The 115,343-nt window shown below is 46.6% G+C and carries 101 protein-coding genes (2 of these 101 cut by a window edge); 57 read left to right on the plus strand and 44 right to left on the minus strand.

Annotated elements, in window-relative coordinates; genetic code table 11:
* From FEN17_RS05405 to hisS, 12 genes are all read right to left on the minus strand, one after another.
* A protein-coding gene (locus tag FEN17_RS05405) for a response regulator (RefSeq protein ID WP_138364255.1) crosses the window boundary here: on the minus strand, positions 1–443 show its 5' portion. It extends 1,486 nt beyond the left edge of the window; 443 of the gene's 1,929 nt are visible here — the first part of the coding sequence; it begins with the start codon at positions 441–443; its stop codon lies off the left edge, out of view.
* Between the two features lie 15 nt (positions 444–458).
* Positions 459–1,040: a chemotaxis protein CheB gene (locus FEN17_RS05410; RefSeq protein WP_138364256.1), complete on the minus strand. Its 582-nt coding sequence runs from the start codon at positions 1,038–1,040 to the stop codon at positions 459–461.
* Positions 1,037–1,852 carry a CheR family methyltransferase gene (locus FEN17_RS05415; protein WP_138364257.1) on the minus strand — a complete coding sequence of 272 codons (816 nt, stop codon included), beginning with the start codon at positions 1,850–1,852 and terminating at the stop codon, positions 1,037–1,039. Before FEN17_RS05415 ends, FEN17_RS05410 begins: the two co-directional genes overlap by 4 nt.
* Positions 1,853–1,855: 3 nt before the next feature.
* Positions 1,856–5,281: a hybrid sensor histidine kinase/response regulator gene (locus tag FEN17_RS05420; RefSeq protein WP_138364258.1), complete on the minus strand. Its 3,426-nt coding sequence runs from the start codon at positions 5,279–5,281 to the stop codon at positions 1,856–1,858.
* Positions 5,282–5,458: 177 nt separating this feature from the next.
* A complete protein-coding gene (locus FEN17_RS05425; RefSeq protein WP_138364259.1) occupies positions 5,459–8,773 on the minus strand; it encodes a UvrD-helicase domain-containing protein in 3,315 nt (1,104 codons plus the stop codon).
* A gap of 93 nt (positions 8,774–8,866) precedes the next feature.
* Positions 8,867–9,388: a hypothetical protein gene (locus tag FEN17_RS05430; RefSeq protein ID WP_138364260.1), complete on the minus strand. Its 522-nt coding sequence runs from the start codon at positions 9,386–9,388 to the stop codon at positions 8,867–8,869.
* Between the two features lie 44 nt (positions 9,389–9,432).
* On the minus strand, positions 9,433–10,506 hold the full coding sequence (hisC, locus tag FEN17_RS05435; protein ID WP_138364261.1) for a histidinol-phosphate transaminase: 1,074 nt from the start codon (positions 10,504–10,506) through the stop codon (positions 9,433–9,435).
* 33 nt (positions 10,507–10,539) lie between these two features.
* Positions 10,540–10,995 (minus strand): RES family NAD+ phosphorylase, encoded by a 456-nt coding sequence (locus FEN17_RS05440; RefSeq protein WP_138364262.1) that lies wholly within the window; start codon positions 10,993–10,995, stop codon positions 10,540–10,542.
* On the minus strand, positions 10,995–11,423 hold the full coding sequence (locus tag FEN17_RS05445) for an Xre family toxin-antitoxin system antitoxin (protein ID WP_138364263.1): 429 nt from the start codon (positions 11,421–11,423) through the stop codon (positions 10,995–10,997). Before FEN17_RS05445 ends, FEN17_RS05440 begins: the two co-directional genes overlap by 1 nt.
* Positions 11,424–11,503: 80 nt before the next feature.
* The gene (gene hisD / locus FEN17_RS05450) at positions 11,504–12,772 is read right to left on the minus strand and encodes a histidinol dehydrogenase (protein WP_138364264.1); all 1,269 of its coding nucleotides are present in this window, start codon (positions 12,770–12,772) and stop codon (positions 11,504–11,506) included.
* 2 nt (positions 12,773–12,774) lie between these two features.
* Positions 12,775–13,638 (minus strand): ATP phosphoribosyltransferase, encoded by an 864-nt coding sequence (gene hisG, locus FEN17_RS05455; protein ID WP_138364265.1) that lies wholly within the window; start codon positions 13,636–13,638, stop codon positions 12,775–12,777.
* 42 nt (positions 13,639–13,680) lie between these two features.
* On the minus strand, positions 13,681–15,048 hold the full coding sequence (hisS, locus tag FEN17_RS05460; protein WP_138364266.1) for a histidine--tRNA ligase: 1,368 nt from the start codon (positions 15,046–15,048) through the stop codon (positions 13,681–13,683).
* A gap of 142 nt (positions 15,049–15,190) precedes the next feature.
* Between hisS and FEN17_RS27215 the strand changes: the two genes are divergently transcribed.
* On the plus strand, positions 15,191–15,343 hold the full coding sequence (locus FEN17_RS27215) for a hypothetical protein (RefSeq protein ID WP_166444435.1): 153 nt from the start codon (positions 15,191–15,193) through the stop codon (positions 15,341–15,343).
* A 35-nt stretch (positions 15,344–15,378) separates the two neighbouring features.
* Here the strand turns inward: FEN17_RS27215 and FEN17_RS05465 are convergent, their stop codons facing one another.
* Entirely contained in the window at positions 15,379–15,753 is a 375-nt protein-coding gene (locus FEN17_RS05465; protein WP_138364267.1) for a hypothetical protein, read from the minus strand.
* A gap of 58 nt (positions 15,754–15,811) precedes the next feature.
* Here FEN17_RS05465 and FEN17_RS05470 point away from each other — a divergent pair, with 58 nt between their 5' ends.
* Entirely contained in the window at positions 15,812–16,582 is a 771-nt protein-coding gene (locus tag FEN17_RS05470; RefSeq protein ID WP_138364268.1) for a class I SAM-dependent methyltransferase, read from the plus strand.
* On the opposite strand, the gene FEN17_RS05475 is transcribed toward FEN17_RS05470, so the two are convergent.
* The 5 genes from FEN17_RS05475 to pyrG form a co-directional block, all read right to left on the minus strand.
* Positions 16,583–17,593, minus strand: a complete 1,011-nt coding sequence (locus tag FEN17_RS05475; RefSeq protein WP_138364269.1) for a glycosyltransferase family 2 protein — start codon at positions 17,591–17,593, stop codon at positions 16,583–16,585.
* Positions 17,594–17,635: 42 nt separating this feature from the next.
* On the minus strand, positions 17,636–18,931 hold the full coding sequence (hemL, locus tag FEN17_RS05480; protein WP_138364270.1) for a glutamate-1-semialdehyde 2,1-aminomutase: 1,296 nt from the start codon (positions 18,929–18,931) through the stop codon (positions 17,636–17,638).
* 15 nt (positions 18,932–18,946) lie between these two features.
* Positions 18,947–20,659, minus strand: a complete 1,713-nt coding sequence (locus FEN17_RS05485) for an ABC transporter substrate-binding protein (protein ID WP_138364271.1) — start codon at positions 20,657–20,659, stop codon at positions 18,947–18,949.
* Positions 20,660–20,777: 118 nt separating this feature from the next.
* Positions 20,778–22,598, minus strand: coding sequence for a membrane protein insertase YidC (yidC, locus tag FEN17_RS05490; RefSeq protein ID WP_138364272.1), 1,821 nt, complete (start codon positions 22,596–22,598; stop codon positions 20,778–20,780).
* Between the two features lie 78 nt (positions 22,599–22,676).
* Complete coding sequence (gene pyrG / locus FEN17_RS05495) at positions 22,677–24,341, minus strand: CTP synthase (protein ID WP_138364273.1); 1,665 nt, start codon at positions 24,339–24,341, stop codon at positions 22,677–22,679.
* Positions 24,342–24,537: 196 nt separating this feature from the next.
* On the opposite strand from pyrG, the gene FEN17_RS05500 reads away from it, so the two are divergent.
* Positions 24,538–25,437, plus strand: a complete 900-nt coding sequence (locus FEN17_RS05500) for a PIG-L deacetylase family protein (protein WP_138364274.1) — start codon at positions 24,538–24,540, stop codon at positions 25,435–25,437.
* Positions 25,438–25,552: 115 nt separating this feature from the next.
* On the opposite strand, the gene nspC is transcribed toward FEN17_RS05500, so the two are convergent.
* Positions 25,553–26,710, minus strand: coding sequence for a carboxynorspermidine decarboxylase (nspC, locus tag FEN17_RS05505; RefSeq protein WP_138364275.1), 1,158 nt, complete (start codon positions 26,708–26,710; stop codon positions 25,553–25,555).
* A 119-nt stretch (positions 26,711–26,829) separates the two neighbouring features.
* Between nspC and FEN17_RS05510 the strand changes: the two genes are divergently transcribed.
* The 7 genes from FEN17_RS05510 to FEN17_RS05540 all read left to right on the plus strand — a co-directional run bounded on the left by FEN17_RS05510 (position 26,830) and on the right by FEN17_RS05540 (position 36,079).
* Positions 26,830–27,417: a 3'-5' exonuclease gene (locus FEN17_RS05510; protein WP_138364276.1), complete on the plus strand. Its 588-nt coding sequence runs from the start codon at positions 26,830–26,832 to the stop codon at positions 27,415–27,417.
* Entirely contained in the window at positions 27,414–28,295 is an 882-nt protein-coding gene (locus FEN17_RS05515; RefSeq protein ID WP_138364277.1) for a bestrophin family protein, read from the plus strand. Before FEN17_RS05510 ends, FEN17_RS05515 begins: the two co-directional genes overlap by 4 nt.
* A gap of 312 nt (positions 28,296–28,607) precedes the next feature.
* Positions 28,608–29,030 (plus strand): hypothetical protein, encoded by a 423-nt coding sequence (locus tag FEN17_RS05520; RefSeq protein WP_138364278.1) that lies wholly within the window; start codon positions 28,608–28,610, stop codon positions 29,028–29,030.
* 200 nt (positions 29,031–29,230) lie between these two features.
* Positions 29,231–30,142, plus strand: a complete 912-nt coding sequence (locus FEN17_RS05525; RefSeq protein WP_138364279.1) for a helix-turn-helix domain-containing protein — start codon at positions 29,231–29,233, stop codon at positions 30,140–30,142.
* A 100-nt stretch (positions 30,143–30,242) separates the two neighbouring features.
* Entirely contained in the window at positions 30,243–31,628 is a 1,386-nt protein-coding gene (locus FEN17_RS05530) for a TolC family protein (RefSeq protein ID WP_138364280.1), read from the plus strand.
* Between the two features lie 40 nt (positions 31,629–31,668).
* Complete coding sequence (locus FEN17_RS05535; RefSeq protein ID WP_138364281.1) at positions 31,669–34,929, plus strand: efflux RND transporter permease subunit; 3,261 nt, start codon at positions 31,669–31,671, stop codon at positions 34,927–34,929.
* A gap of 25 nt (positions 34,930–34,954) precedes the next feature.
* Entirely contained in the window at positions 34,955–36,079 is a 1,125-nt protein-coding gene (locus FEN17_RS05540) for an efflux RND transporter periplasmic adaptor subunit (RefSeq protein WP_138364282.1), read from the plus strand.
* A 14-nt stretch (positions 36,080–36,093) separates the two neighbouring features.
* Here the strand turns inward: FEN17_RS05540 and FEN17_RS05545 are convergent, their stop codons facing one another.
* Both FEN17_RS05545 and FEN17_RS05550 read right to left on the minus strand, forming a co-directional pair.
* A complete protein-coding gene (locus FEN17_RS05545; RefSeq protein ID WP_138364283.1) occupies positions 36,094–36,702 on the minus strand; it encodes a DUF6134 family protein in 609 nt (202 codons plus the stop codon).
* Between the two features lie 240 nt (positions 36,703–36,942).
* Complete coding sequence (locus FEN17_RS05550; protein WP_138364284.1) at positions 36,943–38,448, minus strand: serine hydrolase domain-containing protein; 1,506 nt, start codon at positions 38,446–38,448, stop codon at positions 36,943–36,945.
* Between the two features lie 336 nt (positions 38,449–38,784).
* On the opposite strand from FEN17_RS05550, the gene FEN17_RS05555 reads away from it, so the two are divergent.
* On the plus strand, positions 38,785–39,948 hold the full coding sequence (locus tag FEN17_RS05555) for an MFS transporter (RefSeq protein ID WP_138364285.1): 1,164 nt from the start codon (positions 38,785–38,787) through the stop codon (positions 39,946–39,948).
* A 136-nt stretch (positions 39,949–40,084) separates the two neighbouring features.
* Here FEN17_RS05555 and FEN17_RS05560 read toward each other — a convergent pair whose 3' ends face one another.
* Positions 40,085–41,005, minus strand: a complete 921-nt coding sequence (locus FEN17_RS05560; protein ID WP_138364286.1) for a sugar phosphate isomerase/epimerase family protein — start codon at positions 41,003–41,005, stop codon at positions 40,085–40,087.
* 181 nt (positions 41,006–41,186) lie between these two features.
* Here FEN17_RS05560 and FEN17_RS05565 point away from each other — a divergent pair, with 181 nt between their 5' ends.
* The 14 genes from FEN17_RS05565 to FEN17_RS05630 all read left to right on the plus strand — a co-directional run bounded on the left by FEN17_RS05565 (position 41,187) and on the right by FEN17_RS05630 (position 51,216).
* A complete protein-coding gene (locus FEN17_RS05565) occupies positions 41,187–41,870 on the plus strand; it encodes a coiled-coil domain-containing protein (protein WP_138364287.1) in 684 nt (227 codons plus the stop codon).
* An 18-nt stretch (positions 41,871–41,888) separates the two neighbouring features.
* On the plus strand, positions 41,889–42,902 hold the full coding sequence (locus tag FEN17_RS05570; RefSeq protein WP_138364288.1) for a hypothetical protein: 1,014 nt from the start codon (positions 41,889–41,891) through the stop codon (positions 42,900–42,902).
* Between the two features lie 50 nt (positions 42,903–42,952).
* Positions 42,953–43,972: a Ppx/GppA phosphatase family protein gene (locus FEN17_RS05575; protein ID WP_138364289.1), complete on the plus strand. Its 1,020-nt coding sequence runs from the start codon at positions 42,953–42,955 to the stop codon at positions 43,970–43,972.
* A gap of 57 nt (positions 43,973–44,029) precedes the next feature.
* On the plus strand, positions 44,030–44,530 hold the full coding sequence (locus FEN17_RS05580) for a hypothetical protein (RefSeq protein ID WP_138364290.1): 501 nt from the start codon (positions 44,030–44,032) through the stop codon (positions 44,528–44,530).
* Positions 44,512–45,174 (plus strand): hypothetical protein, encoded by a 663-nt coding sequence (locus FEN17_RS05585; protein ID WP_138364291.1) that lies wholly within the window; start codon positions 44,512–44,514, stop codon positions 45,172–45,174. The genes FEN17_RS05580 and FEN17_RS05585 overlap by 19 nt, the downstream gene beginning before the upstream one ends.
* Positions 45,175–45,189: 15 nt before the next feature.
* Positions 45,190–45,495 carry a DUF6364 family protein gene (locus FEN17_RS05590; protein WP_138364292.1) on the plus strand — a complete coding sequence of 102 codons (306 nt, stop codon included), beginning with the start codon at positions 45,190–45,192 and terminating at the stop codon, positions 45,493–45,495.
* Positions 45,492–45,941, plus strand: coding sequence for a type II toxin-antitoxin system VapC family toxin (locus tag FEN17_RS05595; protein ID WP_138364293.1), 450 nt, complete (start codon positions 45,492–45,494; stop codon positions 45,939–45,941). Before FEN17_RS05590 ends, FEN17_RS05595 begins: the two co-directional genes overlap by 4 nt.
* A gap of 3 nt (positions 45,942–45,944) precedes the next feature.
* The gene (locus FEN17_RS05600; protein WP_138364294.1) at positions 45,945–47,447 is read left to right on the plus strand and encodes an Eco57I restriction-modification methylase domain-containing protein; all 1,503 of its coding nucleotides are present in this window, start codon (positions 45,945–45,947) and stop codon (positions 47,445–47,447) included.
* Positions 47,448–47,461: 14 nt separating this feature from the next.
* Entirely contained in the window at positions 47,462–47,653 is a 192-nt protein-coding gene (locus tag FEN17_RS05605) for a hypothetical protein (protein WP_138364295.1), read from the plus strand.
* An 81-nt stretch (positions 47,654–47,734) separates the two neighbouring features.
* The gene (locus tag FEN17_RS05610; RefSeq protein ID WP_205748101.1) at positions 47,735–48,322 is read left to right on the plus strand and encodes a TetR/AcrR family transcriptional regulator; all 588 of its coding nucleotides are present in this window, start codon (positions 47,735–47,737) and stop codon (positions 48,320–48,322) included.
* Between the two features lie 38 nt (positions 48,323–48,360).
* Complete coding sequence (locus tag FEN17_RS05615) at positions 48,361–48,597, plus strand: hypothetical protein (protein ID WP_138364296.1); 237 nt, start codon at positions 48,361–48,363, stop codon at positions 48,595–48,597.
* Positions 48,598–48,617: 20 nt separating this feature from the next.
* A complete protein-coding gene (locus tag FEN17_RS05620) occupies positions 48,618–49,880 on the plus strand; it encodes an MFS transporter (RefSeq protein WP_138364297.1) in 1,263 nt (420 codons plus the stop codon).
* 266 nt (positions 49,881–50,146) lie between these two features.
* Positions 50,147–50,911, plus strand: coding sequence for a ParA family protein (locus FEN17_RS05625; RefSeq protein ID WP_138364298.1), 765 nt, complete (start codon positions 50,147–50,149; stop codon positions 50,909–50,911).
* A gap of 5 nt (positions 50,912–50,916) precedes the next feature.
* Entirely contained in the window at positions 50,917–51,216 is a 300-nt protein-coding gene (locus FEN17_RS05630) for a hypothetical protein (protein WP_138364299.1), read from the plus strand.
* 73 nt (positions 51,217–51,289) lie between these two features.
* Here the strand turns inward: FEN17_RS05630 and FEN17_RS05635 are convergent, their stop codons facing one another.
* The 5 genes from FEN17_RS05635 to FEN17_RS05655 all read right to left on the minus strand — a co-directional run bounded on the left by FEN17_RS05635 (position 51,290) and on the right by FEN17_RS05655 (position 55,447).
* Positions 51,290–53,098: a M64 family metallopeptidase gene (locus FEN17_RS05635; protein WP_138364300.1), complete on the minus strand. Its 1,809-nt coding sequence runs from the start codon at positions 53,096–53,098 to the stop codon at positions 51,290–51,292.
* A complete protein-coding gene (locus FEN17_RS05640; protein WP_138364301.1) occupies positions 53,095–53,583 on the minus strand; it encodes a hypothetical protein in 489 nt (162 codons plus the stop codon). Before FEN17_RS05640 ends, FEN17_RS05635 begins: the two co-directional genes overlap by 4 nt.
* A gap of 92 nt (positions 53,584–53,675) precedes the next feature.
* The gene (locus tag FEN17_RS05645) at positions 53,676–54,038 is read right to left on the minus strand and encodes a nuclear transport factor 2 family protein (protein ID WP_138364302.1); all 363 of its coding nucleotides are present in this window, start codon (positions 54,036–54,038) and stop codon (positions 53,676–53,678) included.
* 7 nt (positions 54,039–54,045) lie between these two features.
* A complete protein-coding gene (locus FEN17_RS05650; RefSeq protein WP_138364303.1) occupies positions 54,046–54,507 on the minus strand; it encodes a DinB family protein in 462 nt (153 codons plus the stop codon).
* Positions 54,500–55,447 (minus strand): DMT family transporter, encoded by a 948-nt coding sequence (locus tag FEN17_RS05655; RefSeq protein ID WP_138364304.1) that lies wholly within the window; start codon positions 55,445–55,447, stop codon positions 54,500–54,502. Before FEN17_RS05655 ends, FEN17_RS05650 begins: the two co-directional genes overlap by 8 nt.
* Before the next feature lie 162 nt (positions 55,448–55,609).
* On the opposite strand from FEN17_RS05655, the gene FEN17_RS05660 reads away from it, so the two are divergent.
* Positions 55,610–57,640 (plus strand): heavy metal translocating P-type ATPase, encoded by a 2,031-nt coding sequence (locus tag FEN17_RS05660; RefSeq protein ID WP_138364305.1) that lies wholly within the window; start codon positions 55,610–55,612, stop codon positions 57,638–57,640.
* 77 nt (positions 57,641–57,717) lie between these two features.
* On the opposite strand, the gene FEN17_RS27220 is transcribed toward FEN17_RS05660, so the two are convergent.
* Complete coding sequence (locus FEN17_RS27220; RefSeq protein ID WP_171037845.1) at positions 57,718–57,858, minus strand: hypothetical protein; 141 nt, start codon at positions 57,856–57,858, stop codon at positions 57,718–57,720.
* A 2-nt stretch (positions 57,859–57,860) separates the two neighbouring features.
* The gene (locus tag FEN17_RS05665) at positions 57,861–58,139 is read right to left on the minus strand and encodes a hypothetical protein (RefSeq protein WP_138364306.1); all 279 of its coding nucleotides are present in this window, start codon (positions 58,137–58,139) and stop codon (positions 57,861–57,863) included.
* 119 nt (positions 58,140–58,258) lie between these two features.
* Here FEN17_RS05665 and FEN17_RS05670 point away from each other — a divergent pair, with 119 nt between their 5' ends.
* Entirely contained in the window at positions 58,259–58,702 is a 444-nt protein-coding gene (locus FEN17_RS05670) for a helix-turn-helix domain-containing protein (RefSeq protein ID WP_138364307.1), read from the plus strand.
* Between the two features lie 3 nt (positions 58,703–58,705).
* On the opposite strand, the gene FEN17_RS05675 is transcribed toward FEN17_RS05670, so the two are convergent.
* Both FEN17_RS05675 and pdxR read right to left on the minus strand, forming a co-directional pair.
* Complete coding sequence (locus FEN17_RS05675) at positions 58,706–59,920, minus strand: MFS transporter (protein WP_138364308.1); 1,215 nt, start codon at positions 59,918–59,920, stop codon at positions 58,706–58,708.
* 24 nt (positions 59,921–59,944) lie between these two features.
* On the minus strand, positions 59,945–61,411 hold the full coding sequence (gene pdxR, locus FEN17_RS05680) for a MocR-like pyridoxine biosynthesis transcription factor PdxR (protein ID WP_138364309.1): 1,467 nt from the start codon (positions 61,409–61,411) through the stop codon (positions 59,945–59,947).
* Between the two features lie 79 nt (positions 61,412–61,490).
* Here pdxR and FEN17_RS05685 point away from each other — a divergent pair, with 79 nt between their 5' ends.
* The 3 genes from FEN17_RS05685 (at position 61,491) to FEN17_RS05695 (ending at position 63,471) form a co-directional block, all read left to right on the plus strand.
* On the plus strand, positions 61,491–62,135 hold the full coding sequence (locus tag FEN17_RS05685; RefSeq protein ID WP_138364310.1) for a pyridoxamine 5'-phosphate oxidase family protein: 645 nt from the start codon (positions 61,491–61,493) through the stop codon (positions 62,133–62,135).
* Positions 62,136–62,199: 64 nt separating this feature from the next.
* On the plus strand, positions 62,200–62,433 hold the full coding sequence (locus tag FEN17_RS05690) for a hypothetical protein (RefSeq protein WP_138364311.1): 234 nt from the start codon (positions 62,200–62,202) through the stop codon (positions 62,431–62,433).
* 162 nt (positions 62,434–62,595) lie between these two features.
* Positions 62,596–63,471, plus strand: coding sequence for a tetratricopeptide repeat protein (locus tag FEN17_RS05695; RefSeq protein ID WP_138364312.1), 876 nt, complete (start codon positions 62,596–62,598; stop codon positions 63,469–63,471).
* A 36-nt stretch (positions 63,472–63,507) separates the two neighbouring features.
* On the opposite strand, the gene FEN17_RS05700 is transcribed toward FEN17_RS05695, so the two are convergent.
* Positions 63,508–67,572: an FG-GAP-like repeat-containing protein gene (locus FEN17_RS05700; protein ID WP_138364313.1), complete on the minus strand. Its 4,065-nt coding sequence runs from the start codon at positions 67,570–67,572 to the stop codon at positions 63,508–63,510.
* Between the two features lie 193 nt (positions 67,573–67,765).
* Between FEN17_RS05700 and FEN17_RS05705 the strand changes: the two genes are divergently transcribed.
* Genes FEN17_RS05705 through FEN17_RS05715 form a run of 3 tightly spaced genes read left to right on the plus strand, consistent with a single transcriptional unit; the run spans position 67,766 to position 72,010 of the window.
* On the plus strand, positions 67,766–69,580 hold the full coding sequence (locus tag FEN17_RS05705; protein WP_229208701.1) for a cytochrome-c peroxidase: 1,815 nt from the start codon (positions 67,766–67,768) through the stop codon (positions 69,578–69,580).
* Positions 69,577–71,697 (plus strand): metallophosphoesterase, encoded by a 2,121-nt coding sequence (locus tag FEN17_RS05710; RefSeq protein ID WP_138364314.1) that lies wholly within the window; start codon positions 69,577–69,579, stop codon positions 71,695–71,697. The genes FEN17_RS05705 and FEN17_RS05710 overlap by 4 nt, the downstream gene beginning before the upstream one ends.
* A 46-nt stretch (positions 71,698–71,743) precedes the next feature.
* A complete protein-coding gene (locus FEN17_RS05715) occupies positions 71,744–72,010 on the plus strand; it encodes a hypothetical protein (protein WP_138364315.1) in 267 nt (88 codons plus the stop codon).
* Here the strand turns inward: FEN17_RS05715 and FEN17_RS05720 are convergent.
* The 3 genes from FEN17_RS05720 to FEN17_RS05730 all read right to left on the minus strand — a co-directional run bounded on the left by FEN17_RS05720 (position 72,007) and on the right by FEN17_RS05730 (position 74,284).
* Entirely contained in the window at positions 72,007–72,282 is a 276-nt protein-coding gene (locus FEN17_RS05720; RefSeq protein WP_138364316.1) for a hypothetical protein, read from the minus strand. The genes FEN17_RS05715 and FEN17_RS05720 overlap by 4 nt on opposite strands.
* A gap of 57 nt (positions 72,283–72,339) precedes the next feature.
* On the minus strand, positions 72,340–73,329 hold the full coding sequence (locus tag FEN17_RS05725; RefSeq protein ID WP_138364317.1) for a helix-turn-helix transcriptional regulator: 990 nt from the start codon (positions 73,327–73,329) through the stop codon (positions 72,340–72,342).
* Between the two features lie 115 nt (positions 73,330–73,444).
* Positions 73,445–74,284 carry a sulfurtransferase gene (locus FEN17_RS05730; protein WP_138364318.1) on the minus strand — a complete coding sequence of 280 codons (840 nt, stop codon included), beginning with the start codon at positions 74,282–74,284 and terminating at the stop codon, positions 73,445–73,447.
* An 89-nt stretch (positions 74,285–74,373) separates the two neighbouring features.
* Between FEN17_RS05730 and FEN17_RS05735 the strand changes: the two genes are divergently transcribed.
* Complete coding sequence (locus FEN17_RS05735; RefSeq protein WP_138364319.1) at positions 74,374–75,171, plus strand: GNAT family N-acetyltransferase; 798 nt, start codon at positions 74,374–74,376, stop codon at positions 75,169–75,171.
* Here the strand turns inward: FEN17_RS05735 and FEN17_RS05740 are convergent, their stop codons facing one another.
* A complete protein-coding gene (locus FEN17_RS05740; RefSeq protein ID WP_138364320.1) occupies positions 75,172–75,921 on the minus strand; it encodes a thioredoxin family protein in 750 nt (249 codons plus the stop codon).
* Positions 75,922–76,065: 144 nt separating this feature from the next.
* Between FEN17_RS05740 and FEN17_RS05745 the strand changes: the two genes are divergently transcribed.
* The 3 genes from FEN17_RS05745 (at position 76,066) to FEN17_RS05755 (ending at position 81,941) form a co-directional block, all read left to right on the plus strand.
* The gene (locus FEN17_RS05745; RefSeq protein ID WP_138364321.1) at positions 76,066–77,322 is read left to right on the plus strand and encodes a putative DNA modification/repair radical SAM protein; all 1,257 of its coding nucleotides are present in this window, start codon (positions 76,066–76,068) and stop codon (positions 77,320–77,322) included.
* On the plus strand, positions 77,323–78,099 hold the full coding sequence (locus tag FEN17_RS05750) for a TIGR03915 family putative DNA repair protein (protein ID WP_138364322.1): 777 nt from the start codon (positions 77,323–77,325) through the stop codon (positions 78,097–78,099).
* A gap of 218 nt (positions 78,100–78,317) precedes the next feature.
* On the plus strand, positions 78,318–81,941 hold the full coding sequence (locus tag FEN17_RS05755) for a CotH kinase family protein (protein ID WP_171037846.1): 3,624 nt from the start codon (positions 78,318–78,320) through the stop codon (positions 81,939–81,941).
* 48 nt (positions 81,942–81,989) lie between these two features.
* Here FEN17_RS05755 and FEN17_RS05760 read toward each other — a convergent pair whose 3' ends face one another.
* Positions 81,990–83,810: a M61 family metallopeptidase gene (locus FEN17_RS05760; RefSeq protein ID WP_138364324.1), complete on the minus strand. Its 1,821-nt coding sequence runs from the start codon at positions 83,808–83,810 to the stop codon at positions 81,990–81,992.
* 143 nt (positions 83,811–83,953) lie between these two features.
* Here FEN17_RS05760 and FEN17_RS05765 point away from each other — a divergent pair, with 143 nt between their 5' ends.
* Together FEN17_RS05765 and lspA are read left to right on the plus strand one after the other, a co-directional pair.
* On the plus strand, positions 83,954–84,640 hold the full coding sequence (locus FEN17_RS05765; RefSeq protein WP_138364325.1) for a 3-keto-disaccharide hydrolase: 687 nt from the start codon (positions 83,954–83,956) through the stop codon (positions 84,638–84,640).
* Complete coding sequence (gene lspA, locus FEN17_RS05770; RefSeq protein ID WP_138364326.1) at positions 84,640–85,152, plus strand: signal peptidase II; 513 nt, start codon at positions 84,640–84,642, stop codon at positions 85,150–85,152. The genes FEN17_RS05765 and lspA overlap by 1 nt, the downstream gene beginning before the upstream one ends.
* A gap of 77 nt (positions 85,153–85,229) precedes the next feature.
* Here lspA and FEN17_RS05775 read toward each other — a convergent pair whose 3' ends face one another.
* Positions 85,230–87,497, minus strand: a complete 2,268-nt coding sequence (locus tag FEN17_RS05775; RefSeq protein WP_138364327.1) for an aconitate hydratase — start codon at positions 87,495–87,497, stop codon at positions 85,230–85,232.
* 56 nt (positions 87,498–87,553) lie between these two features.
* Complete coding sequence (locus FEN17_RS05780) at positions 87,554–90,325, minus strand: bifunctional aconitate hydratase 2/2-methylisocitrate dehydratase (protein ID WP_138364328.1); 2,772 nt, start codon at positions 90,323–90,325, stop codon at positions 87,554–87,556.
* A 332-nt stretch (positions 90,326–90,657) separates the two neighbouring features.
* Here FEN17_RS05780 and topA point away from each other — a divergent pair, with 332 nt between their 5' ends.
* From topA to FEN17_RS05800, 4 genes are all read left to right on the plus strand, one after another.
* Complete coding sequence (topA, locus tag FEN17_RS05785; protein ID WP_138364329.1) at positions 90,658–93,090, plus strand: type I DNA topoisomerase; 2,433 nt, start codon at positions 90,658–90,660, stop codon at positions 93,088–93,090.
* Positions 93,091–93,160: 70 nt separating this feature from the next.
* On the plus strand, positions 93,161–93,853 hold the full coding sequence (locus FEN17_RS05790) for an SIR2 family NAD-dependent protein deacylase (protein WP_138364330.1): 693 nt from the start codon (positions 93,161–93,163) through the stop codon (positions 93,851–93,853).
* Positions 93,853–94,734, plus strand: a complete 882-nt coding sequence (locus FEN17_RS05795; protein ID WP_138364331.1) for a bifunctional 5,10-methylenetetrahydrofolate dehydrogenase/5,10-methenyltetrahydrofolate cyclohydrolase — start codon at positions 93,853–93,855, stop codon at positions 94,732–94,734. The genes FEN17_RS05790 and FEN17_RS05795 overlap by 1 nt, the downstream gene beginning before the upstream one ends.
* A 101-nt stretch (positions 94,735–94,835) precedes the next feature.
* Positions 94,836–95,891 (plus strand): helix-turn-helix domain-containing protein, encoded by a 1,056-nt coding sequence (locus tag FEN17_RS05800; RefSeq protein ID WP_138364332.1) that lies wholly within the window; start codon positions 94,836–94,838, stop codon positions 95,889–95,891.
* Positions 95,892–95,895: 4 nt separating this feature from the next.
* Here the strand turns inward: FEN17_RS05800 and FEN17_RS05805 are convergent, their stop codons facing one another.
* Together FEN17_RS05805 and FEN17_RS05810 are read right to left on the minus strand one after the other, a co-directional pair.
* Positions 95,896–96,675, minus strand: a complete 780-nt coding sequence (locus tag FEN17_RS05805) for a hypothetical protein (RefSeq protein ID WP_138364333.1) — start codon at positions 96,673–96,675, stop codon at positions 95,896–95,898.
* The gene (locus FEN17_RS05810) at positions 96,676–97,737 is read right to left on the minus strand and encodes an AMP-binding protein (protein WP_138364334.1); all 1,062 of its coding nucleotides are present in this window, start codon (positions 97,735–97,737) and stop codon (positions 96,676–96,678) included. It abuts the gene before it with no gap.
* 147 nt (positions 97,738–97,884) lie between these two features.
* Here FEN17_RS05810 and menB point away from each other — a divergent pair, with 147 nt between their 5' ends.
* From menB to FEN17_RS05880, 14 genes are all read left to right on the plus strand, one after another.
* On the plus strand, positions 97,885–98,709 hold the full coding sequence (gene menB / locus FEN17_RS05815; RefSeq protein WP_138364335.1) for a 1,4-dihydroxy-2-naphthoyl-CoA synthase: 825 nt from the start codon (positions 97,885–97,887) through the stop codon (positions 98,707–98,709).
* A 51-nt stretch (positions 98,710–98,760) separates the two neighbouring features.
* Entirely contained in the window at positions 98,761–99,168 is a 408-nt protein-coding gene (locus tag FEN17_RS05820; protein WP_138364336.1) for an EVE domain-containing protein, read from the plus strand.
* The gene (locus tag FEN17_RS05825) at positions 99,161–100,738 is read left to right on the plus strand and encodes a hypothetical protein (RefSeq protein ID WP_138364337.1); all 1,578 of its coding nucleotides are present in this window, start codon (positions 99,161–99,163) and stop codon (positions 100,736–100,738) included. The genes FEN17_RS05820 and FEN17_RS05825 overlap by 8 nt, the downstream gene beginning before the upstream one ends.
* 17 nt (positions 100,739–100,755) lie before the next feature.
* The gene (locus FEN17_RS05830; protein ID WP_138364338.1) at positions 100,756–101,643 is read left to right on the plus strand and encodes a class I SAM-dependent methyltransferase; all 888 of its coding nucleotides are present in this window, start codon (positions 100,756–100,758) and stop codon (positions 101,641–101,643) included.
* A 10-nt stretch (positions 101,644–101,653) separates the two neighbouring features.
* The gene (locus FEN17_RS05835; protein ID WP_138364339.1) at positions 101,654–102,853 is read left to right on the plus strand and encodes a tetratricopeptide repeat protein; all 1,200 of its coding nucleotides are present in this window, start codon (positions 101,654–101,656) and stop codon (positions 102,851–102,853) included.
* Between the two features lie 42 nt (positions 102,854–102,895).
* A complete protein-coding gene (gene thrS / locus FEN17_RS05840; protein WP_138364340.1) occupies positions 102,896–104,836 on the plus strand; it encodes a threonine--tRNA ligase in 1,941 nt (646 codons plus the stop codon).
* A 112-nt stretch (positions 104,837–104,948) separates the two neighbouring features.
* Complete coding sequence (infC, locus tag FEN17_RS05845) at positions 104,949–105,500, plus strand: translation initiation factor IF-3 (protein WP_138364341.1); 552 nt, start codon at positions 104,949–104,951, stop codon at positions 105,498–105,500.
* Between the two features lie 123 nt (positions 105,501–105,623).
* Positions 105,624–105,821, plus strand: a complete 198-nt coding sequence (rpmI, locus tag FEN17_RS05850) for a 50S ribosomal protein L35 (protein ID WP_138364342.1) — start codon at positions 105,624–105,626, stop codon at positions 105,819–105,821.
* Between the two features lie 103 nt (positions 105,822–105,924).
* Complete coding sequence (gene rplT / locus FEN17_RS05855; RefSeq protein ID WP_138364343.1) at positions 105,925–106,269, plus strand: 50S ribosomal protein L20; 345 nt, start codon at positions 105,925–105,927, stop codon at positions 106,267–106,269.
* A gap of 147 nt (positions 106,270–106,416) precedes the next feature.
* The gene (locus FEN17_RS05860; protein WP_138364344.1) at positions 106,417–108,948 is read left to right on the plus strand and encodes a phosphocholine-specific phospholipase C; all 2,532 of its coding nucleotides are present in this window, start codon (positions 106,417–106,419) and stop codon (positions 108,946–108,948) included.
* A 165-nt stretch (positions 108,949–109,113) separates the two neighbouring features.
* The gene (gene dnaK / locus FEN17_RS05865) at positions 109,114–111,030 is read left to right on the plus strand and encodes a molecular chaperone DnaK (RefSeq protein WP_138364345.1); all 1,917 of its coding nucleotides are present in this window, start codon (positions 109,114–109,116) and stop codon (positions 111,028–111,030) included.
* A 146-nt stretch (positions 111,031–111,176) separates the two neighbouring features.
* A complete protein-coding gene (locus FEN17_RS05870) occupies positions 111,177–111,392 on the plus strand; it encodes a hypothetical protein (RefSeq protein WP_138364346.1) in 216 nt (71 codons plus the stop codon).
* Positions 111,389–112,213, plus strand: a complete 825-nt coding sequence (locus FEN17_RS05875) for an SDR family oxidoreductase (protein ID WP_138364347.1) — start codon at positions 111,389–111,391, stop codon at positions 112,211–112,213. Before FEN17_RS05870 ends, FEN17_RS05875 begins: the two co-directional genes overlap by 4 nt.
* A 127-nt stretch (positions 112,214–112,340) precedes the next feature.
* Entirely contained in the window at positions 112,341–112,712 is a 372-nt protein-coding gene (locus tag FEN17_RS05880; protein ID WP_138364348.1) for a VanZ family protein, read from the plus strand.
* Here the strand turns inward: FEN17_RS05880 and pgi are convergent.
* The 3 genes from pgi to FEN17_RS05895 all read right to left on the minus strand — a co-directional run.
* The gene (gene pgi / locus FEN17_RS05885; RefSeq protein WP_138364349.1) at positions 112,691–114,340 is read right to left on the minus strand and encodes a glucose-6-phosphate isomerase; all 1,650 of its coding nucleotides are present in this window, start codon (positions 114,338–114,340) and stop codon (positions 112,691–112,693) included. The two genes, FEN17_RS05880 and pgi, sit on opposite strands and share 22 nt — an antisense overlap.
* Before the next feature lie 81 nt (positions 114,341–114,421).
* Entirely contained in the window at positions 114,422–115,261 is an 840-nt protein-coding gene (locus FEN17_RS05890) for a sugar phosphate isomerase/epimerase family protein (RefSeq protein ID WP_138364350.1), read from the minus strand.
* Positions 115,262–115,327: 66 nt separating this feature from the next.
* Positions 115,328–115,343: the end of a DUF5009 domain-containing protein gene (locus tag FEN17_RS05895; RefSeq protein ID WP_138364351.1), read on the minus strand. The gene runs 1,178 nt beyond the window's last position; the window shows 16 of its 1,194 coding nt (coding positions 1,179–1,194); its start codon lies off the right edge, out of view; it ends in the stop codon at positions 115,328–115,330.

Consider the following 115,343-nt stretch of genomic DNA (forward strand, 5'->3'; position numbering starts at 1 on the left):
GAGTTGAGCACGATCGTCGCATAATTTTCGAGCAGACGGTTTTTGTCCCGTATCTCCTTCTGGCTCCGCGCCAGCTTGATCAGCGAGTCAACTTTGGCATTGGTAATGTATGGATCGAGCGGTTTGTAAAGATAATCGATGGCACCAGTTTTCAGGCCGCGCACCGCGTAAGTCGTCTCCTTGGAGATTGCAGTCACAAAAACGATTAGTATCTCGCGGGTTTTGGGATTGGAAACCAATGTTTCGGCAAATTCAAAACCGTCCATGCCCGGCATTTGCACATCCACCAGCGCCACGGCAATGTCGTTTTCCCAGACGATCCGCAACGCTTCATTGGGGGAAGTTGTGGCGAATATTTCAATATCGTCGCGACTGAGAATTGCTTTCAGGGAAAGTAAATTTTCTTCCCGGTCATCAAGCAGTAAGAGTTTAGTATTTTCCATGGATTACGCTGAGAATCAATAAATTATGTTTTGCATGGCTGTTGAGAACGTATTTCTGTTTAAAATCGAATGCTTGCCCCACAGCTTTAATGCTTCCGAAGGCATCCGTGCAGATTCTGCCTCTGCAGGATTTTGCACATAGGTCGCGAAGCCACGGTCCGCCAGTAATTTCATCCCGAAAGCGCCATCAGCGCTCGAACCGGAAAACAGGCAAGCTGCCTTGACGGGAATGCCCGACATGGCAGCAGATATGAATGTGGCGTCGATAGAGGGTCTTGAAAAAAAATCCTTTTCAGACAAATCATAATAAAACCGGCGGTCGGGGCCGATCAGCAAATGATAATCCGGATAGGCAAAATAAATGCGGTTCGAATCAATGCGGTCGAGGTGATGCGGCTCGCTCATGGAAATATCCGTCTTGTTCCTGAACAACTCCGGCAGCACCGAAACACTCGACTTTCCACGGTGCAGGACAAAAACCAGCGCGAACGATATCGGACGTACGAGTAATGTCAGTATCTCTTCAAAAATGGCGAAGCTACCGGAAGAGCCGCCGATCAAAACCAGGCTGAGTGCATCACCGTTGACTGCTTTCATTGTATTTTCTGGTAAATGTTCAGGGTACTGTCAATTACCTTGAAATTGTTCTCGATACCTGAATAGCGCAATGTCTCGCGTTTGCCCAGGCAAAGAAAACCCAACATGCTCAAACTGTCATACAAAAGCTTGAATACTTTCTGGCGTAATTCCAGCGTAAAATAGATCATCACATTGCGGCAGCTGATAAACTGAAATTCGTTGAAAACGCCGTCGCCAGTGAGATCGTGAAGGGAAAAAACAATGTTTTTCCGCAGTTCGGGCGAGATAACCGCCTTGCTGTAAGCCACATGATAGTAGTCCGAGAGTGAGCCTTTGCCCGACGCCAAAAGGTAATTTTCCGAAAACGTACGGGTGCTGCTCAATGTAAACACCCCTTCCCGCGCAGCATTCAAAACACGGTTGTTCAGGTCGGTGGCGTAAATCAGAGAACGTTCGAGAAAACCTGCTTCTTTCAGCAAAATTGCCAGTGAAAATGCTTCCTCGCCTGACGCGCAGCCTGCCACCCAGAAACGCAGCGTAGGATAAGATTCCAGGTAGCTGAAAACCTCCGATTTGACTTTAATAAAAAACTCGGGATCCCTGAACATTTCGGAATAGTTGACCGTCATTTCCTGGATGAGATCATACACGATGCCCCCGCCCGGCTCAATGTGCTGCATCAGCTCCTCCACATTCATGTCGTGGCGGGTAAGATACCGGCTGGCCCTCCGCAGCAGCGACGGGCGCGCATAACCGGAGAAATCGAAACCCGAGATTTCCCGGATCCGACTGATCAGCATTTCCAATTCCGAATACTCGATTAAAACCATAAATCAGGCAGCGTGTAACCAGACTTTGATCAGCGACAACAGTTTGTCAATGTCCACCGGCTTCGATATATAATCGTTGGCGCCGGCGGCCATACATTGTTCCCTGTCACCCTGCATTGCTTTGGCTGTCACGGCGATAATCGGCAGTTTGAGCCATTTGTTATGTTCCCGTATTTTCCGGGTCGCTTCGATACCGTCCATTTCCGGCATCATGACGTCCATCAGTACCAGCTCGATACCCGGGACCTCTTCCAGCTTTTTGATCGCCTCCCTCCCATTCGTCGCAATCTCGATCTTAAACCCGGAATCTTCCAGGACCGCGCTCAATGCAAAAATATTCCGCATATCGTCGTCGGCGATCAGGATCTTCCGGCCCACAAAAACCTTTTCCGAATGCACCACAGGATTACTGAAATCCTCCGGCCGGACGTCGGGTTTCGATGTCCTGGGTTGTATTTTTTTCAAAAACAATTTTACCTCATCCAGCAGCCGCTCGTTGGATTTCTTGGTTTTGATCACCACCGGATGCGCATATTTCATCACGCGGCCCAGGTCTTCCTGGCTAAGATCCTCCGCCGTGTTCACGACAACCGGCAGCGCACTCCAATCCGGATTTTTCTTGATCTGATCGAGCAGGTCGAGCCCGTTCATATCCGCCAGGCGCACATCCAGAATGATGCCGTCTACCGAGTCTCTTTGTAAAATGTCGAGCGCTTCCTTTGCTGAAAATGCGTAAAGCACAAGAATGTTGTTGGCTGCCAGAAAGTCGCCCAGATACTTGCTTTGATACGTATCATCTTCAATGAGCAGGATACGCTGCTTTTCCAAGTCTTTACCTTCCAGTTTCAGGAGGTTAAAAATGCTTTCCGCCGATTTCTGGTCTACCGGTTTTTGCATAAACCCGATAGCGCCTTCTTTGAGAATGTCCACATCAAAATAATCACCCGCCGAGACCGTGTGCACGGGGATCAATCTGGTTTTTGTATCGGATTTCAGTTCCCGCAAAACATCATCGCCAGACATATCCGGCAGGTTCATATCCAGGATAATCGCGGTAGGATTGAATGTTCTGACCAATTCCAAAGCCGCTTTTCCATTCGTCGCCAGTGCAACCTGGAAACCGCTGTCCTCCGCTTTTGAAGTCATATCTGCCGCGAAAACTGCGTCGTCCTCGATCAGCAGCAGCCTATTTTCTTTCAAATGCTCGATCACCGGAGCAGGACGTACCACTACTTCCGGTTTTGCTTCCAGTTCCGGCAGAACCATTTCCGCTTCCGCAGACGTCCCGCTTTGCACCGGGATTTTCAGTGTAAAAACAGAACCCTTACCCGGCTCGCTCGACAAGGAAATTGACCCTTTGAACAACCCGGCCAGCTCGCGGCTGATCGAAAGTCCCAGACCTGTACCACCATATTTTCGGCTTGTAGAACCGTCGGCTTGCTGGAATGCTTCAAAAATCGCTTTCTGTTTTTCGAGCGGAATACCGATGCCGGTATCAGACACTTTGAAAGACAGAAACCCGTCTTCCTCACTGATCAGCAAAGACACCGAACCTGGTGCAGACGTAAATTTAATCGCGTTGGAAAGCAAATTCCGCACAATCTGGATCAATCTTACGTGGTCAACATATAAAGTATCGGGGCAGGAAGCTGCTTTTTCAAGATTCAATGTTAGCCCTTTATTTTCCGCCACTTTATGGAATGTATTGCGGATTTCACTCAGGATCAGCTCGGTAGCCACATTTTCGTTAAACAACTCAATTTTGCCAGACTCTACTTTTGCCAGATCGAGAATGTCGTTAATCAATGTTAAAAGATCATTTCCGGAATTGTAAATCACCGACGCGTACCGCTGCTCTTCCTCGCTCAGGCGGCTCCCTTTATTTTCACCTAATATCCGCGATAAGATCAGAATACTATTGAGCGGCGTACGCAGCTCATGGCTCATATTGGCCAGGAATTCACTTTTGAATTTGCCGCTTCTTTCCAGCTCGTCGGCTTTGATCTGTATCTGGTCGCGCGCTTCCTCGATCGTGCTTTTCTGCTCTTCCAGCATAAATGCCTTCTCTTCCAGCTCGGTATTTATTTGTTTTAGCTCCTCTTGTTGCACCCGCAATTCCTCTTCCGAAACCTGTAATAAGGATGTCTGGCGCGTCAGTTCTTCGTTGGTCACCCGCAATTCTTCCTGCTGACTTTCGAGTTCTTCCGCCTGTAACTGCGTTTTTTCAAGTAACTCATTGGCGGTTTGCCGGGCGTGGGAAGCCATGATACCTACGCCAATGTTGTCCGAAACCAGTTCCAGTAATTTGACCACTTTCGGCTCTGGATCAGTCAGATAACCCACTTCCAGGAGCGCCCGTACCTCACCGCCAAATGATATGGTCTTCACGATCACCGCCGCAGGCTCGGTACTTCCGGTGGCGGTCTGCACTGAAAAATAGGCGGGGGTAACTTCCAGTTTTTTGAGGCTTATCTTATCCTGGACAATCTGCCCGAGTATCCCGTCCCCGACAGTAATCTTGCCCGGAAAAGGTTGCGAACTGTTCATCCCCGAGCTTGCAGACATTTCCAATGTTTCGCCCGTCCTGGATACCAGGTACATGACCGCGATTTCAGCATTCGTCACCTCGACCAGTTTTTTCACCAGCCGCTCCGAAAGTTCTTTCAATGTAGGTTCCCCCCGGACCGCAGTGGACAACGTGATCGCAGCATTCAAAATCCAGTTTTTTTCCTGGTCTTCCAATGCCAATTCTTCCAGTCGCCGGTTGGCTTTTAAAGTTTCTTCCTCCGACGCTATCTGGGCATTATATGTTTTTCGGATAAAGTAATAAAGAAGCAGAATCACCAGTAAAAACGCCGAGCTACCCATCAGAATGTACTGCTTGGCTTCCGACGAGCTTACCGCCGCATTCTGTTCCCGCTCAATCAGCAGCCCTTCTTCCGCATTCTCAATCCGCCGGAAACTAAATTCAATGTGCGAAGACAGGTTTTTTCCTTGCAGCACGATCTTCTTGATGACGCCCAAAGTATCCTTGCGTAGTTTGAGCAGCTCGTACTGGCGGTTCATCAAATCGAGCCGCGATTCGAGAAGCAGCGACAATGAATCTACCCGAACTGTCTGGGTATTATTGTCTTTCACAAGCTTGCGAAGTACCTCTACCTGCGAAGCAATTTCGTTGCTCGACTGGATATAGTCGTTTTCAAACTTCGGGTTCCGGGTCAGTGCGTAGCCGCGAACATTGGACTCTGCCGTAAGCAGCAGGTTTTTGACCGAACTGGAAACGCGCATCACTTCCCTGGTATGGTTAACCCAGCCGGTGTTTTCTAGTTGTACGCGGATGGCGTTATAGGACGTATACCCTACAACCAGCACTAAAAAAATGGAGAAAGCTATGCCTATGAAAACCTGTCGCTGAAAAGAGATGCGCATAAGGGACAAAAAGGGATAGAATTAAATCGAGCGGGATATTTTCCGTGAATATCACTAAAAATAATGATTTGACGCTGTTTCCTGCTCAACAGTGTAGTGGTTTTTTTGTATTCCGCCACATTTCGATAAAATTAATTCTACTTTATTTAAAGAATGCAGTAAACTCACCCGATTATATCACGCAACCCACTCTACCGCTTCGTCTTCCAGGGTTATCAGCACGCCGCGGGACTTGTTCCCCGACTCCTGATTTGCCTTAATCAACTTCCTTAAATGCCGCCGGGGCTCATCGGGATTGTTGCCGCCGACGAATGACATGAAGATCGATTCACCGTCCCGGGTTTGAACTACCCGGTCTATATGTAGCAGTTTTCCGCCCGGCATCAGCAGCTCTTTATTGACCTGAATGTGGTTTTCGTCATCATATAAAATCCGCAGCGAAGGATCGTTCAGCAGGTTACTGGCCGATTTTTCAATTTCAAATGTTTCTTTTGAAGTAAAAATCCCCTCGGTCACCAGCTTCCGTAAAGCCTCCGGTAAATCGGAAACTGTCCGGAGGCGCGTGAGCAGATACCGCATTTTTTGCAGTCGGTCGCGCCGCGGTTCAAAGGTTTGTACGTCAAAAATCCGGTCGGCCATTCTTCGGAGCCGCAATGATTCCGTGCGATCGTTACTCAGGATATGTTGAACGACAAATGGCTGAAAATCAGTTTTCTGATGTGCATGAAAAGGCTGACTGGCTGCATTGGAAAGCACATATTTCGATTCCTGCTCACTCCATGCCGGCACAAAATCCTGCTGGCTGAGATAATCCCGCAGCCAGTTGCTCACCTGTTGCCCGCCCTCCCACTTGCGGTCGCGCTTCGCCAGAATATACAATCTTTGTACGGGCCGGGTAAATGCGACGTAAAGTAAGTTCAAATTTTCAGCCAGAATCCGCTCGCGCTCATTTTGGTACTGATCGGCCACCGGCGTACTTTCCAGATCTTTCACCAGTGAAACCAGCGAGCTGTTCAGCTTTTTTGGCTTCTCATCGTCCTCAGCCGGCAAGGCAAGTTCGTCATAAGAGACATTTTCCAGATCCAGCCACAAACGGTCCAGCCGGGCATTCGGCGACACTTTCCAATGTGCGTAAGGAACAATCACAACCGGATATTCCAAACCTTTCGATTTATGGATGGTCGTGATCCTAATTGCATCGGTTTCGTCGGGAATCGTGATTGAAATTCGCTGCCGGGCAGTTTCCCAATAAATCAGAAAATCGCCAAGGTGGTTACTCTTCCGGTTGCCGAATTCCAGCACCACGTCGAGAAAGCGGAAGAGATATTCATTCTCAAAATGATTTTCCAGTAATCCGAAATGCTGCATTAAATATTCACTCAGCTCAAAAACAGAGAGTTGCCGCATCCGGAACGAGCTGAGGGTGATGTTCCATTTTCTAAAATAATTTAGAAAACTATCCAGTCCCCGCTCCTCGCACAACAGTCTTATCTGCTCATAATCAGCCGGCGCCGGATTTTCTCGCCGGATCACGTGATGAAAAAGATAGGACGCCTCATACCGCGCCAGCCTGTGGTCGGAGCTGTGCAGGACTTTCATGAACGACACTACAAAATGCACCGCCCGCGAATAACCCAGCGAAAGCGCGTCGTCCGAAATGAGCGGGAAACCCGCCTCTTTCATGGAATTCGCCAAAGCAGTTGCTTCTTTTTTCCGGCGGCATAAAATGGCAATATCCCGCCAATTATAGCCGGTTGCGCGTAGCTCAGCCACCAATTCCAGCGAACGTTTCACAATGTTGTCTACCGCATCAGTCTGCTCATTTTCAATGACTTCATCCTTCACTTCCAAAAATTCCAGCTCCACATGCCCGCCTTCTTTGACTCCCTCAGGAATTTCTTGCTGGAAGTTCTGATCGTACACTTCGCGGATCAGCGGATAATCATTGCCAAGTTCATTGGCGACAAATGCAAAGAAATTGTTATTAAACTGTGTGATTTCCCGGAAGCTGCGGCGGTTGGTTTTCAAATGGTTAACGTGCAGATACTGATCGAGGCTGCCCAATCTTTCAGTATGAAAAGTGTCGTCACCAAAAATCGTCGCCAGCTGCATCACCTGGCTTTGCGCCAGTTGGAGGATCAAATCCATATCCCCTCCCCGAAAACGATAAATCGATTGTTTCGCGTCCCCTACCACCAGGTTAAAAAATCCGCCCGACAAAGCATTTTCGATCAGCGGCAGCAAGTTGGCAAACTGCAATTTGGAGGTATCCTGGAATTCGTCCACCAGAATGTGGTTGTACCGCTCGCCCAGGCGCTCAAAAATGAAAGGTACCGGCTCCCGCGCTACAATCTCCACGATTTTGCGGTTGAAATCCGAAATATGTACCTGGTTATTCTGTTTCAGCAGCGCGTCAAATTCCTTCCGGATTTCGCCCAAAAGTGACAAATGATAAATGTGCCTGCCAAGCTGATTGTATAACGTAACTTTCTGTGTTTCAACCAGCCGGATGTTCTCAATCTGGTGAAAATAATTTTCCAGGTCTGTCCTGATCTTTTCAATTTCATCTTTGATTAAAACCGGCGACTTGGCACCATACCACACGCCCTCGCCGATGGTTTTGTATACGTAAGAATTCGGCTCCGCCCAGAGCTTCTTCCCCTCCGACCGGTCCCGAAAAAACCCGAAAATGCCCCGCCCGCTCTGATGGAAATCTTTTTCCGTCAAAAAGGTAGATTGAATCACATCGAATGCATTTTTGGAAAGCCTGGTTACCATCGCCTCTTTTTCCCTGACAAATGTGCTCATCTGGTTCCGGATCGAGATCCAGTCTTCCATTTTCAGGTTTTCTACCAGCTTCATTTTCAAGTAACTCTGCTCGCTCAGCAAGGTTCCGGCCGTCTCGCGGATCTGCATCGGCAGTGCGCCCCAGCTTTTTCCTTCCTCCGCATTTTCGCGGTAGTATCGCTCCACAATGTCGGTCAGAACACCTTCGCCATCCTGCCCGATCCGCGCCAGCAGCCGGTCCACCGCTTCATTCAGCAGGTCACCGTCGAGTTGGGTTTCAAAAATAAAGGGTATCCCCAGCTCATCCGTAAAGCTGCTGATCAGCCTCTGCGTGAACTTATCGATGGTCATCACGGCAAAATCCGAATATCGGTGAAGGATTTGCCTGAAAACCGCATGTGCCCGCTCCGACATTCTGCGCATCCCCTCGGCCAGAACGTCGGGATCTGTAAGAGCCTCAGGATAAAGCTCTGTGGTAATGTCATAAAGCATTTGTGGCGGCTGCGATGAACCTGACGACGCAAATAACCGCAACATCAGCAGGATACGGTCCTTCATTTCATTGGCAGCCGCATTGGTAAATGTTACCGCCAGTATATGCTTGAAATAAGTGTCTGAATCCGAGGTTAAAGCCAGTTTTAGATACTCTTTGGTCAAAGTGTAAGTTTTTCCTGACCCTGCCGATGAACTGTATACTTTAAACACTTTTGAAGAAAAATGATGTGGATGACTGGTCAATATACACAAAAAAAGCAGGCTGAGACCTGCTTTTTGAGATACTGAAAAAGGGAAATGCTATTACAAATTGAAGCGGATACCTGCCGAAATGTTGGGGCTCAGGTAAAAAGGTCTTGGCAAAAGTTCAAGGTAGGTACCGCCTTCCAGGAACACCGAAATGCGGTTGTCCGGAATGTAATATTCAAAACCACCCAGCACCGAACCGCCCAATGAAATGTCTTTTTCGTAGTTGCCGGTCAACCTCTTAGGATAAGACCTGCGGCTGTTAACCTGCCCGCCCAGACCGTAGTAAACATGCACAGTCTCGGAATTAAAAACGGGCGTGTGCCACAAATAATGCACCTGCAAAGATACCCCGGCATTTTTGTAGGTCCCCTCATCGCCCCGGTACTTCCGGTCATTTGAGAGCAGCCCGCCGTAGGTACCGATGGTCACGTCCAGTGCATGAATGTTGTTAAAATATTTGCGGATATTGACTCCGGTAGGCTCGCCCAGTTTAAAACCCACAGCCCAGTTATCGTACTGCGCTTGCGCGATTCCAAAGCATAATGTTAAAATGATTGATAAGGCTAATTTCTTCATAATTGAGTACGTCGGGGAATGTTCTATTTGAGTATTGAATGTTACTACACAATAACGCTCGTCTGCTGGTATTTCTTTAAAGAATTGATCAAAACTTCATTTTCAGCCTGCGTTCCTACGGTTATTCTAAGACATCCGTCGCAAAGTGCAACCCGCGAGCGGTCCCGCACAATGATCTGTTCGCCGATCAGATAATCCATCACGGCCTTCGCGTCTTCAAACTGTACCAAAAGGAAGTTGGCGTCCGACGGGTGAATGTGGATCACCAGCGACAACTCTTCCAGCATATTATGCAGCGCAGCTCTTTGCGTAAGAATGTCCGCCACCATTTCGTCCTTACTTTCCTGATTTTCCAAACCTCGAAGCAGGGCTTGCTGTGCAGGCAGGCTAATGTTGTAAGGTGGTTTTATTTTATTCAAAATTTTAATCAGCTCCACCGACGCGAAGCACATTCCCACCCTGAGCCCCGCCAATCCCCAGGCTTTGGAGAATGTTTGCAGCACCACCAGGTTCGGATTTTCGTCCAACTTACTGATCCAGGAAGGTGTTTCTGTAAAATCAATATATGCCTCGTCGACAACCACCAATCCATTGAAATTTTCAAGAAGCGTTTGGATGGCGTCCTGTTGCATCACATTACCCGTCGGATTATTCGGCGAACAAATCCAGATGATTTTGGTAAAAGGCGTGATTGCATTCAAAACTGCCTGCGTATCAATGTGATAATCCGGCGTCAGCAACACTTTGTCAATTTTGACATCATGAATGTTGGCGCTCACTTCGTACATACCGTACGTCGGCGGCATAATGATCACATAGTCGTGCGCAGGCGTGCAGGTAGCGCGTACCAGTAAGTCGATCGGTTCATCGCTGCCATTTCCCAGAAATATGCGGGACGGATCGATGCCCTTGATCGGTGCCAGTTTTTGTTTGATTTCGGCCTGATACGGATCAGGATATCTGTTATAATGTTCCTCAGTAACAGAGCCGTACGGATTTTCATTGGCATCCAGAAACACCCCGACGTGGCCGGTATATTCGTCTCTGGCGGAGGAATAAGGGGCCAGCGAAATGATATGCGGCCGCAGGATTTTATTTAATTCAAAAGTATTCTTCATTGTAAATCCCGGCATTGCGGCCAGGTATTTGATTTATTTAGAAAACACGTACAGTCTTTTATCAAATTCAAAAGGCTCCACGTCCACAATTTTGATAGCGCTGGCATTCACATGCATCGGGTTGATCAGATAATTAAACTCCGATTTTACCACCACCGAGGGCACGCGGCACAAAAGCGTCCGCTTTTCGCGCAGCCAGGTATCCCCTGTTTCTTTCGTCCAATGCGGCTCTTCCTGCCAATCCTGGATCATGTATGGCGCCTGCGTATTCACCATAGGATCAGGCACATACAGCACGACAACAACATAATCTGGCGGCGGGACCGTCCTGCTCCAGTGCACCAGCACTTCCAGCATAGCCAGCGAGCGGTGAGAGGAGGTATAAAGCATGTGGTTTCCGGGGGAATTCCATCTTCCGCCGTGATAAAAGGCACCTATTCCGGTAAGATCGTTTTGAAATTCAGTGCGTGTGATCCTGAAAAGCTCCATTAAGCGAAGATTCCGTGTTCGATCCGGCCCAGCTCGGTTTTGATGAGCTCAATGCCGGCATGTGTTTTTAAAAATGTGACCGGCTTCTCCTGGCCGAGCGCAGGGATCATGTTATTGAGCCAGTCCAGAAAATAGGTTTTACCTAAAACCCTTACCCCTACCGAAAAAAGATCTGCGAGTGCGATCAGATGATCTGAAACTACATTGCTCAGCAAATCCACATCTTCGTAGCGTTGCAGGTTCCTGGGAGTAACTGGTAATAAAGCGATTACATCTTTGGCATCCATCCCTACCGAATCCGCCAGATGCTGGATCGAGGCTTTGGGCACACCGTTTTCGGCCAGATGTGCGAGATCAAAATCACTTTTTACAGCATGTTTGAGAACATTATATCCTCCCAAACGCTCATTTACCATTCGTGCTGTCATAACTGGATTCTTTAACATTGAGAAATATGTCCTCTAAATTAAGACATTTTTCCTGGTTTAAAAATTCCTTTTCACTTTTTTCACAAAAGACTTTTCAATCGAATGCTAACTGCCTTCTTATGTGCTTCGAGTGATTCTGCCTCGGCCATCGCTTCTACGGTCGGGCCAATGTTACGGATACCGGTTTCGGTAATGTGCTGCACGGTAATTTTTTTGACAAAACTATCTACGGAAACGCCGCTGTAAGCGCGTGCGTAGCCATTTGTGGGTAATGTATGGTTGGTACCAGAAGCATAATCCCCGCAGGATTCGGGCGTGTAGTTACCTAAGAAGATAGAACCTGCATTAATGATTTTTTCAGAAACGGTTTCCGCGTTGGCAATGCTGAGGATTAAATGTTCTGCTGCGTATTGGTTTAAAAGGTCAATGGCATCCTCTTGTGAGTCAAGTAAAATGGCTTTACTATTTGCGATGGCCTGCGCGGCCAGATCGCGGCGCGGAAGTCTGTCGAGTTGGGACGATAATGTTAGATTTACAGAGGAAAGTAATTTCTTGCTGGTCGAAACAAGGAGAACCTGACTATCCGGACCGTGCTCGGCCTGGGATAAAAGATCGGCCGCGACGAAGGATGGAATCGCAGTATCATCCGCGTACACAGCCACTTCCGAAGGCCCGGCGGGCATATCAATCGCGACGCCCTCCTTGCTGACGAGCATTTTGGCAGTCGTCACATACTGGTTTCCAGGGCCAAAAATCTTGTAAACTTTCGGCACGCTTTCAGTACCGTAAGCCAGCGCCGCAATCGCCTGCGCCCCGCCGATCCGGAATGCTTTTGTCACGCCTACCAGTTTGGCAGCATACAAAATCGCCGGGTGATCGGAAGGTGTGCAAAGAATAATGTCTTTACAACCAGCAATTTGCGCCGGAATACCCAGCATTAAAACGGTGCTGAACAAAGGTGCTGAACCTCCCGGAATGTAAATGCCCACTTTCTCGATCCCGACACTCCGCCGCCAGCAGGTGACGCCGGGCATGGTTTCGATTTTTTCCGCAGGCTGCAATTGCGCCTGGTGAAATTTATAAATGTTCTGATACGCCTGCCCGATCGCTTCTTTCAGATTTTCATCCAGTTTTTCGGCAGCATCATCAATGTCTTTTTGAGAAAAAGCCAGCTCGGTTAATTCGGTTTTGTCAAATCGTCGCGCCAGTTCCCTGATCCCCGCGTCGCCCTGCGTCCTCACCTGATGGAGGATTGGCAGTACTTTTCCTTCAATATCCTTTGCTTCCAGGACCGGGCGCGCCAGTAATTCGGCCCATCGGTCTCTTTCCGGAAATGCAATAATGTTCATAATTATAAGATCATTTTTTCGATCGGTATCACCAGGATACCTTCGGCGCCGGCCTGGCGGATTTTCTCAATGTTTTCCCAAAATTCATTTTCATTGATTACCGAATGCAGCGAGCACCAGCCTTCGGTCGTCAAAGGCAAAATCGTCGGGGAGCGCATGCCGGGCAGGAATTTGGAAATATTTTCGACCGCGTCGGTGGGACAATTGAGCAGGATATACTTGTTATTTTTAGCAACCTGAACCGATTTGATGCGGAAAAGCAGCTGATCCAACAAACCCTGCTGAACCTCAGACAAATGTTTGCTCGCGATCATCACAGCCTCGGAACGGAAAATCGTTTCCACTTCCTTCAAACCATTACTTAATAAGGTACTTCCCGAGCTCACAATGTCACAAACTGCATCTGCTAGCCCAATACTCGGCGCGATTTCTACGGAGCCGCTGATCTCGTGGATCTGCGCAGTAACATTGTTGGCTGCCAGGTATTGGCTCAGCAATCTCGGATAAGTTGTCGCAATGCTTTTTCCTTCCAAATCCTGCACGCCCAGATATTCATGCTCGCGCAAAACGCCGATGGAAAGCCTGCATTTGGAAAAACCCAATTTATGTACTGTATCAACATTCCGATTGGATTCTTCCGAAACATTCTCGCCCACGATACCCAGATGCGCCACGCCGTCTTCGACATAGCCCGGAATATCGTCGTCCCTCAGAAAAAGAATTTCGGCAGGAAAATTGGTTGCATCGGTTTTCAGTTTTCCGGCACCATTATCAAAGCGGATTCCGCATTCTTTAATAAGCTTCAAAGAATCCTCGCTCAATCTTCCCGATTTCTGTATTGCAATCCTTAAAATGTTGTTATTCATCGTGTTGGTACGCTGTGAGGCTTGGTAATTTATATGGCTGGGTCAACTGGCAGCCGTCAGTAAAGAGATAATGTCTTCGATTTTCAGTTTCTGCTGCTCGCCGCTCTTCATATTCTTTAATGTCAGCAGGCCTGAGTTCAGTTCCTCCGAGCCGATTAAAATCACGAAAGGAATGTTTTTGCGGTCGGCATAGTCCAGCTGTTTTTTCAATTTCACCTGGTCCGGGTAAAGCTCCGAATTAATGCCTGCCTGTCTGAGTTTTGGTAAAATCGACAAACCGAATGTAAAAGCCGCCTCGTCAAAGTTGGAAACCATCACCTGCGTTCCCGTCGATTGCGCATCCTTGAACAAATTCAGTTCTTCCATCACATCGTAGATCCGGTCCACCCCCAGCGAAATCCCGACGCCCGAAATGCCTGGCACACCGAATGTTCCCGTCAGGTTATCATATCTTCCGCCGCCCGAAATGCTGCCAATCTGCACGTTATTGGCTTTTACCTCGAAAATGGCACCGGTATAATAAGACAAGCCGCGGGCCAATGTTACGTCAAATTCAATTTTGGCATGCTCCAATCCGAGCACTTTCACCATCGCCCAAACTTCCTCCAACTCCTGGATCCCCTTCAATGCCACGGGAGATTCCGCCAGCCAGTCGCTCAGCTCAGTAAAAGGTTCGTCTTCATTGGAAAGGTTAAAAATCGGATCAAGCTGGCCGATACTTTCGCCGGAAAAACCTCTTTCCAGCAGTTCTTCCACCACTTTATCCTTTCCTATTTTATCCAGCTTATCAATCGCCACACAAAGCGGCCCTTCCATGCCGTGCGCACCGATAATGTCGGCGATACCCGTCAGGATTTTTCTATTATTGATTTTAACAGTAAAATCAATGATACCCAATGCTGGCAGAATGTCGTGTAAAAGAAGAACGATTTCAGCTTCGCAAAGCAAGGAATCGGTCCCTACCACATCGGCATCACATTGGTAAAATTCACGGTAACGTCCTCTCTGCGGACGGTCTGCCCGCCAAACCGGCTGTATCTGGTAACGTTTGAAAGGCATCGGCAAGGTACCCCGGTTCATCGCCACATAGCGCGCAAAAGGCACCGTCAGATCATATCTGAGCCCTTTTTCGGAGATTTTCGTTGTCAAAGGTTTGTAACCTTCCTGCCAATCCTGCGCTACCAGCTTTCCGCTAAAATCCCCGGAGTTCAATATTTTGAAAAGCAGCTGGTCGCCTTCGTCGCCATATTTGCCCATCAGGACAGAAAGATTTTCAAAAGCGGGTGTTTCTAAAGGAAGGAAGCCGTAGCGCTGAAATGACCGGCGGATGGTGTCAAATATAAAATTACGCTTCGCCATTTGTTCGGGACCGAAGTCTCGGGTTCCGCGGGCTAGGGATGGTTTACTCATTATTAGGAAGACAAAAAAGAATGGCCAAATCGCCAATTGACCCGCAAAGTTAGGGCAGGTTAGGTAATATTTGTGATTATTATCTGCATTATTTATGCGAAATTGATTAATTTCGCGGCTCTTTCACAAAACAAAAAATACAATGGGAGTTACGGAATTAAAACGTAAAGGTCGCAGGAACAAGGCGGTAGCTAACAATCGTACCGCGAAGATCAAAGATCTTTTACGTAAACCAGAAGTTCGCAACGTCGACGTTGAGGCAATAAAGGCTCAGTTTGAAGCAAACAAAAAATAAATAAGCCTCTCTGGAATGTTATCCAACTAGTCCTGTCAATCTGTTTTGGTAGGGCTTTTTGTTTTTTTGGAGGATTTATTTTTGCTGGCCGATTTCGTGTTGATTTTCCGGATCAGCTGCCGCATACTTCTGCGGGTTTCCCGGCGAACATGCAGTAATATCCTGAAACGGAGTGCCTCGCCGAACATAATCAGTCCACCATTGATCAACGCCAGACTGTAAAGTCCCAGAACCATCCAAACCTGCGTAGGCTCCCCAACCCGGCGCTCGTGGGCCGCCTGGCTGAGCACCGTCAGACCGAAGCTGAACAACAACAGTCCGCATGGCGCAAGGATGATCCATTTGGTACGCGTTGACATTCTTTTAATCAGCCTTTTGCCGGGTGGTTTCGGATCAATTGAGGGGATCATTAACGGAAATTTTGCAGATGATGATCCTAAAATTATTAATTTTTAGTTAATAGGTTTAATGAAATCCATCATTAGTTTAGTATTACGGTACATTCCCAGGCCATATCTTCAACTGATCGGACATTGGGTTGCGCGCTTTCTCAGCATCTTTTACATTGGTAATCAGGTAGAATGTCCCGTCTGCGACAGCCGCTACCGCAAGTTTTTACCTTATGGTAGAAATACTTCCAGCCGCGAGAATGCCCTCTGCCCCCACTGCCTTTCCCTGGAACGTCACCGCTTGATGGGCCTTTACCTGAAAAGGAAAACCAATTTCTATACAGCCAACCTTAAAGTGCTGCACGTCGCGCCGGAATACTGCTTCATCGACCGGTTCGAGCGCATGAAAAACCTGGATTATATTACCGCCGACATTGAATCGCCGCTGGCGAAAGTGAAGATGGATATCCATCAGATTCCTTTTCCCGATAATACTTTCGACGTCGCATTCTGCAACCACGTCATGGAGCATGTCGATGATTACATCCTGGCAATGAGCGAGTTGCACCGCGTTTTGAAGCCAGGCGGCTGGGCATTGATCCAGTCCCCGCAGGATATGAAGTACGACGTCACTTATGAAGATCCAACGATCACTGATCCGAAGGAACGTGAAAAACACTTTTTACAAAATGACCACCTACGCTTGTTCGGCAAAAATTATGGTGCTGAATTGCAAAAGGGTGGTTTTAATGTAAAAGAAGACCGGTTTGTGATGGATGAACTTTCACCGGCGGAGGTTAGAAAGTATTCTTTGCCGGGCGAAGAAATCGTTTATTACTGCTGGAAATAATCAGGAGGGATATTCAATTGCAGCGCCGGTTTCGCGGTGGGATTTGTTCTCAAAAAGCCTTTTCCAGCCTTCCTGCAAAAATCCTGTCCCGTAACCAAAAAGCTGCACAAATGCTGCTGCAATGCTCAGAAAAGCCACTTCCACGCTTTTTGTCTGGCGCAGGGCATCGATAAAAAGTAACGTGATATAAGTCCCCAGCCCGATTAATCCCAGATAAAAAAACGGTGGGAAAATCAGCAGCCAGAACGGTATACTGCAAACGGCCAGCGTAAAAAGCAGCGGGAATGTGTGCACCAGCTTCAATTCGTCGGGATAAAATCTGGCAATGTTGATCCGCGCACGGCCGAAAAATTTCAATTGTTTAAAAAACGGCAGAAATTGCGTGCGCCTTTTGTGGTATATAAATGCCTCGGGAATCAGCGCTGACTTAAATCCTAGCCGGATCGCGGCAATGCTGAACAAGATATCCTCCCCCATCCGGCTCGTCAAAAATCCGCCGGTTTTCTCCCAAACCTTTCTAGAAAGTCCCATATTGAAACTTCTTGGGTGAAATGTGCCGCCCATATTATTCTTTTTTCCGCGAATGCCGCCCGTCGTAAAAAGCGACGTCATTGAATAGCTGATCGCTTTCTGGATCGGCGTAAATGAGGGATGATCGGTATCCGGACCGCCATATAAGTCGACGTAATCGCCTTGCAGTCTGTTTTCGACAATTTCCAGATAGTCCTTTTCAATCAATGCATCGGAATCAAAAAGAATAAAATAATCGCCCGAAGCCCGCTCGAAACCATAATTTCTCGCAAAACCCTGGCCGCCATTTTCTTTGAAGAAGTACTTGATGTTCAGCCGGTTTTCAAAAGATTTTACAACTTCCTCACATTTAATCCGCGAGCCGTCTTCTACGATGATCACCTCAAAATTTTGGTACGTCTGTACCACCAAACATTCCAGCAATTCCTGCAACTCGTCGGGACGGTTGTAGACTGGGATGATGATGGAATAAAAGCGCATTGAATTTTGAATGATTGACCGGGTCGCCGGGCGGTTAATGAATTACAGGCTCAGGATTTCTTTCAATGAATCTTCGTTGGCTTCGATGATTTTGTTTAAATGTTCGTCCGTCAATGCGGTTGATAGGAACATACTTTCGAACTGGGACGGCCCCATGTAAATGCCGCGGTTGAGCATGGCATGGAAGTATTTTCCAAAAAGGATTAAGTCAGAAGTTTTCGCTGACGGAAAATCGGTAACCTGCTGATTGGTAAAGAATAACGTATACATCGAGCCGATCTGGTTCAATGTATAGTTCAGTCCCAGTTTTTCCTGAGATGCCCTGAAACCTGCCGCCAGCTTAGCCCCCGAACTTTCAAGCTGCGTATAAACTTCGGGATGATCATTCAAATAATTTAGCATCGTCAAGCCAGCCGCCATCGCGATCGGATTACCAGATAATGTTCCTGCCTGATACACCGGACCTGCGGGGGATACCCAGTTCATGATCTCAGCTTTTCCGCCGTACGCCCCTACCGGCATGCCGCCTCCGATGATTTTTCCCAATGTTGTCAGATCAGGCGTAACTCCGAAACGCTCCTGCGCGCCGCCTTTTGCCAGACGAAAACCGGTCATCACCTCATCCAGGATCAGGACAATTCCTTCTTCATCACAAATTTTACGAAGACCTTCCAGAAATCCTTCCTTCGGCAATACGCAGCCCATATTCCCCACCACCGGTTCCAGTATCAGTGCCGCGATGTGGTTTTTATTGGCATCCACCAACTGCTGAACTGCTCCCAGATCATTAAACGGCGCCGTCAAAGTATCATTGGCCACTCCACGCGTCACACCAGGACTGTCTGGCGTGCCAAATGTTGCGGCCCCGCTGCCTGCGGCGATCAAAAAGCTGTCGCCGTGACCGTGGTAGCAGCCCTCAAATTTGATAATCTTATCTCTGCCGGTAAAGCCCCGCGCCACCCGGATCGCCGACATGGTGGCTTCCGTACCTGAATTGACCATTCTTACTTTCTCAATCGACGGTACCATGCTCACGATCAGCTCCGCAATCTCAACTTCCCGCCGCGTCGGTGCTCCGAAAGAAAAAGAATGCTGGATAGCATCGGAAACCGCTTTTTGGATCAGCTCGTGCGCGTGTCCAAGGATCATCGGGCCCCAGGAATTGATCAGTTCAATGTATTCATTGCCATCCTCGTCGTACACATACGGTCCTTTCGCTGACTTGATAAAAATCGGGGAACCGCCGACGGCGCGGAATGCCCGCACTGGCGAATTAACACCGCCGGGGATAAAATTTTGGGCTTTTTCGAAAAGATGCTGGCTTATGGAAGTATTCATTTTGGGTCAATTCAATTACTTGTCGATCGGCACCCATTTGGAACCGTTGAATTTTAATACAGGTGTAATCTGGTTTTCGTTTGCTTTGGTATAGTCAAATCCCGCTAAAAGAAATTCATCCTCCCCGTACTTTCTGGACTGCATTCCATCCGAAAGCTTATCCTTGTATTTTGACAACATTCTGGCGAAAAATAGCAGCTGATCGTACCCCTGATAGGAATATACGGTCGGGAATGTGCTGGTTTTATTCCAGTAATTTTTCTGAAACTGACGGATACTGTCTTTCTCACGATCGACATAATCCGGATTGATCAGCGACAACCTTGAACCATAACTTGCCACCCGCGATTGCTGGGTGTTAAAGCTCGTGGCAGTAGCTACCACCGGCGTGCTGGTAAGTTTCCGGGTGTTCAAAACCTCCATCAAATGCGGGCCGGAATTCCCGTCCGAAGAGAACAATGCGACGTGGGCAGGTTTGCTCGTTTCGTAGCCTGGGATGTTGGTTTCCAGCCACTCGCGGTCGGATTGGATTTTTGTCAAAGCCAGAATTTTTCCGCCTTTGCTTTTCCACTCGTTCGCATAAGAAGCAGCCATAGCCGAATCTTTTGCAGTATTTCCATAAAAAACCGCAGCCGAAAGTCCCGGCGATTGCGTCTTCATCCACTGCGCCGCGCGCTGGGTTTGGAAAGTGATCGAAGGATGCCCTAAGTAAATGTTGGAAGCCGATTTCAGCAGTGCCGCATCCGTGGAAAGTGGATTAAGCATAACCGTATTGGCATGAGAAACGAAATCTGCGGTCACCTCGAAAGTATCATTATAAAGCGGCCCGATCACCATATCCGACAGCTGGAAATTTTTGTTGCCGACAATGTTCTGCATCGTCTTCGCATCGGCACCGACGTCATAAGCCCACAGATTGACGGTAATTCCCTCAGTTTGCAACTGCTCTTTCGCCATCACCAGTCCCAGGTAGTAATCATAGGCAAACTGGTTGGACCGGTGCTTTGAGGTACTGAATTCCTCCAAACGGAAAGGCAGCAGCACAGAAACATCGAGGTACCCTTTTGTCCACTGCTTATCTTCCTTTGGCGTGCTGCGTTTGGGCGCTTCTTCTGCAACCGATTTTTCTTTTTTACTGAATTTAAATTGTTTGTCCAGCTGATCCGCGAACTGCAAATCGGACTGGGAAACAGAAGTGGAATTTTGCAGGTTTAAAAACAAAACCAAAGCAATATCTCGGTCCGATGGATATTGTTTTTGCAGGTCTTTCAGCTTGGCCACATCATTAATGCCTGATAATGACCGGTATTTCAATGCCTGAATGTCTTTGGCAAAAGACGACTCTTTGATCCGGGCCAGATTGTCTAGTCCTTCGTTGATCTGGTTATTTTCAAATGCATTTGCGGCAAGCAGATAGGAAACGTCATTAATCCTTACCCAACCCGGATAGCGGCTTTGGAGCTGCTGCAACATTTGCCGGCTTTCCCGATAACGTTTTAATTGATACGCCGAAAGAGCGTAATAATAATGTGCGTAGGGAGAATATGGAGTTTTGGCATTGATACTGGTCAGGGGAAAAAGCTTTTCCATCGCCACGGCGTAGCGGCCCTGTTTGTAATCACTTACCGCCGATTTGTATTTGCTTTCGACCTGCGCAGTATTCTGCCCGAATGCGGCTGGTCCAAAATTTAAAAAGGCTAGCAGGATCAGGAAAAAGGTTACTCTCATCAGACTTGGGGTCTATTTTTGATTTGTTCAACAAAATACAAAAACCGTTCTAAGAGAAAAAAACGGGCAATATTCCGGTCGGAACATTGCCCATTATATGACGGCCAGCAGGAGCTTTCTATTTCTTTTTCGCTCTTTTCTCCAACTCAGCCTGCTTTTTCTTCGCCTCGTCTGCTGCCTGCAGTGACTTTTCGAGGTACTTCTGGAATTTGGTCTGCTTCTTCTCTCCGTTCGCGTTTTTCTTGCGGTTCTCATCCAAAATCGCGCGGATCTTATCTTCATTTACAAACCTTTTGATCAGCAACTGCTGCGCGATCGTCGTGACGTTCGAAACAAAATAATAGAATGTCAAACCGGCCGGGAAGGAGTTTAAAACAAACATAAACATCAGCGGCATAATGTATCCAAGCACTTTCATATTCACCGGACCTGGCTGCGTCGGTGTGATCTGGTTGTTATAATATGCGTAACCAATGCTGGAAGCCGTCATCAGGATCGTAAACAAGCTGATGTGGTTACCGATACCCAGCGGCACGGTAAATGGCAGTTTGATAAATGAATCGTAAGTTGAAAGGTCACTTGCCCAAAGGAATGATTGCTGTCTTAATTCAATTAAATTAGGAAAAAGGAAGAACAGCGAGAACAAGATCGGCATCGTGGCGAGCACCGGGATACAGCCGCTCAACGGGCTTACACCAACTTGCTGGTACAGCTTCATCTGGTCTTGCTGCTGTTTCGCCATATCATCCGGGTTCTGCTGACGGATTTGTTCCAGTTCCGGGGCAAGCAGCCTCATTTTCGCCATGCTGATATACGAGCGGTAAGTCAGGGGTGTCAGCAATGTTTTTACAAATAATACCAGCAACACGATCAGCAAACCGTAATTGCTTACAAAGGTTTCGAGGAAATTGAAAAGCGGTACCAGGAAAAATTTGTTGATCGGCTTCAAAAATGCGTAGCCTAAGTATACATTCTGGTCGAAATTCTCAGCCTTTACTTTGTCTACCAAATGGTAATCATTTGGTCCCAGGAAAAACTGGTAGTTGGCGTCACCTTTCTGCACCGCAGCCATCGGGATACCAGCAGTTACGTGCATGGTTTTTACAATCGTCGAATCATTTGGATTCACATCCGCACGCAATGTTACATTGCCAAAAGGATGTTTATCGGCGATCAAACCCGCCAGGAAGTACTTATGCTTGATGGTAAACCACTTAACCGGGTCAGCCGTTTTGTCTTCTTCATTGGAGGTCGGGCTTGTCGCCACGCTGTGCAATCCGTCGGTATAGTAGTTGATTGTCACCACCTCACGGTTTTTCTTCATGTCATTTTCAAGCTGCAACAGATCATTGTTCCAGTTGAATTCCACCAACTTATTCGATGCAGCGGCACCCATTGATTTGATGCCATAATCGATCACATAACCACTTCCGTGTACCACGTAGGTCTGCTCGACGGTCTGGTTATTTTTAAGATTGACCTTATAAGTAATGATGGCAGAATCCTTCTCCGAAAGTGTTTTGTTCTCCGCAGTAGTCGTGAAAAACTGGTCTGTCAGACGCACATCACCGGTTTGGGTCGGGAAGTTGATGTGGAAACTGTTGTGGTTTTCAGCAATAAGATAAAGCGGCTTTTGATCGTAGGTCTTATATTTTTTCAATAAAACCTCTTTCATCACCCCGCCTTTATTTGAAAAAACGACACGGATATCGTTGGTCTCTATCACCAGGTCCTGCGTGATTACCGGTGCGATTGAATCATTTACCGGGGAAGGTGCTCCGAGGGAGTCTTGCGTAATTGATGAAGCGACAGAGGTTTTTGAAGTATCTTGACTTGTTTGCTCCGCAGGCGTTGGTTCCACAGGTTTCGGAACCAGTATCTGGTAGCCTATCAGCATTAGCATGATGAGTACTAAGCCGATTATAAAATTTTTATCCATTATTAACTAAAAATGATTGAAAAGTACGCCCCGTTTGGGACGCCAAAGGTAATAAGATTTTCCTAAAAGGCTTTTGAACTAGTGGATGGACGGATTCAAAGACTCAACAGACTTTTTAGCCAGCGAATAAGCCAGCGCAGCACGCACGAATTTCACAAAAAGCGGATGCGGGTTCATCACCGTACTTTTCAGCTCGGGGTGAAATTGTACACCAATATAAAAAGGGTGGCTCGGCAGCTCCATCATCTCAACCAGGTCATTATCAGGATTGATTCCCGTCGCGATCAGGCCTTTATCTTCAAAATCTTTCAGATACTTATTATTGAATTCGTAGCGGTGACGGTGGCGTTCGCTGATGTTCGTTTTGCCGTAAATGTTGTAGGCCAATGTATCCTTCTTGATCCGGCAGGCATAAGCCCCCAGACGCATGGTACCGCCTTTATTAGAAATATCTTTCTGGTCCTTCATCAAATGGATTACCGGGTGGTCAGTATTCATATCCATTTCCACGGAATGTGCCGTATCCCAGCCGATCACGTTTCTTGCGTATTCGATCACCGCCATTTGCATTCCCAGACAGATCCCGAAAAATGGAATGTTGTTTTCACGCACATATTGAATAGCCGCAATCTTACCTTCAATCCCCCGCTCTCCAAAACCAGGTGCAACCAGCACACCGTCCAGATTTTCCAGTTTCTCGACTATGTTATCCGCAGTAAGGCTTTCTGAATGTATCCACTCAATGTTGACTTTGCATTCATTGGTAGCGCCGGCGTGGATAAATGATTCAACAATCGATTTGTATGCGTCGTGCAGCTCTACATATTTTCCTACAAGACCTATGCAAATAGAATCAGTAGGACTTTTTAATCTTGAAAGGAATGTTTTCCAGGAATCCAGGTCCACATCTTTGTCATTATAAATGTCGAGCATATACAATGCGCGCTGGTCGAGCCTTTCTTTTAACATTAGTAACGGCACAGCATAAATGGTATCCGCGTCCATCGCCTCGATCACCGAATTTACCTGTACGTTACAGAAAAGCGCGATTTTTTTGCGGATGTCGTAGGGCAGCGGATGCTCCGTGCGGCAAACGAGAATGTCAGGCTGGATACCCGATTCTTGTAACATTCTCACCGAGTGCTGCGTCGGTTTGGTTTTTAATTCTCCGGCGGAATTCAGGTAAGGGATCAATGTGAGGTGGATCACCAGAGTATCATGTTCCTCCATTTCAAACTTCACCTGACGAACTGCTTCCAAAAACGGCAGCGACTCGATATCCCCTACGCAGCCTCCGATTTCGGTGATCACGATATCGTAATCGCCTGTCTGGCCAAGCAGAAGCATGTTTCTTTTGAGCTCGTCGGTAATGTGCGGAACAACTTGGACTGTCTTTCCAAGGAAGTCGCCCCTGCGCTCGGCAGTGATCACATTGTGGTAAATCCGACCGGTTGTAACATTGTTGGCCTGAGAGGTACGGACGTTCAGAAAACGCTCGTAGTGGCCAAGGTCGAGGTCAGTTTCGGCACCGTCGTCCGTAACATAGCATTCGCCGTGTTCATACGGATTCATGGTTCCGGGATCGATATTCAAATATGGATCAAATTTTTGAATGGTGACAGAAAGCCCTCTGGCTTGCAGCAGTTTAGCTAATGAAGAGGCAATGATTCCCTTGCCGAGTGAAGATGTAACACCGCCCGTAACGAAAATGTACTTCGCGGTCTTTTGTGCTTTGGAAGCCATAAGACGTTGCTTTTTTTCTATGATTACGGGATACAAAGATACAGGAATCTCGGAAGAATCTTAGCGGCGCTTGTCTAAATATTTGGGCGGGCAGGTTAACGCATTGTTACTCTGCCCGGTTACCCCGATCACTTTTTAATAACAAATTCCTAAATTCCATCCTCACCAACCAATTCCGGACATTAAACCCTGAAAAATGATGAAAAAGCTTTTCCTATTTGCAGTGCTTACCATCTGTCTTGCGCAGCTTCATGCACAGAATGCGGCGCAGCCGCCCAAAACGCCGCTCAAAATTATCGTATTCGGCGCACACCCGGACGATTGTGATCTGGGAGCCGGTGGAGTGGCCTCGATTTATTCGTCGATGGGGCATAAAGTGAAATTTGTATCACTCACAAACGGCGATGCGGGTCACCAGGATATTGGTGGCGGCGAGCTGGCGGCGCGGCGGTTGAAAGAAACCAAAGAAGTGGCCAAAAGACTCGGCATTGAATATGACGTGCTCGACAACCACGATGGCGAACTATTCCCCACTTTGGAGAATCGCCTGGCCGTGATCCGCAAAATCCGCGAGTGGAATGCCGACCTGGTGATCGCGCCGCGCACCAATGATTACCACCCCGATCACCGCAACACCGGCGTGGTAGTTCAGGATGCAGCTTACCTGGTAATCGTACCCAACATTCTTAGCAGTGTGCCTCCCCTAACCAAAAACCCCGTTTTTCTTTATTTCCGGGATCGTTTTCAGCGTCCGAATCCCTTTCGTCCTGACATTGCGATTGACTTAACCACGGTTCTTGCTAAAAAAGTAGACGGACTGGACGCTCACGTTTCGCAGTTTTACGAGTGGCTTCCCTGGACGAATCAAGATCTCGACAATGTTCCGAAAGATCTGGTGGAGCGAAAAAAATGGCTAATGACCGCGATGGAAAAACGCTCTTCGGTCTCGCCGGAAATTAAACTGGTCGTGGAGAAATGGTATGGAAAAGAGAAAGCGGAGCAGATCAAGTTTGTGGAGGTTTTCGAAATTTGTGAATATGGAAAGCAGCCTTCACAGGATGAAATTAAGCGGCTGTTTCCCATGCTGCCTCAGTAGAATCTTCTGGATCATATTGAAAATTAAGAAGGCCCGATTCTGGAAAATTGTAGCACATTTCCGGAACCGGGCCTTTTACATAAAATTAAACTTTCCAGGAATAGTTACATATTCACTATGATAACCTATCCTTGAAACTCTCGTACCCATAAGTCCTCACGAGCTGAAATTCACCACTAGTTTTCCATATACCGATGGAAGGTAAGTTAACACCGTTAAATGTGGTGGTCTTTACCATCGTATAATGGATCATGTCTTCAAATATGATTTTTTGACCAATTTCCAGTGGAGTATCAAATGAATAGTCACCGATGAAGTCACCTGCGAGGCACGTCATCCCACCCATCCTGTACGTAGGTTTTCCATCGACGGCATCGTGGTAGGAATCGGAGATCGCGGGTTTATATGGCATTTCCAATGTATCCGGCATGTGGGCTGCAAATGAGGTATCCAGAATCGCGACGTCCACGCCCTGGCTATCCATTACATCCAGCACGGTTGTAACCAACTCTCCCGTGCGCCAGGCAATGGCTGAGCCTGGTTCCAGTATCGCTTCCAGATTATATTTCTCTCTGATTTTTTTGACTAACTGAATTAGCTTCTCAATGTCATAGCCCTCTCTCGTCATCAAATGTCCGCCACCCATGTTCAGCCACTTGGCCTGATGTAGCAGATCGCTGAATTTACTTTCCAGTGCTTCCAATGTTCGTTCCAAAGTATCGGAGCCATTTTCACATAATGTATGAAAGTGAATTCCTTCAATCCCCTCCGGCAATACATTTGGCAATTTATCACGCGTCACACCCAGCCTCGATCCCGGCACGCAGGGGTTGTACATTTCGGTCGCTACTTCGGAATATTGTGGATTTACACGGATTCCGCAGGAAAGCGCGTGAGACGGGTTTAATGATTTAAATTCCTCTACCCTACTCTTAAACCGCTCCCACTGGGTTAAAGAGTTAAATGTAATGTGGCTGCTGCGCTGCAAAATTTCGTCGAATTCCTGATCCAGATATGCAGGCATATAAGTATGCGCCTGGTAACCCATAAAATCGTTGATGAGCTTCACTTCATTCAAAGAGCTGGCCGTGGCGCCGGAAAGATATTCTTTCACGATCGGAAAGACACTGTACATGGAAAAACCTTTGAGGGCCAGGATGATTTTGCATCCCGCTGCTTTCTGCACAGAATCGATCAGCGCGAGGTTCTTTCGCAGCAGGTCTTCATGCAATACAAAACAAGGTGATGGTATTTGGCTGTAATCTATCGGCATTGTTATAAATGAATGTGGCAGATCGGCTGAAATGCAATGTTTCTGTTATTTTGTACGCAAAAGTATTAGTTTGAGTTTCCAAAACACGATCATTCTTTCCCAAGTCCTTAAATGATAATATGGCTTTCCTTGTACTAGATATTGAAATGACCGGGCCTGAACCGGGTTGGAATGAGATCATTCAAATCGGCGCCGAGCTGTTTGACGACAACTGGCGGTCGCTCGGTACTTACCTGCAAAATGTGTATCCGGAGAATGAGGAGGCATTTTCGGTTAAATCCGAAGAAGTGCATGGCCTCTCGATGGCTGACCTGGAAGACGCGCCGATGATCTACGACGTGCTGCCGGAATTTGAAAAATGGATCAAAAAACTGAATGCCGGAAAGCCAAGCCTGAACAATGTGATCATTTGCGGCCAAAGTGTGATCAACGACATTAATTTTCTGCGGTTTGCCTACCGGAATGAAAAAATGAAATGGTCGTTTTCCAACAAAATGCTTGACCTCCACACGGTATCCTACCTCTTTTTCCAAATCCTTGAAAAGAATGGTAAAAATGTACCGCGCTCGCTGAGCCTCGGATCGGTGGCCGGATACTTTGGTTTTGAGCGCGAAGAAGAAACTCACAATGCCCTGGAAGACGCCCGGCTGACGGCCAAGTGTTTCAAAGAATTTTTCAAGCTAATTGACAAGGTTAAACTCCAATGATCGACTACAATCCGAAAGAGTGGTTTAAGTATATATTTTATTTTCAAAAAGGCGATACGGTCCGCAAGCTTACGCCGCTTATCCTGGCGATGGGGATTTACTCAACGCTGGTAGCGCTCCTGATCATCGGACATTGGAAACTGGGCGAAAACCACGACATCAAAAATATCTCACTCATGCACTCGCTGCTGGGTTTTGTGATATCCATGTTGCTCGTTTTCAGGACTAATACGGCGTATGATCGGTGGTGGGAAGGCCGGAGACAGTGGGGCTCGCTGGTAAACAGCAGCCGGAACCTCGCTCTAAAAATTAACGGATTACTGGGAAATGAGTTTGCCGATGAGCGGCAGTTTTTCAAAACCATGATTCCGAATTACGCATTTGCATTAAAAAACCATTTACGCAGCCAATACTTTCCGGATGAACTGTCAGATAACCGTTTTTTCGATAAAACTCAACTGAAAACGCATGAGCACATCCCGAATCAGATTGCCTCGGCGATTTTTGCCAAAGTGATTGAATTACAGAAAACCGGCGCGCTGCTTCCTGAACATACCATTTTATTAAATACCCAACTGGAATCCTTCACGGATATCTGCGGTGCTTGCGAGCGGATCAAAAATACTCCTATCCCACTGTCGTACAGCTCTTTTATTAAGAAATTCATCTTCACTTACTGCCTGACATTACCGGTCGGCTACGTTTTCAGCCTGCATTATCTGGTGATCCCTTTTGTGATGTTCGTGTTTTACATTCTTGCAAGTTTGGAAGTGATAGCGGAGGAGATTGAAGATCCGTTTGGCGAGGACAGCAATGATTTGCCGATTGAAAGAATTTGTAAAAACATCCAGTCTTCGACGGCTTCGCTGCTCGACTAAGTATGTTTACAAACATTAGAGAATTATAAGAATCCGATTAAAATTTTAGTGTTTTAAAAAATTTTCCCAAGACTCAACTAAACCCAGGTTTTCCGATTTTTTCACTTGGGGATGAAATGATGGTACGGGTCGAAACCTAATTTTTTAATTATGAAAAAAATTACTGCATCATAGCATTCATTTGAAACCTATTTCTACAAATACCGCAAAATCGGCCAAAATTAGAACATTTGAAATCCTGAAATAAAACTTGCAAATTTTCATAATCCCGAAAAAAAGGGTCGTCATTCCAATTTTTAAACAATGACCATTATGAAAAACAAGCATCTTTTTTTAAGCTTTCTACTAATATTCACAGTAGGTTCTTTTGCTACTTACGCCCAGTCGATTGTCGATCCGGGTATATCTGTTTACAATTATAAACATCCCAACAAAGCAGCCCAGGCGAAAGCCAGCGGCAAGGAAATGCATAAAGTGCGGGTGGAAAGTTATAATACGCTCGAACAGTACGGCAAGCATAACCGGATGCGGAATTACAGTACGACGCCGAAATACGCACCCCGCCCTGCCAGACTGGTTGTTGCAAGGGAGTATAAGGTGCAGGGCGTGGAAATCAATCCGCTGAACTCACCGCGAAACTATAAGACTCCGACGATCAACATTCGCAAAGACACCACAGGCCTCGCCGATTCTTATGATAAATCAGAAGGCACGCCCTATCCGAATAGGGATTAGTCAAAACCGAATGTATGTTTTCAAAAACCAGCCCCGGCTGGTTTTTTTTGTTTTTCTAATAACTCGTTGACAGCTAGTATCGTGAGGTAAAAGTTATTTAAATCTGAAAAAGTATAACAATAGCAAGTTGTTCGGCATTCTAATCATTATTTAATAGAGCCGGTTTGTAGTCAATATTTGAATTTCATAATTTCGACGTTATGATACCCCAGGAAACCGTCGAGCATTTTTACCAAACCCATCCGGCCGCAAAAGGCTTGAAGGCACCGGATAAAACTGCTGGTGAAAAGGGTCACTTCAATGTATTTTCCCGGGTATTCTGCACCAGATATACTTCCTACGCCCGGCGGGATTTTTACAAAATATCGTTGATCATTGGTCGTGGCAAGATTTCTTGGGGCGGGCAGGAAACCGAGATCAAACAAAGCGCGCTGGTTTTCTTCAACCGCAATGTGCCTTATTCGTGGCAGGCAACTTCCGACGAGCAGTCGGGGTACTTCTGTTTATTCAACGACGAATTCCTGAGCAGCATCAATCGCGCGACACTGGTGAATGACTGTCCTATCCTTCGCACTGATGTAATTCCCGTCTATTTTCTGAGTCCTGAGCAGGAAAATTATTTGTTGGGTGTCTTTGGTAAAATGCAAGCCGAAATGGAATCGAGTTACGTACACAAATACGATCTGATGCGTAATTATGTGAATGTGATCGCACACGAAGCCATGAAAATGCAGCCATCCGAAGTAGGCGACGTGCAGCTGAATGGTTCCGCCCGGCTTTCCACCTTATTTCAGGAATTACTGGACCGTCAGTTTCCGATCGAGTCGCCTGAGCACAAGCTTAAATTGAAGACGGCCAAAGACTATGCGGCCCGGCTCGGCGTGCATGTCAATCACCTCAACCGCGCACTGAAAGAAAACACCGGCAAAACGACGACCCACCACATCATCGACCGCATTTTGTCGCAGTCGAAACTCATGCTCCGGCATTCAAATTGGAGCATCGCCGAAATTGCATTTTGCCTTGGATTCGAATATCCCGCCTATTTCAACAACCTTTTCAAAAAGGAAATCGGTATAACACCTAAGTCATATCGGACACATGAGCGATAGGCATGTTTGAATTTTATAAGATATTATTTGAAAGTAGTAAAGATTACCAGCGGTTACACATTTACATTTGCAACGTCATTTGACAGAACTGTCATTCGTTATGCACAATAGCTCCATTTCCTCTTTTATCATTTTCCTGACATTGCTCGGTGGACGGGAAATTCCGGCGCAAGTACTTACATTGAACAACGCGGTGGAGACCGGACTGAACAACTACGCGTCCATCAAAGCCAAAAACAATTATCTGAGCGCTTCCAAAGCGACGGTTTTACAAAGCAAAAAAGAATATCTGCCCAATCTTAACCTCTCGGCTCAGCAGGATTACGGTACGGTAAATGGACAAAACGGACCTTTATATGGTTTGGGCTTGTCGGTGGCTTCTTCGGGCTTGCCCCTGCCCCAGCAAAACTGGAATTCTGCATTTGGCGCATTATATCTGACGAATGTAAACTGGGATTTCTTCGCATTCGGCCGGGCGCGGGAACGTATCAATGTATCCCAAATGGCCGTCAACCGTGATGAAAGCGATCTGGAACAGGAAAAATTTCAACATTGTATCCGGGTAGCAGCGGCCTATCTCAATTTGCTTGCAGCGCAAAGATTAACCCGCACCTGGCAAAACAACCTGGAACGGGCTGCGGCACTGAAAACCGTCGTAGTGACCCGAGCAAAAAATGGCCTGATCCCAGGTGTGGATTCTTCACTTGCCAATGCGGAAGTTTCCAATGCGAAGATCAGCATTACGCAGGCCAGGGATTTTGAGCAGGAACAGGCGAATAATCTGGCCAGACTGATGGGCATCACCGATCAGCAATTTCAGCTGGACACCTTGTTTTTCACCAGAATGCCGCAATCACTGGCTGACTCAGCATTTAAAACGCAGAACCATCCCCTGCTCAAATACTATGCAAACCGCATCGCCGTGAGCGACCAGCAAGCCAAATATTTCCACACGCTCGGGATGCCAACATTCTCCCTTTTCGGCGTTTTTCAGGGTCGCGGTGCAGGATTCTCATCCACTTACGCGAGCGACCAGCATGCTTATACCCAAAATTATTTTGAAGGAATAAAACCCGTCCGCGCCAATTACCTCCTCGGCATCGGCGCTACCTGGAATATGACGAGCATTCTACGTGTGAGACAGCAGGTTGCGGCGCAAAGTTTTATTTCAAATGCATTAAAAGAAGAATACAACCTGGCCGATCAGCAGCTCAAAAACCAGCTGATTCTCTCTGAAAACAAGATCAGAAACGCTTTTACCAATTACCAGGAAGCGCCGGTACAGGTCAAATCTGCCTCAGACGCGTATCTGCAAAAAAGCGTCTTGTACAAAAACGGACTCAGCAACATCGTAGACCTGACCCAAGCTCTTTATATACTAAACCGTGCCGAAACAAACCGCGATATCGCAGTAACCAATCTTTGGCAGGCAATACTGCTGAAAGCCGCAGCGGCAGGGGATTTTGGCGTTTTTCTTAAACAGTAAAATAGCCAGAAGCCACATTCATACAACCTCTTTAAGTAATATGGACTTAATACGTTTTGCATTACGGAAACCGATCACCATTATGGTGCTGGTGGCTGGTTTGTTCTTTTTTGGTATCAATGCAGTACGGAATATCAAGGTCGACATTTTTCCGAAGCTGGATCTGCCGGTAATGTACATTGCCCACCCTTTCGGGGGCTACACGCCGACGCAGATGGAGACCTTTTTTGCCAAACAATACATTAATATCCTACTCTACGTCAACGGGATCAAGAGTATTGAAACCAAAAATATCCAGGGGCTGACATTGATGAAGATCAATTTTTACCCGGGTACCAACATGGCGCAGGCTTCGGCCGAGCTGAGTTCTTTTACCAACCGCGCCCAGGCAATCTTTCCCCCGGGCTCCAACCCGCCATTTATTATCCGGTTTGACGCTTCCACATTGCCGGTTGGTCAACTGGTTTTGAGCAGTGAGAAACGTTCTAATAATGAGCTGCTTGACCTTGCGAATGTTTATGTAAGATCCACATTTACCTCAATTCCCGGTCTGGTTTCTGCGCCTCCATTTGGTGGTAATGTTCGTACGATTGTTGTGAAAGCCGATCCTGAACTGATGCGATCGCACAACATTACGACGGATCAACTGGTAGAAGCATTGCGCGTCAACAACCAGACTGCGCCTTCCGGAAATGTGCGGATCGGTGATAAAAACTACATTACGCCTACCAATACGACGGTTCGCAATATTGTCGATTTTGAAAATATTCCTTTGTTCAAAGGCGGTGTGCAGAACCTGTACCTCCGCGATGTGGCGACGGTGGTGGATGGTGCAGACATTACGGCGGGTTATGGTCTGGTAAATGGAAAGCGGTCGGTATACCTGAGTATTGCCAAAAGTGCCGATGCTTCTACCTGGGAAGTTGTTCAAAATCTAAAAAAGGCGATTCCACGCATCCAGAGCACATTGCCGGAAGATGTAAAGGTCAGCTACGAGTTTGACCAGTCGACTTATGTAATGAATTCGGTCACAAGCTTGCTGACAGAAGGTGGCATCGGGGCGATATTGACAGGGTTGATGGTACTGCTTTTCCTGGGTGACCCTCGCGGCGCTCTGATCGTAATTTTGACGATCCCTACCTCGATCATTTCCGGTGTTTTGTTCCTCAATTTATTTGGACAAACGATCAACATCATGACATTGAGCGGATTAGCGCTCGCGATCGGTATTTTGGTCGATGAAAGTACGGTGACGATCGAGAACATTCACCAGCACCTGGATATGGGAAAACCGAAGGCGCTCGCGATCTGGGACGCCTGTCAGGAAATCGCGTTTCCTAAGCTGCTGATCCTGTTTTGTATCCTGGCGGTATTCGCCCCGGCATTTACGATGGGTGGGATACCCGGCTCTTTGTTCCTTCCGCTGGCATTGGCCATCGGTTTCAGTATGATCGTTTCCTATTTCCTTGCCCAAACTTTTGTACCGGTGATGGCCAACTGGATCATGAAAGGCAAGCATCACAAGAAAGCCGACGGTACCGAAATGACTGATGCAGAAGAATATGCCGCATCTGGTTTAAGCCGAAACAAAGACGAACAAAAAGAAGAATTACTTCATAGAAACGACGGCGCGCACGGCGAAAAGCTCAGCCGGTTCGATCGCATCCGCCTCCGATTTATGCGTTTTATGGCGCGGATGATCCCTTTCAGGAAACCGATCGTGGTCGCTTACCTGGTGATTACGACTGCTTTGGCGGGGGTTTTGCTGAATATGATCGGGAAGGACGTTTTGCCGAAAGTGAACGGCAGCCAATTTCAGGTACGTCTGCGCGCGCCGGAGGGTACACGTATCGAGCGCACGGAGGAGAAAACGTTGAAAACGATCCAAATCGTAAAAGACATTATCGGCGCTGAAAATGTGTCGATTACCTCGGCTTACGTCGGTCAGCATCCCTCACTTTTCTCTACATCCCCTATTTATTTGTGGATGGCCGGGCCGCAGGAAGCGGTTTTGCAGGTGGGTTTAAAAGAAGGTTTTCACACGAATCTGGATGATTTAAAAGAAAAAATCCGACATCGCGTCAAAGAAACGGAGCCTGATCTGGCGCTATCTTTTGAACCTATTGAGCTGACAGACAAGATTCTAAGTCAGGGGTCTTCTACACCGATTGAGGTGCGGATGTCGGGCCGGGATAAGAAATTGAATGAAGAATATGCGCGTAAAGTGATGACTGGGTTGAAAAAGATCAGTTATCTGCGTGACATTCAGCTGGGCCAGTCCAATAAATATCCGGCGATTAAAATCGAAGTGGATCGTATCAGAGCTGCACAACTGGGTGTGGATATGAATGATGTTTCCCGCTCGCTGGTCGCTTCTACTTCCTCATCCAGGTATACGGACAAGAACATTTGGGTGGATGAAAAGGCCAATTTGAGCTACAACGTGCAGGTTCAGATCCCGGAAAGCAAAATGAACAGCCTGAACGAAATTGGCGAAATTCCTTTGCTCCGTAACGCAAACCGTCCCGTGCTGGGCGACATTGCCACCATCACGCCGGATACAACTTATGGTGAAAATGATAACCTCGGCTCGCTGCCGGTTTTATCAGTAACCGCCAACCTGAACAACATTGATCTGGGCAAAGCCAAAGACGATGTGCAAAAAACTTTGTCCACCTTGGGCGAGATTCCGAGAGGTCTGACCGTCGAGTTGGTGGGTATGAGCCAAACACTAACTGATACATTGGACAGTCTTCAAAATGGTTTGATCGTAGCGATTGTCGTGATATTTTTAATGTTAGCTGCCAACTTCCAATCCTTTAAAGTTTCGGCGATCGTACTCGCAACCGTACCTGCGGTAGTGCTCGGGTCCCTTGCATTGTTAATGTTAACCGGCTCCACATTGAACCTTCAATCTTACATGGGCATTATTATGTCGGTCGGGGTATCCATTTCAAATGCTGTGTTGCTGATTACCAATGCAGAGCAGCTGAGAAAACACAGTGGAAATGCGATTGAAGCGGCGCAGGAATCTGCAGGTTTACGCCTCCGACCGATCGTGATGACTGCGGTGGCGATGGTAGTGGGTATGATCCCGATGGCCAGTGGCGTGGGCGAAGCTGGCGACCAGTCCTCCCCGCTCGGCCGCGCAGTGATCGGCGGACTGATTGCTTCAACATTTGCCGCCTTGTTTATCCTGCCGCTGGTTTTTGCGTGGGGACAGGGTAAAGCCACTACGCAAAGTGTTTCGCTCGATCCTGAGGATGAGGAAAGTAAGTTTTATGTACCTGCTATCAAGTGATTCCATTTATTGAACCTGTCAGAAAATGAAAAATATATCAAACATCACTACCGCGCTGCTCTTAATGGCCTCGGCAGCCATTTTCCAAAGCTGCGGCTCCTCCAAGGCTGAGGAAGAAGAAAACAAAAAAGCGCCGGTCGAAGCGGCTGCTATTGAGACATTTACCTTAGAGAAAAAGCAGCTCTCGTCCAAGTTGCAGATCCCGGGCGAGCTAATCGCTTTCCAGCAAGTGGATCTATATGCCAAAGTGAGCAGCTTTGTTAAAAAAATGCATGTAGACGTGGGTACGGAAGTTACCCAGGGCCAATTGCTGGCATCGATGGAAGCGCCGGAACTCACTGCACAACTGACGGGAAGTCAGTCACGGCTTAAATCGCAGGAGGCTATTTATCAGGCAAGCAAAGCGAATTATGATCGTTTATTGGAAACCAGTAAAACACCCGGTACGGTTTCCCAGAATGACCTGGACGTTGCATTGGCGAAGCAAAATTCGGATCTGGCGCAACTGGAAGCTGCAAAATCTGCCGCGAAAGAAATTACCGATACCCGCAATTACCTTGAAATCCGCGCACCTTTCAGCGGGGTGATCACCGCCAGAAATGTCAGCGCCGGGGCTTACGTTGGGCCAACCGGAAAAGGTTCGGAATTTCCGCTTTTCACCCTTGTCGATCAGCGCAAGCTCAGGCTGGTAGTAAGTGTACCGGAAGCCTACACGGCCTACATGAAAAATCAGAGCCAGGTAACATTTCGGGTGAAGTCGCTGCCAAACCAGGATTTTCCGGCAAAAGTGAGCCGCCTCGCAGGAGCATTAGATAACCGCCTGCGCTCACAACGTACCGAAATGGACGTAATTAACAGTGATAGAAAACTTTTACCCGGCATGATTGCCGAAGTTTCAATCCCTCTTGACGGCAATGTAAATTCGTTTGCAGTACCAAAAACTGCGGTAATGAATTCAACACAAGGCACTTACCTCATTAAGATTGTTGATAAAAAAGCAGAGTGGGTTGCCGTGAAGACCGGAACGAGCAATGCTGATCAAGTGGAAGTTTTTGGCGACGTGAAAGCGGGAGATAGCATTGTTAAATCGGCCAATGAAGAAATCCGTGACCATTCTGAAATAAAAAACCAGAAGCAGGTTACTTTATAGTAGCTGCTTCTGGTTCAAAGTCTTTTGCTTCCTGCCAGCACGATCCGAAGTTTGAAACCGGCCAGATCCGTCTTAACTTCCTGGCAGAGGCCATTTTTATAAAAATAAATACCTTGTTTTCCGTCGGGTAGCGAAACGCCATACTGACCTTCCGAGATTTTCTTTACGCTGCACATCTTGCCATACCGCTCGGAATACACCTCAGTGATATTGACAGGTTCTTTATAATAAAGCCCTGTAATCGTGGAATTGATCGGCGAATTCAGTTCCAGCTTCGGTTTATCCTCGCCATCTTCACCCGAGAAAAACACTTCGTAAAGCGATTTTGTACTGCTTTTGGTCAATGTCTTCTCTTTCAAATCTCCGTTTACATGATGGGAGCAGGTGGCCGAGACCAGCTTGCCCTGCACGTAATTCGTCTGGGTGCTGTATTTGCCCTTATAAAACATGATTTTGAAGTCGGACTCTATGCGGTGAGTTTCAGTATTGTCGGCGCCTTTGTCATCAAATACCTTTAAAGAACCGATTGTTCTTCCGGCTACGATCACATTGTAGATATTCTGGCTGCGCACGAGCGGGCTTAGAAACAACAAAAACCCGGCTATTAATATTCTGATTACCATAGTAGCATTGCGAAATAGTGTGCAATCTCTATATAACAGTATAACTTTTGTTCCTATTGCCTTCCAATGTTTGCAGGAGATGTGAATATCTGATTTACAGGCAATTAATAAATCGACGATTTGAACAAAATGGGGATCGACTGAAACACTGTGCCACGCATCTTCACCCAATCAAGGCGAAATTGAATGAGCTAACGGATTTTAAAACTCGTGGACATTAGCGTATTCGTGGCCCGAAAATTATTTAGCAAAAGAAAAATCAAGCTGCTGAATCAAAGCCGGATTCTCAGGTGAAAGCGTAAAATATACCTTAACGTCGCCCGTAGTCCCCTTCAACAAAAATGTCCCGCGAAGCTGATTCTCTGGCACCATATCAGTCGAACCTGTGATATTCCCGGTTTTGGCCAGCAAAACATCCAGCTCCTTCTTCCGATGTGACACCGACCGGTCAGGAAAGAAGTTTTCAGCAAAAATCCCGCTTTGTTCAGCATTTTTCCACTCTGGCAGCAACTTCACGAGTTCTTCTTTTCTTTTCTTCAAAATGGCAGAAACCTTTATCGGAAGCGGTTTGAGGCCTGCCAGACTAATAATCGTATCCAACACAGCCGTATTAATGGTGGCCATGCCCGCATAGGTCCGGTTCGCATGCGCAAGGATCCCGATGCCGTACTCCGGCAATATCTGCCACTGGCTGCCGAAGCCCGGCAAGCCGCCGGTATGCCCAATTCCAGTCCGACCTTCACAATCCCGGCTCCACCGCAAGCCATAGCCGTAGGCGCTCACCATGGCGCAGGTCCGCCCGCTTGGATATTTGAAATTAGCGCTGAGGTTGTTGAAATTCCACGGCATCTGCATTTCACGCACATCACTCCGCAAAATCGGCCCGGTTTCAGGCACAGAGCTGGGCGGCCAGGCGGATAAATGAAAGCTCACATATTTACTGAAATCGTCGATGGAAGTAATCAGCCCGCCCATCGCGCCATACGTCCCGTCGTGCTCCAACTGCTCTTCTTTCCAGATTTCGTCCTCGTACCGGTAACCATGCGCCAGCAGTTCTTTCGGCGCCAAAGTGTATTCCCAAATGGTATTATTCATTCCCAAAGGTTTGAAAATGACCTCATTGATATATTGCTGATAAGGCTTACCCGATACATTTCCAATAATCTTACCCAGAATCGCGAAGCCCAGATTGGCGTATTCGTAAGTCACGCCCGGCACATTGGAAAACGAAATGCCTTTCTTGATCAGGTTGATCAGGTCCTCGTCCTTCGTATCCAGCTGGCGGTCGCCCCACGGATTATCTTCCGGAAAACCCGCCATGTGCGTCAGCAAATGCCGGATCGTGATCGGCGGCGCATCCGCAGTTAGGCCGGGCATATTCTTCAATTCAGGTACATATAAATAGGCAGGATCATCCAGTTTCAATTTTCCCTCCCGCTTCAAAGCCATAATGCCCATCGCAGTCACACTTTTGGACATTGACGCAATCCTGAAAAGCGATTTCGGCGTAGCCTTCGTCTTCGTCGCGATCTCGGAAAACCCCTGCCCGCCTGATAAAAGCAATTTCCCATCAACCACCAATCCAAAAGCCAAACCTGGGAAATGGTTTTTTTCAGCATACTCCTGATACATTTTTTCGATCACCGGCAACGTTGCCCTGATCTTGTCGATGCGCTCCTGCTGGGTTTGCGCGTGTGTGAAAAAACCAGAAAAAAAGAGTGAAAATGTAAAAATCAGTCTGCGCATATGGCAAAAGGTTAGGTGAATGGATTCAATTTAGAAAATTACTTTCTGATTTTCATGCTATTTCATGACTAAACGGATTGACGGATTACAACAAACTGAAAGTAAAATCCATTTTCTTGCTTTAATGCAACACATACTTTTTTAGGTTATTAAAAAAGTACAACAAATCAGAATCTAATTATGGCCTGAAACGTTAATTTTGCAGTATCAGATTAGGTAGTGCAATTTACCTCTCCAAAACCAGAGTAACCGTGAGAAAAACTTAATATTAAAAAAATTACATTAGCCATCACATTGAACAACGAGCTCTGACGCAGCTCAAAAATTTATTCTCCTATGAATTATTCAATTTTCGCCCCCTCCGATTCCCGAAAGTACCTGCGCATGGCCGTGGCGGCTTTCTTCTTCGTGCAGGGTTTGAGCTTTGCAGCCTGGGCGAGCCGGATTCCGGATATCAAAAATATGCTGCACCTTACAGAAGGTGGCTTGGGAACAGTTCTGCTGGCATTACCGATTGGTTTGATGGCCAGTTTGCCTATCTCCGGCTGGATGGTAACCAAATACGGCAGCCGCAAAATGGTCCTCATCGGTGCAATCCTTTATGCAACAACCTTAATGTTCATCGGCTTTGTAAGCAGAACCGAGCAGCTGGTGATCGCGCTATTTGCTTTTGGCCTCTGGGGTAACCTTACCAACATTGCCATCAACACGCAGGCCGTGGCAGTGGAACAGGTGTATGGAAAATCTATTATGGCCTCCTTTCACGGACTTTGGAGTCTCGCGGGCTTTGTCAGCGCGATGATCGGTTCTTTCTTTATTTCGGTTCATGTCCCTCCTCAATTCCATTTTGTGATCATTGCCATCGCCGCATTTGCGATCATTTTTACGGCTTACAAACACACCATGGCCGATTCCGACCGTAACGAAGGCGAGTCGCAACCGATGTTCGTAAAGCCCGACCTGGATTTGTTGACATTAGGTTTGATTGGTTTTTGTGCGATGGTTTGTGAAGGCGCTATGTTCGATTGGAGCGGCGTTTATTTCCAGGAAATCGTGCAGGTACCGTCTTCTATGACCACATTAGGTTACGTAGCATTTATGGGTACCATGACCGGCGGGCGTTTCGCTGGCGACTGGCTGGCCAACCGCCTCGGCAGAATGAAGATGCTGCAAATCAGCGGCGCATTGATGGGAACCGGCCTTGCGATAGCGGTGCTCTTTCCCTATCTGGTACCGGCCACATTCGGCTTCCTGCTGGTAGGATTCGGTGTTTCCTCCGTGGTACCTCTTGTTTATAGCGCAGCCGGAAGATCCACCAGCATGTCGGCAGGTATGGCGCTGGCAGCGGTTTCGTCCATCAGCTTTATCGGTTTCTTAATCGGCCCTCCCCTGATCGGTATCGTTGCCCAGTTCGCTGACCTTCGCTGGTCATTCGCAATCGTAGGTGTACTTGCATCATTGACTGCGTTCTTGTCGACCAAAGCGAAATTGATCCGCTAAGGATATTACAAAGTATTGAAGTTAAAAAGGAAACCTGGCTAGGTTTCCTTTTTTGTTTGGCTAGAATAGAAAATCACGATTTCTTAATAAATAAACCCTTCGACATCAAGCTTTCACCACCATCATGCTTTTTATATTATCCTAAAAACTGCCTCAAATAATTCCGACTCGTCAGAATCGCGCTCTGCACGTCCGTAACATTGCCTTCGTAAGCTTTATCTTCGACCTCGATCACCACCGGCCCGCGGTAGCGGACATCCGTGAGCGCTGCGAAGAAGTTGCGCCAGTTTACATCTCCTAATCCTGGAAGTTTCGGCGAATGATACTCCAAAGGATTCGCCATAATGCCCACCCGGTCAAGTTTATTTTTGTAAACTTTTGCATCCTTCAAATGTATATGATGCAATCGTGATTTATAATTGTAAATTGGATAAGTTTCATCCATCATTTGCCAGATCATGTGTGACGGATCGTAGTTTAAGCCAAAAATTTCGCTCGGAATAATCTCGAACATTTTGTCCCACACCGCTGGGCTGATCGCTAGATTTTTCCCTCCCGGCCATTCATCATCGGTAAAAAACATCGGGCAATTTTCAATACCGATTTTAACATTATTCTCCTCCGCTACCTTCACGACCGAAGGCCACACATCCGCGAACCGGGCCAGGTTGTCTTTAATACTTTTGGAAGGATCGCGACCGATGAATGTGGTGACGACCGGAATGTTGAGCTTCGCCGCTCCCCGGATCACCTGCTTAATATGTTCCAGAAAGTACTCGGAGCGATTGGGGTCCGGGTCCAGCGGGTTGGGATAATAGCCGAGTGCAGAAATGAAAATGTTGGCTTCTTTCAGTGTCGACTTGATCTGGCTAACCTTTTCGGGAGTCAGTTTATTGACATCAATATGCGTGACGCCGGCGTACCTGCGACTGTCGGCATTATCGGCTGGCCAGCACATCATTTCTACGCACGAAAACCCGTGATTTCCTGCAAATTGCACCACATGTTCGAAACCAAAATCAGCAAGAATTGCGCTATTAAAACCTAATTGGAGCATAAGAATCTAGTTTTTGGGTAAACTTCTGCAAAAAAATGCCGGCTATCAACTGCTCTTCCAAATTTTCTGCGGCTTCATGTATACAGGTCACCACTGGTACTTATCGACCCCTATGAAATCATGCGATTTTTAGTAATATTGACCCGGCAAAACCAAATGAACCTTAACGCTTTAGACCATTATGGCAGACGCAGAACCGGGTATTGGCAAAAAGATACTCAGCTTTTTTATCAAGGAAAATGACGAACCGGCCAAACCGGTTGCAAACCCCTCCGCACCTCCCCAGCCAGCAGCGCCAACTAACAGCGTTGCGCCCACGGTACCAAATGTTGCAGGTACTGCCAATGTGGACCGGAAGTTTGTAGAGCACTTTGTAAACCTTCTTGAAAAGGCCAACCTGCCAGGTCCTGATTATTTTGAATACAAACAGGCGCTGCAAAATATGGAAGGTCTGGGTTTGGGCGAAGAAAAGCAGTTTCAGGCAGCTTGGGCCAGTTTCAAGGCGATGGGCAATGTCAAGGATTCGACGATCCTGAAAACTTCCGCCGATCAATATCTTGGAATTCTGGACAAAGACAGGGCATCATTTTTAAAGGATGTTGAAAAAGCGATCAAAGACCGCGTGGGCGCTTTGCAGGATGAGCAGAAGAAGCTGGAAGATGCTAATACTGCCTTCACGCAGCAAATCGCTGACATTCAGAAAAAAATGGACGAGAACAAAAACCGGCTAGGCCAGATTTCCGGCGAAGTAACCGAACAAAGCGCGAAAATCAATGCAAATAGAGATAGCTTTGAGATCACCTACGCGAGCTTCGTGGAGCAGATTAAATCCGATTTAAATAAAATCACCCAATACATTCACTAACCTGACACTTCAAAAACAATGGCAACACCAGATTTTTCACAAATTGGCGGCTCGCAGGAGGACAACTCCAAGCGGTCGTATTGGAGTAAGCCTGAGGGCATTACATCGCTCCTTTTCCTGGGGGCAGCCGGCGCGGCGGAATTGTATTTTTGGAATAAAATAGCGCGGTTCCTGATCGAAGTGACCCAGAATACCTTGTACTTGGCATTTTTGATGGCTGCACTGGCGCTGGTGATTTTCCTTTTTACCAGCAAAGATGTCCGTACGGCCGTTTTCTTTTTGTTCAAAACACTGATGCGCAACATTACTGGCCTCATTATCAAGCTGGACCCGATCGCGATCATGAAGATTTACATTGATGATCTGAAAGAAAAGCGCGAGAAGATGCAGGGACAGATCAACACTTTGGCGGGTCAGCTGGTGAAGTTGAACAAGAACATTAACCAGAATAATGAGCTGATCAAACAGAAATTTGCGGAAGCGAATAAAGCCAGCACGATGCTCGACAGGCCGGGTATGAAGGAAACTGCTTCGCTGGCTACGATCGAGGGCGCGGGTTTGCAGGAAATGAATGAAAAGCTTTTTCCGCTGCAACGAAATATGAAAACGGTGCTCGAATTCATGGAAAAAGTGAACAAAAGCGCCGATTACATTATCAAGGAAACCGAGATCAAGGTGAAGCTGAAAGAGGCGGAATACCGGATCGTGAAGGAGAGTTCGAATGCACTGCGGACTGCGATCAGTATTTTCAAAGGTAACCCTGACAAGAAGTTCTATTTCGACGAGTCGATGGAATACATCCAGGACGATATGAGCCAGAAATTGGGTGAAATGAAACGCGCGATGGACCTTTCGCTGGACTTTATCAATGGTGTGGATGTGCAAAATGGCTTGCTTTCGGACAAAGGCCAGGCGATGCTGGAAGCTTATAACTCAAACCAGTTCAAGTTTATACAGCTGGACGCGCCGGAAAAAACGACTCGGCCGATTGAAGCACCGAAAGATTCGAGTTATAAAGGTCTTCTGGACTAAACCGTTTATTGTAAACACATTTAACATTGTTCCATTTTTAACACAAACCAATGAAAAGACTGACAGTTGCCGGCCGATTGATTATTACGGCCCTGATTTTGGGAGCCATATTTGTAGGCTATAAATATTTTGGCGGCCAGAAAGCACTAGATAAAATGGCCCAAAACCAGTCGGCCGGGGCTGATTCGGTTACCGTAACCGCCGGTTATGAACCAACCCCTTCCGAAAGTTCGTCGTCTAATTCGGACGCGACAAGCTCCGAAACTTCCACATTCAGCTATACTTCTCCTGAGCCGGTGGATGGCAAATTGAAAGGCGTGGTTGAACTGGGAGCGAGCGGCTTTAATTCATTTATCATTAAGGTAGATAATCAAAAACGTTGGAGTCTCGAAAAATCCGAGTTTGGGAATAGTCTGGTTACTGAGAATATGGCTACCGACGAGGATATCCGGATCGGGTTGAAAAAATACATCGGCAGCATGCTTGATTTCGGGGTTGGCAGCAAGGACATTCATTTTGTAGTAAGCTCGGGCGCTGCGAAAGCGGAAGTAACCCAGAAGATTACGAAGGCTCTGAAATCGCTGGGATATGTGGTCAACCAAGTTACGCCAGAGCAGGAAGGCCAGCTGGCACTAAAATCTGTTTTGCCGACGGAATATGCGGATAAAGCATTTGTAGTGGATATCGGATCTGGAAACACCAAGATATCCTGGATTGATGGCAGCAAAGTTTCTGCACTTGAATCTTACGGCGCCAAATATTTCCAGGACGGCAAAGACGATGCAAAGGTGTACGAAGAGGTGAGCGCCAAAGCAAAACAAGTACCAGAAAACCTGCGTAAAACCTGCTTTATTATCGGTGGCGTACCTTTTGAAATGGCCAAAGAAGTGCGCAAAGGAAAAGAACGCTACACGACATTGAGCGAACCGCTCGCCTACTCGAAGCTGAGTAATGCAAAATCAAAAGCCGGTGTGAACATTTACAAAGCTGTAAAAGACGCTACCGGCTGCGACCAGTTTGTGTTCGACTGGGACGCAAACTTTACGATCGGATTTTTATTGGGACTTTAATTTTAATAGTTTCATGGGGGGAAGGGAGCACATCTCTTCCCCTTTATTATTTTTAAGATGACGCTATCGCAACTATTTAATGCTATTTCGCAAAATCCGTGGCCCACGGTAATTTACTTTATTATACTCCCGCTTGCTACGTGGCTAATCGGTATCGTTGCAAACGGAAGTAAAGATGTTAAATTTTGGAGTTTAATATATGCAATCATTGTTTACGCAGTTTGTATACCTGGCATTTTCGCAGTCACATTAAACATTTATCTTTTCCTTTTTGAACGTCAAAGCATCTGGCAGGCGAACATTGTTTTGCAGTATTTGCCGATCATTTCCATGGCGATCACGCTGATGCTCATCAAAAGCAAGATACCTTTTTCCCTCATCCCCGGTTTTGGCAAACTTTCCGGATTTCTCACATTGATTGCGGCGCTGATCGGCGTGATGTGGTTTTTCGACAGAATCCACTTAGTAGCATTCACTTACGTTCCATTTAGTGTCATTTTAATCGGTTTTATCCTCACACTACTTGCCATCAGATTTGCATGGAGCAAATTGTTTTAACCGGAGGCACATACATTCAAATCTCCGTCACCGAAGAACAGAAGTTTTTTGCGCGCCAACTGGTCGAACATTCGCTTCGGCATCACCGCGTGTCCAACATTTGGGACAAGCACCATGATAAGCTTTCGCAAACCCGGATGATGCGTTATACCGGCAGTCTCGGCGAAGTGGTCTTTGCAGATTGCTACCACCTGCCCCGCCCTACCCATTCTTTCGGCGCGGTCGATGGTCAGGATTGGGGCCAGGATTTTTTGATCGAATCGGAGGAAGGTATTTTTTCGGTGGATATCAAATCTATGAAACGCAAGTCCGGCACGCTCGCCACCGACTATGTTCTGAACATTCCCGGCTCCCAACTTCACAAACCCAATTCCAAAACTTCACATTATTTCTGCATATCATTTCATCAATCCGAAGCCCAGGGTACCATCGCCTCGCTGATCGGTTTCATTGATAAGTTTGCCTTGGAATCCGGGACAGTCGGACAGCTCTACAAATCCGGTACAAAGCGTATCAGGGCCGATAAAAGCACATTCACTTTTCATGAAAACACATATGAAGTTTTGTTCACCCACATTGATCCTCCCGTCATAACCAATTATTTGAAGCAGTCAAAAGGATTTAAAGTTTGCCATCTGAAATAAAAAATATACGTATATTTGAGAACAATCTACTCGACTGATACGTATAAAATGGCAACCAAAAAAGAACCCAAAGTGAAACTGACATTAACCGTAAAGAAATCAGTAGTAGAGAATGCTAAAAATTATGCTGCGCAACTCGGCATCTCACTATCACAATTAATTGAAGACCACTTGGCAAAGTTGAATGCCAAAGAAGAATTAAAATCTGACAAGCCCATGAGTATCTCTGATCAGCTTTTTGGGTGCGCCCGCGGTCCGTTGAGCAACATGACCGACCAGGAAATAAAAGATATGTGGGTGAAGGACAAGTATGGTCTATGAAATTATTTCTGGACACCAATGTTTTGCTGGATCATGCCTTGGACAGACCGACAGGGCAGCCAAACGAAGTTAGATTTCTTCTAACATGGGCCGAAGAAAATAGCATTGCGATTTATATGTCGGCTGGGAGTATTTATGCCTTTACTTATTTGATGCAAAGAAACGGAATCCGGGATGAGGCGCTAAAAGGCATGCTTCATTTATATCTTCGCATTCTCAGGATTTCACCAAGTGATACAGATTGCTTTCTCGATGCGGTCCAATCCGGGTTTAAAGATATGGAGGACGCATTTCAACATCAGACTGCACTGAGGTCTCAATGCGATTATCTGCTTACCAATAATGTGAAGGATTTTAAATTGTCGACTTCTAAGAGTATGAAAATATTGACGCCAAATGACTTCCTGACCAATGTATTAAAAAAGAGGAAGGGAATTCATTACTAATCCATGGCTTCAAAAAACCGCTCGTACGACAGAAAAAAGCTACTTGGGCAGGTTTATACGCCTTTTCATATTGTTGATAAGATATTGGATGTCAGCGGATTTTATCGGTCCGACTTAGACAGCATTAAAATCCTGGATCCGGCTTGCGGTGACGGACGTTTCCTTGTTCCGGTTGTTGAATACATTGTAAAACATTCATTGCCTGAACAACTAGAAAACCGGCTTAGCCAGGTTTATGGCTGGGATATTGATCCGGCGGCAATTGAAGTTTGTCGTAAGAATTTGGATGACATTGTCCGGCCGCTGGGTATTGAGGTACATTGGAAATTGTCGGTGCGGGATGCTTTGCGACAACTTCATTCCCGGGAGAAATTTGATTTAATTATTGGTAATCCGCCCTACATTCGCATTCAGCATTTGCCGGAAGACCAGCGGAAATTCATTCAAAAAACATTTACTTTTTGCCGCATAGGCGCTACGGATGCATTTTTCGCATTCTTCGAACTGGCCTCACGCCTACTGAGTAAAACCGGCGTTTGCGGTTTTATTACGCCCAATTCTTTTCTTACTTCCCAAAGCGGCAAGGCGCTCCGCTCCTATTTTTCAAGCCGCCAGAATTTGATTGGCATCACCAATTATGGGACGATACCCGTTTTTGGAAATACCGGGACGTACCCAGCGATTACGGTTTTTAGTAAGCAAAAGCGCGATTACTTTACATTTGAACAATGTTTGAATGCGGATTTTGGCTACGAACAAAGAGCCGTCGCATTCTCCGAAATAGACATTTTGAAGCCCTGGCAACTATCTGTAAAGCAGGAAGAAACTATTGAAGGTCAGCGACTTGGAGATATTTGTCAGATTTCGGTGGGTGTCACAACACTGGCGGATGCTTACTATCTTTTTTCTGTGATCAGTGAGAATAATGGGATTGCTTTTGTCAAAAACAAAAATGGCGACGAGGTATACCTTGAAAAGGAATTGCTCAAACCGATCATTAAAGGATCGAAACTGAAAACAGCCACGGACCCGATTACGGAATTCATTCTTTTCCCCTACCAAAAAGATGCAGACGGAAAGCATCGCATCATTCCCGAGCAAATTCTTAGCTCAAAATTTCCTCAAACTTTTTCCTATTTGCTTAAAGTAAAACCTGTCCTGGATCGTCGTGATAATGGGAAGGCTAATCCGGTTGCATGGTACGCATTCGGGCGGGCGCAGGGGTTGGATAGCTCTTTTGGGAAAAAAATCATTTTTTCACCCATGAATAAAGCACCAAACTTTGTGTTGTACGAAAATCCGGATGTTACGGTGTATTCAGGCTATTTTATCAAGTACGATGGTGATTACCAAGCACTTTTGGAACAACTGAATTCACAGAGAATGTCTGATTTCATCGCCACAGCCGGCAGGGATTTCCAGGGAGGTTATAAAGGTTACAACAAAAAAGCAATCGAAAATTTTATCGTAACCAACCAACATCAAGAAAAACAACAGAACAATTAAGCCACAATTAGGAAATGAACACAGATCAAATCATCGATTTTTGGAAAGCCTACAATCAGTATTTAATTGAAATTGTGCGGCAGATTCCGGCAAAACTTCCTGTCCTTTTTGGTACAAGCCAGGACGGACAGAAATATGCATTGAAATTGTATTCGGACGATGCAGATAGTGCCGAGCAGTACCTGACACCGATCATTGCCCGTTAATGCTTGCTAAAAAACTGGTGTAAATCTGCTTATAAATAAACGAACGTTCATTTATATTTGCAGAAAAATATTGAAGCAACGTTGCGAACAAGAGACACGAATAAGGAAGCGCTGATCAGAGAAAAAGCCATTGAAATTATTGTAAAACATGGCTTCGACGGGCTCAGCATGCATAAATTGGCAAAATCCGCCGGGGTATCGGTGGCTACCATTTATATATATTTTAAAGATCGGGAAGATCTGATTCAGCAACTTTACACGGAGGAAACCCGAAAAATGGCTGACGCAACATTGCGCAATTTCGATCCTGAGGCGCGTTTTGACGAAGGTCTGAAAGTGCAGTGGCTCAACCGGATGAATTATTGTCTGGAAAATCCATACAGCATGACATTCATGGAGCAACTTAAACATTCTCCGCTCGTGAGCCGCGCCACGATGGATACCCGGTTTTTGAATGCCATGTCACGGTTTGTTCACAAAGCCATCGAGCAAAAAGAGATTGTGTCGCTGCCTGTGGAAATTTACTGGTCCATCGCTTTCGCGCCTTTATACCAGCTCGTGAAATTCCACATTTCAAAAACGTCCATGCCGGGAAGGCCGCCTTTTGTATTCGATGAAGCCAAAATTAATCAAACACTTGAACTGGTTATTAAGGCTTTAAAACCCTAGATTGATATTTAAAGACTACTCAATACCTACCGCCTGCTATGAAAAATTACACCACAGAAGAATTTGTACTCGTATTCAGGACCAACATTAATCGCAAAAAACATGTGAAATCCATCTCCCGCCTTCTCAACAATTGCGGTGAAATTATCAGATGGAATGTGGACCTGACAGACATTGATAATGTGTTACGAATAGAGGCGACGCATCCGGACTGCGGACCGATGATCGCCCTTGTAAACAGAGCAGGTTACGCCTGCGAAGAATTAACAGACTAAGCCTTTTTAAACAACTAAATATGTCAGAACAAAAAACCGCTACTTTTTCGGGTTACGAAAAATTCATCATTGCAGTCCTCGCGACATTACAATTCACGGTCGTGCTGGATTTTATGGTCATTTCGCCCCTGGGTTACATCCTGCTCGACAAGCTTTCGATCAGCACTACACAATTCGGGCTTGTGGTATCTGCCTATGCATTCAGCGCCGGGGCGGCCGGCTTACTCACTGCCGGTTTCGCCGACAAATTCGACAGGAAAAAGCTGCTCATTTTCTTTTATTCGGGCTTTGTAGTCGGAACCTTGTTTTGCGGGATCGCTCCTACCTATGAATTTTTGCTGGCGGCGCGGATCTTCACCGGATTATTTGGCGGCGTGATCAGCTCGATCAGCTTTGCCATCATTACCGATCTTTTCCCGATCCAGGTTCGGGGCCGCGTGATGGGTTTTGTACAAATGGCTTTTGCCAGCAGCCAGGTTTTAGGTATTCCCATCGGATTGTATCTGGCGAAGGCTTTCAGCTGGCACGCACCGTTTTTAATGATCGTCGGTCTGAGTATCGTCGTCGGATTTCTGGTGGTGACTTATATGAAACCGATCAATGCACATTTGAAACTGCAAACCGGCGGTAATGCATTCAAACATTTGGGAAATATTCTGGCGCGCCCGGAATATCTGCAAGGTTTTGCGGCGACAACATTGTTAGCTACCGGCGGTTTTATGCTGATGCCTTTTGGTACTGCTTATGGCGTAAATAATCTCGGGATCAAAGAGGCGCAGCTCCCCACATTGTATATGATCACCGGGATTTGCATGCTGGTCTTCAGTCCGCTGATCGGGAAGCTGAGCGACAAAATCGGGAAGTACAAAGTGTTCCTCGGCGGCTCTTTTGTGGCTTGCGTGATGACATTGATTTATTGCAATCTACCGGTTACGCCGCTTTGGATTATCATTGCTTTGAACGTGCTGCTTTTCGTCGGGATCACCGGAAGGATGATCTCCGCATCAGCTTTGATGACAGCCGTACCCGAGCCGCAGGACCGCGGTGCATTCATGGGAATCAACTCTTCGATACAGCAAATTGCCGGTGGTATCGCATCACTGATCGCCGGATTTATCGTCACCGAAGGCGTCGGTGGCCGCATTGAAAATTATCCAACATTGGGAAATGTGGTGGTTGTTGCGATTATCGTGACGGCACTTTTAATGTACCGTATTCACACATACGTTTCTGCGAAACTGACAGCATCCGCTGCTAGTCCGGCACAGAAGACGTCTGTCTAGCATCTCTATTCTTTTTACTAGCCTCAGGTCGAAAGCCTGGGGCTATTTTTTTGGGCTGATTATTAGGTTCTTACCAAAAATTTTAAAGAAATTCCAAAATAAATTCTTTTAATACATTTTGATCTTTTAAATAGTTTAATACATTTACAAAGCAAAAAACTTTTGGAGCTTTCTATTTATAGCTATTAGTGATAAAAATATTTTACGTTTATTTACGTACGGAACGTAGGATAAACTCATACTTTTTATACATATAATATTTATAAATGAAAATCATCAGTATTGTCAACAACAAAGGCGGGGTTGGAAAAACGACTTCGGCACAAAGTATCGCTGCCGGTCTCCGCAAATTTGCCAATGCCCGGGTGCTCGTGATCGACCTGGATGCGCAGGCGAGTCTTACCAAAAGTTTCGGCATTACCCATGCCGGATTGAAGAAAGACAGCGGCTCGTTCATTACCGGTGAATACGAATTTGACGAGATCGTAAAACGTGTTGGCGACATTGATGTACTGCCCGGATCGGCGGAAATGATACACAGGGAAGACACCATCAAGTCGGCGCCCGTGTTTCCTTTCAACCTGAAAATTGCGCTGGAAAAAGTACGTGACCGCTACGATTTTGTGATCATCGACTGCCCGCCTGCGCTCTACGGAAATACGAGACTGGCGCTTGTGTCGTGCCACCAATATTATGTTCCGCTGCAAGCCGAGTTTTTGAGTTACGAAGGTTTGCGCAACTTTTTGGTTTACTCCGCAGAGATCAAAAAGATCAGTCCGAATACCAACCTGGGCGGCGTTTTTGCAACACGCTATAACCCGAAGATCCGTAAGAAGATCAGTCACGAGCTGATCGCGGCGACCCGGGAGCAGCTTGGCGATGTATTTATGGATTCGTACATTCGCGATAACATTGCCTTGTCCGAGGCGCAGGCGAACGGAACAACAATTTTTGATTACGCCCCCGAAAGCAATGGTGCTGAGGACTATTATAAGTTAACAAAAGAAATACTCGAACGAATTAATAACTGACATCTATGGCAAAGGAAAGGAAATTTGATTTTGCGCCCCTACCCCTGGTTACCGACGTGGAAGAAGAGCCGATCAGCAAAACCAGCGAGGCCCCGGAAGGCGCCCCTACCAAAGTAACCTTCGATTGTGACTACATTCTGATGGAGAACATGAAGGATTACGGCTACTGGGAAGGGCTGACGCAAAAAGACATTATTCTGGAATCCTTAAAGCTGTATTTTCAGGACAAAGAAATCAGACCGAGGCCCGACAAAATCCGCAACCGCACTAAGGTCGGCCGAAAACCTAAATCCGCAAACGACTAACAAAAATGTCTCCCGAACAGGAGACATTTTTTTTGTGCCAAAAATTATTAAATCCAATAATTAGCTACGCGAATTACTGAACCAGCAGCTTACCCGAAGTTTCTTTATCCCCGTTTTTGAAGCGATAATAATACATACCCGCCGCAAAATTCACCCGAATTGCAGTTTCCGTTTCAAAAGGTTTCACAAGCAATTTCCGACCGGCGGCATCGAAAAGTGTGAATGTTGATGCGCCCGAGAGTTTCGTAGAAACTTTTACAAATTCCCTGGCCGGATTAGGCGAAACCTGCAGCCAATCTACCGGCTCCTGCCCCACCCCCAAAATCGGATCGACAACTACCTCTGTATTTGCTTTTGCCTGGCATCCGTAAGTATTCGTCGCGACCACTTCGTAAATCCCCGCGTTGACTACCTGTGCATTTGAAATCAAAACCGTCTGCAAATTTGATGAAAAATTGCTCGGGCCGGTCCAACTGTATGTATCTCCGCCTTTTGCACTCAATTCGATTGTTGAGCCCTCGAAGTACGGGCCTGTGTTCGAAGCGGTTGCCACAGGTAGCGGCAGGGAGACGACGGATTTGGTGATCGTAGAATCGGGGCTTCCAGTGACTTTGCAGGTGGCAGAGATTTGCATGGTCGTGCTCGGTCTCACAGAAATGCTGTTCCCGGTTTCGCCGGTCGACCAGCTGATTGCTCCCGGACAACCTGCGGCCGTGAATGTGACAATCTCTCCCAAACAAACACTGTCAGCCGATTGCGAAACCCGGAAGATTTTGGGTGAAGTCGATTCGAGATTCCACTCATATTTCCAAAACCGCACATTTTCAGCATTATCGCTGCGGCTGATTTGGGTCGTATCAAAAACTGTTGCTGTAAGTTTTGCGTAAATATCAATACTGTCTCCCGAAATTTTCACTTCGTCTACATTTTCAGCGAGCGACTTGTCATTTAATAGCCAATTCACTTTCAAAGTATTCGGCTCCGGCCTGACCAGATTCAGCTTAAAAGTTTTTTCAGCCCCGACATTAACAATACCCTCCGCATCCGGTTCCAACTTTTCAACCGGATTCACCACCGACAAAATCCGCTCGACCGTAGCTTCCCTGCAGACAGCGCAAAACTGCTGGTTCAGCAACTCCATCAAACACGCGAGGTCTGTCGGCTTGTACCATTTCGAAGACACCGAATCCGTGCCATGCTTATGAATACCAATACCGCTGGAATTTAGCCAGTTACGCCACTTAATCGTCATCGGATTGCTATTAGCCGTCATATTTGGCGCCTCCCAGCCGTACTGCGGGCCAGCCCAGTATTCATCATTCAAAGACGAAAAAGTATGCCCGATTTCATGCACGCCGATCAGGTCAGCCTGCTCATGCAAAGTATGGACTGCAATAGAACCGCCCGAGCCGCCGTAAAATTTAGTATTTGCCAAAACAACCGCCAGATCATATTCCGGGAAATTTGATGACAGTACATTGAATGCGATGCCAAAATCAATCGTCACAAGTCGGTGAATACCCGTGCCGAAAGTGCCCTTATAGTAAGTATCTTTTTGGTTGACTGGCTGGTCGGGATAAGCATCGGGCGCGGTGCCGGGATTGGTAATGCCACTATCCTTTGACGGCGTGGAAATGGAGAAGAAGTTGAAATAATTTTTGTAATGATCATAAGGCGAATAGCTTAGGAAAAAGTCGGCAAACTTTTTGGCCTCGGCCCTGAATGTTGGCATTTCGGCTTCCGTAAATCCGTCACCCAAAATCACAATGTTGACCCGGTTATTGAGCGCGCCGGTTTTATACAAAGTATCGACCGGAAATTTCTGTGCAAAACCGCTGCAAACCGACAACAAAACACATAGTGTGGTAAAAATTGCTTTCATATTTTTAATTCAAGTGTATAAATTTTTACGGAACCTCTTTCAGGTGTGACGCTGTAAAACTCGATCCGCTCCATCGTTTTATCTTCCTGAAAACGGACCAGTAATGTACCCTCCTTTGCTTCCTGGGCACTTTTACTCAACTTTCCATCCTCATGCGGCACTTCCACCAATTTATATAGCGGATGTTCGAAGACCATTTCGGTTTCCAGTCGGTTGGAATTATAGCGGGGAATTACTTTGATCTGGTAGGGATAGTCTACTGCCGGGCGCAGGTTTTTCATTTTACCATTTCCCGATGTCGCGCTGACGAGCTTCACTTTTTCGGGCTTGCCTTCGCTGATTTTTAAATTCAAAAAAATGATGTGCTCTTCTTTACTGCTATCGTAGCCGGAAATCTCACGCACATTTAAAACGGATTGGCTGGAAGCACATCCAAGAATTGCAAGGCAGGCAAAAAGGGGGAAAAGCTGTATCAGTTTAAGCATGTGATGAAGAAAATCGCTTGCAGTAAAAATACATTTTTGAAAATGATTTTCACAGCAAGCGATCGGTTTCCTAATCTTGATTAGCAGCTATTTTAGTTGTTATAATGTGCTTTAACCAGGCAAATTTTCCCCTCTTCATCCAGCTGCATGAATTCACCGGATTTTCGGTTGCTGACGCTCGTGTAATAAAGGATTACGGAATCGATGCCGACGAGGATTTCGTTCAGATCGAAATGTAAATCGGGGTAAGCGTTCAGGCCGCGGGCAAAGTATGCCTCCAATGTGGGTTTGTCGGTAATCAATCCATCATCATTCATTCCCAGCCTTATAATGTAGGGCGAGTAAAACTGAATGTTGTCGGAATAGTGGCCCATGATGGCAGACAGATCGTGGCTGTTCCAGGCTGCAATCCACTCCTGCGCAAAGGAGTGCGCTGCTTCTTCGGTGATTTTCATGAAGTTATCAGGCTTTAAATGTGGAAATCCATCTTCTGTGATAATTGATTTGCCCGGTATGATAGGACAAATGTGTCAGCAAATGTTGCAGGACCAACCCTACATTTTGCTCCGGAAACATATTCAGCACGTCGCGCGGAAATTCAGCACGCATTTGCGCTTCGTCCAGTTTTTCAATGGTTTCGGGAATGTAGCGAATGAGCAGATCCACTTCGTCCAGCAATTGATCTTTGGTAAAATACCGCCTGGTAAACTCGGCATCCCGGTCACGTACGTACGGCACTGAACCCAATGTGAGCGCAATGTAAGTCCGCAGATTTCCGATCAGATGCTGGCAAAGATTACCGCCGGAGTTGATGGTCCCGGGCAAAGGAACCCAGAGTGATTCTTCCGTCGGATACTGCTCAATTTCTCCCCTGAGTTTTTTCAAATCCCTCACATAGAGCGTAATGCATGCTTCTTTAATCATGATTAACAGATATGGTTGCTTCTTCTAACTTCCTTTTTTCCAGGCGGTAACCCATATTTACCAGAAACACGCCGCTGACGGTCACGCCAAATGCGAGCAAAGTCATCCAGCTGATTTTTTCGTCCAAAATTAAAAACCCGAGGGTTAATGCGACCAGCGGATTAATGTAAGCGTAAATCGAAACGAGTCCGGCCGGCAGCCGGTCCATGGCATAGACAAAAGAACCGAAAGCCAGGATCGAGCCGAAAAATATCAGGTACAGCAGCGCCAGCAGCGATTTGGTACCTATCACCGGCAAATGCGCCCAATCTTCGCTGATCAGACTCAAAACAAAAAGTCCAAGTCCGCCCGCCATCATCTGGATCGCGGCGTTGAAAAAAGAGTCGGTTTTGGGGACATATATCTTGGTATACAAACCGCCGAAGCACCAGAAAAAGCAGGAAGCCAGGGCGATGATCACGCCTTTTAAGGATTGGGGATCCTGGATATAATTAAGATTCCCCCTAAAAATCAGAAAAATACCGGCGACACCAAGCAGCATTCCGATTGCAATGCGGGAATTTATTCTTTCACCTTTTAAAAAAGTCGTGTTGATCGCGATGGTCAAAATCGGGACGGAGCAGTAGATTAAAGCGGCTAAGCCGCTGGGAATGAACTGTACCGACCAGCCTACGACGCCGGTACCCAAACAAATCATGAGCAAGCCGGGAATGATCTGCGCGCGGACATCCGGCCAGCGTATGTCGGTGAAGATGCTGGGAAACGTCTTTTTTTTGACACTGATGATCGTCAGCAAAACTAGTCCGGCGGTAAAATTGCGACAGCCCATGAAAAAGAATGCCGGGTAGCCCGAAACGCCGATGCGCGCCGCGATGAAAGTTGTCCCCCAGAAAAAACAAACCAGCCCCAATGCGATGTAGGCTTTTGTAATAGCATTCATGATTTCAAATTAGTACCCGACGAATTCGTCGTTCTAAATGTAATAAAACAGATTTGGAAATTCCCTGTCATTCAATCGTGCAAACAATTGATTTCAAGACTTGAAACCCTGTTGCACGGCTTTCGGGGCTACCTTTGCAAAAGCATTGAGATGATTTTGAATATGAAAATTGAAACCAAACATAACCCGCCTCACGATACCGACGATTGCTGCTCGCACGATTCGCCGAAAACTGTGGGAGCTGCAAATCATCAAACACACAAGCACGATCACGAGCACAGTGACGACGATGGACATGATCACGACCATGACCACGATCATGATCATGATGATGCAGGCGACGAGAGCATTCTGAAAAGTCGCTGGATGCTTTGGTTAAGTCTTGGCATTCTCACTGTATTTCTGGTTATCAGGTATATTTTAAAAATAGAAGTGAACCGTACTGCCGAATTTATTCTCATGGCGGTGGCCTATGTTTTGGCAGGAAATAAAACCATTGCTACTGCATTCAGACGTGTTCGCCGGGGCGATTTTTTCAATGAATTCACCTTGATGACCATCGCCACATTCGGTGCATTTTTCATTGGCGAGTTTAGTGAAGGTGTGGCCGTCATGTTGTTTTACGAAATCGGTGAATTGTTTCAGGACCTGGCAGTGAGCCGCTCGAAACGCTCGATTAAAGCTTTGCTGGACGTGCGGCCGGATAGCGTGACGGTGATCCGCGATGGAAAAAATGTGCAGGTAACCCCTAATTCTGTTAAAATCGAAGAAATCATTCTGGTAAAAGCCGGTGAAAAAGTAGCGCTCGATGGCACACTGGTCTCGCCGACAGGCACATTCAACACCGCCGCACTGACCGGCGAGTCCAGACCGGATGTGATCCGGGAAAATGAGGCCGTGCTGGCCGGGATGATCAATACCGAGAAAACCGTAGAGGTGAAAGTGAAATCGTTGTTCAAGGATTCGAAATTGTCGCGGATCCTGGAAATGGTGCAGGAGGCTACGGCCCGCAAGGCACCTACACAGCTGATGATCAGTCGCCTGGCAAAAATTTATACACCGATCGTTTTCTTCCTGGCGGTCATCATTATTCTGGTCCCTTACTTTTTTGTTGCGAATTATAATTTCAATGACTGGCTCTACCGCGGAATGGTTTTCCTCGTCATCGCCTGCCCTTGTGCACTCACGATCTCTATCCCGCTCGGCTATTTCGGGGGAATCGGGCTGGCTTCCAGAAACGGGATACTGATCAAAGGATCCAACTTTCTGGATGTAATGACCAGGATCGATACGCTTGTTTCTGACAAAACCGGCACATTGACCAAAGGCGTTTTTAAAGTCCAGAAAATTGAAACCGCGCTGGATCAAAATGAATTTGTCAGGATCGCAGCCTCACTCGAAAGTTACTCCACGCACCCGGTGGCCAAAGCGGTGGTGGCACATGCCGGGAATATCACATTGAGCAAACCCAGTGATGTGGAAGAGATTTCAGGTCATGGATTAAAAGGCCAGCTGGACGGAAAAACGGTTTTGGCAGGAAACCTGAAATTGCTGCAAAAATTCAAAATTCAATTCCCGGAAACACTTTCCAACATTCCCGAGACGATTGTGGTACTTGCCATCGATGGAAAATATGCGGGTTACCTGACGATCGCCGACGAAGTGAAAGAAGATTCTGCCGAAATGGTTTCCGAGTTGAAAAAGCTGGGCATTGAAACAATCATGCTGTCGGGAGATAAAACAGAAGTTGCCACGCATGTAGCCAAGCAGCTGGGTATCAGTCAAAGTTTTGGAAACCTGCTGCCGGAAGACAAAGTGAATGTTGTCCAAAAACTAAAAGACGAAGGCAAGCGGATCGCATTTGTTGGCGACGGCGTAAATGATGCGCCGGTAATTGCCCTGGCGGACGCGGGTATTGCGATGGGCGCGATGGGTTCCGACGCTTCCATCGAAACCGCCGACGTTGTAATCCAGAATGACCAGCCGAGCAAGATCGTATCGGCGATCCGTGCCGGAAAAATCACCCGTAGTGTAGTTTACCAAAACATTTCACTTGCCATGGCGGTAAAGCTGGCGGTGATGGCGCTGGGCGCTGGCGGCGTCGCAACATTGTGGGAAGCCGTCTTTGCCGACGTCGGCGTGGCCATGCTCGCTATCCTCAATGCATTCCGCATTCAGGGCAAGAAAATCTAGCATTTGCCTTTTAGTAAAAAAACAAAAGCTGCCCGGCCAAATCGAACATGGCCGGGCACTTTCACTTCTTTTTCACACTAGTTGTGGTGCCGGAGCCTGATCACGATACAGATCAGAAAAAGCACCACAAAAAGAAAAAACATGTTTCCATAGGCTGTAATCAGCCTCACTACTCCCTCTCCCGAGAGAAATAGTTCCAGTGGGACCATACCGCTCATGGCTAGACGATGGGTGTGGATTTGATACCTGCTGCTTTTTCGAGCGCGATGGTGACGCGCTCGATTCTGTCGACATTCCCGCGGCTTCGGTCTGAAACCGCCTGCGCTACCGAAGTGAGATAATCACTTCCAAGTTTGGTGTTGAAAAACGGGTCACGTGCTGCCAGCACGCCGCGCCAATTTTTCCCAACAATCGCTCTTGATTTGATAAACCGGATGAGCAGACGCTCTTTGATGGATGGACCGGCTTTTACTGATACTGGGGACTCTACTCGTCTCATATATGAAAATGCTATAAGTGTGCGGCTTTTTTGTAATTTGCGTATTACGAAATTAGCGTATACAAAGGTATAATATTTTCATTACAAAGTCTAAAATTTTATATACTTAATTTAAAGCAATGTCGATAACCGGCCAAAGAATTAAGAAATACCGTGAATTGAAAGGACTGAGCCAAGACGAACTGGCGAGGAGAATTGACAGACCCGGTAAACAATCTATCTCACACTGGGAAACTGGAAGAAGCGAACCTTCGCTGGCAGAAGTCAGAAAATTGGCGGAAGTGCTTGATGCAACCGTGGCGCAGCTCGTAGGAGAAGCGCCGATGTTCGAGGAGCCGCGGGAGCAGTATATCATGGTTAAAAAAGACGACCTGATAGATCTGCAAAGAAAGGTATTAGAGAAAGAGCAAGAGCGGATCAAATCTCTCGAAGAGCAGCTTAAAGAGGCACTTTCAAATGTGGAAGACGCCACATTTGAAGAAATCCCTGATGCAAAAACGCAGTCATCACGCAAAGAAATTGGCGCTCCCAAGAAAAACAAGGATGAGGAAAATCAGGCCTGACAATTAGCCAAGACTCATTTTCTTCCTGAATAACATACTGAAACCCGCTGCACAGGCGAAGCTCAGTACCACCAAAATAAACCAAAGTACGTCATATCCCCATCGGCCGGCCACGAAACTTCCAAGGGTCGGCCCGATGATGGACGCCGCTGATTGTGAGACGGAATAGGCCGCGGAATATTTGCCGCGGTTCAGTTCCGTCGCGCGGTTGATCACAAAGGTGCTGATATACGGAATCGCCAGCATTTCGCCTGTGGTGAAAAGCAGTACTGCCGCGGCTGCCAGGATGATCGGGAAAAGAAACGGCAGGATCAATGCTGTAAAAGCCAGTCCGCAGAAAACCGTCCCGGCCGTAATGTAAAATGCATCAGGGTGCCGGTTTCCCAGTTTTTGGATCAAAACCATTTCAAATATCGCGATCACCAGCCCGTTGCTGCCCAGCAAAATGCCGATCGTGGACTCGCCAATGTGCATTTCCTCTTTCCAATAAACCGGCGCCAGCCTAAAAAGCAGTACAAAGCAAACCATATAAATGGTCACCATCGCGAGGAACTTTACATAAAAAACGTCCTTCCAGGGCGACTTTCCCGGCATTTCTTCCTCGATCTTCAAAGCACCTTTGCGGATCTCCCGACCTTTGGAAAGCAGGAAAGCAATCAGCACGCCCGCCGACATATAGACCATACCGTCGACCCAGAAAAGCAGATGGTAATCGATCGCCGCCAGGATACCGCCCACGGATGTCCCGAATCCAAAACCTACGTTCATGGCCAACCGGTTAAGTGCATACGAACGGGTCAGGTTCGCCGGCGTGGAGTAGGACGCAATCGCCGTGCTGTTGGCAGGTTTGAAAGCTTCCACAAAAAATGCGAGAATAACCACGAGCGCACAAAGCGCTGCAAAGTCTTCGACCAGCCCGAACAATACGAAAAATACCCCGCTGAAAATGAGGCTGAAAATCTGCACCGGCCGGAAGCCGAATTTATCGGTAAAATAACCACCTGCCATCGCGCCCAGCACCGAGCCTACCCCGAACAATGTAATGATCAAACCGGCGTCTGTGATGCTGCGGTGCAGGTTTTGGGTAATGTACATGCTCATAAATGGCACCGCCATATAACCACAACGGTTGATGAGGATGACGAGGCTCAGCAACCAGGTTTCCCGGCTCAGGCCAGTGAATGATACACGGTAACTTTCAATTATTTTCTTAAACATAATGCTATTTCCGGGCCGCAAAGCTCACAACAAATCCTTGATAATGTTCACACTTTCTTCCAGTTCTTCGAGGGTAGAAGACGCAAACCCGAGCCTGACAGAATTCCGGGAACCGTCTGCAAGCTGGGTCAACGAGCCGTCGGCCATATATAAATCGTGCTTTAAGGCGTTGGCTGCCAGTTTTTTAAGATCGATATGGTCGTCAAATTTCGTCCAGACCGACATTCCGCCGTCTGGAATGTGAAAGTTGACTTTTCCTTCGAGTTTTGTTTTTAATAAATCACAAAAAAAGTCCCGCCGCTGTTTGTAAACGCGTACCGATTTTCGCAAATGTCTCTGTATCACACCGGTTTGCAACAGTTCTGCCATCGCATTTTCCAGCATTTGATCGCCCTGTCGGTCGATAATGCGGCGAAGCAGCGCGAGCTGTGAAATAAAATCTTCCGGACCGATCAGGTAACCGATCCGGAAAGCGGGTGAAATGGTTTTGGTAAATGATCCGCAATACAGCACCATACCCGCCTGGTCAGCGCCGGCGAGCGGCAGCAGCGGCTTGCTCAGGTAATGAAAATCGTAGTCATAATCATCTTCAAAAATCACGAAACCATATTTTTCCGACAGTTTCAAAAGCCTGATCCGCCGATCCGCACGCAGCGCGACAGTCGTAGGATAATGGTGGTGAGAAGTGACATACAGCATCCGGATCGGCTCTTTCTCACACAATTTTTCCAATTCATCGATGATCAATCCGTGCTCATCCACCGGCAGGTTGATTACCTCCGCCCCAGCCTGCACAAAATTCATATTTGCCCCAAACCAACCAGGCGAATCCACCGCAACCCTATCTCCGGGCCGCAGCAAAGCCGTGCTGGCCAGATGCATTCCCATAATCACACCCCTGACGATCAGAATGTTATCAGCCGATATTTTCAGTCCGCGTGTCTCATTTAAATGAATCGCCAACTCCTGTCTCAGCCAGCTTGCCCCTTTGGTATCGCCGTAGCCGAGCCGCATATAGGGGTTACCATGTAATAACTGGCTGCGGTAAGCCCGCGAAAGTTCTTCCAGCGGCGCGAGGCGCGGGTCGGGAAAGCCATCGTCCAAATGCAGCCGCGTACCCGATTTCAGAACCGGCCGATTCAGATGTACCAATCTTTCAAATTGAAAACCAGCCTTTTTCAATGTCTGATCCGAAGCTTGCCCGCTCGGCACCATCGGCACCGGCCCGACTTCCGGCAAATGATTCGCCACGAATGTTCCATTTCCGGTATGACTTTCCAGCCAACCCTGCGCGAGCAACTCATCGTAAGCCTGCACCACAGTGCGCCGGTGCACATTCAATGCCGCCGCAAGCTGACGGGTACTCAGCAGCCGGAACCCCGGCGCAAGCGTCCCCGCCTTGATCAGCGACGTCAGTTGATTGGCGATCTGCAAATAAACCGGCAGCTTATCAGACTTTTCGACGGCCAGCAAAGTAGACAGCACCTGCATGAATGGACTATTTATATTTAAAATATTGGATCATTTGACTCGTCCAATTTCCACATAATTTTGTAAAAAACAAAAAGCCATGCAGCAAACACCTCCCCACCTCACACCCAGCCGCCTCGCAAAACGCGCTACGCAAGATTATGATATCGTATGTTCCATCTTGGACGAAGCGCTTTTTTGCACAATCAGCTATTCCGTTGACGGTCAGCCATTTTCTATTCCCACTGCATTCGTCCGCTACGATGACAAAATATACATTCACGGCTCGGTCGGCAGCCACTTTTTAAGAGAAATCGAAAAAGGTATCCCGGTTTGTATCTCTGTTATGCTGGCGGATTCGCTCGTGGTAGCCAAATCGGCATTCAGTCATTCAGTCAATTACCGGTCGGTTACGATTTTTTCAAAAGCAGAGAAAATCGAGGATTTTGAAACGAAAAGAGCTGCCTTTGAGTGGCTTACGAACAAAATTGTACCGGATAGTTGGGACTACCTGCGCCCGATGACGGATAGTGAGGTAAAAAAAACGACGGCGCTGGCATTCTCTTTCGATGAATCCGTTGCCAAAACAAGGTCCGGCATGCCGAAGGACGAGCCGGAGGATCTGGAACTGCCAATTTGGTCGGGCATCATCCCTATTCCACCCAAAAGATTGGCGCCGATCGCGGATGAGACGAGCGAAAATATTCCTTTGCCCAAACATTTACAGTATAACGTGCAACCTTGACACTTAATAAGGCATCTTTCGGTCAAAATCAGAGATGCCAGATTTATTTCAAACATTGCGCCCCATGACAGGAAAGGAACTTTTTGACCGCTATCAATTGGCCGCTCTCGTAAAAGGCCTGGGTTCACAGGAATTTAATTACGGAAATGTTTTATACCAGGCGTTGCAGCTGGAAGGAGAAGAAAAAGTTTTTCAGTTGCTCGAAACCGCCGAAACTACCGGAAAACGCATCGCGCTGGGTTATTCCACCCGTACCCATGACAGCCGGAATGATCCCGATATGGCATTTTTAGTTTAATCTCATACAGGCAATGTTAAAAAATCGAGGCTGCTCCGAAAGAGGCGGCCTCAATTTTTTTTTGCCATACCCGAAAGCCGGTGACCGATAATTTTTCCTTTTAAAAAAGACCTGTTTCCTTTGATAGTGAGAACTAAAAGAGGGGATTTCTCCTAAAAATCAATGCTGGAATTATTGACTGTCCTGGCTTTCTTCGGCTACATCTACTACCTGAGAAACTATGCTGATCTGCGTACAAAAGCGGAAAAAGAAGAAGCTGCGCTGGCAGAAGGGATTTTAATGTTTCAAAATCAAAAGCTGGACGAAGCCTACCGCTATTTCGACAAACGCATCCAGGACAAGCCGAAGTCCAGCATTGCTTACCTGTATCGTGGACTTTGCAAGGAGGCGCTGGGTAATAGTCAGGATGCCTTGCAGGACATTCAAATGGCTGTAAGTCTGGACGATACATTCTTCAAGATCCAACTTGAACTCGGCAGGTTACTGTTTGAAAACGACAACTTTTCCTTAGCCCTGACCGCGCTCAACAAAGCAGTTACACTCGGCGAAAACCGCCACCCCGAAGCATTCCGCTGGCGTGGACAAACCTACCTGAAACTGCATCAGGACGAAGAGGCCTGGGAAGATTTCGCGACGGAAAAGCAGATCGCAGCGGAGCAAGCAAAAAACGGCGGTCTTCCGAAAGTCGAGGTTAAAGCTCCATTCTTAGACCGCCGCCTCATCGCCAGCATGACATTGGTCTTATTCACCAGCGCGGTGGTGGTTTCCGCCATCAAAAACGCCGAAAGTGTACACCTACCCTATCTCGTTGCTGTCTTTTCCGCCATCTCCATCGGCTTCGCCGAACCCAGAAAAGGCTGGCTGCTGGCAATCATGCAAAGTTTACTGGTGCTATCCGCCTATCTCCTCTTCACCAAAGCCCCGGAAAGCAGCGCGCAGAAAGAATTGGAAAGTTTCAGCCTGTACGGCTCAATTATCCTAACTTTCGCGGCCAGTTTCCTGGGCGGGTTTTTGAAGCGGGCGTTTAGTATGAAGTAGAAGGTCTTGATTATGAAGACCTTCTACTTCCAAATACTATTTCTTAATCAAAATTTTGTGCGAACTCTGTGTACCATCCATATGCGAGACAACCAGAATGTAAGTCCCCCCAACGAGGTCGGTCACACTCATTTCCGTTTCCCCCGCCTGTGAGCTCCGCACTTCTCTACCCAGCGCAGAGAAAAGCTGCAAATTTGCAACCGGCGACGATTCACTCGATCTTACCGTCAACCTATCAGAAACCGGATTCGGATAAATCATAACCGGATCATTTTTCAAAGTTTTCACTCTCACCGTCTCGGCAGTTTTCTCCTCTGGAACCGGCCCAACACCTCCGCCAGAAAGGTACGACGGCAAGTAACGCCAAGGTCCATACGTCTGCCCCGTCAGCGCCAAAACAGGATCATATTTGACCCGCGCCCGCACCTTGGTAGCCGCTCCCTGCTTGGCGATCACATTCTTCAACTCCGCCCCGCTCAAACCCAAACTCGCATAAACATTCTGCGAACCTGATGATTGCGTACTATGCGTAATCACATTGTCTGCCCCTTTTGAGAATCCCTGGCCTTTTGGCTTCGTTTCCCATACAAGCTTGCCTTTATTTCCGCCTAGGAATGATTTTGTAAAGAGGCCTGCTCCGAAGTTGTTTGGGGGGAATTGGTTGTGGTTGATCGGAGTTGCTAGGTCGGAGTTGTAGAGGCGGAGGTTGTTCTGTAAAATACCGTTCTTATTGCCGTAGTAGATGTATGCTGCTCCCTCAGCATATTGTCCGTTGCTATATCCAGACGCGCCAATTATTAGATCACTATACCCATCTCCATCAACATCCCCACCACCAGAAACATCACTACCAAGAAAAGCACCTGCCATTTTTCCTTGTACCTTAAAAACATTTTGGTAATTCAAGCCAAGCGTAGAACCGTAATAAATATAAAATGCTCCCTCATCTGTTTGCGAATTTACTGGATTAGACTGAGGAACTGCGTCGTCGGCATAGGCACCAACCACTATGTCGGCATAACCATCACTATTCAAGTCCCCAGCATGGGACACTGAATACCCCATTTGATTATAGGCTTGATCAGTAGATAAAATCGTAGGTGCTCCCAAGTCAACTCCTAGTGCCGAACCATAATAAAGTTTGATTTTAGCAGTTGATAAATTGCCCATATCGTCCAAATTAAAAGGAAGCCCAACTACAATGTCGTCAAACCCATCACCATTTACATCTCCTGCGGAAGAAATACCGTCAGTAAACTGGCCACTAGACTGCTCTATCAGCGTTGGCTCTTTTTTAATTCCAAGAGCAGACCCATAATATAAAAGCACTGCTCCAATATCATTGGCAGAATAGTAGTCTGAGACAATAAGAATATCATTATAACCGTCACCGTTGACATCACCACCACTTGAAACAGCAGTACCCATTAAAGCATTAGTTTGGTTGGCCTCAAGAATTTCTATACTGCCGAGATCTGCCCCAGCTGAGGAACCATAGACAATAATAACCCCGCCTTCATTTATTTGACCGTTGGTGTAATTTGTAACACCTACCAACACATCGCCATAACCATCAGAGTTGATATCTCCAGCGTTAGATACCGAATATCCTGCGGAAGCACCTACTTGATCACCCTCAATCTTAGTGTAGCTATTTGAGTTAATTCCTGAAGATGAGCCATAGTAAATAAATGCAGCTCCTTCGCCAGTCTCGGAATTCGAAAACCTAGGCGCTCCAACAATGATATCTCCATACCCATCGCCATTTACATCTCCTGCCGATGAAACAGAGACGCCAAAACTTGAATCACTCTGATCAATATCGAGCACTGTTACTAATGAAAAGTTTGGACCCAAACTAGACCCGTAAACGATAAAAACCGCTCCTTCATTTATTTGACCGTTGTCATAATTATACGCGCCAGCTATAAGATCCGAATAGCCATCCCCATTTATGTCACCTGCGATGGCTACTGAACTCCCCATTCTTGCTCCCTTTTGATGCGATTCAAAAATATTGATAACTAAATTGGGGGAACTAGTCACCCCTCCCATCCAAACAAACGCCGCCCCTTCATCCGCCTGCCCCTTATCATATAAATGCGCCCCAACAACCACGTCACTATACCCATCCCCATTTACATCACCCGCACTTGCTACCGCCCAGCCCATTTGTGCATTGGTTTGGTTACTTTCCAAAGTCGAGGCGGCATTAGCGGAAATCCCGTTTGCGGATCCTTGAAATATAAATGCGCCGCCCTCGTCGGTTTCGCCTTTGTCATACAAGTTGGCCCCAATAATGATATCGGCATAACCGTCACCATTTACATCGCCGGCCGAGTTAACAGAGTACCCAAACTGCGCATTGGACTGGTTAATTTCCAACTGCTTCTTGCTGTTGACATTAAGGCCCGCTGCCGAACCCAGGTACACAAATGCAGCGCCTTCATTGGTCTGCTCATTGTCATATAGGTAAGCTCCCACTACAACATCACCATAACCATCCCCATTGACATCCCCGGCAAAAGAAACAAATGCACCAAAATAGCTGGTTGCCTGGTTGCTTTCAAGTATGGTAGCCACATTAGGGCTCACGCCGAGCGCAGAGCCATGGTAAATAAGCGCTGTGCCTTCATCTACTTCCCCTTTGTCGTAAAGATAAACGCCCACAATAATATCACTGTAACCATCACCATTCACATCGCCAGCGCTGCTCGCTGTATAGCCCATACGTGCCTCCGCCTGGTTGCTTTCCAATGTTGTCGCGGCATTTGGATTTATTCCGGTTGCCGAACCATGATACACAAATGCAGCGCCTTCGTTGGTTTGTCCCTTGTCGTACAGGACGGCGCTGACCACCACATCGCTAAATCCGTCCGCGTTCACATCCCCGGCTAAATTAACTGAAATACCAAAACGCGCTTCTGCCTGGTTGCTTTCCAAAACCATTGCCGGATTCGCCGAAAGACCATTGGCAGAACCATGATAAATAAAGGCCGCCCCTTCGTTGGCTTGCCCTTTATCATAATAAGATGCGCCGACAATGATGTCGCCGTAACCATCCTTGTTCACATCACCCGCCAACGCAGCCTTGCCGCCGAACTGCGCTTCGGCTTGGTTGCCCTCCAAAATCATTGCCGGGTTGACAGATATCCCGTTGGCCGAACCATAATGCACAAACACGGCGCCTTCGTTGGTTTCGCCTTTGTCATAAAGCGGCGCACCGATGATCACATCGCTGTAACCATCGCCATTTACGTCGCCCGCGCTGGATACCGAGCGACCGGCATTGGCACCGGCCTGGTTACTTTCCAGCGTCGTGTTGGCATTTCCCGGGTTACCATTGGTAATAATCGGATCGATCGTTACTGGGAACATCGCGCTGGCTACATCCACCTTAATCACGATCCGCTCATTCTGGTATGCCAAAGTTGCATCCAGCGCTTTGCCATGACTGTCCCAGCATTTTAAATCATTATAAATCAGGCGTGTAATTTTCTTTCCATCTTTGTTTTCTGAATAAAAATACAGTTCATTATCCTGCTGATCACGGACTTTGAGGCCATCGGCGGCAAGCCTGACTTCCAGGGATTCAGTAACGTCGGGTGCTTTGTCGATGATGAAGTTTTGCCTGACGCCGTATTTCGAATTGATATATTGCTCCGTAAATCCGCGTGAATGAATGTCCAACTGGTTTTCGTGATTGCTCACTTCCGCAGTTTGCTCCGGCGCATATAATTTCTGACCGTTTGCATAAACGCCTGCGGTGGTCAGGTGCAGCTGAAAGTTCTGACCCGAGGAATCGACCCGGTTATGAATTGACAATTTTCCCGGCTTATAATAAGCGCGCAAATTCTGCTTGCGGTTGGGGCTTTGCAGCGATTGTTTCTGTTCATCAAAGGAAATGTGGTACTCCCGCTTCTCCAATCCCTCCTGCAATTGGGACACCGTATTCTGCGGAATGTCAGGCTTCCCGGAGTCGGATTCAAGTTTTCCCGGCTTATTTTGAGTTTTCCAGGGGTGATCTGCAAACTGATACAGCAGCCCAACAATGACCATCGCCAGCAAAAGCAATGATCCGGATTTGTACGTGTGTTTCATTTGATAGGGATTTTTTGTTTTAAAAAATTTGACAACTGAAAGCCCCGGAGGCCTCTTATCAAATGTTGCACATTACATTCGTCCTCACGGGAAGCGTTTAACCATCGGCGGAAATGAGTGATCCTGCGGCGAATGAGCTGTTACTAATTTGCCCTATCTTTCGAATCATTTCATTACCCATGAAAGCGCATTGATGGTCAAACTTTTACGGATTTTATTGGTCGGGTTGCTGTTGGCTTGTCTGTTTGGCGGGGCAGGGATTCGGAAATCGCCGACGGTGGTTTCAGAGAGTGTCCGACATTTCAAGGGAGATGCTGGAATGCTTGCGCTGAGTATTGAACGACTTAAAGTTGATGCTGAGCAAATCACTGATCATGATTCGAATTCGGTTGCGGCGGCGAAAGACGCGCTGGCCAAGAGCCGCCTGGCTTACAAGCGGATTGAGTATTTGATGGAGTATTTTTTTTCGGGTCCGTCGCGGATTTATAACCGCGCACCGAAACATGAAGTAGAGGAGCCTTTTATGGAGTATCAGGCGCCTGCTGGCCTTCAATATATTGAGGCAATGTTGTTTGATTCGCTGCCTGCGACACATAAACAGGAAATTTCGGACCAAATCCGGCTACTAAGTATTTCCGCTGAAAACCTAAACGCGCTTTTGTATCAATTTCCGGGGACAGATCAGCAAGTTTTGGAAAGCATGCGTTTGCAGTTGATCAGAGTTATTTCTTTAGGTATTACTGGCTACGATGCACCTTCCTTAAAAACTGGCGTGATGGAAGCGAAGGTATCGCTGGAAATCATCAGGGATGTTCTTTCGAATTCTTTTAAACAAAAAAACCTTACAGACAGCGTTGATTTTTATCTGAATCATTCCATTCAATACCTGAATGATTATAAAGAATTTGATTCTTTTGATCGGATGCATTTTCTTACCCGCTACGCTTTGCCGCTGCAAACACATTTTGGAAAGCTGACCCGGGATTTGAAACTCGAAATCAATACACACGGTGCGCTCAATTACCAGGCAAAACACATTTTTTCTCCGGATGCTTTTGATAAAAAATTCTTTTCTTCAAGTAAAAAAAATCCGTCGCCCGCTGAAATCGCTTTGGGTAAAAAGCTATTTTTTGACAAAAGATTGTCGGGTGATAACGGCCGAAGCTGTGCAACATGCCACAACCCCGCGCTACATTTTTCTGATGGTTTGCCCAAAAGCATTGGTTTTCAATCTAATACCTTCGTAAAGCGAAATGCACCCTCCCTACTTTATGCCGGTTTTCAGCACAATCAATTTTGGGACGGGCGGAGTAAAACGCTGGAAAAGCAGATTGAGACGGTAATTAAAGATCCTGCTGAGATGCATGGAAATATGGCAATGATCATGAAAAAGTTGAGTGCGGATAAAAGCTATCTTAATACATTCCATAAAGCTTTTCATCAAAAACCCGGTGAAAAAATCCGTGAAAAGCAAGTCTATCAGGCAGTTGCTGCTTATGTTGGCACATTAAGTCCGTTCAACTCCCGGTTTGATCATTATATGAATGGTGATGCGAAAGCGCTTACTGAAAATGAAATTCACGGTTTCAATGTGTTCATGGGCAAAGGTCAATGTGGAACCTGCCATTTTGCGCCACTTTTCAATGGTTTGATTCCGCCCGCCTACAAACTGACGGAATTTGAAATCCTCGGCACGCCTGCCAATGACCAGCTGGACGCCGCTTCGATAGATGGTGACGATGGCCGGTTTTCATTCTTTCAGATTCAATTTTATAAAAATGCCTTCAAAACGCCGACGGTCAGAAACGCAGCCGTGACGGCGCCGTATATGCACAATGGTGGTTTCAAAACATTGGAAGCCGTCATTGATTTCTACGATCGCGGCGGAGGTGCAGGGTTGGGCCTGGATTTTCCAAACCAAACGCTTTCATCCGCGCGACTCAATCTGACCGACCAGGAAAAACAGGATATAATCGCTTTTTTACACACTTTAACCGATCACTTATGAGAATCACTTTACACTCCATCCATTGCTACACGCACAAGAAACTGGCAATCAGCCTTCTAATGCTGATTGTCTGTTACCTGCCAGGTTACGCAGTACCTTCTGTCATCCGCGGGCCGTATCTGCAGGCTGCCACTCCGACGAGCATTGTGATCCGATGGCGCACGGACGAAGCTTGCGACAGTCGCGTGAAATTAGGAAGCTCAGTTGGGGGGCTTACCCAGATTGTCGACGATGCAAATTCGGTAACCGAACATGAAGTAAAGGTGACGGGGCTGACCGCAAATACCAAATATTTTTATTCCATCGGAACCTCACAAACGGTTTTACAGGGTAATCCCGACAATTTTTTCCAAACATTGCCACTACCTGGCACCATCCAGAAGTATCGGATCGGCGTACTCGGGGACTGCGGGAATAATTCTGTAAACCAGATCAATACGCGGGACCAGCTCATCAATTATCTGGGCAATAATTATTTGAATGCCTGGATTTTGCTGGGAGACAATGCCTATTCTTTTGGCAATGACGGAGAGTTTCAATCTAATTTCTTTAACATTTATAAAGATAATTTCCTGAGAAGAAGCCCCGTTTACCCAGCGCCGGGCAACCATGATTACGCTGACAATCCCACGCGACAGGATACGCACGTCATGCCGTATTATGATATTTTTACAATGCCAAAAAGCGGTGAGGCTGGTGGAGTAGCCTCAAATACAGAGGCTTACTATTCATTTGACTATGGCAATATTCACTTTCTTTCATTGGATTCATACGGCAGGGAGGATAATGCGAGCCGGCTTTACGATACGTTGGGCAAGCAGGTAAAGTGGATCAAACAGGATTTAGCGGCCAATAAAAATAAGGATTGGGTAGTGGCTTACTGGCATCATCCCCCATATACAAAAGGCTCGCATAATTCTGATACGGAGTCAGAATTGGTCAAGATCCGGACTGATTTTATCCGTATTCTCGAAAGAAATGGGGTCGATTTGATTCTCTGCGGGCATAGTCATGATTATGAACGCTCGAAGCTAATGCAGGGACATTATGGACTCGAAAATTCCTTCGATCCCGCAGTGCATAACCTCAGTAACTCGACTGGAAAATATGATGGAACACCTGATTCCTGCCCTTATGAAAAAACGTCAGCCAAAAATCAGGGGACGGTGTATGTGGTTTCCGGTTCGGCGGGGCAGCTCAGCGGCTCGCAGGCCAACTATCCCCACGATGGAATGCCATTTTCAGACGCAACCCACGGAGGAAGTATGCTGCTGGAAGTGGAAGGTAACCGGCTGGATGCCAAGTGGATCGGTGCAGACGGCGCCATTCGCGATCAATTTACACTGGCAAAGGATGTGAATGTCAAAAAGAACATTACGATTGTGGAAGGGAAAAATGCGACGCTGACTTCTTCCTATATCGGTAGTTATCAGTGGAGTACAGGCGGCAACACGCGATCGATCACTGTTTCGCCGAATGTGACCACCGACTACATTGTAAAAGACGGCAAGTCTTGCCTGGCTGATACATTCCATGTAACCGTATCGCCGCCGCTGCCAATTCGCCTGGTCTCATTTGATGGGATGGCGAACGAAAATAACCAGGTCAAAATCCACTGGATCACCAATTTTGAAGAAAATGCGGCACATTATCTGATCGAGCGCGCAGCGGACGGAAAATCTTTTACCGAAGTTGGGCTCATACAGGCTGTCGGGAATTCTTCGAAAGACATTACCTATTCATTTATAGATAGTCTGGCAGCTACCTTTCCGGTTGACCGATTTTATTACCGGCTCAAACAAGTCGACGAAGACGGTCGCTTTATGTATTCGCAAATGATTGTCGTTAAACTTAATACCGACTTCCCGGCTTTCAACTTACAGTTAATGCCAAATCCGGCAAATGGTAACGATATCACTTTGATGTTGAGCGCCTCAGAAAAAGTGAATGGCACGCTGGAAGTGTATGATATTTCGGGGAAACAAATTTTTAAGGAGGCCTTATCGATAACTCAGAGTACGAAATTACCTTTCCGTAAAGTTTTGCAGCCAGGCACTTACCTTTTCCGGTTTCGCTCGGACTTACACATGATTACCCGGAAGCTCGTGGTACATTGATTGGCGTAATTTTTTGGACATTTAAACAAATAATCACCTAGAAAACATGCCCGAAAACAGCGAGAAGCGTAAAGAATTGGAAGAAAAGATTCTTTCTAAACGCCAGCAAATTGAGTTTGAAAGAACTGATATGGATAACACCTTTGAATTTGCGGCGGAAAACCGGGAGAATCCGGATGTGATGGAAGAGTCGAAAAATTATGACGATCCGCCTGAAAATGTGATTGATAGCGAGGAAGTAAAGTCGCTGAAAATGGCAGAAAAAGAATTACAGGATTTGCTGGATCAATTGGAAGCTTTAAATAAAAGCTAGAAACTTTTCATTTTGGTTTCCAATAAATCTTTTGTCCTTTTTAGTTGAAAAATCACGTCCTTCCATTTTTTCTCCTGATGGATAAATGGATCATAATTAACCTGCAAATGTCCGACAACATTAAACTGGTCCTGCGACTTTTCCCGTACCGTGGAATTTAATCCCAGTAAATTGAACACATTCAGGATTTTGTTGGCGGTATTGTAAGGATACTCCTGCGTGGTGCAAAAAATCAGTGATCCATCTTTATAATAACATTCAATATTTTTCATGGCTGGTAATCAAATTGATCTGAAACAAGATTACAAAAGATCATACCAGCCTTTAAACTATTTACGACGGCCTGAAATTTGGGACGGATTTACACCAGCATATTTTTTAAATGCTGTTGAAAAATGCTGAGCGTGCTCATAACCAAGCACATCTGAAACCTCTTCGACGGTCATGGAACAATCCAGCAACAACTTTTGGGCATAATCCATCCGCAATTTCCGCACATATCCAAAAACCGTTTCCCCAAACAAAGCCTTAAAGCCTTTTTTTAATTTAAATTCATTCAGCAGGCAGACACGGCTCAGTTCCGTCAATGATAAGTCTTCCAAAAAATGGGTTTCCAGATACATTTTTAATGTCAGCAGCTTTTCCTGCTCGCCGGGTTTCAATGCTTCTTCAATCTTATTGTTTGAAGAAAACTGGTCCATTTGCAGCGCAAGTAATTCCAGGATTTTTGACTGGATCATGAGATTCCTCATAGGCCCGCTCCACCTGGATTCCCGGAGTTCGTGTATCAGCCGCTGCATATTCGGAGTGGTATCTAATGTTCCGGTAATGCCCGAAAAGGGCCGGTTATGCTGAATGTTGCGATGCACCATTTCGCTCCATATATTATTGCAGCCCAAAGCCTGGAGAAAAAAATTCTTTTCCAGACTGACGTGAAACATTTCCACGGACGCATTTACGCCGACCTTATTGACAAATCCGCCTTCCGGCGAAAAAACGAGGTTGTGCTTTGCCGGACGCATATTCAGCTCGTGGCCGATCCCCGCAAAACGCGTATCCAGGTTGCCGCTCACATGGAAATTGATATTGATATTTTCGGAAGAAACACTTTCATGGACTTCAACCGCCTGCGCAGTCTGCCAGCGCAAATTCATGATGTGCATGTGCGGAAAAAGCGAGTTTTTAAAGCTGATCTTGCCTATTTTATCGTGGTAACCGCTTGTAAAATCGGTGGGAGACTCGGACACTAACCTGGCATCGAGGGATTGCAGCTTTCGTAGACTGATGAGGTCAATGATTTCGTCGGATTGAATGACCATGGCTTAAAGTGTCAGGAATATTGAAGCAGCAAAAATATTCCTATACCAAAAGCGGAGAAAAAACAATTTAGCGAACGGACTGAATCGCGTTTCAAAATCCGTTCGCCTGGATTTTTCAGTTATTTCCGAGCGCAATCGGCTTGTCATTCCGCGACCATTCGCTCCACGAGCCTACATATAATGCTGCGCCGGAGAGCCCGGCTTCGTCCAGTGCCAGTAAGGTGTGACAGGCAGTGACGCCCGAGCCGCAATGTACGATCACGTTTCCGGGCTTGCGGTCGCCCAGAGCTTCCTTGTATTTTGCTGCTAATTTATCTGGTGAAAGAAATTCTCCCTGCTCATCCAGATTACTTGTATACGGAATATTTTCCGCTCCGGGAATGTGGCCGGCCACCAGATCAATCGGTTCACTTTCACCTATGTAGCGATAATGTTCGCGGACATCAATCACCATAAAATCTTTTTCTGCGGAAGTTTTTGATACCAGGTCAATGTCAACCAGCGGCCACTTCCAATCTGAGATCGGATAAACCGTCGCTTCCGAAACATTGAATTCACCCTGTGTTACCGGCAATCCCGCATTTTTAATTGAATCCAATCCACCGCTCACAACATATACTTTTTCATGGCCGGCCGCTTTCAGCATCCACCAAAATCGGGCAGCAGCATTCGCACCTTTTTTGTCATCATAAACCACGACTGTCCTCTCGGGTGAAATCCCGAGTTTTCCAAGAAACACACCAAATGTCGCCGGCAGGGGCAGCGGGTGGCGGCCTCCATCGGCTGCATTAGCCGATTTCTCCGAAAGATCTGTCTCCAAATCTGCGAACAATGCGTGTTCCAAATGCCCGGCCTGATACCGCTCCCTCGCATCCCCACCCCCTCTGGCATCCACAATTACCGGATTTTCATTTTCAATAACCGACCTAAGTTGCTCCGTGGTGATAATGTTCATAGCTTAAAAGCTTGTTTTTTTGGGTTATAAAGAAAGTTACTTTTTGTGAGATAAATGATAATTTGGCGCTCTCAAAAGCCATGATTTGAATGCATACCGAATTTACCTCCGAAGATTTAGCACAACTTCCTGCACTTCAACCGCCTACCTGGGGAAATCTGATCCCAAGATTTGAATATTTTATCAAATCGGAACATTGCAAGCCGATCAAAATTGCTGAAAACGGAGAAGTTGTGGCGATCGGGACCAGCATTTTGCACGGCGACACAGCCTGGCTGGCCTGCATTATTACGCATCCGGAACATCGTAAGAAAGGATTAGGAAATGCGATGACATTGAGCCTGATCAGTGAACTTGACCGTGCAAAATATCCAACCATTTATCTGGACGCGACGGAATTTGGCTTTCCGGTTTACCTTAAAATCGGTTTCGAATTGGAGGAACTTTACCTGCATTTCAGGAGAGAAAAGCCTTTGTTAGAACATGTTATCTCCAAACAGATTCTACCTTCTGAAGAAAAATGGAAAGCAGGGATTTTTGAAGTTGATAAAATAGTTTCTGGGGAAGAAAGATCCGGCGTACTTTCTGATTTTCTTGCCAACGCTTTCGTTTACGTAGAAAACGCTCAGGTTTTGGGCTACTACATTCCGGATTGGGGAGATAATCCGATTATGGCCGTTACCAATCAAGCCGGACTTGAATTGATGAAATTGCGTAATCAGACCAATGATGAAGCCAGATTACCGGAATCTAATATTGCAGCGATCCAGTTTTTAAAGGAAAATGGCTTCACGCAATTTCAAACCTCGCGCAGGATGTTTTTGGGGACAAAAAGAATTTGGAAAGCGGACAAGATTTTTAACAGGATCAGCGGGCAGCTTGGATAATCACCGAAGCACCATTTCACTAATTCGCGAAAATTCTGTGTGCGGCGCCATCGCTTTTACAATACCTTTTTTGTCGACCAGGATAAAATAGGGCGTTTCGCTGATCTTATATCGGTGATTAAAACCGTAGGAATTGGGCACAGGAATAAAGCCACAGTTGCGTTTCGGGATCGCTTCAAAACATTCTTCCTGGGTATTCAGCGTAGTTCCCAGCGAAACGATCTCGATCCCCTTCTTCTTATTTTCGTCTATAAAACTGGAAATCACCTTCGTACTCGCCAATGTATACAGCGGTTTTTCATATTTCACCCAGAAGCCTAGCAGGATATACTTGCCTTTTAATTTTTCAGAATTGTACTCTTTCCCGTCCAAACCCGTCATCACAAATGGCGCCAGCGGCTCGCCGATTTCCGGCATTAAATCCTCGTTCTCCATCACAGCACCATTATCCTGGATCAAAAGCTGACTTTTCCTGATAACTTCAAATGACGACGGCTTTCCGTATTTATCGAAAATCGGAACAGTCCGGTAAGTGCCCGGATTTCGCTTCAACATTTCATCATATACCTCGTAGCTGATACGCTTGCCCGTCGCGTGGTTGATGATAACAGTCTCCCGGTTCATCACAAACTGCTGACTAACTTTTCCATTATACCGCGTCACTTTTTCCTCCGATGGCTGGCAAAATGCGAGGCCCGAAAGCATGGAAAAGAGCAATAAAAATGGAATTCCGGAAGTATGAATTTTCATCCGAAACGAAAATTTTAAAGAGAATGATTGTATTAGTATCAAAGATTTGATATTTTAGAGCACAAAATCGAACGCCTCAACGTTCCTATAACTGAGAATCGGGCCTTGATATTTTAGGCAAAAATAACTTAATGAAAATTTAATATGTTCGACAGGATTCGGGAAAAGCTGGGAATATTGGCTGATGCGGCGAAATACGATGTGTCTTGCTCGTCGAGCGGAAGTAATAGAAAGAATGAGAATAAAGGTTTGGGCGACGCGGAGGGCACGGGTATTTGTCATACGTATACCGAGGACGGCAGGTGTGTTTCGCTACTCAAAATCCTGCTGACGAATCACTGCATTTTCGACTGCGCCTTTTGCGTTTCACGTCGCAGCAATGATATCAAACGGGCTGCTTTTACGGTGGAGGAAGTGGTGGAGCTGACAATGAATTTTTACCGGAGAAATTATATTGAGGGACTTTTTTTAAGTTCGGGGATCTTCAAAAACGCGGATTATACGATGGAGCGGCTTGTGCGGATCGTCAAAAAACTGCGGGATGAAGAGCGTTTTAATGGATATATACATTTAAAAACGATTCCCGGCGCAAGCGAGGAATTATTGAAAGAAGCCGGAATGTATGCCGACAGGATGAGCATTAACCTGGAAATGCCTACGGAAACCGGCCTGAAATTGCTGGCGCCTGAGAAATCGCATGAGGAAGTAAAAAAGCCGCTTAATTTCATTCAGAAAAGTATTGCGACTTTCTCGGACGAAAAAGCGATTATTAAAAGCGTCCCGAAATTTGTTCCAGCAGGCCAGAGCACACAGATCGTGATTGGTGCGACGCCGGATACGGACAAAGAAATCATGCATACCGCGAATGCTTTTTATAAAAATTTCTCTTTAAAAAGAGTTTACTATTCCGGCTACATCCCGATCAGTTACGATAACCGGCTGCCCGTGATTGGCACCCAGCCCCCTTTAATTCGCGAAAACCGGCTTTATCAGGCGGATTGGCTGATGCGTTTTTATGGTTTCAATGTGCAGGAAATTGTGAATGATGCTTACCCAAATCTGGAAGTGGATGTTGATCCGAAACTCAGCTGGGCGCTGCGGAACCTCGAACAATTTCCGGTCGATATCAATACGGCGGATTACCGGATGATCCTGCGCGTTCCTGGCATCGGTGTGACGTCGGCTTTGAAGATTGTACAAGCCAGGAAATTCGGAAAATTGCGTCAGGATAATCTGAAAAAAATTGGCATTTCATTTAATAAAGCCAAACATTTTATCCGGTATGCCGACAGTCCGATGCAAATGCAGGATTTCGAGGCCGGGCATCTTAAAGGCATTATACTTTCTGAAAGCCATAGCAAATACCAGAAAAAACCCATCAGCCAGCTTTCGCTTTTCTAAATGGAATTTTATGTATTTGACGGAACGCTGGAAGGTTTGCTGACTGCCATCTTTTATGCCTATCAGAATAAAGTGAAGGTGGTAAAACTGGTCAGCGAAGAACATTATATGCCCGATGTTTTCGACCGTAGATTTACGGTGATCAGCGAAGATGAAAAGGCAAAGAGGGTTTGGAAAGGATTGAGGGCCAAGCTGAATAAAGATTGGATGCTGCGGATGTATAAATCATTTCTTTCTGAACAGCCCGGCGCGTATCAGGATATTTTCGAATTCGCCAGGTATATCATTGACAATCCGGCCGGGGCGGAAGAAAATTACGGCAATACTTATGTGCTGGCCGTCTCGCAAATGGCGCAAAAAGTACATCGTGAGAAACATCGGATGGAAGCATTTATCCGGTTTCAGAAAACTACCGACGGAACATTTTATGCACATATCGAGCCCGATTTCAATGTGCTGCCGCTACTGATCGATCATTTTAAAAAACGGTACGCAGACCAGAAGTGGATCATTTACGACCTGAAAAGAAAATATGGCCTTTTCTACGATCTGGAAAAAGTGCAAGAGGTCACTTTTGACTTTGCTACCGAAATGTCGTCCAACCTGAATGCACTTCCCGCGCAGCTGCTTGATCCGAAAGAAGAATTGTACACGGTGCTTTGGAAAGATTATTTCAAGAGCACAAACATTCCAACCAGGAAGAATATGAAGCTGCATATCCGCCACGTTCCGAAGCGTTATTGGAAGTATCTTTCTGAAAAACAAGATTTTGAGTAGTAGTACTACACTTCGCAAGTTTGTACTATAAGAATTATCTACTTTACTAACTACGTTGTAGAATTTGTAAATATTTTTAGAATTTTCAGGATGTAGTAATTATTAAATGGCTGCCCAAAACGATTATTTGGTAGTAGTCGGGCGCAACGAACGGATACATTTGTCATGTCTATCGGCTTATCAGCCGAAGTATTCCTCACATACAAATGTTATCTATTATGAAAAAAGTCACATCACTAATCCTGCTGATCGTGTCCTGGTCGGTGGCGTCTGCTCAACTCCTCATTGATGAAAACAAGTACAACATTGATGAATCCCGCCACTTGATCGTATGCAACCAGTTGCCGGACGTAGGTCAGAATCCCACGCTGCCGATCCAGCTGAAAATGGGGACGCGGACCTTTACATTTCCGCAGTTGGTACAGAGTTTAAATTTTTCAACAAAATTCACGGTAACAGAAAATGGTAATACGTTTGCGCTCTATTTTTCCAAATTTCCGCTAGTCAATTTTAACATTGCCGACCCCGGCAAGATCAATCCCGACGATGAAATTCCGGGAAGTTTGACCATCGCCGATCCTGCCACCGCTGTTTTGAATTCCAATATGGCGATCCGAATCAGAGGTAACAGCTCAACTTTTTTCCCTAAAAAAAATTACCGTGTCCAGTTTAAGGATGCAAACGGCAAGAATAGAGACGAGTCGATTCTCGGTTTGAGAAGCGATAAACGCTGGCTGTTTTTTGGAATGTGGAATGAAGAGATCCGCATGAACAATGTGATTTCCCACAAGCTCTGGATCGATATGCATAAAGTTTACTATGCGGACCAGGAGCCGAAAGCATTGTCTTCGATCCGGATGAAATACGTGGAAGTTTTTATGAATAAGTCATATATCGGGCTGTATGCGGTGGGCGAAGATATGGACAGGAAGCAGCTGCAACTTAAAAAGGAAGATAGCAGCGGTTCACGCGGCGAACTTTTCAAAGCAGACGATTGGTCTTTGTCATCCAGCTTTGGTGGGATGGGCGGCCCGAAACCGGCTTCTGGCACAACCGACTGGCAAAATTGGCAGCTCGAATACCCGGATGTGAGTGACTGGACCAATCATTATAATTTCCTGAAATCCATGATCGAAACTTCGGATGATGAATTTAAAAATACGGTCTGGAATAATCTCAAACAGGAAAATGCGATTGATTATTTCATTTTTTTGAATCTGCTGCGGGTCGAAGACAATACGGAAAAGAATTTTTTTGTGGCGAGATATGATCAGGGTCAACCGTGGTTTTTCGTACCCTGGGACCTGGACGGGACCTGGGGCTACAAACCAGATGGCACCCGGGCCGGCGGCGCTGATGGCGAGCGGACTAATAATTTATTCAAACGTTTGATAAAGCTGGATCCAGACGGATTTAAAAACAAACTGGCCACCCGGTATTTTGCGCTACGCCAGACTTTACTTTCAGAGGCCGCATTAAAAGAGCGGTTTAATACCAATTTCGATCAGCTCAATGCTAATCTGGTTTACGAGCGAGACAACATAGTTTCGCAAGATAAATACGGACAGTCCGATCGCTCAGGCGGATTGAATTATACATTGTCTTACATCACGCAGCGCCTCGCCTGGCTGGACAAATATTTTTGCCCGCTGCTTACCTCCGGCAACTGCTCGGACGCACCAACAACTTCCGAGCCGGTCGATGTATGTCTTGAAGCGGAAAATTCAAATGGTAACGGTTCCATCAGCGGTGACCCGAATGCTTCCGGCACTTTGACGCGGGGCGATCAGGACAATTATGACCGGTATGTTGATTACGTAGTTAATGGTGTTCCGTCAGCCGGGACCTATAAGCTGAAAATCACGTATTTCGCCAGCGGAACACCGACCGTCCGCATTTTGGTCAATGGTAACCCGGTGATTTCGTCGGTGCAATTGCCTTCGACGCATTCCTGGAATATTGTCAACCGGGAGCAGGAAATGGACATCGCGCTGGTGCAGGGAAATAATACGATCCGTATTCAGGGATTGCCCGGAGCGGCATTGCGCCAAGACAAAATCTGCGTGACCGGAGCTGGAACGACTACGCCGCAACAACCAGTGACCTGCAATTTCAGCATCACAGCCGGTGCTTCAACCACCACCCCATCGTGCTCAACGGCATTTTCGCTAACCGCAGGATGCTCAGGCGGCGACTGCGATGCGGTAAGTTATCAGTGGACAGGAAACGGGATTAATCAGACTGGAAAATCGGTCAACATCACTTCACCTGCTACCAATGGAACATTTATCTATCAGTTAACTACCTCTAAAACGGGTTGTGAAAATAAAAATGCCAGCATTTCCGTGGCGGTGTCCAGCTGCCAACCCCCTACTGAAGATCCGGGCTCAGAAGATCCAGGCACCGGGGAGCCACCGACCGGACAACCCATCAATGTTTGCGTAGAAGCTGAAAACTCCAATGGTAATGGTTCAATCAGCAGTGATCCGAATGCCTCCGGTACATTGACACGCGGTGATCAGAATAATTATGACCGCTATGTAGATTATGTTGTAAATGGTGTTCCATCCGCTGGAACTTACAAGCTGATAATCACCTATTTCGCCAGCGGAACACCGGCTGTACGCATTTCAGTCAATGGTAATACGGTAACCCAGTCGATGCAGTTACCTTCGACACACTCGTGGAATATCGTCAACCGCGAGCAGGAAATGAACATTGCGCTGGTGCAGGGGAATAACACAATCCGCATCCAGGGACTGTCTGGCGCGGCACTGCGCCAGGATAAGATCTGCGTAATCGGCGAAGGAACAATGACACCGCAGAATCCGGTGACTTGCAATTTCAATGTCACAGCCGGCGCATCCACCACTACCCCATCCTGCTCTACAGCATTGACATTGACCGCGGGATGTTCAGGTGGGGATTGTGACGCGGTAAGTTATCAGTGGTCCGGAAATGGTATTAATCAATCCGGAAAATCGATCAACATAACTTCGCCTGCTATCAACGGGACATTTAATTATCAGTTAACTGCTTCCAAATCAGGTTGCAGTAACCAAACGACCAGTGTTTCTATCACGGTTTCAAATTGTCAGCCCACTACGGAAGATCCAGGTTCCGAAGACCCGGGTACTGAAGAACCGACCGGGCAGCCGATTAATGTTTGTCTCGAAGCCGAAAATTCAAATGGAAACGGACCTATCAGCGGCGATCCGAATGCTTCGGGCAGGAAAACGCGTGGTGATCAGAACAATTTCGATCATTATGTTGACTATGTGGTTGATAATGTGCCTGCTGCCGGAACCTATAAGTTGAAAATCACCTACTTCGCGAGTGGCTCGCCGTCGGCACGTATTTCGGTAAATGGCAATACGGTAATCCAGTCGGTGCAGCTGCCTTCGACTTACTCTTGGAACATTGTAAACCGGGAGGAGGAAATGAACATTGCACTAGTAAAAGGTAGCAACACAATTCGGATCCAGGGATTGTCCGGACCTTCGCTCCGCCAGGACAAAATCTGCATTATGGGTGGCGGAAGTTCGGCGCGAATGAGCATGGAGCAGCCAGTTGCCGAACACGCAACATCCGAAGAGAAGCTGCTGGTTTTCCCGAATCCTTCGCCAGCTGATTTTGAGGTCAATTTCAATCTGGAAAAAGGGAAAGAAGCTACGCTCGTCGTGACTGACATTCAGGGCAGGATTTGGTTAACCAAAAAGTTAAAAGGAAATGGCAGGCACCATGAAAAAATCAGCTTGCCCGGTGCAACTTCCGGCGATTACCTGCTCATCATCAGAAACGGAAATGTGATCGAGAGAAAGAAACTGCTACTGATGCATTAATAACACCTGACTGATTTTTAGAGGCTGGACCAAAATCCAGCCTCTTTTTTATTTGCTTTTTCCGTCCAGCCAATCTTTTCTAAACTTCTTCATTTCCTCCGTCACGGGCAGGTTTGCGGTTTCGTTGAGCTCCACCCACAATCTCGGATTTTCAATCAATGTGAGCATGCCAAGTTTCACCTCGCCTCTGTGCGTGTAATCGATCGAAACTTTCTCACCGGGTTTATAGGATTTAAGCAGAGCCAGCATGGCGGCTTCCGACCCTACCGTTTTGCCATCAATTTTCAGGATCTGGTCATCGATATCCAGCCCGGCATCATACAGCGGCGTACCAATAATGGTATTGCTCGCGATGGTCAGCTCGGCGCCTTCTTTGTAGCGTAGCTCCCCAATCCAAGCCTGGCCTTCAAACCGTCTTTTTACCCGCATTCCTGCCATTTGAAGCAAAGGAGCGTAGTTGATTGATTCGTGGCCGAATACATATTTTTTAAAAAAATCTGCGGCAAAAGCTTTGTCTTTGGAGTAAGTTTCGAGCACCGCCTGCAAGTCGGGAACATTGTAGGCAATTTCCGGTTTGCCATGTTTTTGCCAGACTGCTTTCATAAAATCGTCTAGCGTAAGGCCTTCTCTGCGTAATTCCAGATCAAGCGCCAATGCGATCGCGCCGCCATATGGATAGTAAGAAGTATAGGTATTTGGGTAATTTGTCTTGTCGACGGCCACGCCAGCATCCACAAAGACTGCCTGATTGCTCGCCTCCATGGGTGAAATGCGTTTAGCACCCACGGTATTTTCCTTGCTATTTACCAGGGCAGTCAATGTTTGACAGTATTCTTCCGGCGACTCAAAACCGGATCTTTCTACCAATAAACCGCCGTAGTATTGCGTGAATCCTTCCGCAAACCACAGCTCAAAACTCATATTGCTTTTTTCAAAATTAAATGGTTCCAATGTTTTCGGCCGGATGCGCTCAACATTCCAGGTGTGGAAAAATTCGTGCGCAAAAACGTCCAGCAGATTATTGGAGGCATTAAAAGTAGTAGGAATGGAAATCATCGTGCTGTTGCGATGCTCCATACCGTCGCCTTTTACATAAGGATTAATGCTGGCCAGGAAGGTATAATAACCAGGATCAAAAGCCGGAAACTCACTAAAAACCGCCTGCGCTTCCTGCGTAATGCGTTTCACCTTTGAGGCAAAACCAGTTGCCAGTGAATCATTCGCAGTAATTTCCATTGCCAGCCTGAACTGCGATTTTTTCTGCCCCGGATTGTCCAGCGTCCACTCCTTCACGATCAGCTTACCAATTTTAATAGGCGAATCCATGAGGTATTGCAAATCGGGTGCGGTGAAAACCTGAGCATCCTTGGTGATTTTTAGCTGCGTGGCAATCGTCCATTTTTTATCCTGAGGAACATTAAATTTGACCTCAATCGGCGCTTTCTGCAATTCCTTCACCCACAAAAACGTGGCTGGTGAATTTAAATGAATGCTGTTTTGATCGATCCCTGCATAGGTACCGTCGGGGTGGTTGGCGTACAAAGTGTACTGTACTTTGGCGAAACCATTAATGCCCGAAATTTTATAAACATCCCCGTCAACCCGCTCAATCGGCAGCTTTGCGCCAGACTTATCCGACGCGGACACCTGGTAAATATTTTTTCCGAACTCATGCGTCGCATATCTGCCCGGCGAGGATCTGCTCATACGAAATGTCAGTTCCTTTTGCGGCGCGTCGGTCACGGTTACCGCAATGCTGGCTTCGTGGTGCACCAGATTTGGGAATGACAATTCGTAACTGATTTTTTGCGCATCTGACAAGTGCGAGACTGCCAGCAGCGTACAGAGATAATATAACTTTCGGTTCATTTTGAGGTGTAAAAATGGATCATGTGCCGGCTCAATTTAAAGCATAACTTTTATATTTTCCTGCCGGGCATCTGTTTGAAGGTTATTATTACTAATTTTTCCGTTCCAAATCCTTTTTAAAACTGAAAATTTCCTGGTATCCGATGAAGAAATTATTTCTTTTTGCTGCTCTCATTCTTTTAAATGTTTACCAATCCAGAAGTCAGTCTAAAACACTTTTTAATGGTAAAGACCTGAAAGGGTGGCACATAGATGTTCCCGAAATGGACAAAAACCCGAACGCGAGAAATCCGTTTTTAGTCAGAAACGGTTTGCTTGTGAGCCTCGGCGAGCCGGGCGGCCACCTCATTACCGATGCCAAATACGATAACTTCCGCTGGACATTTCAGTACCGATTTGCCGGCAAGCCTGGTAATTGTGGCGCGCTGGTGTTCGTATCAAAACCCAGGGACTTGTATGAAATGTTTCCAAAATCCATCGAAGTGCAGATGATGCACGAAAATGCGGGAGATTTCTGGTGTATCCAGGAAGACATTACGGTGCCGGATATGGAAAAAAGACGCGGCCCGAAGGAAAAATGGGGTGTCAATGGTGACAAGCTCAGAAGGGTACCTAACCTGACCGACGGAACCGAAAAGCCACTCGGAGAATGGAATTCGATGGTGATTGAATGTGTTAAAAACTCAATCAAAGTGTGGCTGAATGGTGTGATGGTCAACTATGGTTACGACGCCACGGCGCAAACCGGCCAGCTTGCATTGCAGTCCGAAGGTTCCGAAGTTGAGTTCAAAGAGATCAAGATTACGCCTATCAAAGCATTGTCCAAATAATGTCCAAATTCGCTTCCAACAGAATTTTCAGGAATATTCTCATTTTTATTATTCTGGTCGCAAACATTGGCTGCGATCAGATTTCAAAGAATGTTGTCAGGCAAAATATCGGCTTTTACGAAACACGCAGGATCATTCGGGATTACTTTACGATCACGTATGTCGAAAATCCGGGTGCATTTCTGAGCCTGGGCAGCGGGCTTCCCGATGCTGCGAAGATCATTATTTTGTCCGTGATTCCCCTGATTGCGCTGACATTCGGGATTCTTTACATTTTTTTAAAAAAGAATTTAACATTGCTGAGTGCGCTGGCACTTAGCTTCGCCATCGGCGGCGGGATCGGCAATATTTACGATCGATTGGTGCACGGCTCGGTAACGGATTTTATGCACATCAACCTGGGCTTTTTCCAGACCGGCATTTTTAATATGGCCGATGTTTCAATAATGACGGGCATGTTTATTTTTTTGATCCAATCGTATTCCAGGCAAAAGGCACGAATGTTCAGGTAGGTTACAATTTAGCATATAGTAAATTAAAAAGGCTCTGGAAATGAATCCAGAGCCTTTTTAATTTACTTCAATAAAACTTATGCGCCTACTGATTTGCGGATAATGTTTAATGCGGAACCCGCTTTAAACCACTCAATCTGCTGGCTGTTGTAGGTATGGTTCACAGGGAATTCTTCGCTGGTACCGTCACTGTGATGCAGCACGATCGTCAGCGGTTGTCCTTCTGCAAAAGTTTCCAGACCTGTGATATCAATCGTATCGTCTTCCTGAATTTTATCGTAATCAGCTGTGCTGGAAAACGTTAATGCCAGCATACCTTGTTTTTTCAGGTTGGTTTCGTGAATACGGGCAAATGATTTGGTCAGAATCGCGCGTACGCCCAGGAAACGTGGTTCCATCGCTGCGTGCTCGCGGGATGAACCTTCACCATAATTTTCGTCACCTACCACAATGGTACCGATTCCATGCGCCTTGTAATCGCGCTGTACCGCAGGCACTTCACTGTATTGGTTCGTCAGCTGATTTTTTACGGTGTTGGTTTTTTCGTTATAAAAATTCACCGCGCCAATCAGCATATTGTTCGAAATGTTGTCCAGGTGACCTCGGTATTTCAGCCAGGGACCCGCCATCGAAATGTGGTCAGTCGTACACTTACCTTTCGCTTTAATCAGCAGTTTCAAACCTTTCAAATCTGTCCCTTCCCATTCCGGGAAAGGCGCAAGCAGCTGCAAACGATCAGATGTAGGGCTTACCAAAACCTGCACCTGCGAAGGATCCTCCGCCGGAGCCTGATAGCCAGCATCTTCTACTGCAAAACCTCTTGTGGGCAATTCAAGACCAGTCGGCTCGTCTAGTAGCACTTCGACACCGTCGGTATTGACCAACTTATCCACCCGCGGATCGAAAGTAAGCCGTCCGGCGATGGCCATCGCGGTCACGATTTCCGGAGATGCTACAAATGAATGCGTGTTCGGGTTACCGTCGGCACGTTTGGAGAAGTTACGGTTGAAAGAGGTGATAATGGAGTTCTTCTCCCCTTTTTCAGCACCGTGGCGTGCCCACTGTCCGATACAAGGTCCGCATGCATTGGCAAGTACTACGCCGCCGATCTGTGCGAATGTATCGAGGAAACCGTCACGCTCTACCGTATATCGAACCTGCTCGGAACCAGGCGTAATCGTATATTCTGAACTCACTTTCAGCTTTTTATCAACTGCCTGTTTCGCCAGAGAAGCCGCGCGGCTCACATCTTCATAAGAAGAGTTGGTGCAGGAACCGATCAAGCCGACAGAAAGCACTTCCGGCCAGCCATTTTCTTTCACCGCCGTGGCGAATTTGGAAAGCGGCCACGCCAAATCCGGCGTAAATGGTCCGTTGATATGTGGCTCTAATGTGGAAAGATCCAGTTCGATCAGCTGATCATAATATGTAGCCGGGTCATTATATACCTCATTATCAGAACGAAGATATTCTTTTACTGCATCAGCCGCGTCGGCAATTTCCGCTCTTTCAGTCGCTCTCAAATACGCAGCGCTTCTCTGATCGTAAGCGAAAATCGAAGTAGTTGCCCCGATTTCAGCACCCATGTTACAGATGGTTGCTTTTCCGGTTGCTGAAATGCTTTCCGCACCTTCACCGAAATATTCTACAATGTATCCGGTACCGCCCTTTACAGTCAACTGCCCTGCAACCCAAAGGATTACATCTTTTGCTGCCGTCCAGCCGCTTAGTTTCCCAGTCAGTTTTACACCGATCAAACGTGGCATTTTCAACTCCCACGCCAATCCTGACATCACATCAGAAGCATCCGCGCCGCCGACACCGATTGCGATCATTCCCAAACCACCTGCATTAGGTGTGTGAGAATCCGTACCGATCATCATGCCACCCGGAAATGCATAATTTTCAAGCACTACCTGGTGAATGATCCCCGCGCCTGCACGCCAAAAACCCAATCCATATTTATTGGAAACGGAAGAAAGAAAATCGTACACCTCCTTATTTTTATCGACGGCTGTTTTCAAATCTTCCACCGCGCCTACTTCCGCCTGGATCAGGTGGTCGCAATGTACGGTTGATGGAACCGCTACCTGGGGACGGCCTGCCTGCATAAACTGCAAAAGCGCCATCTGGGCAGTTGCATCCTGCATGGCAACACGGTCCGGCGCGAAATCCACGTACGATTTTCCTCGCTCGTAAACCTGGGTCGGGGTACCTTCCCATAAGTGAGAATACAGAATTTTCTCTGCCAAGGTCAAAGGCCGCCCTTCAATTCTACGAGCAGCTTCTACTCTTTCCTGCATTCGGGCATAAACGCCCTTAATCATATCTAAGTCAAAAGCCATAGTAATTAAATTAATGCTTACAAATGCACTCGCGTCAACAACTGTACCAGCAGCAGTTATCTGCTCAATTGCTTCACCGGAGGTGCGAACTTGGTCAGGTCTATACCCACTACAGCCGCTTTGTATTCGTCAATGTTTGGGATGCGCCCAAGTATAGCAGACAAAACCACCACCGGCGTGGATGCCAGCAGCGACTCTCCCTTTTTGCGCTCCGAATCTTCCACCACCCTGCCCTGAAAAAGGCGGGTTGAAGTGGCCAGTACCGTATCACCTTTCGCTGCTTTTTCCTGGTTACCCATGCAGAGGTTACAGCCCGGACGTTCAAGGTACATCATATTTTCGTACTCAGTGCGTGCGGCTACTTTCGGTGCATTGTCATCAAATTCGAAGCCGGAATAACGTTGCAACACGTCCCAGTCACCTTCACTTTTGAGTTCTTCTACAATATTATAAGTAGGTGCTGCCACCACGAGCGGGGCGTGAAATTCCACCTTACCCTGCTGCTCCTCAATGTTTTTCAACATTTGAGAGACAATTTTTAAATCTCCCTTATGCACCATGCAGGAACCCACAAAACCAAGATCCACCTTTTTATCATCGCCATAAAAAGAAATCGGGCGGATGGTATCGTGGGTATATCTTTTGGAAACGTCTTTGTTGTTCACATCCGGATCCGCGATCATTGGTTCCACGATCACATCCAGGTCTACCACCACTTCTGCATAATACTTGGCATTTGCATCCGGTGTCAATGCTGGTTTCTCGCCGGATTTGATTTCTGTAATCCTCTTATCGGCTTTATTAATCAAACCTTGTAGCACCTGCTTGTGGTTGTCCATACCCTTATCGATCATGATCTGGATCCGGCGTTTTGCAGTTTCCAATGATTCGATCAGCGTATCATCCTCGGAAATACAAATGGACGCTTTCGCCTTCATTTCAGCAGTCCAGTCGGTAAATGTAAATGCCTGGTCGGCTGGTAAGGTGCCCAGGTGTACCTCGATAATGCGGCCCTGGAAAACGTTTTCACCGCCAAATTTTTGGAGCATCTGCGCCTGGGTAGCATGCACCACATCGCGGAAATCCATGTGGCCTTTCATATCACCTTTGAATGTAACTTTCACAGACTCTGGGATCGGCATGGAAGCTTCTCCGGTAGCCAGCGCGAGCGCAACTGTTCCCGAGTCAGCGCCGAATGCTACACCTTTTGACATTCTGGTATGCGAGTCGCCGCCGATAATGATTGCCCACTCGTCAACAGTAATATCATTCAAAACTTTATGGATCACATCTGTCATTGAGTGATATTCTCCTTTCGGGTCACGCGCGGTGATCAGACCAAAATCATTCATGAACTTCATCAGTTTCGGAATGTTGGCCTGCGCTTTTTTATCCCAAACCGAAGCTGTGTGACAACCCGACTGGTATGCACCGTCAACAATCGGCGAAATCACGGTAGCCGCCATTGATTCCAGCTCCTGCGAGGTCATCAAACCGGTGGTATCCTGCGAACCGACAATGTTCACTTCTACGCGTACATCGGAACCGGCGTGTAAAACCTTACCCGGCGTGGTACCCACCGCATTTCTGTTAAATATTTTTTCAACGGCCGTAAGTCCCTGGCCTTCATTGGAAATTTCTTTGGAAGGCGCAAAAACAGGCGTAGGTTCGATGCCAAGGATCTTCGCGGCGATCGTTTGTATCTTTTTACCAAAAACAATCGCGTAAGATCCGCCAGCACGGATGAATTCCTTTTTCTGCGGCGTGAGCGCTTTCGAAATGTCGATGAGCTCCTGCTCGCCTTTGTATAGTTTTTTGGTTTGTGTATTAATGGTCAGAACAGTGCCCGTTGCCACCGAATATACTTCTTCGAGAATCGGATCACCATTTTCGTTGCGGACAACATTGCCGTTTTCATCCACTTTTTTAACCCAGTTTTTCAGGTCTATTCCAATTCCGCCAGTGACGTCGACGGTTGTAAGGAAAATCGGGGAGATACCATTTGTACCGCCGACAATCGGGGCAATGTTTACAAAAGGAACATATGGGCTAGCTTGTTTTCCAGTCCAAAGCGCCACATTGTTCACACCCGACATCCGCGACGAGCCTACGCCCATCGTGCCTTTTTCGGCGATCAGCATGACGCTTTTGTCAGGATGTTCCGCCTGCAAAGCTTTGATCTGCTGCTGCGCCTGCGGCGTGATCATACATTGACCGTGCAACTCGCGGTCGGAACGTGAATGTGCCTGGTTGCCAGGGGAAAGTAAATCGGTTGAAATGTCGCCTTCGCCGGCTATAAATGTAACTATCTTGATTTCTTCGGGAACCTCCGGCAGTTTGGTGAAAAACTCGGCCTTCGCATAACTTTCAAGCAGGTCGATGGCCACCGGGTTATTGTTTTTAAATGCTTCTTTCAACCGGTCGGTGTCGGCGTCGTAGAGATAAACCTGCGTTTTAAGTACTTCGGCAGCTTGTTTTGCAATGTCGATGTTTTCACCCAACGCAAGGTCAAGCAAAACGCCAATGGACGGGCCGCCTTTCATGTGCGACAAAAGCTCAAATGCAAATGCAGGCGATATTTCCGGCAGGACAGATTCTCCAAGAATGATTTCTTTTAAAAACCTGGCTTTCGCACCGGCAGCACTGGTCGTGCCTGGTAATGTGTTGTAGATAAAAAATTTGAGGGAGTCTTCCCGGTATTCGTTTTCGGGATCTTTAATCTGAGCAATAATTTCTCCCAGCAATTCCGCACCGTCAATAGGTTTTGGGTGAAGACCCAGAGTTTTTCTTTCCTCAATCTCCTTGATGTAATCCTTATAAATGTTCATGATAGAAATTTTTCGACGCCTCTTTTTACTTTTTCAATCTGTGAAATAAAACACGCGAACTTACAAATTTACCCAATATACGAGGGGTTTCAGCGCCAATTTCACAACTATTTAGCATCATTATATATACAGCTACATTTAAATAACCCGACCATTATTTTTTTTGTTCTTACCGATCGGATATTTCACTTATTAATTAAAACCCTTACCCTGAAACCAACCGGCGCGCTGGTCCAAAACCCTTTCCTTTTTTTCTGCGCTTTGATTTTTTGTTTGATTGTGCCCTATATTTGGACATTCATAGTGGTACCAGATCCCTTAATCTTAAAGTTATGTCAAAAAACCTGGTGATCGTTGAGTCACCGGCGAAGGCCAAAACCATTGAAAATTATCTCGGTCAGGATTTCACGGTAAAGTCAAGTTTCGGCCACGTCCGCGACCTTCCTGAGCATGATATGGGTGTGGATGTTGAACACGGTTTTCAGCCTTCTTACGAAATCTCCTCCGATAAAGTTAAAGTCATTTCAGAGCTTAAAAAGCTGGCAAAAGGCGCAGAAGTCTGGCTAGCGACGGATGATGACCGCGAAGGAGAAGCTATTTCCTGGCACTTGAAAGAGGCGCTCGGCCTACCGGATGACACCAAACGAATCGTTTTTCGGGAGATCACCAAGACGGCTTTGCAGAATGCGATCGCCAAACCGAGGGTGATCGACGCGGATCTGGTGGACGCCCAACAAGCCCGCCGGATCCTTGACAGACTGGTCGGTTACGAACTTTCACCGGTACTCTGGAAAAAGATCAGGATCGGAAAATCCAACCTCTCGGCAGGCCGCGTGCAGTCGGTGGCGGTACGGATTATTGTGGAAAGGGAGCGGGAAATTGATGCATTTAAAAGCAAAAGCAGCTTTAAGGTTACGGCACATTTTGATCTGGGAAATGGAAAAGTTCTGAATGCAGAGCTGGCCAAAAACTTTGCTACCGAAGGTGACGCGCAGAAATTTCTTGAGAAATGTATCGGCGCTGAATTTTCGATCAAAAACCTGGAAGTAAAACCTGCTAAAAAAACCCCTGCACCACCATTTACAACTTCTACATTACAACAAGAGGCTTCACGGAAACTGAGTTTTTCAGTGGCCCAAACCATGACCGTCGCCCAGCGTTTGTATGAGGCTGGTAAAATTTCCTACATGCGTACCGACTCGACAAATTTGTCGGAAGAAGCACTGGAAAAAGCCCGTCAGCAGATTACCGGCGAGTATGGTCAGGAATATTTTAATAGAAGGATTTTTAAAACCAAATCCGAATCCGCTCAGGAAGCTCACGAAGCCATCCGTCCGACGGATTTCTCCACATTATCGGCCAGCAGCGACAGGAATGAGCAGCGTTTGTACGAGCTGATCTGGAAACGCGCGATTGCTTCCCAAATGTCGGACGCGCAGCTGGAACGGACTACTGCCACTATCGGCATTTCGACTACCTCGGAAGAGCTTGTGGCTCAGGGGGAAGTGATCAAATTTGAGGGATTTCTGAAAGTTTATATGGAATCCTCAGATGATGAGGGTGACGAGGAACAAAAAGGCATGTTACCGCCCCTGAACATTGGTCAGCTGCTGAAACTGGCGGATATGAAAGCGACGGAGCGTTTCACCAGAAACCCGCCGAGATATACCGAAGCGAGTTTGGTGAAAAAGCTGGAAGAAATGGGCATCGGACGTCCGTCAACTTACGCTCCGACAATTTCGACCATTCTGAAAAGAGAATACATTATCAAGGAAGACCGCGAAGGTTTTGAGCGGGAGTTCAAGGAATTGACACTCGCTAATGATCAGATTAAGAGCAAAGTAAATAAAGAAATATACGGTTCTGAAAAATCGAAGTTGTTCCCCACCAGCACTGGTATGGTAGTGAATGATTTTCTTGTGAGCCATTTTAATGACATTGTCGACTATTCTTTTACGGCGAATGTCGAAAAAGACTTTGACCACATTGCGGACGGACAATTGCAGTGGCGGCAAATGATCAAGGATTTTTATACGCCATTTTCGAAAAAAGTGGTGGAAGCAACAGAAGAGGCCATCGACCGCAGTCTGACTTCCAGGGATTTGGGTGAAGATCCGGCTACGGGCAAGAAGGTTTCTGTACGGATCGGGAAATTCGGGCCTTATGTGCAGATCGGGGATGCGGAGGATGAAGAAAAACCGAAGTTTGCGAGTTTGCAAAAAGGACAATTGATGGAAAACATCACGCTGGACGAGGCTTTTGAACTTTTCAAATTGCCGCGGACGGTAGGTTCTTATGAGGACAAAGAACTGGTTGTGAACATTGGTCGCTTCGGGCCTTATGTGAAGCACGACGGAAAATACTACTCGCTGCTGAAAACCGATGATCCGATGTCTGTGAGTGAGGATCGTTTGAAGGAAATTATCATTCAAAAACGTTTGCAGGACAGCAGCCGGACCATCAAAGAATTTGATCAGGACCCTGATGCGAAAGTTTTAAATGGAAAATACGGGCCTTACATCGCTTTTGGCAAAAAGAATGTAAAGATTCCAAAAGGCACCGACCCGGCTGATTTAACTTATGAAGAAATTGTGAAACTCGCTGCTGAGACGCCGGACAAACCGGCTGGACGTGGCGGTTTCAAAAAGGCGGCTCCGAAGGCTGCTGCGGCTCCGGCTGAGAAAAAAGCGGAGAAGAAACCGGCAGCTGCGAAAAAGCCAGCGGCTAAAAAACCGGCGGCTAAGAAGGCTGTCAAAAAAGCTTAATGCCACGAATGCACCGCAGCGGTGCATTCGTGGCAAACCAAAAATCTGTACACACGTAAATATCAATACAATGAAAAAATTAGTAGTTCTTTCAGGAGCGGGGATTAGTGCGGAGAGTGGGATCAGCACATTTAGGGACAATGGTGGTTTGTGGGATAACTACCGGATTGAGGATGTAGCAACCCCGGAAGCGTGGTTGAGAAATCAGGAACTGGTGCTGGATTTTTACAATCAGCGCCGCAAGCAGGCCGAAAGTGTGAAACCCAATGCAGCACATTATGCACTGGCAGAATTGGAAAATCATTTCGACGTCACCATTATCACGCAGAATGTCGACAACCTGCACGAAGTAGCCGGTTCTTCGAAAGTAATCCATTTGCACGGCGAACTTTTCAAATCCCGCAGTACCAAAAATCCCGACCTGGTTTATGAGATGAAAACCTGGGAGCTGAAAACCGGCGACTTGTGCGAGGAAGGTAGCCAGCTAAGGCCGCACATTGTCTGGTTCGGCGAAGAGGTACCGATGATGGCCGTGGCCATGGACATTACCGAAGAAGCGGATATTTTCCTCGTAATCGGCACTTCGCTGGCTGTGTATCCAGCCGCTGGACTTGTAAATTACGTTGCGCCGGGCCGCCCTATTTTCATCGTAGACCCAGCACAACCCGAGATTTCCCTTAAAAAGAATATGACCTTCATCCAGGAAAAGGCCACTACCGGGATGGACAGTTTGATCAAAAAATATTTATTACCAGATAACTAATGCAATTACTAGACGGGAAAGCGATATCATCCCAAATCAAAGCGGAAATCAAAGAGGAGGTGGAACAATGGACTGCAAATGGCGGCAAGAAGCCGCATTTGGCTGCGATCCTCGTCGGTAGCGACGGCGCAAGCGAAACCTATGTGGCATCCAAAATCAGGAGCTGCGAGGAAATCGGCTTCACTTCTACCCTACTTCGTTTTGGGCCAGAGATTACTGAGGCTGAACTTCTTGACGCGGTTGAGTCATTGAACAATGATCCGGATGTGGATGGATTTATTGTTCAGCTTCCACTTCCCAAACATATTTCTGAAAATACCATTATGGAAGCCGTAAGCCCTGCAAAGGATGTGGACGGTTTTCATCCGGTGAATGTGGGTAAAATGTGCAAGGGGCTTCCTGCATATATTTCTGCCACGCCTTTCGGGATCCTTGAAATGCTGATCCGTGCAAAAATTGAGACCAGTGGGAAACATTGCGTCGTAATCGGTCGCAGCCAGATTGTAGGTTTGCCGATGAGCATTTTAATGCAGCGAAATTCTTATCCAGGCAACTGTACCGTCACCATCACGCATAGTAAGACACAAAACCTGAAAGAAATCTGCCATACTGCCGACATTTTGATCGTAGCACTGGGACGCCCGGAATTTGTGACGGCAGAATATGTGAAAGAAGGCGCTGTCGTGATCGACGTGGGAATTTCAAGAGTTGTTGACGAAACCAAGAAAAGCGGGTTTTCTATTAAAGGTGATGTTGATTTCAATGACGTAGCAGCGAAGACCAGCTACATTACGCCGGTTCCGGGCGGTGTCGGTTTGATGACAATTTGCGGCTTGCTGACAAACACATTTAAGGCTGCGAAAAAAGAAATTTATCAGTAGCCTTGCTGCCACTTTTCCAGAAAAACATTAAATAAAGCTCACGTTTGCCTTTTACTAACACATTTACTAATTAGTAAGTACTTTTACAAAAAGGCTTTGCTATGAGCATTGTAAGCAACAACATTAAATACTTGCGTCGCCTCAACGGATTGACGCAGGAACAATTTGCCCGGAAGATTGCGATTAAGCGCTCACTGCTAGGCGCTTACGAAGAAGCCCGGGCTAATCCCAACCTTACTAATCTCAAAAATATGGCAGCCGCCTTCGGGATCACGGTTGACAATTTGCTAAAAAACGATCTCCGGAAACTGCGCGAAACACCCGATATGTCGCTGCCGCTCTCGGCACCACGACCGATGACCGTTTCACATTCCGGTAATGTTCCCACGCCAACCCGCACGCCGACATTCGTAGAGCCGCAGCCGCTTTCCAAGATCATGGAAAATTACCAGCAGCAGGAGCCGCCAATCCGTACGGTTTCCAGGCAGGTCAATTTCAAGCCGGTCAACGGAGATTTGCCGCCGCAGCCGGCAGCCGCTCAGCCAGCATTTAATAATGTAGTGCACCAGCCTGCACCTCAGCAGGTTGTAAATCAGCCTGCGTCGCAGCAGCTACCAGTTTTCAACAATCAGTACCAGCCGAATCAGTTTAATGCGCAGGTCGAAAATCGCTCGGTAAACTATCCGACTATTCAGTGGGTGGCCAATCACCATCAGAATGAGTATCTGGCGAACTTTCAAAATCCTTCCTATCTCACCAACCTGCCTTCATTTCAGCTGCCAAATTTACCCTCAGGTTATTATCGGGCTTTTGAAAGCGGTGATGATTTTACTTACCCCAATGCCATTTTGGTCGGGACATTCGTACGAAATTGGTATGATATCAAGGACGGGATGCCTTATGTGTTTGTTCTGAGAGGTCAGGGTTTTGTTTGCAGGAATGCCTATAATCATGTCAAAACATCCGGCGTGCTGCTACTATCCTCTGACAATCAGGCACTCGACGATCTGGAAGTTCCTTTGCAGGAAGTATTGGAAGTTTGGGAAGTGAAAACATTTATCAGCTCGCAAATGCCTGTACCACAACCTTCTCTGGAAAGGGTAAGCCAGTTAATTGACGAACTGCAACTAGAATTGAGCCAGCTTCGGCCTCAGTAAAATTTCAGACTTTGTTTTCCAGCGTTTCAAAAAGTGCCTCGATTTTCGGGAGATCTCTGCTTTTTGAAGTCGTTTCCAGAATCGCTACGCCGAGCTGGTACCAAAGTCCGTCGCCGGCGGTGATGAATTTGCCTTTTCTGGAAGGTTTTGCTTCGAAAGCATTGTCGGACACAAACTCGGCTTTGTAAACCGTGTCCATGATCTTCTGCAACTGGCTCCATTCCAGCTTTCTCGCAATGCCTTTGTCTTTGGTGATCGTAAAGGATTTTTGCGCAAATGACGCCTTTAAATCGAGGGTAACTTTGCGGTTTTCAGCGATTTCAACAAAAGTCAATTCGAAAGGTTTTTCTCTTCCACCCGTTTCGAAAATTGCCTGCATAAATTCCTGCAAAAAGTACGACCACCGCTCTTTATCAACCGGATACGTGTTGACACGCTGGCCTTCTTCCTCCATTTCAATTTCTATGAAATCTTCAAACTCGCTGTCCTGCTTCTTACGCACAAGTTTTGACGAACCCAAAATCTGACGAAATTCTTCGATCCAAACGGCAGGAACCGCTCCCGACCACTGATAATCATCATCATTTGTAAAACCTTCATCGAACAATTCATCTTCCGAAACTTCATCTCGGTCCAGATAAGTGATCTTGAAATCGACTTCAATATCCTTTTCAGAGGTAATGTCCATTTTCAAGGTATAAAAATGGGAATACGGCGCCGGAACGACAGAAGCTGTCTGAAAAAGAATGGTATACTGACCTGGAATATGAAGATTTTTGTCCATTTATGATTCTAATAGTTGCTGAAACGTCGCTCGTTTATCCACCTTGTTGCTGGGTGTCCTGGCAAACTTCGTCACAAAGTAAATATGTTTCGGAGTTTCATAAGCCGAAACCAGCCCTCTTATTTCTTTTAAAATGCGATTTGCAATGTCCTCGTCGGTTATACTTTCAATTACTAACACCAGTTTTTGCCCTAATTTCTCATCCGGCGCAGACCAGGAAAAAAATGATTTTGACAAATTCAAATCATCAAAAACCTCAGCCACAACGGCATCGATCTTATCCAGCACAATTTTCACACCGCCTGAATTGATAATATTATCCGCCCTGCCAATCCATTTAAATGTATTTCCTGAAATTTCGACAAGGTCATTTGTCTGGACAATTTCATTATTGGTAACCGGCCCTAAGACGAAAAGACAGCCGCGATCATCGGTACCAAACCGGATTTCTGGCAAGAATTCATAGTTTTCAGAAGGCTCGGCACCATTAAGTTGCCGCAATGCTACGTGGGAAACGGTTTCCGTCATACCATAACTCTGGTAAATCGGGACAGGCAATTTCGAAATGACTTTTTGCAAAGAGACATCTACCGGCGCGCCTCCTAAAAGTATTTTTCCCAGACTGTTATCCCGATTTTTTGTCTCAACATTCGCCAGAATTTCGGTCAGTTGCAAAGGTACCAGTGCGGCAAAATCAAACTGCATTTCAGGCTCAATGTCAGCCAGCGGATTTGACGACGGTTCAATAATCGTCAACTCCCAATCCAGCTCCATACCCCTGACCAGCATCATCAGGCCGGCGATGTACGACACATTCAAACAAACTAATGCCCGTGTACCTTTTCCAAGTTGCAAAGCCTTTCCGGTCATCCGCGCGCTGGCAGACATTTGAACCCTTGTCAAATTAATCGGCTTCGGCGTGCCCGTGGAGCCGGACGTGTGCAGCGTAAATTCCTGCTGACCGCCGAGCCAGGCTTTCATAAAATCCCAGGCACCGGCAAAGTAGGGCTCGCCAGGTCTTTTTGCGTCATTCAGGTCTGAAATGCTGGTTGTCCAGATCATTTATCAATTCGTTCACCAATTAAAATTTTGCTAACTTCTACCGCTTTGGGGCAGTCCGAAAGTTATTCATTACTTTTTGAAGGATACCCAAACAATCAGTAATTTCGTGGCTTCAAGCATTTGAACATTTACCTTTTATTTTGATTTATGTCCGATCTAATTCAATGGGAAACCATTAAAGAATACGAGGAAATCCTCTTTACACTGCACGAAGGAATTGCCAAAATAAGTATAAACCGGCCGCACAAGCACAACGCATTCACCCCACTTACTGTCACCGAAATGATCGACGCGATGCACATTTGCCGCGAAGATCCGCGGATTGATGTGATCATTTTGACCGGCGAAGGTGGAAAAGCATTCTGCTCGGGCGGCGACCAGTCGGTAAGAGGTCACGGTGGCTACATCGGCGATGACCACGTGCCGCGTTTGAATGTGCTCGATTTACAACGCATGATCCGATCTATTCCTAAGGCGGTAATTGCGATGGTCGCTGGCTGGGCCATCGGCGGCGGCCACGTTTTGCATGTGATTTGTGACATTTCTATCGCTGCTGAGAATGCACGTTTTGGACAAACCGGGCCGAAAGTTGGAAGTTTTGACGGCGGATTTGGTGCCTCATATCTGGCGCGGGTCGTAGGTCAGAAAAAAGCACGTGAAATCTGGTTCCTTTGTGACCAATATGACGCGCAGGAAGCATTGCAAATGGGTTTGGTCAATAAAGTAGTTCCTCTGGAAGAGCTGGAAAAGACGACTGTTGAATGGTGTAAGAAAATCCAGGAGAAAAGCCCGCTGTCTATCAGAATGCTAAAAAGCGCGTTTAATGCTGAGCTCGACGGACAAGCTGGTATCCAGGAACTTGCAGGAAATGCGACATTGCTTTACTATCTCAGCGAAGAAGCAAAAGAGGGACAAAGATCGTTTCTTGAAAAAAGAAAACCTGATTTTAGTAAATTCCCGAAGTTTCCCTGACAAATATCTCTGCCATTTTTAGCTAAAAACAAAAACCAAACCGACACTTCAATGCAATATTGGCTTCTCAAATCTGAACCCAGCGCTTATTCCTGGGACGACCTTGTAGAACAAAAAGAGGGAATGTGGGACGGCGTGCGCAATTACGCGGCGCGCCTGAATCTGATGGCCATGAAAAAAGGCGATCTGGCGCTTTTTTACCACAGCAATGAAGGTAAGGAAGTAGTTGGCATTGTTAAGGTTTCAAAAGAACATTATCCCGATCCCACCGCAAAAGAAGGTAACTGGGTTGTTGTGAATGTAGTGCCGGTTGAAAAGTTTCCGAAGACGGTGACCCTCGCGCAGATCAAAGCAGACGACCGGTTGAAAGAAATGGCGCTCGTGAAATTGTCGAGGCTATCCGTAGGACCTGTAAGGCCCGAAGAATTTGATGTAATTGTTGGATTGGCACATGATTAAAAACAGGCTTTCCGGTTTGAGAGCGAAGCTTTTACTGGTTTCCTTGCTCCTGTTGTCGCTCAAAATGATGGGACAGGGGGTGAAAAGGATAGAACTTCCTTTGTCCGGGAACATGGCCTACCAGACCGTTCCGCTCGGCGAGCAGGGCGTTTTGTTGATTTCAAAACCGGACCGCGGCACATTTAATGTTCAGAAGTTTGATGCCGAGCTGAACCGCGTCTGGGCCATCGACGGGCCTATCGAATCGAACCTGGACTACATGGCTTCTTCCTATGACGGGCAAGCCGTTTTTTTGCTTTTTAGTAAATACCGCAGCACATTATACCAGATTGTGAAAGTCAATGTCGGCCCGGGTTTCGTGGAGACATTTACCATTAACACGCTTGACCGTTTTGAAATCACCGATTTTAAAACATTGGGCTACTCGGTATTTATGGCAGGAATGGTCAGAAACGAACCTGTGCTGATCTATACCCAGCTTACTACTTCTCAAACCAAAGTTTTGCCGTCGGCAATCAAAGGCTCGAATGCGATCCAGACAGTGGAAGTGGACACTGCGCAGCATTTGGTCAATGTTTGTTTTGCAGTTAAAAAAGGGCGACAAACCAAGATTGTTGCCAGGTCTTATGAAGAAACCGGCGAGCTGTACACCCAGGTTACTGTCGATCCCGAAGACGATTATTCGCTTCTGAGTGGCAGATTGCAGGTACTGAATGATTCTGTGCGCATTGTCATCGGCACTTATGGTTACCGGAATATGCAGAGTAGCGCAAACGCGGCTTCGCAAGGGTTATACATTACTAAAATTGTCGGTAACGAGACGGTTTTCACTCGCTACCATAGTTTCACAGACTTCAAGAACTTCTTCAATTTCATGAATGAGCGCCAGCAGGAAAAGATGGAAAAGCGCATTCGTAAAAAGAAGGAAAGCGGCGATGATCTGAAACTAAATTACCGGCTCCTGGTGCATGACATTGTACCGAAAAACAAGGATTTCCTGCTCGTAGCCGAAGTTTTTTATCCTGAATACCGCTACCAAAACCAGAATATGATGGGCGGATTTGGTTACGGCAGCATGGTGGGTTATCCTTTCGGGATGGGTCTTTACAATCCTTATTTATGGAACCCGATGTACGGCGGCCGCGGCTATAACCAGCAGGTTTTTGACGGATTTACCTACACCCACGCCATCGTGGCGGATGTGGATGAAAATGGTAAGCTGGTTTGGGATAATAGTCTGAGTTTCGACAATGTGAAAAGCATGGACCTGCGTGAAAAAATCAAAGTCCAGACATTCTCAAATGGAAATTCGCGCCTGGTTTACAGCCATAATGGCGCGATACGCAGCAAGATCATCAAAGGTGATCAGGTGATTGACAGCGACCGGGTGATCCCCAACGAAACGTATGTTGAAGGCGATAAAGTCCGCCGAACCAGCACCGACGACATTGATTACTGGTACGGCAACTTTTACCTGGCGTGGGGCGAGCAGCGCATCGTCAATGCAGCCGGCGATCCGCAAACCCGCGGACGTCGTAATGTTTTTTACTTAAATAAGATAGCTTATTAAAAGGCTATCGACCTCTCATGATTCTTCTTTCACCAGACAACCTTACTGATTACCAACTGATTGATACCGGCGGCTTTGAAAAGCTGGAACGATTTGGTCAATACATTCTTGCACGTCCCGAGCCGCAGGCGATTTGGGATAAATCGCTTTCGGAGGAAGAGTGGGAAATGCAAGCGCATGCGGTTTTTAAAAAAGATAAAAATTCGCAGGAAAAAGGCCAGTGGATTTTGAAACCTGGCATGCCGGATAAGTGGGTTTTTCAGTACAGAAATAAGGATTTGCACCTTCGGGCGAAACTAGCATTGTCAGCATTCAAGCATGTCGGCGTATTTCCTGAGCAAGCTACTAACTGGGATTTTATTTCTAAAACCCTGAAAAAGAATACGGAAGACAAGCCAAATGTGCTTAATCTTTTCGCCTACACCGGCATTGCGTCCCTGGCTGCGAAGGCGGCGGGCGCGGATGTAACGCATGTCGATTCGATCAAACAGGTGATCAGCTGGTCGCGGGAAAATATGCAGCTGAGCGGGCTGGACAACATTCGCTGGGTGGTGGAAGATGCGATGAAATTTGTGCAACGGGAAGTGCGGCGCGGGAATAAATACAATGGTATAATCCTCGATCCGCCGGCTTATGGTCGCGGGCCAGATGGGGAAAAATGGCTTCTGGAAGAAAGTTTGAATGAAATACTCCGACTTTGTGCCCAGCTTTTGAAGGACAAAGATTTCTTTTTTATTATCAATCTTTACTCGCTGGGTTTCTCGGCTTTGATCGTCGAAAACCTGATCAAAGCACATTTCGGCACGGACGTAAAACATGAATTCGGCGAGCTTTTTATCCCGGATTCTTTTGGCAAAAAGCTGCCGCTGGGCGTATTTTCCCGATTTTCGGATCAGGATTCCTGAAACATTTAGAATGCAATCAAGCTTTTTTTCATATCTCACTTTGCTTTTTCTGGCCGGTCTCGGCGGGCTGAATATTTCTTGTCAGAGCGATGCCAGAAATTCGACGCGCATTCCGCCGGTGATCAAAAAGTCGAAAGCGCAGTGGGAAAATGATGCCTTACTTTCTCTTACTGATCTGATTAACAGAGGTATCGATTCGGATCTCAATTATTTCAAAAGAGCGCGCATTCATTTTGACCGGGAACAATATTCCGAAGCACTGGATGACGTGAATGAGTCGATTTATGAGCAGGACAATGTGAGTGATTATTTTTTATTAAGAGGAAAAATCTACCGCGAGCTGAACAAAATCGACGAGGCGCTGGAAGATGCGCAGCGGGCGGAAGCGTTGCAGCAAAGCAGTCCTGAACTATATGTACTGCTGGCCGACATTCTCCAAGCGAAAGGCAGATTCAACGAAGCGACGGGCTATTTGAACCAGGCTTTGAAAATGGCACCTTACGACGGTCCGGCTTATTATGTGAAAGGCATGCTACAAGCCCGGCAGGGTGATTCGACGGGAAGTTTGACGAGTTTTGATTATGCCATTAAGGTCAATCCCAAGTTGTTACGGGCTTATGAGCAGAGCATTATCATTCTCAGAAAGCTGGGTAACACCGATCGGGCGCTTGCGGTAAACGAGAAAGCGATCAAGCGATTTCCAAAAGATGCAAACCTGTTTTTCGAGCGCGGACAGATCTTTAATGTACTTGCCAAACCGGATACCGCGCTGCTGAACTACGAAAAAGCGCTCGCAATCAATCCCGATTATGAGGATGCGCAATATCAGGTGGCTACGGTGGCGATTCAGCTGAGAGAATTTTACAGAGCATTACCTGCGCTGGACAAACTTTATAAGAAAAAACCTAAGTCGAAGGAAATCAATAACATGCTCGGTTTTTGTTACGAAAAAATCGGGGATTATGAAAAAGCGCGGGGATACTATGGCACTGCGCTGGTAGTTGCGCCCGGCGACCAGGATGCGCGGTATGGTTTGTACCGGATCAGGCAGCGGGAAAATGAGGCATTGGGCCAATCGTATTATCCGGATGAAAATGTCCGTCCGACTTATAAACTGCTGGATACGGCCCGCGTAAAAATCAATGTGATCAAACCGCGGGGCACGACAAATATCCGCGTGGACTCGACGCGAAAAGCTAAAATTCAATAGATTTGCAGATTAGAGAATTATTGTCACAGAATTAAATTTTGAATGAAAGACGAGTCTCAAGTTAAAATTACCCTGCCCGATGGTAGCGAACGTTTTTACCCGAAAGGTGTAACTGCGCTCGAAATCGCACTCAGTATTAGTGAAGGACTTGCGCGGAATGTGATTGCCGCGAAAGTCAACAGTGAAATTTGGGACCCTACGCGTCAGATCACGGAGGATTCGCTGGTGAAGCTTCTCACGTGGAATGACGAAGATGGTAAGTCAACATTCTGGCATTCTTCTGCCCACTTGCTGGCCGAAGCTTTGGAAGCTTTGTATCCAGGCGTGAAATTCGGTACCGGGCCTTCTATTGAAAAAGGTTTTTACTATGACGTGGATCTGGGTGATAAATCTTTGTCCCAGGAAGATTTTCCAAAGATCGAGGCGAAAATGCTCGAACTGGCGCGTCAGAAAAATGAATATGTCCGCAAGCCGATCAGCAAAGCGGACGCATTGGAATATTTTACCCAAAAAGGCGACGAGTACAAACTGGAACTGATTGACGGTCTGGAAGATGGCTCGATTACTTTATACGAGCAAGGTGGATTTACCGACCTCTGCCGCGGTCCACACATTCCGAATACCGGATTTATCAAGGCTGTCAAACTGACCAACATTGGTGGCGCTTATTGGAGAAATAAGCAGGAAAATAAAATGCTTACCCGCATTTACGGGATCACTTTTCCAAAACAGAAAGAACTGGAAGAATACGTGACCCTGATGGAGGAAGCCAAAAAACGCGACCACCGCAAGCTTGGAAAAGAGCTGGAATTGTTTGCTTTCTCTGAAAAAGTAGGGCAGGGATTACCATTGTGGTTGCCAAAAGGTGCCATGCTGCGTGAAAGATTGCAGGCATTTTTGAGTAAGGCGCAATCGAGAGCTGGCTATACGCCCGTGGTGACGCCGCACATTGGCAGCAAGGAATTGTACGTGACTTCCGGTCACTGGGATAAATATGGCAAGGATTCGTTCCAGCCGATTAAAACCCCGAACCCGGGTGAAGAGTACATGCTCAAACCAATGAACTGCCCGCATCACTGCGAGATTTATAAAACTTCTCCCCGCTCCTACAAAGATCTGCCGCTGCGGTTCTCGGAATTTGGGACAGTTTATCGTTATGAGCAAAGCGGCGAGCTGCATGGATTGACCCGCGTGCGCGGTTTTACACAAGATGACGCGCACATTTTCTGCCGCCCTGATCAGGTGAAGGAAGAATTTATCCGGGTGATCGACCTCGTATTATATGTTTTTAAATCACTTGGTTTCGACGATTACAGCGCGCAGATTTCTTTGCGTGACCCAAGTAACACCCAGAAATACATTGGTAAGGACGAAGATTGGGAAAAAGCAGAAAGTGCGATCATCGAAGCTGCGGCAGAACGCGGCCTGAGCACCGTAACTGAATTGGGCGAAGCTGCATTCTATGGTCCAAAGCTGGATTTTATGGTGCGTGACGCTTTGGGACGTAAGTGGCAGCTGGGTACAATCCAGGTTGATTATCAGCTTCCGCAACGTTTCAGCCTTGAATACACTGGCTCCGACAACCAGAAACACAGACCGGTAATGATCCACCGTGCGCCTTTTGGTTCGATGGAAAGGTTTATTGCGATCTTGATCGAAAACACGGCCGGCCAGTTCCCGCTGTGGCTGTCTCCGGACCAGATTGCGATATTGCCGATTTCGGAAAGGTTTGCAGATTACGCCGAAGAAGTGTTTTTCAAATTGCAGGACGACGATATCCGTGGCTTTGTGGATCATCGCGATGAGAAGATCGGTCGGAAGATCCGGGATGCGGAAGTGACCAAGGTACCGTTTATGCTGATTGTTGGAGAGAAGGAAATGGCGGAAGGAAAGCTTTCGGTACGCCGCAAGGGCGAGGGCGACCTGGGCAGCATGACGGTGGAAGAATTCGTTGCTTTTTTCAAAAAAGAGGCGAGCATTTGATGTTTTTCCAAATAATTACTATTATTCTGTTCGTAAGGCACTATTTTTGTTAGCTCAATGTTACCTTTTTTGATTTTCACCAAAAAAACCAAATAACACCAATCCAAATTATATGGCATTAAGACCCCCTAGTGGAAGGTTAAGAGTTCCTGAAGAACCTTATAAAATTAACGATCGAATTACAGCAAAAGAAGTACGCCTGGTTGGAGAAAACATTGAGCCGGGAATAGTTGATATTAATACCGCCAAAGCACTTGCTAAGGCGCAAAGCCTTGATCTTGTTGAAATTGCACCAACAGCGGTACCGCCGGTTTGTAAAGTGGTCGACTACTCCAAGTTCAAATACGAGCAGAAAAAGAAGCAAAAAGAAATAAAAGCGAAGGCGCAGAAAGTGGTCATCAAAGAGATCAGGTTCGGCCCTAATACCGACGATCACGACTTTGATTTCAAATTGAAGCATGCCCAGAACTTCCTTAAAGAAGGATCGAAAGTAAAAGCTTACGTGCATTTCGTAGGGCGTACGATCGTCTTCAAAGAGCGCGGTGTAAACCTTTTGAACAAATTTTCAGAAGCACTTTCAGATTTTGGAAAGCTGGAAATGGAGCCGAAGCTGGAAGGTAAAAGAATGACGATCATTCTGGCACCAGCGCCTGCCAAGAAATAAGGATATCATCATATAGTAAATCGTGTTTCTGACTTCGGTCGGGGGCACGATTTTCATTTTACCAACATTTTGGCTAATTTCGCGCGCTGTTTTATATTTTATCAACTATTATTTTTTTGAATCATGCCTAAAATGAAAACCGTTTCTGGGGCTAAAAAGCGTTTCGCGCTGACTGGCACAGGAAAAATCAAACGTAAACACGCGTTTCACAGCCACATCCTGACTAAAAAATCAAACAAGCGCAAGCACGGTTTGGTTAAAACGGGTCTGATCGATGTGTCTAACCACAAGCAGGTTTTGGCAATGCTTGGAAAGCAATAAGCCAAAGCCATTTTATTTGAGTTAACACTCAGGTTTTTTGTTCAACCCGATGAAAGGCTTTTAAGACTCAGCAGAGCGCCGATTATCAAAAACAGTTAAAGTTATGCCACGTTCAGTGAACCACGTTGCGTCGCGTGCAAGACGTAAAAAAGTAATGAAACTCGCGAAAGGCTATTTTGGCCGTCGCAAAAATGTATGGACCGTTGCCAAGAATGCCGTAGAGCGCGGTTTGGCTTACGCATACAAAGGCCGTAAGCAGAAAAAACGTAATTTCCGCGCATTGTGGATCCAGCGTATCAACGCAGGAGCACGCGAGCATGGATTGTCTTACTCCGCTTTCATCGGCAAGCTAAGTGCAGCAGGCATTGAGCTAAACAGAAAAGTTCTCGCTGACCTGGCGATGAACCACCCGGACGCATTCAAAGCGATCGTTGATCAGGTAAAATAAAACAGCATCCCCCGCTAACCCCGGGGGATTTTTTTGCCCCTTCCCTACACTTTACAATTATTTAATTCCCGCTCAAAGGAAACGTTGGTACTTTAGTAGCCTTGTCGGGTATTAAAGCTAAGCCCCTAAACCAACATTTTCCTGTTCATGGAGTCCAGAAGAGATTTTATTAAGAAAGCCACCATGCTGACCGGCGCGGCCGGAATGTTCACCTCCGTGCCCGCCTCGATCCAGAATGCGCTGGCGATTGATCCCAAAAAAGGAAGTACTTACCTTGATGCAGAGCATGTTGTGATCCTGATGCAGGAAAACCGCTCGTTCGATCACGCTTATGGTGCGTTGCGGGGTGTTCGTGGTTTCAATGATCCGCGGGCGATCCGTCAGCCGAATAAAAATCTGGTCTGGCTGCAGACCAATGCTGCCGGGGAAACGCATGTTCCTTTCCGATTAAATATGCGGGAATCCAATGCAACCTGGATGGGCTCGCTGCCGCACTCCTGGACAAACCAGGTGGATGCGCGGAACAATGGAAAATACGATCAGTGGCTGATTGCAAAACAAGCCGGACATAAGGATTATGCTAAAATGCCCCTCACGCAGGGATTTTATAATAGGGAAGACATTCCTTTTTACTATGCCCTGGCAGATGCATTCACCGTTTGCGATCAGAACTTTTGCTCTTCACTAACCGGCACCACGCCAAACCGGCTATACTTATGGACGGGTACCGTCCGCGAAACACCTGATCCTGAAAAAAGTTACGCGAATGTTCGCAACGAAAATGTGGATTATGGCGATGAGGCAAAGTGGACCACATTTCCCGAGCGGCTGGAAGACAATGGTATTTCCTGGCGGATTTATCAGAATGAGCTCAGCATTGATACCGGATTTGTGGGCGAGGAAGATTCCTGGCTGGCCAATTTTACCGACAACCCGATCGAATGGTTTTCACAATACAACATCCGCTACCACACGGGTTACCAGACTTACCTGAAATCGCAGGTGGCCAAATTGCCAGGCGAGATTGAAAACTCCCGGAAACAAGTGAAGACAATGTCCGGCAAGGATGCGGAAGCATTTGAAAAGAAGATCCAGGAAAAAGAAGCTTCGCTGAAACTGGCGAAGGAAGAGTTGGTAAGATGGAGCCCTGAGAATTTTGCAAAACTTTCCCAGCGCAGCAAAAACATTCATCAAAAAGCCTTTACAACCAACAAGAAAAATCCCGACTACCGCAAAATTACAACCGTAAAATATATGGACGGCGACATCGAGCACGAGGCAAAAGCGCCGCTGGGAGATGTTTTACATCAATTCAGGACCGACGTCAAAACCGGTAAGCTTCCCACAGTATCCTGGCTGGTGGCGCCGGAAAATTTCTCAGATCACCCGACTTCGCCTTGGTATGGTGCCTGGTATGTTTCGGAAGTAATGGACATTCTCACGTCTGACCCAGAAGTCTGGAAGAAAACCATTTTTATTTTATGCTATGATGAAAATGACGGTTATTTCGATCACGTACCGCCATTTTCAGTTCCTAATCCTTATCAGGAAGATTCTGGTGCGGTATCAAAAGGCATCGACTGCAAAACCGAGTATGTCACCTTGGAGCAGGATATGATCAAAAAGCCTAAGAAGGATTCCCGCGAAAGTCCGATCGGGCTGGGTTACAGGGTACCTTTGGTGGTAGCTTCGCCCTGGAGCCGCGGCGGGAATGTTTGCTCGGAGGTTTTTGACCACACTTCTATTTTGCAGTTTCTCGAAAAATTTGTGAGCCATAAATCGGGCAAGCAGGTGAAGGAAACCAACATCAGCGAGTGGCGACGGACGATCTGCGGCGACCTTACCTCTACATTTATTCCTTATGAAGGTCAGAAAATTGGCTTGCCGACTTTCCTGCAACGTGACGAGTTTATGGAAGGCATTTATAATGCGAAATTTAAAAAGCTGCCGAACAATTATAAGGCTCTGAGCAAAGAGGAGATCCAGGAAGTCAACAACGATCCGCTGCTCTCCCCGATCCTGCCAAACCAGGAAAAAGGAATGCGCCCAGCCTGCCCGATTCCATACGAATTGTTTGCCGATGGCTCTTATAACTCTGACAAAAATGCATTTGAAATAAAGCTGGAAGCCAGAAATGACAGTTTTAAAGAGAAGGCAGCCGGCGCTCCTTTCATGGTTTATGCGCCAGGAAAGTATAAAAACGAGCAGGTTAAAGTCTGGAATTATGCAGTGAAAGCGGGTGATGCCCTTAAAGGATCATGGAAACCGGAGGATTTCGAGGATGATAAATACCATTTGATCGTCTACGGCCCGAATGGTTTTATGCGGGAATATCAGGGAAAAAAGGAAAATGCCAATGTGCTGGTTTCAAGCCGGTACGGGACGGATAAAAATAAAAAGTCACAGGCGATTTTATTCCTGGATTTCAAATCTTCAAAACCCTGCACATTAACCATCAAAGACAATGCTTACGGCGCTGTCATTCAGAACATTAAGCTGGATCAAAAAGTAGCAGATGGTAAAGTGACTGTGCCGGTTTCAGTTGGTAAAAATTTCAACTGGTACGACTTGTCGATCAGTATCGAAAATAACCCGGACTTTTTGTGGCGTTACGCCGGACATATTGAAACCGGCGCGCTCAGCCAAAGCGACCCTTTCATGGGGCAAATGATCAGTTGATTCTTTTCAGTAAGTCAGGCCGCGAGTCGGCCTGACACTTTGTCATTCCCGATTTTAAGATAGGATTCTGGTACGGGGTTTTTAATAAATCCCGAAGCGAACGGACTTGTCCGACAGCGAAATCAACACAGAATCAAATTATATCTTAACTTTTAATATAAAACAATGGGAAAAATTATTGGCATAGACTTAGGAACAACGAACTCCTGCGTGGCTGTCATGGAGGGTAACGAGCCGGTTGTAATTGCAAACAGCGAAGGCGCGCGCACCACTCCTTCCGTGGTTGCATTCATGGATAATGGTGAACGCAAAATCGGAGCACCGGCCAAACGTCAGGCGATCACTAATCCCAAGCATACTATCAGCTCCATAAAGAGATTTATGGGCAAAAAATACGACGACACGACCAGCGAAATCAAAACCGTTGCGTACAGTGTAGAGAAAGGACCTAACAATACGCCTCGTATTCCTATCGGGGACAGGCTATATACCCCACAGGAAGTTTCTGCATTCATTTTGCAAAAAATGAGACAAACTGCGGAAGATTATCTGGGCCAGGAAGTGACTGAGGCGGTTATTACCGTACCAGCTTACTTTAATGATGCAGAGCGTCAGGCTACCAAAGAAGCAGGTCAGATTGCAGGTTTGGATGTGAAACGTATCATCAACGAACCTACTGCTGCTGCGCTTGCTTACGGTCTTGACAAGCAGCACATGGATATGAAAATCGCTGTTTTTGACTTGGGTGGCGGTACTTTCGACGTATCTATCCTGGAATTGGGCGACGGCGTTTTCGAAGTAAAATCTACGGACGGTGATACACACTTAGGTGGTGACGACTTTGACCAGGTGATCATAAATTGGCTGGCGGACGAATTCCAGAAAGACGAAAACGTTGACCTGAGAAGAGATCCGATGGCGCTGCAACGTTTGAAGGAAGCGGCTGAGAAAGCGAAAGTTGAATTGTCGAGCTCTACGCAGACTGAGATTAACTTACCATACATTTTCCCGGTTGACGGTATTCCGAAACACTTGGTGCGCACATTGACCCGTGCGAAATTCGAGCAGCTGGCGGATTCCTTGTTCCTGAGAATGATGGAGCCTTGCAAAAGAGCTATGAAAAATGCAGGCTATTCCAACAGCGACATCAATGAAGTGATTCTGGTGGGTGGTTCGACCCGTATCCCTAGGGTACAGGAAGAAGTGGAGAAATTCTTTGGAAGAAAACCTTCTAAAAACGTCAACCCGGATGAAGCAGTTGCAGTTGGTGCGGCGATTCAGGGTGGTGTTTTGACAGGTGAAGTAAAAGATGTACTTCTGCTGGATGTGATCCCGCTTTCTTTGGGTATCGAAACACTGGGTGGTGTATTTACTAAACTGATCGACGCAAACACGACGATTCCTTCGAAAAAAACGGAAACATTCTCGACTGCTGCGGATAACCAGCCTTCTGTTGAGATCCACGTTTTGCAGGGAGAACGTCCGATGGCAACTCAAAACCGGACACTTGGCCGGTTCCACTTGTCCGATATTCCACCGGCACAGCGCGGTACGCCACAGATCGAAGTAACATTTGATGTGGATGCAAACGGTATCCTGCATGTGTCTGCGAAAGATAAAGGGACCAATAAGGAGCAAAAAATCCGTATCGAAGCATCCAGCGGTTTGACCGATGCCGAAATCACCAGAATGCGTGAAGAGGCAAAAGCAAACGAAGCGGCTGACAAAGCGGAACGTGAAAAAATTGAGAAGATTAACGGTGCTGACAGTTTGATTTTCTCAACTGAAAAACAACTGAAAGAATTTGGCGATAAACTTTCAGCAGGTAACAAATCTGCCATTGAAAGTGCCCTTGAAGAGTTGAAAACGGCACATTCAAGCCAGAACCTGAGCGGGATCGACTCGGCGATGGAGAAATTGAATGGTGCATGGCAGGCCGCTTCTCAGGAAATGTACGCACAGGGAGGTGAAGGCCAACCAGGTGCAGGCCCGACCGGCGAACCTAATCCGGGAGCCGGAGCAGGCAGCAACGGTGCCGCTACCGACGATGTGACGGATGTAAATTTTGAAGAAGTTAAATAAGGACTTCGATTAAAATCCCCATCCTAACCGGTGGGGATTTTTTTTACACATTTTAAAACAGCGGTGCCACTTCTGGCATCAAATTTTAGTAAAGCCTATTACACAAGTCATCAATTAAAAACCTGTTACTAAAATTCTAATCACATATGGACGCAAGGATCGCATTACCAGAATTGATGTATTTATCTCCAACAACCCGCGAAAAGGCGGTAATGATTGCACAAGAACTTTTAAGATCCGATAACATTTCCCCTCGCGACGCGGTAGCCAAAGCAATTTTGATTGCTAAAAACTGGGCTGTTAAAAATGTCAACCGCAGTGTCTGGAAAAAATTGAAGTCCATCGAAAAAGAAATCATATGATAGGTCCTGAGCTGAAATTCAAAGATCAGGTCGTGATCGTTACCGGTTCGAGTTCCGGAATCGGTAAGGCCTGCGCGATACACTTTGCAAACCAGGGGGCGCATGTGGTGGTTAATTACAGTTCCAATGCCGAAGAAGGACAAAATACGCTCGATGAGATTTTGTCCAATGGTGGTAGTGGAATTTTGGTCAAAGCGGATGTAAGCCGGGAAGAGGAAGTGCTTGCCATGTTCCGGGAAACGATCAATAAGTTTGGAAAACTGGATGTGCTGGTCAGCAATGCGGGTTTGCAGAAGGATTCTCCTTTTCTGGAAATGACTTTGCAGCAGTGGCAGAAAGTGATCGATGTGAACTTGACCGGAATGTTCCTTACGTGCAGGGCAGCCGCCAGGCAGTTTGTATCTCAGGTCGAAAATGCCACGGAGCCTTCTCACAGTGAGCTTTCTATTGGTAAAATCATCCTAATGAGTTCAGTGCACGATGTCATTCCCTGGGCCGGACATGTGAATTATGCCGCTTCAAAAGGTGGTATCATGATGTTCATGAAATCCATTTCACAAGAATTGGCACCTCATAAAATCCGCGTCAACTCAGTAAGCCCGGGAGCGATCAAAACTCCAATTAATAAAGAAGTCTGGTCCGATCCAAATAAATATAATGATCTATTAAACCTGATTCCATACAAAAGAATCGGTACACCACAGGATGTTGCAAAGGCGGTAGCCTGGCTGGCGTCGGATGATTCTGATTATGTAAACGGAGAAACATTATACATTGACGGCGGGATGACACTTTATCCCGAATTTGCCGATAATGGTTAAGTCAAAAAATACTTCATCAATAAAGAAAACCGTCAGAGATAGCTCTGGCGGTTTTTTATTGCTCTATCTAGAACATTACTTTGCCGAAATCAGCCTAGATTTGTAAATCAAATTATCACGCTTCACAATGAAAATATTGACAGACCTCTTCACAAAACGTCCCTGGCTTGCTTGGTTCTGGACATTATTGATTTTGGTAGCTTGTACCTGGCCAGGAAAAGATCTGCCCGCCGCACCCATGATGGGATTTGACAAAATCGTCCACGTAAGCCTGTTCTTCGTGTGGACTATCTTGTGGCTTTTGGTATACCCTCAAAAAAGTACGCTGCTCGTGATAGCCGGTATGGCTTACGGTGTGGGGCTGGAATTTTACCAGCAGCTTCTGCCGTTCGACCGCACATTTGACTGGTGGGATGCTGCGGCAGATGCTGCTGGGGTACTTGTAGGATTCGTATTTTACTGGCTGGTTTTCAGAACTTACCGCCAGCGCTTGTATTGATTGATCAGACCGTTGGTTGAGCTGTCGTGGTTGCTCACCGGCCAATCGTTTTGTAGTTCAGGATAAATTTTATTGGCGAGCTGCTTGCCCAATTCTACACCCCACTGGTCGAAGCTGTAAATATTCCAGATGATACCCTGCACGAAAATCTTGTGCTCGTACATCGCAATCAGACTTCCCAAAACTTTCGGGGTGATTTTTTTAACTAAAATAGAGTTGGTTGGACGACTGCCGGAGAAGATTTTAAACGGCGCGATCTGGTCTATCTCCTCCTGACTTTTTCCTGAGGCTTTCAGTTCGGCTCTCACTTCCTCGTCGGTTTTGCCATTCATTAAAGCTTCCGTCTGCGCAAAAAAGTTAGACAAAAGCATCATATGGTGCTCGCCAAGCGGATTGTGGCTGATAGCAGGAGCGATAAAATCACAAGGAATCAGCTTCGTTCCCTGGTGGATCAGCTGATAAAATGCGTGCTGACCGTTGGTACCAGGCTCTCCCCAGATCACCGGGCCAGTTTGATAGGTAACGGGCTTGCCGTTTCTACCCATACTTTTACCATTACTCTCCATATCTCCCTGCTGGAAATAAGCCGCGAAACGGTGCATATATTGGTCATAAGGCAAAATAGCCTGCGTTTGCGCATCGAAAAAGTCATTGTACCAGACGCCCAGCAAACCTAAAATCACCGGAATGTTTCGCTCCAACTTGGTCGTCCTGAAATGTTTATCCATTTCATGCGCACCCGAAAGCAGCTGCTCAAAGTTTTGGAAACCAATAAAACAGGCAATCGACAAACCAATAGCCGACCACAGCGAGTAGCGCCCTCCTACCCAATCCCAGAACCCGAACATATTGTCCGGATCGATTCCGAATTTTTCTACCTCGGTCTGATTGGTTGAAATCGCTACGAAATGTTTTTTCACAAACTGCTCATCCTTCGCCTTTTCCAGAAACCAGCTTCTGGCGCTATGTGCATTCGCCATCGTTTCCTGCGTGGTGAATGTTTTGGAAGCGATCATGAACAATGTTGTCTCCGGATTCAGCGGCTTCACCGTTTCGGCAATGTGCGTACCGTCTACATTGGAAACGAAATGCACATTCAACCCCGGCTTGCCGTACGCTTTCAACGCTTCGGTCACCATCACCGGGCCCAGGTCGCTGCCGCCGATACCAATGTTGACCAGATCTGTAATTTCTTTTCCGGAATAACCTTTCCAGGAACCCGAGCGGATCCTGCCGGAAAAGTCTTTCATTTTTTCTAAAACGGCATTTACGTCCGGCATAACATCCTTGCCGTCAACCAGCACAGGCTCATTAGAACGGTTGCGCAGGGCAGTGTGCAAAACAGCACGTCCTTCCGTCGCATTGATTTTCTCACCGGTAAACATCGCTTCGATCGCATTTGCCAAACCAGCTTCCTCAGCCAGCTGGACCAGGTAGCCACGCGTGCGTGAGGTGATGCGGTTTTTGGAATAGTCGAGCAAAATATCCCCGAAGCGGATTGAAAATTTCTTGGCGCGTTCCGGTTCTTCTTCAAAAAGCGTTTTAATGTGCTTTTGAGAAATGTTTTTATAATGTGATTTAAGCTTTTTATAAGCAGGCAATTGATCAAAGGGCACGTTAGATAGCATCGCTAATGGTGTTTTGGTAAAAAAATCAACCTTGATCTCGCAAAAATATGAGTTTACAGCACTTTAACGCGCTTTTTAACATTAACCTGCATCACACACCCCTTTGAAATAACCGATCGACTCGGCGATCCCGACGAGCGGATCTTTCATATCTTTCTCATATTCAAGACTCACCACACCCGGATATTTGATTTTCCGCAATGTTTTTACAAAAGCAGGAATGTCGATCACGCCTCTTCCCAGCTCGACGGCTTTGCCATCTTTCGCCGCCTCGGTCACGTTTTTCAGGTGAATGTCGAAAACACGTTTGGCATATTTGGCAAGATCAGCCACAGAATCCTGATTATCCCGACGGTTATGCCCAATGTCAAAACATAGGCCGACACGCGGATCGAGGTCTTTCACGAGATTGATAACCGACGCAGCATTAGGATACAGCTTGTCCTCCGGCCCGTGGTTATGAATGGCATATTTGATATCGTATTCCTTCACCTTCTGCTCCACATACTTCAAATCTTCATGATTTGGAATGCCGACGATGAGCTTCACGCCCACACGTTTTGCATAGTCAAATGCATTATCAATCTGCTGGTGGTCTTTGGTATAGATCGGCCCGACGGCGTAACCGGTGACGCCGACTTCTTTTAATTTGGCATGAAAAGCGGTGATTTGCTCGGGTGTGCTGTTAAAGGGCAGGTGGAAATCTTTGATGCACAGATAATGTACATCCACTTTTTTCATCATGTCCAAAGACTCGTCGAGCTTGAAATTGACAAAACTAAAACCAGCGATCCCTAATTTGAATGTGTCTTCTTTTTTGGATGGAGCTACGCCCGCCTGACTATTTTGAGGAAAATTCAGCAGGCTTCCGGCTACGAGGCCAGCAACTCCTTTTTTGACAAATGTTCGTCTCGAATTCATTAATATCCGTTTTGATTTGACCTAAATATATAAAGACGAACTCCGGCCGATTTACCACCCACTTCCTCAAATCTTCAATTTC

It is taken from the genome of Dyadobacter luticola, assembly GCF_005860805.1.
GTDB lineage: Bacteria > Bacteroidota > Bacteroidia > Cytophagales > Spirosomataceae > Dyadobacter > Dyadobacter luticola.

Coding starts and splice junctions, on each gene's coding strand:
- FEN17_RS05410 (WP_138364256.1), bottom strand. CDS start 1,040: ATGAAAGCAGTCAACGGTGATGCACTCAGCCTGGTTTTGATCGGCGGC.
- FEN17_RS05415 (WP_138364257.1), bottom strand. CDS start 1,852: ATGGTTTTAATCGAGTATTCGGAATTGGAAATGCTGATCAGTCGGATC.
- FEN17_RS05420 (WP_138364258.1), bottom strand. CDS start 5,281: ATGCGCATCTCTTTTCAGCGACAGGTTTTCATAGGCATAGCTTTCTCC.
- FEN17_RS05430 (WP_138364260.1), bottom strand. CDS start 9,388: ATGAAGAAATTAGCCTTATCAATCATTTTAACATTATGCTTTGGAATC.
- hisC (WP_138364261.1), bottom strand. CDS start 10,506: ATGAAGAATACTTTTGAATTAAATAAAATCCTGCGGCCGCATATCATT.
- FEN17_RS05440 (WP_138364262.1), bottom strand. CDS start 10,995: ATGGAGCTTTTCAGGATCACACGCACTGAATTTCAAAACGATCTTACC.
- FEN17_RS05445 (WP_138364263.1), bottom strand. CDS start 11,423: ATGACAGCACGAATGGTAAATGAGCGTTTGGGAGGATATAATGTTCTC.
- hisD (WP_138364264.1), bottom strand. CDS start 12,772: ATGAACATTATTGCATTTCCGGAAAGAGACCGATGGGCCGAATTACTG.
- hisG (WP_138364265.1), bottom strand. CDS start 13,638: ATGAATAACAACATTTTAAGGATTGCAATACAGAAATCGGGAAGATTG.
- hisS (WP_138364266.1), bottom strand. CDS start 15,048: ATGAGTAAACCATCCCTAGCCCGCGGAACCCGAGACTTCGGTCCCGAA.
- FEN17_RS27215 (WP_166444435.1), top strand. CDS start 15,191: ATGGGAGTTACGGAATTAAAACGTAAAGGTCGCAGGAACAAGGCGGTA.
- FEN17_RS05465 (WP_138364267.1), bottom strand. CDS start 15,753: ATGATCCCCTCAATTGATCCGAAACCACCCGGCAAAAGGCTGATTAAA.
- FEN17_RS05470 (WP_138364268.1), top strand. CDS start 15,812: ATGAAATCCATCATTAGTTTAGTATTACGGTACATTCCCAGGCCATAT.
- FEN17_RS05475 (WP_138364269.1), bottom strand. CDS start 17,593: ATGCGCTTTTATTCCATCATCATCCCAGTCTACAACCGTCCCGACGAG.
- hemL (WP_138364270.1), bottom strand. CDS start 18,931: ATGAATACTTCCATAAGCCAGCATCTTTTCGAAAAAGCCCAAAATTTT.
- FEN17_RS05485 (WP_138364271.1), bottom strand. CDS start 20,659: ATGAGAGTAACCTTTTTCCTGATCCTGCTAGCCTTTTTAAATTTTGGA.
- yidC (WP_138364272.1), bottom strand. CDS start 22,598: ATGGATAAAAATTTTATAATCGGCTTAGTACTCATCATGCTAATGCTG.
- pyrG (WP_138364273.1), bottom strand. CDS start 24,341: ATGGCTTCCAAAGCACAAAAGACCGCGAAGTACATTTTCGTTACGGGC.
- FEN17_RS05500 (WP_138364274.1), top strand. CDS start 24,538: ATGATGAAAAAGCTTTTCCTATTTGCAGTGCTTACCATCTGTCTTGCG.
- nspC (WP_138364275.1), bottom strand. CDS start 26,710: ATGCCGATAGATTACAGCCAAATACCATCACCTTGTTTTGTATTGCAT.
- FEN17_RS05510 (WP_138364276.1), top strand. CDS start 26,830: ATGGCTTTCCTTGTACTAGATATTGAAATGACCGGGCCTGAACCGGGT.
- FEN17_RS05515 (WP_138364277.1), top strand. CDS start 27,414: ATGATCGACTACAATCCGAAAGAGTGGTTTAAGTATATATTTTATTTT.
- FEN17_RS05520 (WP_138364278.1), top strand. CDS start 28,608: ATGAAAAACAAGCATCTTTTTTTAAGCTTTCTACTAATATTCACAGTA.
- FEN17_RS05525 (WP_138364279.1), top strand. CDS start 29,231: ATGATACCCCAGGAAACCGTCGAGCATTTTTACCAAACCCATCCGGCC.
- FEN17_RS05530 (WP_138364280.1), top strand. CDS start 30,243: ATGCACAATAGCTCCATTTCCTCTTTTATCATTTTCCTGACATTGCTC.
- FEN17_RS05535 (WP_138364281.1), top strand. CDS start 31,669: ATGGACTTAATACGTTTTGCATTACGGAAACCGATCACCATTATGGTG.
- FEN17_RS05540 (WP_138364282.1), top strand. CDS start 34,955: ATGAAAAATATATCAAACATCACTACCGCGCTGCTCTTAATGGCCTCG.
- FEN17_RS05545 (WP_138364283.1), bottom strand. CDS start 36,702: ATGGTAATCAGAATATTAATAGCCGGGTTTTTGTTGTTTCTAAGCCCG.
- FEN17_RS05550 (WP_138364284.1), bottom strand. CDS start 38,448: ATGCGCAGACTGATTTTTACATTTTCACTCTTTTTTTCTGGTTTTTTC.
- FEN17_RS05555 (WP_138364285.1), top strand. CDS start 38,785: ATGAATTATTCAATTTTCGCCCCCTCCGATTCCCGAAAGTACCTGCGC.
- FEN17_RS05560 (WP_138364286.1), bottom strand. CDS start 41,005: ATGCTCCAATTAGGTTTTAATAGCGCAATTCTTGCTGATTTTGGTTTC.
- FEN17_RS05565 (WP_138364287.1), top strand. CDS start 41,187: ATGGCAGACGCAGAACCGGGTATTGGCAAAAAGATACTCAGCTTTTTT.
- FEN17_RS05570 (WP_138364288.1), top strand. CDS start 41,889: ATGGCAACACCAGATTTTTCACAAATTGGCGGCTCGCAGGAGGACAAC.
- FEN17_RS05575 (WP_138364289.1), top strand. CDS start 42,953: ATGAAAAGACTGACAGTTGCCGGCCGATTGATTATTACGGCCCTGATT.
- FEN17_RS05580 (WP_138364290.1), top strand. CDS start 44,030: ATGACGCTATCGCAACTATTTAATGCTATTTCGCAAAATCCGTGGCCC.
- FEN17_RS05585 (WP_138364291.1), top strand. CDS start 44,512: ATGGAGCAAATTGTTTTAACCGGAGGCACATACATTCAAATCTCCGTC.
- FEN17_RS05595 (WP_138364293.1), top strand. CDS start 45,492: ATGAAATTATTTCTGGACACCAATGTTTTGCTGGATCATGCCTTGGAC.
- FEN17_RS05600 (WP_138364294.1), top strand. CDS start 45,945: ATGGCTTCAAAAAACCGCTCGTACGACAGAAAAAAGCTACTTGGGCAG.
- FEN17_RS05605 (WP_138364295.1), top strand. CDS start 47,462: ATGAACACAGATCAAATCATCGATTTTTGGAAAGCCTACAATCAGTAT.
- FEN17_RS05615 (WP_138364296.1), top strand. CDS start 48,361: ATGAAAAATTACACCACAGAAGAATTTGTACTCGTATTCAGGACCAAC.
- FEN17_RS05620 (WP_138364297.1), top strand. CDS start 48,618: ATGTCAGAACAAAAAACCGCTACTTTTTCGGGTTACGAAAAATTCATC.
- FEN17_RS05625 (WP_138364298.1), top strand. CDS start 50,147: ATGAAAATCATCAGTATTGTCAACAACAAAGGCGGGGTTGGAAAAACG.
- FEN17_RS05630 (WP_138364299.1), top strand. CDS start 50,917: ATGGCAAAGGAAAGGAAATTTGATTTTGCGCCCCTACCCCTGGTTACC.
- FEN17_RS05635 (WP_138364300.1), bottom strand. CDS start 53,098: ATGAAAGCAATTTTTACCACACTATGTGTTTTGTTGTCGGTTTGCAGC.
- FEN17_RS05640 (WP_138364301.1), bottom strand. CDS start 53,583: ATGCTTAAACTGATACAGCTTTTCCCCCTTTTTGCCTGCCTTGCAATT.
- FEN17_RS05645 (WP_138364302.1), bottom strand. CDS start 54,038: ATGAAAATCACCGAAGAAGCAGCGCACTCCTTTGCGCAGGAGTGGATT.
- FEN17_RS05650 (WP_138364303.1), bottom strand. CDS start 54,507: ATGATTAAAGAAGCATGCATTACGCTCTATGTGAGGGATTTGAAAAAA.
- FEN17_RS05655 (WP_138364304.1), bottom strand. CDS start 55,447: ATGAATGCTATTACAAAAGCCTACATCGCATTGGGGCTGGTTTGTTTT.
- FEN17_RS05660 (WP_138364305.1), top strand. CDS start 55,610: ATGAAAATTGAAACCAAACATAACCCGCCTCACGATACCGACGATTGC.
- FEN17_RS27220 (WP_171037845.1), bottom strand. CDS start 57,858: ATGAGCGGTATGGTCCCACTGGAACTATTTCTCTCGGGAGAGGGAGTA.
- FEN17_RS05665 (WP_138364306.1), bottom strand. CDS start 58,139: ATGAGACGAGTAGAGTCCCCAGTATCAGTAAAAGCCGGTCCATCCATC.
- FEN17_RS05670 (WP_138364307.1), top strand. CDS start 58,259: ATGTCGATAACCGGCCAAAGAATTAAGAAATACCGTGAATTGAAAGGA.
- FEN17_RS05675 (WP_138364308.1), bottom strand. CDS start 59,920: ATGTTTAAGAAAATAATTGAAAGTTACCGTGTATCATTCACTGGCCTG.
- pdxR (WP_138364309.1), bottom strand. CDS start 61,411: ATGCAGGTGCTGTCTACTTTGCTGGCCGTCGAAAAGTCTGATAAGCTG.
- FEN17_RS05685 (WP_138364310.1), top strand. CDS start 61,491: ATGCAGCAAACACCTCCCCACCTCACACCCAGCCGCCTCGCAAAACGC.
- FEN17_RS05690 (WP_138364311.1), top strand. CDS start 62,200: ATGACAGGAAAGGAACTTTTTGACCGCTATCAATTGGCCGCTCTCGTA.
- FEN17_RS05695 (WP_138364312.1), top strand. CDS start 62,596: ATGCTGGAATTATTGACTGTCCTGGCTTTCTTCGGCTACATCTACTAC.
- FEN17_RS05700 (WP_138364313.1), bottom strand. CDS start 67,572: ATGAAACACACGTACAAATCCGGATCATTGCTTTTGCTGGCGATGGTC.
- FEN17_RS05705 (WP_229208701.1), top strand. CDS start 67,766: ATGGTCAAACTTTTACGGATTTTATTGGTCGGGTTGCTGTTGGCTTGT.
- FEN17_RS05710 (WP_138364314.1), top strand. CDS start 69,577: ATGAGAATCACTTTACACTCCATCCATTGCTACACGCACAAGAAACTG.
- FEN17_RS05715 (WP_138364315.1), top strand. CDS start 71,744: ATGCCCGAAAACAGCGAGAAGCGTAAAGAATTGGAAGAAAAGATTCTT.
- FEN17_RS05720 (WP_138364316.1), bottom strand. CDS start 72,282: ATGAAAAATATTGAATGTTATTATAAAGATGGATCACTGATTTTTTGC.
- FEN17_RS05725 (WP_138364317.1), bottom strand. CDS start 73,329: ATGGTCATTCAATCCGACGAAATCATTGACCTCATCAGTCTACGAAAG.
- FEN17_RS05730 (WP_138364318.1), bottom strand. CDS start 74,284: ATGAACATTATCACCACGGAGCAACTTAGGTCGGTTATTGAAAATGAA.
- FEN17_RS05735 (WP_138364319.1), top strand. CDS start 74,374: ATGCATACCGAATTTACCTCCGAAGATTTAGCACAACTTCCTGCACTT.
- FEN17_RS05740 (WP_138364320.1), bottom strand. CDS start 75,921: ATGAAAATTCATACTTCCGGAATTCCATTTTTATTGCTCTTTTCCATG.
- FEN17_RS05745 (WP_138364321.1), top strand. CDS start 76,066: ATGTTCGACAGGATTCGGGAAAAGCTGGGAATATTGGCTGATGCGGCG.
- FEN17_RS05750 (WP_138364322.1), top strand. CDS start 77,323: ATGGAATTTTATGTATTTGACGGAACGCTGGAAGGTTTGCTGACTGCC.
- FEN17_RS05755 (WP_171037846.1), top strand. CDS start 78,318: ATGAAAAAAGTCACATCACTAATCCTGCTGATCGTGTCCTGGTCGGTG.
- FEN17_RS05760 (WP_138364324.1), bottom strand. CDS start 83,810: ATGAACCGAAAGTTATATTATCTCTGTACGCTGCTGGCAGTCTCGCAC.
- FEN17_RS05765 (WP_138364325.1), top strand. CDS start 83,954: ATGAAGAAATTATTTCTTTTTGCTGCTCTCATTCTTTTAAATGTTTAC.
- lspA (WP_138364326.1), top strand. CDS start 84,640: ATGTCCAAATTCGCTTCCAACAGAATTTTCAGGAATATTCTCATTTTT.
- FEN17_RS05775 (WP_138364327.1), bottom strand. CDS start 87,497: ATGGCTTTTGACTTAGATATGATTAAGGGCGTTTATGCCCGAATGCAG.
- FEN17_RS05780 (WP_138364328.1), bottom strand. CDS start 90,325: ATGAACATTTATAAGGATTACATCAAGGAGATTGAGGAAAGAAAAACT.
- topA (WP_138364329.1), top strand. CDS start 90,658: ATGTCAAAAAACCTGGTGATCGTTGAGTCACCGGCGAAGGCCAAAACC.
- FEN17_RS05790 (WP_138364330.1), top strand. CDS start 93,161: ATGAAAAAATTAGTAGTTCTTTCAGGAGCGGGGATTAGTGCGGAGAGT.
- FEN17_RS05795 (WP_138364331.1), top strand. CDS start 93,853: ATGCAATTACTAGACGGGAAAGCGATATCATCCCAAATCAAAGCGGAA.
- FEN17_RS05800 (WP_138364332.1), top strand. CDS start 94,836: ATGAGCATTGTAAGCAACAACATTAAATACTTGCGTCGCCTCAACGGA.
- FEN17_RS05805 (WP_138364333.1), bottom strand. CDS start 96,675: ATGGACAAAAATCTTCATATTCCAGGTCAGTATACCATTCTTTTTCAG.
- FEN17_RS05810 (WP_138364334.1), bottom strand. CDS start 97,737: ATGATCTGGACAACCAGCATTTCAGACCTGAATGACGCAAAAAGACCT.
- menB (WP_138364335.1), top strand. CDS start 97,885: ATGTCCGATCTAATTCAATGGGAAACCATTAAAGAATACGAGGAAATC.
- FEN17_RS05820 (WP_138364336.1), top strand. CDS start 98,761: ATGCAATATTGGCTTCTCAAATCTGAACCCAGCGCTTATTCCTGGGAC.
- FEN17_RS05825 (WP_138364337.1), top strand. CDS start 99,161: ATGATTAAAAACAGGCTTTCCGGTTTGAGAGCGAAGCTTTTACTGGTT.
- FEN17_RS05830 (WP_138364338.1), top strand. CDS start 100,756: ATGATTCTTCTTTCACCAGACAACCTTACTGATTACCAACTGATTGAT.
- FEN17_RS05835 (WP_138364339.1), top strand. CDS start 101,654: ATGCAATCAAGCTTTTTTTCATATCTCACTTTGCTTTTTCTGGCCGGT.
- thrS (WP_138364340.1), top strand. CDS start 102,896: ATGAAAGACGAGTCTCAAGTTAAAATTACCCTGCCCGATGGTAGCGAA.
- infC (WP_138364341.1), top strand. CDS start 104,949: ATGGCATTAAGACCCCCTAGTGGAAGGTTAAGAGTTCCTGAAGAACCT.
- rpmI (WP_138364342.1), top strand. CDS start 105,624: ATGCCTAAAATGAAAACCGTTTCTGGGGCTAAAAAGCGTTTCGCGCTG.
- rplT (WP_138364343.1), top strand. CDS start 105,925: ATGCCACGTTCAGTGAACCACGTTGCGTCGCGTGCAAGACGTAAAAAA.
- FEN17_RS05860 (WP_138364344.1), top strand. CDS start 106,417: ATGGAGTCCAGAAGAGATTTTATTAAGAAAGCCACCATGCTGACCGGC.
- dnaK (WP_138364345.1), top strand. CDS start 109,114: ATGGGAAAAATTATTGGCATAGACTTAGGAACAACGAACTCCTGCGTG.
- FEN17_RS05870 (WP_138364346.1), top strand. CDS start 111,177: ATGGACGCAAGGATCGCATTACCAGAATTGATGTATTTATCTCCAACA.
- FEN17_RS05875 (WP_138364347.1), top strand. CDS start 111,389: ATGATAGGTCCTGAGCTGAAATTCAAAGATCAGGTCGTGATCGTTACC.
- FEN17_RS05880 (WP_138364348.1), top strand. CDS start 112,341: ATGAAAATATTGACAGACCTCTTCACAAAACGTCCCTGGCTTGCTTGG.
- pgi (WP_138364349.1), bottom strand. CDS start 114,340: ATGCTATCTAACGTGCCCTTTGATCAATTGCCTGCTTATAAAAAGCTT.
- FEN17_RS05890 (WP_138364350.1), bottom strand. CDS start 115,261: ATGAATTCGAGACGAACATTTGTCAAAAAAGGAGTTGCTGGCCTCGTA.